82 protein-coding genes are annotated in these 104,002 nt (G+C 64.0%); 46 read left to right on the top strand and 36 right to left on the bottom strand.

Annotated elements, in window-relative coordinates; genetic code table 11:
• Positions 1-772 precede the first annotated feature (772 nt).
• The 9 genes from recR to AB5Y70_RS04960 all read left to right on the top strand — a co-directional run bounded on the left by recR (position 773) and on the right by AB5Y70_RS04960 (position 10,661).
• Positions 773-1,375 carry a recombination mediator RecR gene (gene recR, locus AB5Y70_RS05000; RefSeq protein WP_043156411.1) on the top strand — a complete coding sequence of 201 codons (603 nt, stop codon included), beginning with the start codon at positions 773-775 and terminating at the stop codon, positions 1,373-1,375.
• Positions 1,376-1,914: 539 nt separating this feature from the next.
• On the top strand, positions 1,915-3,828 hold the full coding sequence (gene htpG / locus AB5Y70_RS04995) for a molecular chaperone HtpG (protein WP_043156412.1): 1,914 nt from the start codon (positions 1,915-1,917) through the stop codon (positions 3,826-3,828).
• Between the two features lie 239 nt (positions 3,829-4,067).
• On the top strand, positions 4,068-4,712 hold the full coding sequence (gene adk, locus AB5Y70_RS04990; protein WP_010674422.1) for an adenylate kinase: 645 nt from the start codon (positions 4,068-4,070) through the stop codon (positions 4,710-4,712).
• A 119-nt stretch (positions 4,713-4,831) separates the two neighbouring features.
• The gene (gene hemH, locus AB5Y70_RS04985) at positions 4,832-5,806 is read left to right on the top strand and encodes a ferrochelatase (protein WP_042017278.1); all 975 of its coding nucleotides are present in this window, start codon (positions 4,832-4,834) and stop codon (positions 5,804-5,806) included.
• 64 nt (positions 5,807-5,870) lie between these two features.
• Positions 5,871-6,263, top strand: coding sequence for an MAPEG family protein (locus AB5Y70_RS04980; protein ID WP_041212923.1), 393 nt, complete (start codon positions 5,871-5,873; stop codon positions 6,261-6,263).
• A gap of 175 nt (positions 6,264-6,438) precedes the next feature.
• A complete protein-coding gene (locus AB5Y70_RS04975; protein WP_010674425.1) occupies positions 6,439-7,743 on the top strand; it encodes an inosine/guanosine kinase in 1,305 nt (434 codons plus the stop codon).
• A 162-nt stretch (positions 7,744-7,905) separates the two neighbouring features.
• Positions 7,906-9,534, top strand: a complete 1,629-nt coding sequence (locus tag AB5Y70_RS04970; protein WP_043156414.1) for a methyl-accepting chemotaxis protein — start codon at positions 7,906-7,908, stop codon at positions 9,532-9,534.
• A gap of 122 nt (positions 9,535-9,656) precedes the next feature.
• Positions 9,657-10,019 carry a DUF2750 domain-containing protein gene (locus AB5Y70_RS04965; RefSeq protein WP_010674427.1) on the top strand — a complete coding sequence of 121 codons (363 nt, stop codon included), beginning with the start codon at positions 9,657-9,659 and terminating at the stop codon, positions 10,017-10,019.
• A gap of 147 nt (positions 10,020-10,166) precedes the next feature.
• Positions 10,167-10,661: a hypothetical protein gene (locus tag AB5Y70_RS04960; RefSeq protein ID WP_010674428.1), complete on the top strand. Its 495-nt coding sequence runs from the start codon at positions 10,167-10,169 to the stop codon at positions 10,659-10,661.
• Here AB5Y70_RS04960 and AB5Y70_RS04955 read toward each other — a convergent pair.
• Positions 10,624-12,261 carry an EAL domain-containing protein gene (locus AB5Y70_RS04955; protein ID WP_041212924.1) on the bottom strand — a complete coding sequence of 546 codons (1,638 nt, stop codon included), beginning with the start codon at positions 12,259-12,261 and terminating at the stop codon, positions 10,624-10,626. The two genes, AB5Y70_RS04960 and AB5Y70_RS04955, sit on opposite strands and share 38 nt — an antisense overlap.
• A 188-nt stretch (positions 12,262-12,449) precedes the next feature.
• Here AB5Y70_RS04955 and glgC point away from each other — a divergent pair, with 188 nt between their 5' ends.
• Complete coding sequence (gene glgC / locus AB5Y70_RS04950) at positions 12,450-13,724, top strand: glucose-1-phosphate adenylyltransferase (protein WP_039038908.1); 1,275 nt, start codon at positions 12,450-12,452, stop codon at positions 13,722-13,724.
• A 58-nt stretch (positions 13,725-13,782) separates the two neighbouring features.
• On the opposite strand, the gene AB5Y70_RS04945 is transcribed toward glgC, so the two are convergent.
• Together AB5Y70_RS04945 and AB5Y70_RS04940 are read right to left on the bottom strand one after the other, a co-directional pair.
• Positions 13,783-15,783, bottom strand: coding sequence for a hypothetical protein (locus AB5Y70_RS04945; protein WP_043156418.1), 2,001 nt, complete (start codon positions 15,781-15,783; stop codon positions 13,783-13,785).
• A 146-nt stretch (positions 15,784-15,929) separates the two neighbouring features.
• Positions 15,930-16,481 carry a lipoprotein gene (locus AB5Y70_RS04940; protein WP_039038906.1) on the bottom strand — a complete coding sequence of 184 codons (552 nt, stop codon included), beginning with the start codon at positions 16,479-16,481 and terminating at the stop codon, positions 15,930-15,932.
• A 320-nt stretch (positions 16,482-16,801) separates the two neighbouring features.
• On the opposite strand from AB5Y70_RS04940, the gene AB5Y70_RS04935 reads away from it, so the two are divergent.
• From AB5Y70_RS04935 to amoH, 7 genes are read left to right on the top strand one after another with little or no spacing between them, the layout of a single operon-like run.
• On the top strand, positions 16,802-17,989 hold the full coding sequence (locus AB5Y70_RS04935) for an isochorismate synthase MenF (RefSeq protein WP_043156422.1): 1,188 nt from the start codon (positions 16,802-16,804) through the stop codon (positions 17,987-17,989).
• Entirely contained in the window at positions 17,986-19,653 is a 1,668-nt protein-coding gene (amoE, locus tag AB5Y70_RS04930; protein WP_043156424.1) for an amonabactin biosynthesis (2,3-dihydroxybenzoyl)adenylate synthase AmoE, read from the top strand. The genes AB5Y70_RS04935 and amoE overlap by 4 nt, the downstream gene beginning before the upstream one ends.
• 23 nt (positions 19,654-19,676) lie before the next feature.
• Complete coding sequence (amoB, locus tag AB5Y70_RS04925) at positions 19,677-20,585, top strand: amonabactin biosynthesis bifunctional protein AmoB (RefSeq protein ID WP_043156426.1); 909 nt, start codon at positions 19,677-19,679, stop codon at positions 20,583-20,585.
• Positions 20,582-23,683 carry an amonabactin biosynthesis non-ribosomal peptide synthetase AmoF gene (amoF, locus tag AB5Y70_RS04920; RefSeq protein WP_319861662.1) on the top strand — a complete coding sequence of 1,034 codons (3,102 nt, stop codon included), beginning with the start codon at positions 20,582-20,584 and terminating at the stop codon, positions 23,681-23,683. Before amoB ends, amoF begins: the two co-directional genes overlap by 4 nt.
• 20 nt (positions 23,684-23,703) lie before the next feature.
• Positions 23,704-24,453, top strand: coding sequence for an amonabactin biosynthesis protein AmoA (gene amoA, locus AB5Y70_RS04915; RefSeq protein WP_043155884.1), 750 nt, complete (start codon positions 23,704-23,706; stop codon positions 24,451-24,453).
• A gap of 14 nt (positions 24,454-24,467) precedes the next feature.
• Entirely contained in the window at positions 24,468-30,731 is a 6,264-nt protein-coding gene (gene amoG, locus AB5Y70_RS04910; protein WP_043155883.1) for an amonabactin biosynthesis non-ribosomal peptide synthetase AmoG, read from the top strand.
• Positions 30,728-32,272 (top strand): amonabactin biosynthesis glycine adenylation protein AmoH, encoded by a 1,545-nt coding sequence (gene amoH / locus AB5Y70_RS04905; protein WP_043155882.1) that lies wholly within the window; start codon positions 30,728-30,730, stop codon positions 32,270-32,272. Before amoG ends, amoH begins: the two co-directional genes overlap by 4 nt.
• Positions 32,273-32,357: 85 nt before the next feature.
• Here the strand turns inward: amoH and AB5Y70_RS04900 are convergent, their stop codons facing one another.
• Complete coding sequence (locus tag AB5Y70_RS04900) at positions 32,358-33,296, bottom strand: iron-siderophore ABC transporter substrate-binding protein (protein WP_043155881.1); 939 nt, start codon at positions 33,294-33,296, stop codon at positions 32,358-32,360.
• A gap of 207 nt (positions 33,297-33,503) precedes the next feature.
• Between AB5Y70_RS04900 and AB5Y70_RS04895 the strand changes: the two genes are divergently transcribed.
• Positions 33,504-34,235, top strand: a complete 732-nt coding sequence (locus AB5Y70_RS04895) for a 4'-phosphopantetheinyl transferase (protein ID WP_043155880.1) — start codon at positions 33,504-33,506, stop codon at positions 34,233-34,235.
• 90 nt (positions 34,236-34,325) lie between these two features.
• Here the strand turns inward: AB5Y70_RS04895 and AB5Y70_RS04890 are convergent, their stop codons facing one another.
• The 5 genes from AB5Y70_RS04890 to AB5Y70_RS04870 all read right to left on the bottom strand — a co-directional run bounded on the left by AB5Y70_RS04890 (position 34,326) and on the right by AB5Y70_RS04870 (position 40,614).
• Positions 34,326-35,144: an amonabactin ABC transporter ATP-binding protein gene (locus AB5Y70_RS04890; protein WP_010674442.1), complete on the bottom strand. Its 819-nt coding sequence runs from the start codon at positions 35,142-35,144 to the stop codon at positions 34,326-34,328.
• Between the two features lie 43 nt (positions 35,145-35,187).
• Positions 35,188-36,237: an amonabactin ABC transporter permease subunit 1 gene (locus AB5Y70_RS04885; protein WP_043155877.1), complete on the bottom strand. Its 1,050-nt coding sequence runs from the start codon at positions 36,235-36,237 to the stop codon at positions 35,188-35,190.
• A gap of 12 nt (positions 36,238-36,249) precedes the next feature.
• Positions 36,250-37,266, bottom strand: a complete 1,017-nt coding sequence (locus tag AB5Y70_RS04880; RefSeq protein ID WP_043155876.1) for an amonabactin ABC transporter permease subunit 2 — start codon at positions 37,264-37,266, stop codon at positions 36,250-36,252.
• Positions 37,267-37,344: 78 nt separating this feature from the next.
• A complete protein-coding gene (locus AB5Y70_RS04875; RefSeq protein WP_053288501.1) occupies positions 37,345-39,318 on the bottom strand; it encodes a siderophore amonabactin TonB-dependent receptor in 1,974 nt (657 codons plus the stop codon).
• Positions 39,319-39,378: 60 nt separating this feature from the next.
• Entirely contained in the window at positions 39,379-40,614 is a 1,236-nt protein-coding gene (locus AB5Y70_RS04870; RefSeq protein WP_043155872.1) for an MFS transporter, read from the bottom strand.
• 215 nt (positions 40,615-40,829) lie between these two features.
• On the opposite strand from AB5Y70_RS04870, the gene AB5Y70_RS04865 reads away from it, so the two are divergent.
• On the top strand, positions 40,830-41,579 hold the full coding sequence (locus tag AB5Y70_RS04865) for a hypothetical protein (RefSeq protein WP_041215335.1): 750 nt from the start codon (positions 40,830-40,832) through the stop codon (positions 41,577-41,579).
• 9 nt (positions 41,580-41,588) lie between these two features.
• Here the strand turns inward: AB5Y70_RS04865 and AB5Y70_RS04860 are convergent, their stop codons facing one another.
• From AB5Y70_RS04860 to AB5Y70_RS04850, 3 genes are all read right to left on the bottom strand, one after another.
• Positions 41,589-42,050, bottom strand: coding sequence for a DUF2919 domain-containing protein (locus tag AB5Y70_RS04860; RefSeq protein ID WP_043155869.1), 462 nt, complete (start codon positions 42,048-42,050; stop codon positions 41,589-41,591).
• Between the two features lie 144 nt (positions 42,051-42,194).
• Positions 42,195-43,142 carry a magnesium/cobalt transporter CorA gene (corA, locus tag AB5Y70_RS04855; RefSeq protein ID WP_005301617.1) on the bottom strand — a complete coding sequence of 316 codons (948 nt, stop codon included), beginning with the start codon at positions 43,140-43,142 and terminating at the stop codon, positions 42,195-42,197.
• Positions 43,143-43,557: 415 nt separating this feature from the next.
• A complete protein-coding gene (locus tag AB5Y70_RS04850) occupies positions 43,558-45,201 on the bottom strand; it encodes an electron transfer flavoprotein-ubiquinone oxidoreductase (RefSeq protein ID WP_042017253.1) in 1,644 nt (547 codons plus the stop codon).
• 126 nt (positions 45,202-45,327) lie between these two features.
• Here AB5Y70_RS04850 and AB5Y70_RS04845 point away from each other — a divergent pair, with 126 nt between their 5' ends.
• The 5 genes from AB5Y70_RS04845 to aroG all read left to right on the top strand — a co-directional run bounded on the left by AB5Y70_RS04845 (position 45,328) and on the right by aroG (position 51,126).
• On the top strand, positions 45,328-46,077 hold the full coding sequence (locus AB5Y70_RS04845; protein ID WP_053288941.1) for an electron transfer flavoprotein subunit beta/FixA family protein: 750 nt from the start codon (positions 45,328-45,330) through the stop codon (positions 46,075-46,077).
• Positions 46,078-46,180: 103 nt separating this feature from the next.
• Positions 46,181-47,110, top strand: coding sequence for an electron transfer flavoprotein subunit alpha/FixB family protein (locus AB5Y70_RS04840; RefSeq protein ID WP_010674451.1), 930 nt, complete (start codon positions 46,181-46,183; stop codon positions 47,108-47,110).
• A gap of 224 nt (positions 47,111-47,334) precedes the next feature.
• Positions 47,335-48,423 (top strand): 3-phosphoserine/phosphohydroxythreonine transaminase, encoded by a 1,089-nt coding sequence (gene serC / locus AB5Y70_RS04835; RefSeq protein WP_010674452.1) that lies wholly within the window; start codon positions 47,335-47,337, stop codon positions 48,421-48,423.
• A gap of 170 nt (positions 48,424-48,593) precedes the next feature.
• Complete coding sequence (gene aroA / locus AB5Y70_RS04830; protein ID WP_010674453.1) at positions 48,594-49,874, top strand: 3-phosphoshikimate 1-carboxyvinyltransferase; 1,281 nt, start codon at positions 48,594-48,596, stop codon at positions 49,872-49,874.
• Between the two features lie 196 nt (positions 49,875-50,070).
• The gene (gene aroG / locus AB5Y70_RS04825) at positions 50,071-51,126 is read left to right on the top strand and encodes a 3-deoxy-7-phosphoheptulonate synthase AroG (RefSeq protein ID WP_010674454.1); all 1,056 of its coding nucleotides are present in this window, start codon (positions 50,071-50,073) and stop codon (positions 51,124-51,126) included.
• 86 nt (positions 51,127-51,212) lie between these two features.
• Here aroG and AB5Y70_RS04820 read toward each other — a convergent pair whose 3' ends face one another.
• The gene (locus AB5Y70_RS04820) at positions 51,213-51,935 is read right to left on the bottom strand and encodes a TerC family protein (RefSeq protein ID WP_010674455.1); all 723 of its coding nucleotides are present in this window, start codon (positions 51,933-51,935) and stop codon (positions 51,213-51,215) included.
• 116 nt (positions 51,936-52,051) lie between these two features.
• Here AB5Y70_RS04820 and AB5Y70_RS04815 point away from each other — a divergent pair, with 116 nt between their 5' ends.
• The 3 genes from AB5Y70_RS04815 to AB5Y70_RS04805 all read left to right on the top strand — a co-directional run bounded on the left by AB5Y70_RS04815 (position 52,052) and on the right by AB5Y70_RS04805 (position 55,317).
• Positions 52,052-53,167, top strand: a complete 1,116-nt coding sequence (locus AB5Y70_RS04815) for an ATP-NAD kinase family protein (protein WP_010674456.1) — start codon at positions 52,052-52,054, stop codon at positions 53,165-53,167.
• Positions 53,168-53,274: 107 nt separating this feature from the next.
• Complete coding sequence (locus AB5Y70_RS04810; RefSeq protein WP_010674457.1) at positions 53,275-53,553, top strand: YfcL family protein; 279 nt, start codon at positions 53,275-53,277, stop codon at positions 53,551-53,553.
• Between the two features lie 99 nt (positions 53,554-53,652).
• Entirely contained in the window at positions 53,653-55,317 is a 1,665-nt protein-coding gene (locus tag AB5Y70_RS04805) for an AMP-binding protein (protein WP_102948329.1), read from the top strand.
• Positions 55,318-55,922: 605 nt separating this feature from the next.
• Here the strand turns inward: AB5Y70_RS04805 and cdd are convergent.
• The 3 genes from cdd to AB5Y70_RS04790 all read right to left on the bottom strand — a co-directional run bounded on the left by cdd (position 55,923) and on the right by AB5Y70_RS04790 (position 58,073).
• Entirely contained in the window at positions 55,923-56,804 is an 882-nt protein-coding gene (gene cdd / locus AB5Y70_RS04800) for a cytidine deaminase (RefSeq protein ID WP_010674459.1), read from the bottom strand.
• Positions 56,805-57,030: 226 nt separating this feature from the next.
• Positions 57,031-57,717, bottom strand: coding sequence for an LrgB family protein (locus AB5Y70_RS04795; protein WP_010674460.1), 687 nt, complete (start codon positions 57,715-57,717; stop codon positions 57,031-57,033).
• Complete coding sequence (locus tag AB5Y70_RS04790; RefSeq protein ID WP_010674461.1) at positions 57,714-58,073, bottom strand: CidA/LrgA family protein; 360 nt, start codon at positions 58,071-58,073, stop codon at positions 57,714-57,716. Before AB5Y70_RS04790 ends, AB5Y70_RS04795 begins: the two co-directional genes overlap by 4 nt.
• 130 nt (positions 58,074-58,203) lie before the next feature.
• On the opposite strand from AB5Y70_RS04790, the gene AB5Y70_RS04785 reads away from it, so the two are divergent.
• Positions 58,204-59,919 carry a glycoside hydrolase family 36 protein gene (locus tag AB5Y70_RS04785; protein WP_010674462.1) on the top strand — a complete coding sequence of 572 codons (1,716 nt, stop codon included), beginning with the start codon at positions 58,204-58,206 and terminating at the stop codon, positions 59,917-59,919.
• A gap of 58 nt (positions 59,920-59,977) precedes the next feature.
• Here AB5Y70_RS04785 and AB5Y70_RS04780 read toward each other — a convergent pair whose 3' ends face one another.
• The 3 genes from AB5Y70_RS04780 to AB5Y70_RS04770 form a co-directional block, all read right to left on the bottom strand.
• Positions 59,978-60,484: a hypothetical protein gene (locus AB5Y70_RS04780; RefSeq protein ID WP_010674463.1), complete on the bottom strand. Its 507-nt coding sequence runs from the start codon at positions 60,482-60,484 to the stop codon at positions 59,978-59,980.
• Between the two features lie 148 nt (positions 60,485-60,632).
• On the bottom strand, positions 60,633-62,060 hold the full coding sequence (gene sbcB / locus AB5Y70_RS04775) for an exodeoxyribonuclease I (RefSeq protein WP_010674464.1): 1,428 nt from the start codon (positions 62,058-62,060) through the stop codon (positions 60,633-60,635).
• Between the two features lie 178 nt (positions 62,061-62,238).
• Positions 62,239-62,949, bottom strand: coding sequence for a metallophosphoesterase (locus AB5Y70_RS04770; protein ID WP_010674465.1), 711 nt, complete (start codon positions 62,947-62,949; stop codon positions 62,239-62,241).
• A gap of 219 nt (positions 62,950-63,168) precedes the next feature.
• Between AB5Y70_RS04770 and mprF the strand changes: the two genes are divergently transcribed.
• A complete protein-coding gene (gene mprF, locus AB5Y70_RS04765; RefSeq protein WP_010674466.1) occupies positions 63,169-65,724 on the top strand; it encodes a bifunctional lysylphosphatidylglycerol flippase/synthetase MprF in 2,556 nt (851 codons plus the stop codon).
• Between the two features lie 10 nt (positions 65,725-65,734).
• Positions 65,735-66,448, top strand: a complete 714-nt coding sequence (locus AB5Y70_RS04760) for an AcvB/VirJ family lysyl-phosphatidylglycerol hydrolase (protein ID WP_010674467.1) — start codon at positions 65,735-65,737, stop codon at positions 66,446-66,448.
• A 91-nt stretch (positions 66,449-66,539) separates the two neighbouring features.
• Here AB5Y70_RS04760 and AB5Y70_RS04755 read toward each other — a convergent pair whose 3' ends face one another.
• From AB5Y70_RS04755 to AB5Y70_RS04745, 3 genes are read right to left on the bottom strand one after another with little or no spacing between them, the layout of a single operon-like run.
• Entirely contained in the window at positions 66,540-67,310 is a 771-nt protein-coding gene (locus AB5Y70_RS04755; RefSeq protein ID WP_010674468.1) for an ABC transporter substrate-binding protein, read from the bottom strand.
• A 53-nt stretch (positions 67,311-67,363) separates the two neighbouring features.
• Positions 67,364-68,179: a carbon-nitrogen hydrolase family protein gene (locus AB5Y70_RS04750; RefSeq protein WP_010674469.1), complete on the bottom strand. Its 816-nt coding sequence runs from the start codon at positions 68,177-68,179 to the stop codon at positions 67,364-67,366.
• A gap of 8 nt (positions 68,180-68,187) precedes the next feature.
• Positions 68,188-69,339 (bottom strand): methionine aminotransferase, encoded by a 1,152-nt coding sequence (locus tag AB5Y70_RS04745; protein WP_010674470.1) that lies wholly within the window; start codon positions 69,337-69,339, stop codon positions 68,188-68,190.
• Positions 69,340-69,454: 115 nt separating this feature from the next.
• Here AB5Y70_RS04745 and AB5Y70_RS04740 point away from each other — a divergent pair, with 115 nt between their 5' ends.
• Positions 69,455-70,345, top strand: coding sequence for a LysR family transcriptional regulator (locus tag AB5Y70_RS04740; RefSeq protein WP_043154078.1), 891 nt, complete (start codon positions 69,455-69,457; stop codon positions 70,343-70,345).
• A 71-nt stretch (positions 70,346-70,416) separates the two neighbouring features.
• Here AB5Y70_RS04740 and araA read toward each other — a convergent pair whose 3' ends face one another.
• Genes araA through AB5Y70_RS04725 form a run of 3 tightly spaced genes read right to left on the bottom strand, consistent with a single transcriptional unit; the run spans position 70,417 to position 74,302 of the window.
• Positions 70,417-71,916, bottom strand: a complete 1,500-nt coding sequence (gene araA, locus AB5Y70_RS04735; protein WP_043154076.1) for an L-arabinose isomerase — start codon at positions 71,914-71,916, stop codon at positions 70,417-70,419.
• Between the two features lie 14 nt (positions 71,917-71,930).
• Positions 71,931-72,629, bottom strand: coding sequence for an L-ribulose-5-phosphate 4-epimerase (locus AB5Y70_RS04730; protein ID WP_010674473.1), 699 nt, complete (start codon positions 72,627-72,629; stop codon positions 71,931-71,933).
• The gene (locus AB5Y70_RS04725; RefSeq protein WP_043154074.1) at positions 72,626-74,302 is read right to left on the bottom strand and encodes a ribulokinase; all 1,677 of its coding nucleotides are present in this window, start codon (positions 74,300-74,302) and stop codon (positions 72,626-72,628) included. The genes AB5Y70_RS04730 and AB5Y70_RS04725 overlap by 4 nt, the downstream gene beginning before the upstream one ends.
• A gap of 360 nt (positions 74,303-74,662) precedes the next feature.
• Here AB5Y70_RS04725 and AB5Y70_RS04720 point away from each other — a divergent pair, with 360 nt between their 5' ends.
• From AB5Y70_RS04720 to araC, 4 genes are all read left to right on the top strand, one after another.
• Complete coding sequence (locus tag AB5Y70_RS04720; RefSeq protein WP_039040094.1) at positions 74,663-75,646, top strand: arabinose ABC transporter substrate-binding protein; 984 nt, start codon at positions 74,663-74,665, stop codon at positions 75,644-75,646.
• Between the two features lie 66 nt (positions 75,647-75,712).
• Positions 75,713-77,209 (top strand): L-arabinose ABC transporter ATP-binding protein AraG, encoded by a 1,497-nt coding sequence (araG, locus tag AB5Y70_RS04715; protein WP_010674476.1) that lies wholly within the window; start codon positions 75,713-75,715, stop codon positions 77,207-77,209.
• 48 nt (positions 77,210-77,257) lie between these two features.
• Complete coding sequence (araH, locus tag AB5Y70_RS04710; protein ID WP_010674477.1) at positions 77,258-78,259, top strand: L-arabinose ABC transporter permease AraH; 1,002 nt, start codon at positions 77,258-77,260, stop codon at positions 78,257-78,259.
• 132 nt (positions 78,260-78,391) lie between these two features.
• The gene (gene araC / locus AB5Y70_RS04705; protein ID WP_010674478.1) at positions 78,392-79,303 is read left to right on the top strand and encodes an arabinose operon transcriptional regulator AraC; all 912 of its coding nucleotides are present in this window, start codon (positions 78,392-78,394) and stop codon (positions 79,301-79,303) included.
• Positions 79,304-79,371: 68 nt separating this feature from the next.
• On the opposite strand, the gene ykgO is transcribed toward araC, so the two are convergent.
• Together ykgO and AB5Y70_RS04695 are read right to left on the bottom strand one after the other, a co-directional pair.
• Entirely contained in the window at positions 79,372-79,497 is a 126-nt protein-coding gene (gene ykgO / locus AB5Y70_RS04700) for a type B 50S ribosomal protein L36 (RefSeq protein ID WP_010674479.1), read from the bottom strand.
• Positions 79,494-79,763 carry a type B 50S ribosomal protein L31 gene (locus AB5Y70_RS04695; RefSeq protein WP_139737321.1) on the bottom strand — a complete coding sequence of 90 codons (270 nt, stop codon included), beginning with the start codon at positions 79,761-79,763 and terminating at the stop codon, positions 79,494-79,496. The genes ykgO and AB5Y70_RS04695 overlap by 4 nt, the downstream gene beginning before the upstream one ends.
• 225 nt (positions 79,764-79,988) lie before the next feature.
• On the opposite strand from AB5Y70_RS04695, the gene AB5Y70_RS04690 reads away from it, so the two are divergent.
• The gene (locus tag AB5Y70_RS04690; RefSeq protein ID WP_010674481.1) at positions 79,989-80,243 is read left to right on the top strand and encodes a DinI family protein; all 255 of its coding nucleotides are present in this window, start codon (positions 79,989-79,991) and stop codon (positions 80,241-80,243) included.
• A 326-nt stretch (positions 80,244-80,569) separates the two neighbouring features.
• Here AB5Y70_RS04690 and AB5Y70_RS04685 read toward each other — a convergent pair whose 3' ends face one another.
• The 5 genes from AB5Y70_RS04685 to dcuC all read right to left on the bottom strand — a co-directional run bounded on the left by AB5Y70_RS04685 (position 80,570) and on the right by dcuC (position 87,053).
• Complete coding sequence (locus tag AB5Y70_RS04685; protein ID WP_052258834.1) at positions 80,570-81,382, bottom strand: DUF2927 domain-containing protein; 813 nt, start codon at positions 81,380-81,382, stop codon at positions 80,570-80,572.
• 20 nt (positions 81,383-81,402) lie between these two features.
• Entirely contained in the window at positions 81,403-81,906 is a 504-nt protein-coding gene (locus AB5Y70_RS04680) for a M48 family metallopeptidase (protein ID WP_010674483.1), read from the bottom strand.
• A 131-nt stretch (positions 81,907-82,037) separates the two neighbouring features.
• A complete protein-coding gene (locus AB5Y70_RS04675) occupies positions 82,038-83,681 on the bottom strand; it encodes a hypothetical protein (protein WP_104452872.1) in 1,644 nt (547 codons plus the stop codon).
• Between the two features lie 279 nt (positions 83,682-83,960).
• Positions 83,961-85,610, bottom strand: a complete 1,650-nt coding sequence (locus AB5Y70_RS04670; protein WP_029314413.1) for a bifunctional UDP-sugar hydrolase/5'-nucleotidase — start codon at positions 85,608-85,610, stop codon at positions 83,961-83,963.
• 90 nt (positions 85,611-85,700) lie between these two features.
• Positions 85,701-87,053 carry an anaerobic C4-dicarboxylate transporter DcuC gene (gene dcuC, locus AB5Y70_RS04665; protein ID WP_010674486.1) on the bottom strand — a complete coding sequence of 451 codons (1,353 nt, stop codon included), beginning with the start codon at positions 87,051-87,053 and terminating at the stop codon, positions 85,701-85,703.
• Between the two features lie 323 nt (positions 87,054-87,376).
• On the opposite strand from dcuC, the gene AB5Y70_RS04660 reads away from it, so the two are divergent.
• Complete coding sequence (locus AB5Y70_RS04660) at positions 87,377-87,982, top strand: DUF922 domain-containing protein (RefSeq protein WP_010674487.1); 606 nt, start codon at positions 87,377-87,379, stop codon at positions 87,980-87,982.
• A gap of 118 nt (positions 87,983-88,100) precedes the next feature.
• Here the strand turns inward: AB5Y70_RS04660 and mnmC are convergent, their stop codons facing one another.
• Entirely contained in the window at positions 88,101-90,116 is a 2,016-nt protein-coding gene (gene mnmC / locus AB5Y70_RS04655) for a bifunctional tRNA (5-methylaminomethyl-2-thiouridine)(34)-methyltransferase MnmD/FAD-dependent 5-carboxymethylaminomethyl-2-thiouridine(34) oxidoreductase MnmC (RefSeq protein WP_174217469.1), read from the bottom strand.
• Positions 90,117-90,206: 90 nt separating this feature from the next.
• Here mnmC and fabB point away from each other — a divergent pair, with 90 nt between their 5' ends.
• A complete protein-coding gene (fabB, locus tag AB5Y70_RS04650) occupies positions 90,207-91,418 on the top strand; it encodes a beta-ketoacyl-ACP synthase I (RefSeq protein ID WP_029314417.1) in 1,212 nt (403 codons plus the stop codon).
• A 69-nt stretch (positions 91,419-91,487) separates the two neighbouring features.
• Here fabB and AB5Y70_RS04645 read toward each other — a convergent pair whose 3' ends face one another.
• From AB5Y70_RS04645 to AB5Y70_RS04635, 3 genes are all read right to left on the bottom strand, one after another.
• Positions 91,488-92,012 carry a GNAT family N-acetyltransferase gene (locus tag AB5Y70_RS04645; protein ID WP_010674490.1) on the bottom strand — a complete coding sequence of 175 codons (525 nt, stop codon included), beginning with the start codon at positions 92,010-92,012 and terminating at the stop codon, positions 91,488-91,490.
• Positions 92,013-92,109: 97 nt separating this feature from the next.
• On the bottom strand, positions 92,110-92,424 hold the full coding sequence (locus AB5Y70_RS04640) for a DUF4377 domain-containing protein (protein ID WP_010674491.1): 315 nt from the start codon (positions 92,422-92,424) through the stop codon (positions 92,110-92,112).
• Between the two features lie 93 nt (positions 92,425-92,517).
• Entirely contained in the window at positions 92,518-93,804 is a 1,287-nt protein-coding gene (locus AB5Y70_RS04635; protein ID WP_010674492.1) for a citrate synthase, read from the bottom strand.
• 423 nt (positions 93,805-94,227) lie between these two features.
• On the opposite strand from AB5Y70_RS04635, the gene sdhC reads away from it, so the two are divergent.
• The 8 genes from sdhC to sucD all read left to right on the top strand — a co-directional run bounded on the left by sdhC (position 94,228) and on the right by sucD (position 103,811).
• Positions 94,228-94,617, top strand: coding sequence for a succinate dehydrogenase cytochrome b556 subunit (gene sdhC / locus AB5Y70_RS04630; protein WP_029314418.1), 390 nt, complete (start codon positions 94,228-94,230; stop codon positions 94,615-94,617).
• The gene (gene sdhD / locus AB5Y70_RS04625) at positions 94,611-94,955 is read left to right on the top strand and encodes a succinate dehydrogenase, hydrophobic membrane anchor protein (protein WP_010674495.1); all 345 of its coding nucleotides are present in this window, start codon (positions 94,611-94,613) and stop codon (positions 94,953-94,955) included. The genes sdhC and sdhD overlap by 7 nt, the downstream gene beginning before the upstream one ends.
• 1 nt (position 94,956) lies before the next feature.
• Positions 94,957-96,723 carry a succinate dehydrogenase flavoprotein subunit gene (gene sdhA, locus AB5Y70_RS04620; RefSeq protein WP_029314421.1) on the top strand — a complete coding sequence of 589 codons (1,767 nt, stop codon included), beginning with the start codon at positions 94,957-94,959 and terminating at the stop codon, positions 96,721-96,723.
• 17 nt (positions 96,724-96,740) lie between these two features.
• Positions 96,741-97,457 (top strand): succinate dehydrogenase iron-sulfur subunit, encoded by a 717-nt coding sequence (locus tag AB5Y70_RS04615; RefSeq protein ID WP_010674497.1) that lies wholly within the window; start codon positions 96,741-96,743, stop codon positions 97,455-97,457.
• Between the two features lie 114 nt (positions 97,458-97,571).
• Complete coding sequence (gene sucA, locus AB5Y70_RS04610) at positions 97,572-100,382, top strand: 2-oxoglutarate dehydrogenase E1 component (protein WP_010674498.1); 2,811 nt, start codon at positions 97,572-97,574, stop codon at positions 100,380-100,382.
• An 88-nt stretch (positions 100,383-100,470) separates the two neighbouring features.
• A complete protein-coding gene (odhB, locus tag AB5Y70_RS04605; RefSeq protein WP_010674499.1) occupies positions 100,471-101,664 on the top strand; it encodes a 2-oxoglutarate dehydrogenase complex dihydrolipoyllysine-residue succinyltransferase in 1,194 nt (397 codons plus the stop codon).
• 108 nt (positions 101,665-101,772) lie between these two features.
• Positions 101,773-102,939 carry an ADP-forming succinate--CoA ligase subunit beta gene (sucC, locus tag AB5Y70_RS04600; protein ID WP_005300220.1) on the top strand — a complete coding sequence of 389 codons (1,167 nt, stop codon included), beginning with the start codon at positions 101,773-101,775 and terminating at the stop codon, positions 102,937-102,939.
• Positions 102,939-103,811, top strand: coding sequence for a succinate--CoA ligase subunit alpha (sucD, locus tag AB5Y70_RS04595; RefSeq protein ID WP_005300222.1), 873 nt, complete (start codon positions 102,939-102,941; stop codon positions 103,809-103,811). The genes sucC and sucD overlap by 1 nt, the downstream gene beginning before the upstream one ends.
• Positions 103,812-104,002 lie beyond the last annotated feature (191 nt).

The raw sequence follows: 104,002 nt of genomic DNA, 5'->3' as shown, positions 1-104,002 counted from the left end.
CGCCTTGGGATACCGTTCACCACGGGAATTTCTGCGCAGTCGGGTATCACAACCCTAAGCGGGAAAAAGTGTCTGGACCTATGGGGTCAAATCCAGGGATCACTTTTGGCCGCTATGGTAAACGGGTAAGGGAAGGTGCGAATAAGTCATATGGCACGAGAGCATTTACTGGTAACCCATTGATATTAAATGACTAAAATTTTCATTTTTTGTTCGTGGGATACTTGTTCGCACTTTCCCTAGCTCTCACCGTGCCCTAGTAACGGCCTCAACGGAGCTGGTTGTCGCGTGAGTCATACTAATCGGCCGGTGAAAAAACAGAAGGGGGAGCCGTTGAAAACCGGCGCAACGTCATAAATCGGGACCTCAAGAGGGCATTTATTGTTTGGTTTTGCTAAACGATAACTGATTGTCGAATAGAAAAACCAAACAATGTGGGCCTGGTTTCTGGCCGTGCTGGCTTGTCTGGAGGCTGGTGGGGAGTGAGTTGGGGCAATCTGGGAGGGTTTCCCGGTTTCCCCGGAATTGGTTTGGCAATCATGGCGTGATCTGGGTTGTGGGGAGAGGGGAAGGGGAGGTTGCCGCTCAGTGCTGCGCCCCGACCGGGGTGATGTTGGGCCGTCAGGCACTGTGGCGGGATCCGGCCATTGGCGCCCGGGGCCGGCTCGGGTATAGTCCTGCGCCAACAAGATAGGTTCGGATGGAGGCGTCGGCACCGCTTCAGGCAAGCGGGCCGAATCACTCCTTCGGCGCGGCTTTAAAGGATATCCCCATGAAATTCAGTCCCCTGCTCGATGAGATGATGAAGGCGCTGCAGGTCTTGCCGGGCGTGGGCCCGAAATCGGCCCAGCGCATGGCGTTCACCCTGCTGGAGCGCGAGCGCAGCGGCGGCCTGCGTCTGGCCTCCCTGCTCAATCGGGCGCTCACCGAAATCGGTCATTGCAGCCACTGCCGCACCTTTACCGAGAACGATCGCTGCGATATTTGCGCCAATCCCAAGCGCGAGGAGAACGGCCTGCTCTGTGTGGTGGAGAGCCCGGCGGACGTGGCCGCCATCGAGCAGACCGGCCAGTTCTCCGGCCGTTACTTCGTGCTGATGGGGCACCTGTCGCCCCTTGACGGCATCGGCCCCGAGGAGCTGGGGCTCGATATCCTGGAGCGCCGCCTCAAGGAGGAGCAGATCAAGGAGCTGATCCTCGCCACCAACCCCACCATCGAGGGGGATGCCACCGCCTGGTACATCGCCGACATGGCCCGCTCCGCCGGGGTGGAGGTGAGCCGCATCGCCCACGGTGTGCCGGTGGGCGGGGAGCTGGAGCTGGTGGATGGCACCACGCTCTCCCACTCCCTGATGGGGCGCCAGCGCCTGAGCTAAAGACACCACGGACCCCACCCCGGCCCTCCCCTTGGCAGGGGAGGGAGCAATGGATCTTGCCCCACTCCTCTCTTTGGCAGGGGAGAAAGCAACGAACCCCACCCCGGCCCTCCCCTTGATAGGGGAGGGAGCAATGGATCTTGCCCCACTCCTCCCTTTGGCAGGGAAGAAAGCAACGGAGCCCGCCCCATGCCCCCTTTGGCAGGGGAGGGGGCAACGGATCCCACCTCATGCTTCCCCTTGGCAGAGGAGGGAGCAACGCACCCCACCCCAGCCCTCCCTTTGGCAGGGGAGAGCAAGGCTGACCCCGCTATATGTCACCCCTCTCGATTCCAGTCTGACCCCTTCGCCAGACAGGGGACGACGGTGCACCTCCCCCTTATGAAGGGGGAGGCCGGGAGGGGGTTGCCTGTGTGGGCCAAGCGAGGGGCCGGTGTGCAAATTTGCTCTCAAGTTTGCACGCAAGCCCCTTGATATTTGAAAGGCCAACCCCATCTAGCTTGGGAATCTGTTCAACCCGACGTTTTGAGGACTGGTCGATGACCCAAAGTGTTCACGCCGAAACCCACGGCTTTCAGACTGAAGTCAAACAACTGCTGAGCCTGATGGCTCACAGCCTCTACTCCAACAAAGAAGTATTCCTGCGCGAGCTGATTTCCAACGCCTCCGATGCGGCGGACAAGCTGCGCTTCAAGGCGCTTTCCGATGCCTCTTTGTTCGAAAACGACGGCCAGTTGCGCGTGCGCCTGGTGGTGGACAAAGAGAACAAGACCCTGACCATTTCGGACAACGGCATCGGCATGACCCGTGACCAGGTGATCGAGCACCTGGGCACCATCGCCAAGTCCGGCACCGCCGAGTTCTTCAAGCACCTCTCCGGTGACCAGGGCAAGGATTCCCAGCTGATCGGCCAGTTCGGGGTGGGCTTCTACTCCGCCTTCATCGTGGCCGACAAGGTGACCGTGGTCTCCCGCGCCGCAGGCACCGCGCCGGAGCAGGGCGTGCAGTGGGAATCACAAGGGGAAGGCTCCTTCACCGTGGCTGACGTGACCAAAGCCGGTCGCGGCACCGACGTCATCCTGCACCTGCGCAGCGATGAAGAGGAGTTCCTGGACGACTGGCGTCTGCGCTCCGTGGTCAGCAAATACTCCGACCACATCAGCGTGCCGGTGGAGATGTTCAAGGAGGGCACTCCGGATCGGGAAGAAGACGGTGAAACCATCGTCGGCACCCCGGGGGAGTGGGAGCAGGTCAACCGCGCCACTGCGCTCTGGACCCGCAACCCGAAGGACATCAAGGACGAGGAGTATCAGGAGTTCTACAAGCACGTCGCCCACGACTTCGAAGATCCGCTGCTGTGGGGTCACAACCGGGTGGAAGGGGCGCAGGAGTACACCAGCCTGCTCTACATCCCGGCTCGCGCGCCGTTCGATCTCTACAACCGCGAACAGAAGCACGGTCTGAAGCTCTACGTGCAGCGCGTCTTCATCATGGACGACGCCGAGCAGTTCATGCCGACCTACCTGCGCTTCGTGAAAGGGGTGCTGGACTCCAACGATCTGCCGCTCAACGTCAGCCGTGAAATCCTGCAGGACAACAAGGTGACCGCCTCCCTGCGCAAGGCCTGCTCCAAGCGCGTGCTCACCATGCTCAACAAGCTGGCGAAAGAGGATGGCGAGAAGTACGCCAAGTTCTGGAGCGAGTTCGGCAATGTGCTCAAAGAGGGCCCGGCCGAGGATTACGCCAACCGGGAAGAGATCGCGAAGCTCTTGCGCTTTGCCAGCACCGCCGGCGAGGGCGAAGCCCAGACCGTCTCTCTCGAGGATTACGTTGGCCGCATGAAGGAAGGTCAGCAGAAGATTTACTACATCACCGCCGACTCTTATGCCGCTGCCAAGAACAGCCCGCACCTCGAGATCTTCCGCAAGAAGGGCGTCGAAGTGCTGCTGATGTGGGAGCGGGTGGACGAGTGGCTGATGAGCCACCTGACCGAGTTCGACGGCAAGCAGCTGGCCTCCGTCACCCGTGGCGAACTGGATCTCGGGGATCTGGAAGACGAAGCCTCCAAGCAGGCGCAGGAAGAGGCCGAAAAAGCCAACGCCGGTCTGGTGGAGCGGGTCAAGAAGAGCCTCGGGGAGGCGGTGAAAGAGGTGCGCGTCACCCACCGTCTGACCGACTCGCCGTCCTGCATCGTCACCGACGCCCACGGTATGAGCACCCAGATGATCAAGCTGATGCGCGCCGCCGGTCAGCCGGTGCCGGAGCAGAAGTACATCCTGGAGCTCAACCCCGACCATGCCCTGGTGAAGAAGCTCGGCACCATCGAGGATGAGAGCCTGTTTGGCGAGTGGGTCTCCCTCCTGCACGAGCAGGCCCAGCTGGCGGAGCAGGGTGGCCTCAATGATCCGGCGAGCTTCGTCTCCCGTATCAACCGTCTGCTACTCCAGGCGTGATGTGATTGTGATTGGCCCACTGCATGACAGTGGGCTTTTTTTTTGGCCGTTCCCCTCTGGTGCGTTGCTGCATTTTCAATCATTTTTAGTGGTCGTCGTCTGCGTCTTTGGTCGCAGAGACGGGGCGGGAGTGTGGTGATAATCTGGCCACTCACACGGGGCGAGCTTGTTAATACGGGCGAAAACGTGTAGTTTTTTGCCTTCTCAAGAATTGAATAACCAATCAACTAGGAGCGTGTATGCGCATTGTTCTGTTGGGAGCTCCGGGCGCCGGCAAGGGTACCCAGGCTCAGTTCATCATGGAAAAACACGGTATTCCGCAGATCTCCACCGGCGACATGCTGCGTGCGGCGATCAAGGCGGGTACCGAGCTGGGCCTCAAGGCCAAAGCCGTGATGGACGCAGGTCAGCTCGTCTCCGACGACATCATCATCGGCCTGGTCAAAGAACGCATCGCGCAACCGGATTGCGCCAACGGCTTCCTGCTGGACGGCTTCCCCCGCACCATTCCCCAGGCGCAAGCCATGAAGGATGCCGGTGTGACCGTGGACTTCGTGCTGGAATTCGACGTGCCGGACGAAGAGATCGTCAAGCGCATGAGCGGCCGCCGCGTGCACTCCGGCTCCGGCCGTACCTACCACGTGGTGTTCAACCCGCCGAAAGTGGAAGGCAAGGATGACGTGACCGGCGAGGATCTGGTGATCCGTGCCGACGACGAAGAGACCACAGTGCGCAAGCGTCTGGATGTCTACCATCAGCAGACCGCGCCGCTCATCGGTTTCTACGGCAAGGAAGCGGAAGCGGGCAACACCCGTTACGTCAAGATCGACGGCACCCAGCCGGTGGATCTGGTCAGCCAGCAACTGGCCGCCATTCTCGGTTAAGCCATTCAGGGCCGGCAGGACGCAGCCGTTCGCCGGCTGGCTACGAGAGTGAGAAAAGGGTCCATACCGGGCCCTTTCTTGCATTCCATTCCCACGACACAGAACGACAGGATGCTAACGTGACCACGAAAACCGGGATCTTGCTGGTCAATCTGGGTACCCCGGCCGCGCCGACCACGGCGGCGGTCAAGGCGTTTCTCAGCCAGTTTCTGCACGATCAGCGGGTCGTCGACCTGCCGCGCTACCTCTGGTGCCCCCTGCTTCACTTCATCATCCTGCCGACCCGCTCCCCCAAGGTGGCCAAGCTCTATCAGCAGGTATGGACCGAGCAGGGCTCCCCCCTGATGGTCATCAGCCAGCAGCAGCGCGCGGCCCTGGAGCACGAGCTCAAGCGGGAAGGGGTCGAGGTGCCGGTGGCGCTCGCCATGACCTATGGCGCCCCGTCGCTGGCCGATGGCTGGCAGGCCCTCAAGGCCCAGGGGGTCAACCGGGTGATCCTGCTGCCGCTCTATCCCCAGTATTCGGTCAGTACCACCGCCTCGGTGTTCGACGCCTGGGCCAGGGCGATGAAAACCGAGCGCAATCTGCCGGTGGTGCGGCTCATCCGCGATTACCATGCCCACCCGGAGTACATCCAGGCGCTGGCCATGAGCGTGCGTCGCCACTGGGAGCAGCACGGCCAGGGGGAGCATCTGCTGATGTCCTTCCACGGCATTCCCGAGCGCTACGAGCGGGAAGGGGATCCTTATGGTCATCAGTGCAGGCGCACCGCCGCCCTGCTGGCGGAGGCGCTGGGGCTGGCCCCGGAGCAGTGGACCGCGAGCTTCCAGTCCCGCTTTGGCAAGGAGGAGTGGCTCAAGCCCTACACGGACCTGACCGTGGGCGAATTGCCCTCTCGCGGCGTCAAGCGGCTCGATGTCATCTGCCCGGCCTTCTCGGCGGATTGCCTCGAGACCCTGGAGGAGATCCAGGTGCAGAACCGGGAGATCTTCATGGCCGCCGGTGGCGAGCAGTTTGAATACATCCCAGCCCTCAACAGCGATCAGGCCCATATCCGAATGATGGTTTCCCTCATCTGTCGCGAGCTGGCATGATGACCGTTCTCATCCGGTGCCCGACGTGGCGGACGTTCGGATTCAACGATAAAGGAGTGTCCTGATGATGCATATCACGCTGATTTACGCCGGCCTGCTCGGGCTCTTGTTTCTGCTGCTCTCCTTCTGGGTGGTCAAGCGCCGCGCCCAGTTCAGGGTGATGATAGGGGAGGGGGAAGCCCCCGAGATGCTGGCCGCGATCCGCGCCCACGGCAACTTTGCCGAGTACGTGCCCCTCACCCTGCTGCTGATGGCCCTGTGCGAACTGGCGGGGGTCGGGGCGCTCTGGCTGCACCTGGGCGGTGTGCTGCTGGTGGTGGGGCGCATCCTGCATGCCATCGGCATCCAGATCCCCAGGGCTCCCAACATGCCGCGCCTCTTCGGCACCCTCTTCTTCTGGCTGTCGCTGGGGATGTTCTCGGTGCTGGCCCTGGTGCAGGGGCTCTCGGCAAGCTGAATGTCATCCCGCAACACCACCCCGCCACGGGGTGGTTTTTTGTGGCAGCCAAGTCAAACGTTTTCCTCGCAAACCCTTGTCTATACTGACCTCAAAATTCAATCGTGCGACTTTTCGGCGTGGTGGATTGTGTTAAAATCCCGCCCCTCTTTTCCCCAGAGCACAGAAGATTGCCATGAAATTTCCCGGTCAGCGCAAGTCCAAACACTACTTCCCGGTCGACAGACGTGATCCCCTGATCCCGCAGAACTCCCAGCTCACCGAACTGGGCAAGGCCTATGTAGTGGGCATCGATCAGACTCTGGTGGATATCGAAGCCCATGTGGATGAAGACTTCCTGAACCGGTACGGCCTGAGCAAGGGCCACTCCATGCTCATCTCCGACGAGGTGGCGGAGCTGGTCTACGACGAGCTCAAGGCCAACAACATGGTGGTGAGCGAATTTGCCGGCGGCACCATCGGCAACACCATGCACAACTACTCCGTGCTGGCGGACTCCCACTCCATCCTGCTTGGCGTCATGAGCCAGGACATCCGCATCGGCAGCTATGCCTACCGCTATCTGTGCAACACCTCCTCCCGGGTCAACCTCGACTACCTGCAGCCGGTGGACGGCCCGGTCGGGCGCTGCTTCACCTTCATCACCGAAGGGGGAGAGCGCAGCTTTGGCATCAACGCCGGCAAGATGGATCACCTGGATGTGGACCACATCCCCGAGACCATCATTAAGGAGGCCTCGGCCCTGGTGATCACCGCTTACCTGGTGCGCGGCGCCGACGGCACCCCCATGAAGGAGGCCGCCATGGCCGCGGTGCGCTATGCCCGCGAGGCCGGGGTGCCCGTGGTGCTGACTCTGGGCACCCGCTTCGTCATCGACGAGAATCCCCAGTGGTGGCGCGATTTCATCAGCGAGAACGTGACCGTGCTCGCCATGAACGAGGACGAGGCGGAGGCCCTGACCGGGATAAAGGATCCCCTCGGCGCGGCCGACAAGGCGCTGGACTGGGCGGACATGGTGCTCTGCACCGCCGGCCCCATCGGCCTCTACATGGCGAGCTACACCGACGAGGACTACAAGCGCGAGACCACCCACACCCTGCTGCCCGGCGTCATCCCCGAGTTCAACATGTACGAGTTCAGCCGCCCCATGGCCCGGGACAAGTGCCGCAAGCCTGCGCGTATCTACTCCCACATCTCCCCCTACATGGGCGGCCCGGAGAAGATCAAGAACACCAACGGGGCAGGGGACGGGGCGCTGTCCGCCGTGCTGCACGACATGGTGGCGAACGCCTACCACCGCATGAACGTGCCGAACTCCGCCAAGCATCTCTCGGAATTCCTGACCTACTCCTCTCTGGCCCAGGTGTGCAAGTACGCCAACCGGGTGAGCTACGAGGTGCTGGCCCAGAGCAGCCCGCGCCTCTCCCGCGGGTTGCCGGAGAAGGAAGACAGCCTGGAAGAGGTGTACTGGGAGCGGTGATACCTCTTCCTGTCGACCACGAGAAAGGGTGCCACTGGGCACCCTTTCTTGTTTTTGGGGCTGGATCATGTTTTTGGCATCGCTTTTGCTGACATCGTGGACAGCCCGCGTCGCGGCGGCATACCTTGTGTTAAGGATATGTAGCTGCTGCGGGGCGAGGGTATGTTGAGACAATGGAGTATCGGTCGGCGTCTGTCGCTGGTGACCCTGATGGTGCTGGCGCTGCTGGGACTGTTGCTGTTCTTCTGCCTGCAGATCTATCAGCAGGGGCTGATGGGTGAGAAGAGCCGCCAGACCCAGGCCCAGGTGGAGACCGCCTACAGCCTGGTGGCGGGGCTGGAAGCCAGGGTGCGCAAGGGGGAGCTGGACGAGGCGAGCGCCAAGGCCGAGGCGCTGGCGCTGATCAAGGGGTTGCGTTACGGCAACGATGACTACTTCTGGATCAACGACAGCCACCCCACCATGGTGATGCACCCCATGAAACCCGAGCTGGACGGCAAGGATCTCTCCGGGGTGGAGGACAAGCAGGGGCTCAGGCTGTTCGTCGCCTTCGCCGATCTGGCGCGGGCCCAGGGCGCGGGGGAGGTGGCCTACTACTGGCCCAAGCCGGGGGTGGACGAACCGGTACGCAAGATCTCCTACATCAAGCGCTTCGCCCCCTGGGACTGGATCATCGGCACCGGCGTCTATGTGGACGACGTCGAGGCCCAGTACCGGGAGGTGCTGCACACCCTGCTGGGGATCGGGCTGGTGCTGGCCCTCCTGCTGTTTGCCGTGGTCGGCCTCATTGTGCGCAGCATCGTCGTGCCCCTCTCCCGCTCGGTCTCGGCCCTTGGCAACATCGCCAGGGGGGAGGGGGATCTGCAGGTACGTCTGCCGGAGTCGGGGCGTGACGAGCTGAGCCAGCTCAGCATCAACTTCAACCTCTTCGCCAGCCAGATGGCGCAGCTGGTGGCCCGCAGCCAGCAGATAGCGGATCAGAACCGGGTGCATGCCCACCAGCTGGCCGAGGTGGTGGAGCGTACCGGCGCCATCGTCACCGGCCAGGAGCAGGATACCCTGCGGGTGGCCAGCGCCATGGAGCAGATGACGGTGAGCAGCCGCGAAGTGGGCCAGCACGCGGCCCAGGCCGCCGACGCGGCGGACTCGGCCCTCAATCTGGCCCAGCATGGCCGCGAGGTGGTGGTCCAGACCCGGGAGTCCATCAGCCAGCTGGCGGACGAGATGGTGGAGACGGTACAGGCGGTGAGCCGCCTCGAGCAGGAGACTCAGCAGATTGGCTCCGTGCTCGACGTCATTCGCGGGGTGGCGGAGCAGACCAACCTGCTGGCCCTCAACGCCGCCATTGAAGCGGCACGGGCCGGGGAGCAGGGGCGCGGCTTTGCGGTGGTCGCCGACGAGGTGCGTACCCTGGCGACCCGCACCCACAGCTCCACCGACGAGATCCGGCAGATGATCCAGCGGCTGCAGGAGGGGGCCGGCAAGGTGGTCAGCGGCATCAGCCAGTTGCAGCAGCTCTCCCGCGCGACGGCGGACAGGGCCGGCGATGCGGATGTCGCCATCAATGCCATCGATGGATCCGTCCACACCATTACTGCCATGAATGGGCAGATTGCCACGGCGGCGGCGGAGCAGAGCCGGGCGGCGGAGGAGATCAACCAGCGGCTGGTGGCCATCACCCAGCTGGCGGCGGATGCCCTGGCCCAGAACCGGCTGACCGAGCAGGCATCCGGGCAACTGGCGCTGGCCTGCGACGAGCTGGGGGCCCTGGTGGCGAAATATCGCATCTGACGGCCTTTCTCCCCGCTTTTTCGGGATAAGGCTTGAGTCTGGGGGGCTTTTGGGACACCATCTGCCCCATTCTCGGCCAGCCTGGCCGACAGCCTGCCATTGCTTTGCAAGAGAGAGACCCCATGAGCAAACTAACTGACAATCTTGACGCCAATTTCCAGCTGTTCATCGAAGAAGTCCGCGAGTCGGGTCAGGTGTGGGGTCTGCGCTACGGTGAAGACTGGGTGGTGTGCCGCTCCGCCGAGTTCGAAGATGCGGACGTGATGCCGCTCTGGTCCGCCGAAGGAGATGCCCGCCTGCACTGCGTGGACGAGTGGGCGGATTACGAGCCGGAAGTGATCGAGCTCGAAGAGTTCCTGGACATCTGGATCAACGATCTGGACGAGGACGACGTGCTGGTCGGCCCGAACTGGAACGCCGATCTGGAAGGCCAGGAGCTCGAGCCCATCGAGCTGGCCAAGGCGCTGGTGGAACTGGACGCCTGAGTCTGCCGTCTTGCCGGATTGTGATGAACCGGCCCCCTTCGGGGGGCCGGTTTTTTTATGGCCGCCATGGGCCATGAAAAGGCGATTTGCCTTTGCACCCGTCCCGGGGATGGGTCATCATCAACCCTTTGCCGATCGGGAGGTGCCATGTTTGTCTTTGACGTGACCACGAAGGCGGGGGCGCAGGGGCGGATCCAGGTGCAGGCGCTGGACTGGAGCCAGAGCGGCCCGGTGAGCTTTCAGTGTGACAGCGACGAGCTGGCCCTGGTGCTGCTGAGCGGGTGTCGCTGTGATGCCGTGGGGTACTTCAATCTACTGGGGGGCTGCAAGCCGCTCTACGTGGAGCAGTGGCTCACCTATTTGCAGGAGCGTGGCCAGCTGGAGAAGGTCACGGCCCGCCAGGAGAGCCCGTCCCAACCCGATTACCTGACCCGGGCCGGGCTGGCGGACGACGAGCTCAATGCCCTGCTCGGCCAGATCTACAAGGTGGCCGGGTTCAACCGCCTGCAGATCAACCGCTACCTCAAGCATCGCCACAACCCGACCATGCTGGCGACCCGTTACGATCAGAAGGAGCTGGAGCGCTATCGCCAGCTCAACGACATCATTCTGACCCTGTTGAAGCTGAAACCGTCTCCGTGAAGATCCCCATCTGACCGATCTCCGGTCCCAGCTCCTGGGGCCGGGCGATGAGGTAGCCCTGCAAGCCGTCCACATACATGCTCTGCAGCATCTGCTTCTGGCCTATCTGTTCCACCCCTTCCGCGATCACCAGGCAGCCCATGCGATGGGAGACGTCGACGATCATCCGCACGAACTGCTGGTTGGTGAGATCCTGCTCCAGCTCGGTGATGAGACCGGGGTCCAGCTTGATGTAGTCGGGTTTGAGCTCGCGAAACAGGCTGAAGGAGCCGATCCCCTTGCCGAAGTTGCAGATGGCCGAGCGGCTGCCGTGGCGCCTGAGCAGCTCGAACAGCCGCCTGGACCCGGTCAGGTTGCGCTCCAGGTGCTCCTCGTCGAGCTCGAACACCAGGTTGGCCCCGATGTCGGGGTCTTTTTGCAACTGGTGATCCAGCCAGATGAGAAAGGCGCTGTTTTGCAGCAGGGAGCCCGGCAGATTGAGACCCCACCGGCTGTTGCGGCCTCCGAAGGCGCGGTATTGGCGGATGACGTGGCGGATCACCATCTGGGCCAGGCGCAGTACCATGTCCAGCCGCTGCGCCATGGCGAGCAGGGTATCGCTTGGCAGCACGGTGCCGTCGCTGCTGCTGAAACGGGGATAGATCTCGTGGTAGGCGAGCATGCCGCGATGCAGGGGCTGGATGGGCTGGCAGGTGAAGCTGATGCTCTCCTGCTCCAGCAGATCGGTCAGCACCTGGGTCCAGTGACGCTGACCCTGCACCTCGACCACCTCGTCGTTCTGCTGGATGGCCCAGCCATTGACCACCTCTGTCTGGGCACGGGCCAGCGCGAGATCCGCCCGGGCCAGAATGGCCTCTATCTTCTGCTCGCTGCTCAGGCGGGTCATGCCCGAGTAGGCGGCGCTCTCGAGCTCGTGATCGTGCTGATAGCGATCGAAGGCGAGCTTCAGATCCCGTCCCAGCAGATGGGGCGGGATCTGGGCCAGGGGAGGCAGCAGGACGGCAAAATCGGCCCCCGAGATGCGATAGACCCGGTGGCCCGGGAAGCGGCTGACGGTGTGGCTGATGAGGGCGGCGATGTCCCGGATGTAGGCATCCCCGGACTGGAAGCCGCGCTGGGCGTTGAGGGTCCCGAGCTCGGTGGCGCGGATGAGCACCAGGATGGCGGTCTGGGTGTTTTCCTGTTGCAGCAGCTCGGTCAGATCGCGCCGGAAGGCGTGGCGGTTGCCAAGCCCCGTCATCTCGTCCCGGGTCGCCTGATTGTGCAATTCGGTGATCTGGCGGTGGGCATCGATCTCGGCCTCATTGAAGGATGCAAGGAGCTGGCGCAGAGCCGTTTGTGCCTGTACGCTGTCGAGCATGGCGGGATCCCGCTGCTGCAGCGCCAGCAGCCAGCGTTGCTCCTGCCTCGCCTTTTCCCCACGGCGCACGCTGTGGGTGAGAAAGAGCTGCAGGGCGAATCCCGTCAGGGTGGTCATCAGGACCAGCAGCAGGGTGAGCGGTGAGGCGGGGGGGGCGAGCAGCACTCCCTGCAACAGCAGCATGGGAATGCAGACCAGTGCGCTGACCAGCAGCAGGTTTCCCTCATGTTTATTCAACATCGTTTCATCCTTGATGATGTTCATGATGTAGAAATTCTAACCAAGTCGCTGGCGCAAAACATGAGTACTCACGCAACTCCACGATAAAGCGCCGGCGGAATGCAACTAAATGTGAGTGAAAACACTTTCATGGTCTGTAAAAAAAGCGAAGATGGGTTGAAAACAGCCCCAACAGAGCAGAGGTAGATATGTTGCTAGAACCCGTAGACACCGCCAAAGCACGGCAACTATTGAATCAGAGTATGGCCTTGGTGCTCGCAGGGGGACGGGGCAGCCGCCTGAAGCAGTTGACCGATAACCGCGCCAAGCCCGCCGTCCACTTTGGCGGCAAATTCCGTATCATCGACTTCGTGCTTTCCAACTGCATCAACTCCGGCATCCGCCGGGTGGGTGTGGTGACCCAGTACAAGTCCCACAGCCTGTTGCGCCACCTGCAATCGGGCTGGTCTTTCCTGCGCTACCAGATGAACGAGTTCATCGACCTGCTGCCCGCCCAGCAGCGGGTGGACGAGGTGCACTGGTATCGCGGCACCGCAGACGCCATCTACCAGAACGTCGACATCATCCGTGACTACGGTCCCAAGTACATCGTGGTGCTGGCAGGGGATCACATCTACAAGATGGACTACGCCGCCATGCTGCTGGATCACGTGCGCCTCGGTGCCAAGGTGACGGTGGCCTGTATCGAGGTACCACGCTGCGAGGCATCGGCTTTCGGCGTCATGGACATCGACGAGCAACGCAAGATCCGCGCCTTCGTGGAGAAACCGGCCAATCCGCCTGCCATGCCGGGCTGCGAGGATCGCTCGCTGGCCTCCATGGGCATCTACATCTTCGAGGCGGAGTACCTCTACCAGTTGCTGGAAGAGGACATCCACAACCAGGAGTCCAAGCACGACTTCGGCATGGACGTGATCCCGCGCATCGTGGGGGAGGGCAAGGCCTTTGCCCACCCGTTCAACATGTCCTGTGTCGGGGCCAAGGAGGGGCAAAAACCCTACTGGCGCGACGTGGGGACCCTGGATTCGTTCTGGGAGGCGAACATGGACCTTGCCTCCGTGGTGCCCGAGCTCGACATCTATGACGAGAACTGGCCCATCTGGACCAGCCAGAACATGTCGCCCCCGGCCAAGTTCGTGCAGGACAGAAACGGCCAGCACGGCATGACCATCAACTCCATGTTCGCGGGGGGCTCCATCGTGAGCGGCTCCTTCGTGCTCAACTCGGTGCTGTTCACCAACGTGCGGGTGCACTCCTTCTGTACCCTGGATCAGGCGGTGATCTTCCCCGGGGTCGAGATCGGGGCTGGTTGCCGCTTGCGCCGGGTGGTGGTGGACAAGGGATGCAAGCTGCCAGACGGCCTGGTGGTGGGGGAGAACGCGGACGAGGATGCACGCCGCTTCTACCGCTCCGAGCAGGGCATCGTGCTGGTGACCAAGCCGATGCTGGCCAAGCTCGGCTAACTTCGTCGACACAGACAAAAAAAGGGAGCCCTGGGCTCCCTTTCTATTGGTGGTCGATTTATTTCTCGCTGACCAGGGCCTTGCCGGCCATCACCATGGCGGTGCCATGCTTGCCACCGGCGGCGGTCACTTGCGGGACGCTATCTTCGTCGGTGTCGCTGCTGGCCCCCTCGATGACGTTCTCGCCGGAGTCGCCGATCCACTCGGCCATCTGCATGCCGCCGTTGACGGTGCCGCGGAACCAGCTCACGTAGCGCTGGGTCAGCTGGGCCAGCTCCAGCTCGGGTGCCTTCTCGGCCCCTTCGTTGCGCAGGTTCAGCATGGCAGAGCGCAGGGCGCCGGAGATGGCGGCCTGGGTCCAGGGGGTGTATTCACCCTGCTTGCCGGCGAGCCAGGTACCGGCCTTGGCATTGAAGTAGGCCTTGTCGGCGGCGATGAAGAGCTCGCGCGCCGCGGTGCGGTACTTGGCATCCGAGGTGGCCAGGAAGGCGGCGGTCAGGCCGCGGATGGCGGCGAACTGCGCGTCGATGGACTGACCGGCGTCAAGCTTGCCGCCCAGTGTCAGACCGTCATGGACCAGGCCGTTCTTGCCCTTGAGGTTGGCGAGGATGAAATCGGCCTGCTTGCGGACCAGTGCGATCGCCTGCTCACCCTGTGGGGTCTTGAGGTTCAGCTCGCCATTGTCACCGGCGGCGTAACCCACAGGCAGCGCATCCTGGGCGCGCTGGAAGATCTGCAGGGCGACCAGGGCGTAGGCGGCGTCGAAGGTGGTGACGTGCCCGGCCTGTTTGCCAGCTTGCCAGCTGTCGACCAGGGTGCCGGCCTTGGGCTCGAAGTGCAGGGCCAGCAGGTTCTTGAAGGTGAGGTTGGAGAGGTTCAGGGCCAGGGAGAAGGCATCGCTGCCCGCCACCGCCTTGCCCAGATCGTTGGTCTGGTTGGCAGCCGGAGCGGCGGCGAACGGGGCACCGTCAAACACGGCGTGGAAGGCCGGGTTCTGATTGGTGTTGGCCGTGCGCTGATCGCTGAAGGCGTAGAACTCGGAGAGGGGCCACAGCAGCATCCAGGCGTCGCGCAACTGGGCGGAGCCGTCCACGACCTCCAGCTTGCCGATGGCACCGGCGTCGTTCTTGCTGGTCTCGGTCACTTTCACCTGATGAGGGAAGTAGACAACCCCCTTGGCCGGATCGTACTGCGGGGTGATTTTGGCGCCCAGGGTCTTGCCGTCAAAGCCGAGCTGACCTTGCAGGATGGCGAGCTTGTCGATGGACTGCTCGGTCAGCATCATGCCGTTGAAGCCGTCGGCGGCAGAAACCCCCAGCTTGTGCTTGCCGTCCTGATCCATGGTGGCGGACGCGGCTTCCACCTCTTCATCGGTCTCGGCCACGTGCATGCCCCCGAGGAAGTCCTGGGACCACATCACTTCCTTGAGCAAGATGCCGCCCACGGCGGCCGGGACCAGCAGGTTGTCACTGCCGCTCCAGCGCAGGGTGGCGTAGTCGCGGAAGTAGGCGGGGACCTGGGTCTTGACGCTCTTCTCGTTGCCCTTGGCGGTCTTGATGGTGATCTGGTCACCGTTGACCGGGGTGGCGTTCACGGCCTGGGCGAACTCCGGGTTGGCGGAGGCGTAGGGCAGGGAGAGGGGATACATGCCCTGGGGAATTTCATCGGCGGGGAAGCCGACGGCCTCGGCCATGGCCAGTACCCGTTTGCCCAGGTCGGCCAGGGTGCCGCCACGGGCCTGGTTTTGCGGCCCGTTGACCAGATGGGGGCCCATGCCGGACTGGTAGTTGAGGGCGTACATTGCCTCTTCGGAGTATTCATAGGATTCGATGCCGGCGGCGAAGTCGAACGGGGTCGGCTCGTCGGCGCGGTTGGCGTCCAGCACATCCAGATCCAGACCGATGGCCTCGGCCAGCGGCTCGCCGGAGAGCTCGAATTCGGTGTAGGCCAGCATGTTGGCGGCGGTGTTGAACGTCTTGTCCTCCACCTTGACGGCAGCCTGTGCGGCGCTGCTGAGGAGTGCGCAGGCGATCGCCTGCACCAGTACGGTTTTTCTCATGTCCTTCTCACCATATTGTTGATTTTATTATGACGCTTCTCATGAATCTAAATGAGAATGGTGTGCATTATGGGGCAAAGGGCGGGGCTTGAGAAGAAAAAAACCGCGCCCCGGTGGGGTGAAGAGGAGGGGCGCGGCGGCAGGTGTCACATCAGTTTGAAGGGGATGACCAGTCGGCCCGGCTCCACCTTGAGGGCTTCGACCTTCTCCTTGATCCGCGCCTCGTTCTGGCGGCTGCCATCGAGCCGGTAGACTGGGGTCTGTGAGAGGAACAGAGAGAGGGACTGGTTGAAGGTGGGCAAGAGCGGGGAGAGGGCGGTGCCCACGTCCGCCGGCTCGGTCTTGACGGAGAGCAGCTCGAGATCGCGCAGATAGATGGCGCCCTGTTCGGCCACATAGTCCGGGCGTGCCCGCAGGGAGAGGCGGATCTTCATCTGCTGGCTGCCAAGGGGGCTTGCCACCTGCAGCTCGCCGGCGGCATCCAGCTCGACCTTGTCGGCCTGGCTGCGGCCGATGCGGCTTTGCATGTCATCGAGTCGGATCTTGCTCGACATGATGCCGGGGATCCCCAGCTGTTTCTCGAAGGCGACTCGCTCCTTGAGGTACTGGTTGATCTCCCCTTCGCTGACGCTGTACTGGGTCAGCGAGCAGGCCGCCAGCAGCAGGGCGAAGGGGAGCAGAAGCAGGTGTTTCAACATGGGAGGGTTCCATTTTCGGGGCTGTCACAAGAGGTGGCGCCATCTTAGAGGCAAAGCGGGTTGGCCGCCAGTGGGGCCGCCCTGACCGGTTTCTGTCGCATCCCCCATATGGGGATGGCAATCCGTTTTCATTCGAGTAGCGGTTTCCCTTCACCGCCAGCAGGCCCGCCCTGGCGTCATCCCCGACATACCCACAGACAAGCTCCTGTTTTAACGATGCAAAATCCCATTGACCCCGCGATTTCAAAGCGAGTATTTTACCGCCGCACAAAGTCAAACTGATAATCATTATCATTTTGAATCTTCTTTGAGGGTGTTACGTGAAGACTCGAGTAATGGACAATGGCGCACCTGCCGAGGCGAAGATGTCGCCTGATTTCTTGTTTACCTCGTGTCAGGGCACGATCAGTGCCACTGACCTGGGGCAACCCATCACCACCCCCGCCTGCGAGTGGCCCCTGCTGGCACAGCAGATAACCCTGGCCCTCGATGCCGCCAGGGCTGCCGGCCAGACCAACCCTCTGCTGATAGGTGCTTTTGCGTTTGATCCGGCAGAGGCTTCCTGCCTCTATGTGCCCGGCCGTTATGAGCGGGGCGAGAAACTGGCCCCGACAGAGCCGTCATCGGTGACCGCGGCTGAGCAGGCCCCCGAGGCCAACCGGGTCATCTCGGTGCAGAGCACCCCGCCGGCCAGCGAATTTCAGGCCTCGGTCAGTGCGGCGCTGGATGCGTTTGCACAAGGCCGGCTCGCCAAGGTGGTGTTGTCGCGCAAGCTGACACTCACCCTGCATCAGCCCGCCGACCCTAAGCGGGTGATGAGCTGTCTGATGGCCCAGAATCCCCACGCCTTCCACTTCTCCCTGCCGCTCGGCCAGGGTCGCCGCCTGCTGGGCGCAAGCCCCGAGCTGCTGCTGCGGGTCAGCGGGGGAGAGGTGTTTACCCACCCGCTGGCGGGCTCCGCCAGACGGGCGAGCGAGCCGGCGCAAGACGAGATGGTGGCTCGGGATCTGCTGGCCTCTCGCAAGGACCAGCATGAACACAAGTTGGTGATCGACGAGATCCGCCGGGTGCTGACCCCCCACTGCCGCGAGCTGGCGATCCCCGCTCATCCCTCGCTGATGAGCACGGATACCCTCTGGCATCTGGGCACTCCCATCGCTGGCCGGCTCAATGGCGGCGAGGCGTCGGTGCTCTCCTTGGCCTGCCAACTGCATCCCACCCCGGCCCTGTGCGGCTATCCCACCGATCTGGCCCGCCAGTTCATCCGCGAGCAGGAGCCCTTCCGGCGAGCCCTGTTCAGCGGCATCGTCGGCTGGTGCGACAGCCAGGGCAACGGCGAGTGGGCCGTGGTGATCCGTTGTGGCGTGCTCGATGGCCATCAAGTGGAGCTGTTTGCCGGCGCCGGCATCGTCGCGGGCTCGGATCCCGCCATGGAGTGGGCCGAGACCGGCACCAAGCTGGGGACCATGCTCAAGGCCCTGGGCCTGGATTTGGAGGTGGCACAATGACCCAGTCCAACCGCTTCCTGCCCTATACCCGCTGGCCCGAAGAGTTGGCGGAGCTGTACCGCGCCAAGGGTTATTGGCGCGGCGAGCCGCTGACCGCCATGCTGGCGCGTCAGTGCGAGCTGGCACCTGACGCCGAGGCCATCCTCTGCGGCGAGCGCCGCTTCAGTTATCGTGAGCTGGACGCCGCCTCGAGCCGGCTGGCCGCAAATCTTGCCCGCCACGGCCTGGGGGTGGGGGACACCGCACTGGTGCAACTCCCCAACGTGGCCGAGTTCTATCTGGTGTTCTTCGCCCTGCTCAAGGCCGGCATTGCGCCGGTCAACGCGCTCTTTAGCCACAACCGGCTGGAGCTCCTCTCTTATGCCGAGCAGATCACTCCGCGCCTCTTTGTCGGCTCGCTGACCCACCCGCTGTTTGCGAGCAAGGGACGCGAGAGCGAGCTGCTGACAACCATCGGTGCCGAGCTGGTGCTGCTGGATGGCGATGGGGGGGAGCTGGGGCTGGCTCGCTGGCTCGGCGAGGGGGATGAGGGGAGCTCCCCATCCGTCTCCTTTGCCCCGACCCCGGCGAACGAGGTGGCCTTCTTCCAGCTCTCCGGTGGCAGCACAGGCACCCCCAAGCTTATCCCGCGCACCCATGACGATTACCTGTACAGCGTGCGCCGCAGCAACGAAATTTGCGGCCTCGGCTCCCATACCCGCTATCTGTGCGCCCTGCCGGCGCCCCACAATTTCCCCCTGAGCTCCCCGGGCGCCCTGGGGGTGTTCGAGGCAGGCGGCACCGTGGTGCTCGCCCCCGACCCCAGCCCCATCAGCTGTTTTCCGCTGATCGCCCGCCACCGGGTCAACCTCACCTCGCTGGTGCCGCCGGCGGTCTCGCTCTGGCTGCAGGCAGCGGAAGCGGACCCCACTGCGCGCATTCAGCTCGAGAGCCTCGACTTGCTGCAAGTGGGCGGCGCCAAGCTGGGGGAGGCGGTGGCCAGCAAGATTGGGCCGCTGCTCGGCTGCCGGCTGCAGCAGGTGTTCGGCATGGCGGAAGGGCTGGTCAACTACACCCGGCTCTCTGATCCCGACGAGAAGGTCATTCACACCCAGGGCCGCCCCATGAGCCCGGACGACGAGGTGCGCATCCTCGATGAGGCGGGCAATCCGGTTGCCCCCGGCGAGCCTGGCGCCCTGCACACCCGCGGCCCCTATACCTTCCGCGGCTACTACCAGAGCCCGGCCCACAACGCCCGGGTGTTTGATGCCGAGGGCTTCTACTGCTCCGGCGATCTGGTGGTACAGGATGCCGATGGCTACCTCACCGTGGTGGGGCGGCAGAAGGATCAGATCAACCGGGGAGGCGAGAAGATCGCGGCGGAAGAGGTGGAAAACCAGCTGCTGCACCACCCTGCCATCACCCATGCGGCCCTGGTCTCCATGCCCGACAGCGCCATGGGGGAGAAGAGCTGCGCCTTCATCGTCAGCACGGATCCCGCCTTGAAGCCGCTGGCCTTGCGCAAGTTTCTGCGCGAGCGCGGGGTGGCGGACTTCAAGCTGCCCGACCGCTTCGAAACTCTGGACGCCCTGCCCATGACGGCGGTGGGCAAGATTGACAAGCAGGGGCTGCGGGCGCGCATTGCGCACGCCATCGCCGCCAACCAGCCCCTGACAACAGCATAAAACTAAAAAGGAATCATGACGTTATGGCAATCCCAACCCTGAACAATTACGCCATACCCAGCCAGTGGAAGGCCAACAAGGTCGACTGGTCTCTGGATCCCAAGCGCGCCGCCCTGCTGATCCACGACATGCAGGAGTACTTCACCGCCTTCTATGGCGAAAACAGCCCGTTGATCGCGGCGCTCACCGAGCGCCTGGCCGCCGTGCGCAAGCAGTGCAAGGCCCTCGGCATCCCGGTCTTCTACACCGCCCAGCCCAAGGATCAATCCCCTGAGGATCGCGCCCTGCTCAACGACATGTGGGGCCCGGGGCTCAACAAACGGCCCGAGCAGCAGCAGGTGGTGGCAGCCCTGCGCCCGGAGCGGGACGACACCGTGCTGGTCAAGTGGCGCTACAGCGCCTTCCAGCGCTCCGAGCTCGAGCAGATGCTCAAAGCGCTGGGGCGGGATCAGCTGATCATCGGCGGCATCTACGGCCATATCGGTTGCATGATGACCGCCTGCGACGCCTTCATGCGCGACATCCAGCCCTTCTTCCTGGCGGACGGGGTGGCGGACTTCTCCCTGGCCGACCACCAGATGGCGCTCGACTACGTGGCGACCCGCTGCGGCAAGGTGATCCGCTGCGAGGAGGTGCTGGCCCTTGCGCCGGTTGCCGCTTCTGCCGTCCAGAGCAATCCGTTGCTGACGTATGAGGGGCTCAAGGCGCGGCTGCTGAGTCATATCGACGAGGACGAAGATGAGTTTGACCCCGATGAGAACCTCATCGACTACGGTCTGGATTCGGTGCGGATCATGGCCCTGCTCACCGAGTGGCGCGCCGCCGGGGTCGAGCTCGGCTTCGTGGATCTCGCCAAGTTGCCGACCCTCAACGGCTGGTGGCGCCTGATCGAGGCCAGGCTGGCAGCCCAGGCGCTGGAGGTGACCCCATGAACCGCTTCCCCTTGACCATACCTCAGCAGGGGCTCTGGTCCGGACATCTGCTGAACGACGACAAGGCGATGTTCAACACCGCCGAGTGCATCGCCTTCGACGGCAAGGTCGAGGCGGCCGTGCTGGCCGCGGCCCTTGCCAAGGCGGTGGGGGAGTGCGAGGCGCTCAAGGGCCACTTCGAAGACGATAAGGAGGCGGTCTGCTTCGTCCCGGCCGAGCTGCCCCTGGCCTATGAAGAGGTCTCCCTCGAGCGCGATGACGAGACGCTGGCCCGCGCCTGGGCCTGGGCCGATCTGCGCCGCCCGTTCGAGTTGACCCAAGAAGCGCCCTGCCGTTTCGCCCTGCTGCGCGGCCCCGGCCGCGATTACCTCTACAGCTGCGTGCACCACATCGCGCTGGATGGCTTTGGTACCACCTTGCTGTTCCAGCGCATCGCCGAGCTGTATGCAGAGGGGCTGGCCGGTGAGATGAACTCCCCATCCCCCTTCGGCTCGTTGGCTGAGGTGCTGGCCGAAGAGGCGAGCCGTGAGCAGAGCGGCAAGAACGCCGCCGCCCGCGCCTTCTGGCAGGAGCAACTGCAAGGCTGGCCCGAGGTGACATCATTTGGCTCGTTACGGGCGCCGATTGCCGCCGAATTTATCCGCGAGAGCCGTCCGCTGCCGGCGGCGCTCTGGCAATCCCTGACCGGCTTTGCCGACGAGCACAAGCTGGGCTGGCCCGATCTGCTGCTGGCCGGCCTCTCGGCCCAGCTGTCGCTGTCGAGCGGCCAGGATAAGACCCTGCTCGGCCTGATGATGATGAACCGCATCGGCTCGGCGTCCCTGACCGTGCCCTGCATGCAGATGAACATTACCCCCCTGGCTCTCGCGCTTGGTGAAGAGCTGGATCTGGCGGGAGCCGCCGGCGCCGTGGCCAAGGCCAAGCGCGGGGTGCGCAAACACCAGCACTACCGCTACGAGCTGCTGCGTCGCGACCTTGGCCTGGTGGGGGGCGACAAACGCCTGTTCGGCCCGCTGGTCAACATCATGCCGTTCGATCACGCTCGCCGCTTCGGGCCGCTATCTGCCCATATTCTCAACATCAGCGCCGGCCCGGTGGAGGATCTCACCATCGAGGTGCAGGTCGGCGTCGATGGTCAGCCCAGACTGGATCTGGACGCCAACCCCGGCTGCTACTGTCAGGCGGATCTGGCAGCCATCGCCGATACCCTGTTTGCCCTGCTGGGAAGCTGGCTGGCCGAGCCCGCCCAGACCCTGGGGACGCTCAAGGCCGACTGGCTGGCGGAGCAGCGGGCCAGGGCCCTGATCGCCGGCCCCACCCATGAAGTGATCAAGACGCGGCCTGTGCTGGAGGCGCTCTGCCACTTCGCCGCCCAGACCCCGGACAAGATTGCCTTGATTCAGCGCACGGCGCAGGGAGAGGCCCGCTTCAGCTACGAGGCGCTGCTGGCCAGAGCCGAACAGATGGCGGCCGCCTTGCAGGCCGAAGGCGTCGCCCCCGGCGACAAGGTGGGGGTCATGCTGGCCCGCACCCCCCAGGCCATCTTCGCCCAGCTGGCGGTGCTGCTGGCGGGCGCCGTCTATGTGCCCCTCGATCCCGAGCAGCCGCTGGAGCGCCAGGGCCATATTCTGCGGCTGGGGGAGGTCAAGACCCTGATCACCCAGGCCGAGTACCGCCACAAGCTGGCCAGCCTGTTTGAGGGGCGCACCCTGCTGGCGGGGGATCTGGTGAGTGGCGATCGGCTCAACCAGCCGGCCGCCGGTTGCGCCGTCGCCTACCTGATGTTCACCTCGGGCTCCACCGGCCTGCCCAAGGGGGTGGCGGTGAGCCACGGCGCCCTGGATCACTTCGCCGCTGCGGCCCGCTGCCGCTATCACCTCGATGAAGACGCGCGGATGCTGCAATTCGCCCCCTTCAACTTCGACGCCAGCATCGAGGAGGTGTTCGCCACCTTGAGCGCCGGTGCCACCCTGGTGCTGCGCACCGACGCCCTGCTCGAATCCATGCCCGCCTTCGCGGCCGGGGTGGAGCAGATGGGGATCACCCACCTCGACCTGCCTACCGCGTTCTGGAACGAGTGGGTGGTGGCGCTGACGGCGGGCCAGGCCCATATTCCTGCCGGGCTTACCACCGTCATTATCGGCGGCGAGGCGGTCTACCCCGAGCAGTTGGCCCAGTGGCAGCGCCAGGGCCGCTCCGATGTGCGCCTCTTCAACACCTACGGCCCCACCGAAACCACAGTGGTGGTGACCACCCAGGAGCTGCAGCGGGAAGACCCGAGCCAGGCCCAGTTGCCCATCGGCCTGCCGCTGCCCGGCATGCAGGCGCTCATTCTGGGGGCGGGGGAGCAACCCGCCGAGGAGGGGGAGCTGGTGCTGCTCGGCCCGCAGCTGGCCAACGGCTACGTGGGGGACGTGCAAGGTAGTTTCGATACCCTCCGTGTTGGGGCGGAGCAGATGCCTGTCTACCGCACCGGCGATCGGGTGCGATTGGTGGATGGCCGGCTGGTCTACCTTGGTCGGCGCGACAACGAATTCAAGATAAGCGGCTATCGCATCCAGCCCGGCGAGGTGGAGGCCCAGCTGCTGGCCCTGCCGGGGGTGGACGAGGCGTGCGTGCAGGGGGTGAGCATCGGCAGCGTGCGCCGGCTGGTGGCCTTCGTGGCGGGGTCGGAGCGCGACAGCCGGGTCATCAAGGCGCAGCTGGCCAAGGTGCTGCCTGCCGCCATGATCCCCACCGACTATCGCCACTATGACCAGCTGCCCCGCACCGGCTCCAACAAGCTGGATCGCAAGGCCCTGCTGGCCGCCTACCAGGCGGGCGGCGAAGCCTTGACCCTGGGCAGCGAGACCGAGAACCGGGTCGGCACTATCTGGCAGCAGATCCTTGGGCTGGCCACCATGGCGCCCACGGACAACTTCTTCGAACTGGGGGGCCAGTCCCTGCAGACCATTCAGATCGTCAACCGGCTCGGCGCCGAGTTCGGGGTGCAGGTCAAGGTCTCCGACGTGTTCGATCACCCGCGCCTGGACGACTTCTGCCGTTTCCTCGACGGCCTGCTTTCCGAGGACGAAGAGAGCGTGGAGATGGTGTGGTGATGGATAAGGAGCAACAAGCAATGGCCTTTGATTTCACTGGCAAGCGGGTCTGGGTGACCGGAGCAGGGCGCGGCATCGGCCGCGAGGTGGCGACGCAGTTCGTGGCAGCCGGCGCCTGTGTGGTGGGGCTGGATCTGGCGTTTCCCGAAGCCGATTACCCCTATGCCACCCGGCTGCTCGATATTGGCGACTCGAAGGCGGTCAACGCCTGCTGCGCAGCGCTGCTGGCAGACGGCGGGCTCGATGTGCTGGTGAACGGGGCCGGAGTGCTGCGCCTCGGCCCCACCGACGCCTTGAGCGATGACGACTGGCACGACTGCATGACGGTCAACGCCAGCGGCGTCTTCTATCTGCTGCGGGCCCTGGTGCCCCACTTCAAGGGGCAGCAGCGCGGTGCCATCGTCACCATCGGCTCCAACGCCGCCCATGTGCCGCGCATGCAGATGGCGGCCTATTGCGCCTCCAAGGCGGCGGTCACCAGCCTGACCCAGACGGTGGGGCTGGAGCTGGCCCCCTTCGGCGTGCGCGCCAACCTGGTGTCGCCGGGCTCGACGGATACCCCCATGCTGCGCGGCATGCTGCCAAGCGAGGAGGCCATGGCCCGCACCATTGCCGGGTTGCCGGAGCAGTTCAAGCTCGGCATCCCCCTGCGCAAGGTCGCCACCCCGGCGGAGATCGCCCATACCGTCCTCTTCCTGGCCTCGGATCTGGCCAGCCACATCACGCTGCAGGATCTGGTCGTCGACGGCGGCGCCACCCTGAGTGCCTGAGGCTTGAGAAACAGATGAACAATATGATTTTGCTGTTGAAACAGCTGGAACGGCAGGGGGTCAAGCTGGCTCTGAACGACAAAGGTCAGCTTATCTCCCAGTCGAGCAAGGAGGCGGTGACGCCGGCCATCGGTGCCACCATCAAGGCCCACAAGGATGAGCTGGTGCGCTGCCTGGCGGCCCGTGCCGCCTTCGAAGAACCTATCGCCGCCGAGGGCGCCCGGCAGGGGCCGCTCTCCTCGTCCCAGAGCGGGCTCTGGTTTATCGAGCAGTACGAGGAGGCCTCCCACCTCTACAATATGCCGGTCTATTTTCGCGTCAAGGGAGAGCTGGACACGGCGGCGCTGGAGTTTGCCTTCGACCACCTGTTTGCCCGCCACCCCAGCATGCGCACCCGCTTCATCAAGGACGAGGCGGGCAGGGGGGCGCAGGAGATCCTGCCCCATACGCCCTTCACGTTGCAGATTGAGGATGTGAGCGCAGAGCCCATTGCCGAGCGCGAGGCCTATGTGGCCCGCCGGGTGCGGGAAGAGATTGGACGCCCCTTCTCCTTGACCCGGGGGGATCTCAGCCGGGTGCACCTTATTCGGCTGGGCAGCCGCGAGCACGTGCTGCTGATCACCCAGCACCACATCATCTCCGACGGCTGGTCGGTCAAGAACATGTTCGCGGATCTCAAGCGCGCCTTTCTTGCCCATCAGAACCGCGAGCCCCTGCAGGTGAGCGAGCTGCCGCTCACCTACATCGACTATGCCCGCTGGTTCAACTCGGACCGTTTTCTCGATTATCACGCCGAGTTCAAGCCGTTCTGGGTCGATCGACTCGGTGGCAGCCCCGAGGTTCACGGTCTGCCGCTCGACAAGCCGCGCCCGGCCCATCAGGACAGCGGCGGCGAGCTGGTCTTCTCCACCATCGAGAGCGACCAGTGGGAGAGCTTCAAGCGCCTCTGCCAACGCCACAGCACCTCCAACTTTATCGGTCTGCACGCCCTGTTTGCCCTGCTGATGGTGCGCCAGAGCGGCGAGAAGGAGGTGGTGATCGGCACCCCGCTCGCCTATCGTGAGCGCCACGAGATCGAGTCGCTGGTGGGCTTTTTCGTCAATACCCTGGTGCTGCGCACTCAACTCAGCGGCAAGCCCAGCTTTGTCGACTATCTGCAGCAGTGCCGGGAGGAGGATCTGGCGGCCTTTGATCACCAGCTCTACCGCTTCGAGGCGCTGGCCGAGGCCATCGGCGCCGATCGCACCACCGCCATCAACCCCATCTTCCAGATCATGCTGGTCTATCAGGCCAAGGTGGACTTCAACGATCTCATCCCCGGCTGCCAGCTGGTGGAGGAGACCTCGCCTGTGCTGCCGGCCAAGACCGACATATCGGTCAAGGTGACCGAGCTGATGGACTCCGTCCGGGTGGACTGGCTGTTTGCCACCGCCCTGTTCGAGCGAGAGACCATCCAGGCTTATGCCGATCGCCTGCTGCACCTGATGCGCGCCGTGGTGGCGGCCCCCGAGACCGACATCTGGCAACTACCGCTGGAAGCGGGCACCGACCAGGCCGCGCTGGCCGCACAGCTTGCCGACTTGCCGCAAGACTACCCGAGCCGCGACACCCTGCTCTGTCATATCGAGCGGCGCGCTATTCAGTTGCCGGACGCGCTGGCGGTGAGCGAGGGCGCGCAATCGTTGACCTATGGCGAGCTGGAGGTGCGTGCCAACCAGTTGGCCCACTGGCTGCAATCCTGTGGCGTTACCCCGGGCGCCGCCATCGGCATCCAGGCCAGACGGGATGTCGCCTTTGCCATCGCACTGCTCGCCTGCTGGAAGGCGGGGGCGGCCTATGTGCCCCTCGATCCTGCCTATCCCGCCGAGCGGCTGGCCCATATCCTTGGCGATGCAGCCATCAGCCTGGTGCTGGGTGGCGTGCCGGACCCGCGGCTTGCCGAGGCGCTGGTGGGCACGGGTGCCCAGTATCACAACCTGCACCAGCTGGCGCTGGACAAGATGCCAACCAGCACGCCCGCACTGCCTCGGGACGCCGCCATGCTGGCCCAGATCATCTACACCTCCGGCAGCACCGGCCTGCCCAAGGGGGTCATGGTGGAGCAGGGCAGCCTGGTCAACCTGATGGCGGATCACGGTGATCGCATCGCCATTGATCATAACGGGGCCATGTTCAACTGCATGTCCCTCTCGTTTGATGCCGGCAACATGACCAGCTTGCTGCCCCTGTACTGCGGCGCGGCCCTGCACTTCGGCGAGCCGGGGGAAGGGGTGATCGCTGCCGCCATCAGCAAGGGCGCCAGCCATATGATTTTGCCGACCGCCCTGCTCGCGAACCTGCTGCCACCGGCGGATCTCGGTTCCCTCAAGGCCATCGGCTTTGGCGGCGAGGCGTGCCCGAGCAGCCTGGTGGAGCGTTGGGGAGAGCGGGTGGCGCTATTCAACATGTACGGCCCGACCGAGTGCACCGTCACCGCGCTCTGCGCGCAGCTCACTCCGGGGGCGCCCATCACCATAGGTAGCCCCGTCAACAACCTGAAGGCGCTGATCCTGGACGAGGCGGGTAACCTCTGCCCGGTGGGGGTCCCAGGCGAGCTCTGCCTGGCGGGGCTGGGGCTGGCCTGCGGCTATCTCAATCTGCCAGAGCGTACCCAGGAGGCCTTTATCGAGCTGGCGCTGGCGGAGGATCGTACCCATCGCCTCTATCGCACCGGCGATCGGGCCCTGCTGCGCCGCGACGGCAACATCCAGTATCTGGGCCGGATAGACGAGCAGATCAAGCTGCGCGGCTATCGTATCGAGCCGGGTGAGATAGAGACCCGGCTTGCCGAATTGTGCCCGGTCATCCGCCAGATCAAGGTGGTGGTGCAGGAGGGTCGCCTGCTCGCTTACGCCTGTTTGCAGGCCGGGGCAAGGGAGCCCGACGGCGACGCCCTGCTGCAGCGAGCCGGCGAGTGCCTGCCCGAATACATGGTGCCGGCGCGCCTCTGCTGGCTGCCCGAGATGCCGCTCACCCCCAACGGCAAGCTGGACTTGCGCCGCCTGCCTGCCATCGTCTGGCAGCAGAGCAAGGGCGAGCCGCAAAACGAACTGGAGCAGACCGTGCTCGCCATCTGGCAAGGGGTGCTCAAGCAACCGCTCGGGGTAGAGGATGACTTCTTCCGTCTGGGCGGTGACTCCATCCTCAGCATCCAGCTCACCACCCGGCTGCGGGATGCGGGGCTGCACTGCAGCGTGAAGGACGTGTTCGAAGCCAAGACGGTGCGCCGCCTCTGCCGCCAGCTCGGCCAGCAGCAGGCCGTCAGCCACAGGAGCGAGCAGGGCAGCCTGACCGGCGAGTTTCCGCTCCACCCCATTCAGCACTGGTTCTTCGAGCAGGGCTTTGCCAAGTCCGGTCACTGGAACCAGGGGGTGATCCTGCGCCTGCCGGCCGGGGTGGACGATGAGGCTCTGCGCGGCTGGCTGAATGCCCTGCGCCAGCACCACGATGCCCTGCGTCTGGCGGTGACCCCGACCGGCCAGCGCTATCTGGCCGAACTGCCATTGCCGCCGCTGCCGACCCTGGATGCCGCCAATCTCGATGAGGCTGAGCTGCAAGCCCGCCTGACCGAGCTGCAGGGAGAGCTCGACCCTGCCACCGGCCACACCCTGGCCTGGGCCCGCCTGCGCAATCTCTCTCTGGAAGGTGCGCGGGAGGGCGAGACGGTGGAGGGGCTCTTCCTCGCCTTCCATCACCTGGTGATCGATGCCGTCTCCTGGCGCATTCTGGCCGAGGATCTGGCCCGGGTGAGCAGGGGCGAGCCGCTGCCCGCCAAGGGCAGCAGCTATCGCCAGTGGGGCGAGGGGCTCGCGGCCTACGCCAAACGGGAAGAGGAACAGCTTGGCTTCTGGCTGGCTCAGGGGGAAGGCAGCCAGGGTCACCTGCTGGAAACGGCGCGCGCCGCCGATGGCCGCGCCGCCGCCAGCCTGCTGCAACTGAGTCAGGAGACCACGGCTCGTCTTATCGACACCGCCAACCAGGCCTACTTCACCCGGGTGCCCGACCTGCTGCTGGCGGCACTGACCCGCACCCTGAGCGAGCTGGGTTATGGCGCACGTCATTGCGTGATGCTGGAAGGGCACGGCCGTGAGGCCATCGATGCGGAACTCGACGTGAGCCGTACCCTGGGCTGGTTCACCAGCACCTACCCGCTGGCACTGGCGGATGCCAAGGAGTGGGACGCGCTGGTCTGCGCCACCAAGGAGCAGCTGCGCGCCGTGCCGGACAAAGGGGTGGGCTTCAACGCCCTGCGACTGCACCACCCACGTGGCTGGGCACTGCCCGAAGCCCTGATCGTCTTCAACTATCTGGGGGTCAGCCATCAGGGCGAGGCTGCTCAGCCCTGGCAGCCTCTGTCGATGGCGCCGGGGGCACCCAGCTCCCCTGACAACCTGCCGCGCGAGCTGGTCAGTCTGCACGGTGGCGTGTTTGATGGCCGCCTCACCCTGCGTCAGGTGGGCGCCCTCAACCAGCAGGCGAGCGACGCCCTGATGGCGCGGCTGGCGGACAACCTGACGGCACTGGTGGAGCACTGCTGCGCGGTGAAGGCCCCGCGCCATACCCCGAGCGACTTCCCGGGGCTTGGCCTCTCGCAAAGCGCGCTCGATCGGGTGCTGAACGGGCGCGAGGTGGAGACCCTGCTGCCCATGACCTCGCTTCAGCAGAGCATGTTCCATCACAGGGCGCTGGCGCCCCGGGATCACGCCTATCACCTGCAGACCGAGATCGCCTATCACCAGCCGCTGGACGTGGCGGTCTACCGTCAGGCCTGGCAGGGGCAGATTGCCCGCAGGCCGGCCCTTCGCAGCGAACTGGTGCTGGCGGACGGGGTTGCGCTCCAGCGCATCCTCAAGCATGCCGAGTTGCCATTCCACTATGAGGACTTGTCTGAAGTGGAAAATGCAGAGACACGGGTCCAGGCCTACCGCGAGCAGGATCTGGCCCGCCCGATCCCGCTGGAGCAGGCGCCCCTGCTGCGCCTTGTCTGCTTCAAATTGGCTCCCGATCACCACAAGGTGATCTTCAGCGCCCATCACGGCGTGCTGGATGGCTGGAGCGGCCCCGTGTTGCTGGGTTCCTTGCATCGCGGCTATCAGGCGCTGATGAATGGCCTGTTGCCGCAGCGCGAGCCGGATACCGCCTGGCTCGAATTTGGCCGCCATATCGCCAGCCAAACCCGCAGCGCCGAGACCTACTGGCAGGGGCGGGGCGAGCTCTTGGCAACGCCTAACGATCTCGCCTGCCTGTTCGGGGTGACGCTGGACGCTGGCGCAAGCGGGCGCCATACCCAGCAGCGACCGGCGGTGTGCGCCACGTCGTTGCCGGCCGAGGTGGCGACCTTGCTCGCCCATCGTGCCCGCGAGCTTGGCGTGACCGCGGGCCTGTTGGCCCAATATGCCTGGCACCGTCTGCTGGCACGCTGCTCTGGCGATGCCGTCACCCTGGTGGGCAACGTGACCCCGGGCCGGGATTACCCCATCGAGGGGATCACCGCGAGCGTCGGGCTCTATATCAACAGCCTGCCGTTGGCCCTGGTGTGGCACACCGAGTTGACCCTGGCCGAGCATATCGCCCGGTTGCAGACCGACCTGATGGCACTCAATGAGCACGGCACCCAGTCGCTGGCGGCACTGACCAAAGGCCGGGCACGTCTGTTCCAGAGCCTGTTCGTGTTCGAGAACTACCCCATGCCGGCGGCCCCTGCCGCCCCCGAACCTCACCAGCTGGTGCCGCGCTTTGGCGCCGTGGTGGAGAAGGTGGAGCTGCCGCTCTCCTTGGTGGTCAGCAGCCGGGGCGAGACGCTCCAACTGCGCCTCGAGTTCGATGGCGAGCAGATCCCCGAGGCCCGGGCCGAGGCGGTGCTGGCTGACTGGCTGGCCGAACTCGCCTGGCTAGCACAGGCGGATCTGAGCCAGCCGGCCAGCGTGGCGGCGGTACAGTCCCCGGTGATGCCGCAGGTGGTAGCCACCAGGGCGGAGCCCAGCCTGGCTCAGCCGCCGGCCGAGGCCCGCGTGCTGGTGGCCCTGTGGGAGCGCCAGTGCGGCGTGCCCGGCATTTGGCAACAAACCCTGATGGATCTGGGGGTAGATTCGGTGCAGCAACTCGCCCTGCTGGCGGCCCTCAACGAGGCGTTCGCGCAGGATCGGGCGCCACTTACCCTGCAGACGCTCAAAGCCCACCCATCCCCCAGCCGGCTCTATCGGCACTGGCTGGTGCGCCAAACGGAGGCCGCGCTATGACGGTGACCATCAAGCATAAGGCTCCGCTCGTGCAAACCCGGCCGGCCCCCCGTGAGGGCGCGGCCAACCTGGGTGCGCGGCTGGCGGCCTGTCTGGCCGCCAGCCCGCTCGCCCCCGCCATTCGCATGGGCGGGGAGGGCATCAGTGAGGGCGGATCAGATGAACAGTGGCTTAGCTACGGCGCGCTCAATGCCAGGGTCGGCGAGATTGCCGCCCGTTTGCAGGGGCTGGCGGTGGGGGAGCGGGTTGGCCTCTATCTCTCCCGCAGCCCCGATCTGGTGGCCAGCCTGCTGGCCTGCCTGCGCCTCGGTCTCACCTTCGTGCCCCTTGAGCCGGACTTTCCGGTGGAGCGGCTGCAGGGGATCGCCCGCCAGGCGCGCCTGTCGGCGGTGATCTGCGACGGCGACAGGCCAGCTCCCGCCTTCGGCTGTCCGCTGCGCACCCTCGACGGGCCAGCAGCGGCAGGGGGTGTTTCCTGGCCCCAGGTGGATGATGCCCTGGCTGCCTACATGATGTTCACCTCGGGCTCCACCGGCGAGCCCAAGGGGGTGGTCATCAGCCGGCGGGCCCTGCTCTGCTTCCTCGACGGGATCCGTGAGCGGCTCGGGCTTTCACCTGGCTGCCACTGGCTCTTCATCACCACCCCGGCCTTCGACATCTCCCTGCTGGAGATGCTGGGGCCGCTCTGGGGCGGTGGTCGGCTCACGGTGGCCGGCGGCGAGCACAACAAGGATCCCCTGGGGATGCTGGCGCTGCTCGAGGCCGATCCCTCCATCAACTGGCTGCAGGCCACCCCGGCCTGCTGGCGTATGTTGCTCAAGGCTGGCTGGCAGGGGCGCAATACCCTCACCGCCCTGTGCGGTGGCGAGGCGCTGGACTCAGGGTTGGCCGAGCAGCTCTGTGCCCGCACCCGGCGGCTGTGGAACTGCTATGGGCCGACCGAGGCTACCGTCTGGTCCCTGGTGAGCGAGGTGCGCTGGCCGCCGGTTGGCGGGCAGATCACCATCAGCCACAGCCTGCCCGGCTATCGGCACTGGGTGCTGGACGAGGCGGGGCAGCCGGTGGCAGAGGGAGAGTGCGGCGAGCTCTGCATCGAGAGCCCGGCCCTGTGCGAGGGGTACTGGCGCAAGCCGGCCTTGACCAGCGCCGCCTTCCTGCGCCTTGCCACCCATTGCCTCTATCGCACCGGTGATCGGGTGCGCCTCCTTGGGGCGGACCGCTTCCTCTATCTGGGGCGGCGCGACGATCAGATCAAGCTGCGCGGTTTTCGCATCGAGCTCGGCGAGGTGGAGGCGGGACTGCGCCGCCAGGCCGGGGTGCAGGAGGCAGCGGTGCGTCTGGTGGGAGAGGGGGACGAGGCCATGCTGGTGGGCTACGTGGAGGCGAAAAGCGGGGTGATCCTCAATCGCCTCGCCCTGCGCAAGGGGTTGCAGGCGACGCTGCCGCACTACATGGTGCCGGCGCGGCTCATCCTGCTGGATGCCCTGCCCAAGACCGGGAGCGGCAAGCTCGACAGAAAGGCGCTGCCATTGCCCGAGTAGGCGGCCTTGCCGGATGGTAAGAGCGATGGATAAAAAAGAAGCCCGCATCATGCGGGCTTCTTTTTGGCTGTAAACCGAGGGGGGATTAGTGAGCGATGGGGGCGGCATCCGGTTTGGTCAGCAGGCGCTCGACGTCGTCGATCACCTTGAGGGCCGCCTGGGGGCCGCCGGTGGAGGTCCAGAGTGACCCGTCCACGGCGCCGAAGCGCTTGCCCTTGATGGCGCCGAGCTGCTGGAAGGCCGGGGTCTGCTCGGCCTGCTTCATGGCATCCACCGCATCCCCGCTGGTGCTGAGGGTGCCGATCACCAGCCAGTCACCGTCCAGCAGGTTGAGGGATTCGAGGCTCAGGGCCGGGGAGTGGGGGCTCTTGTCACCGATCTGGTGGGAGGGGCGGGTGAGCCCCATCTCGGTGACCACGCTGCTGGCAAAGGTGCCGCCGTGCATGTAGCTCGGCCCCTTGGGGTTCCAGCGCACTATGCTCATCTGTTCCCCCTGATGCTGGGCAAGCTTGCTGCGGGCCTCTGCCAGGTGGGCCTCATACCGGGTGAGGAAGGCCTTGGCCTCGGCCCCCCGGTTCATCGCGTCGGCACTGCGACCGAATACGGTTTTCCAGGGCTCGCCCCAGTTGCCGGTGACGACGGTGGGGGCGATCTCCTTGAGCAGGGCGAGGAGCTCGGGCTTGGTCTGGCCGGTGAGGATGAGGTCCGGCTCCAGATCGATGAGGGTCTCCAGATTGGGGTTGTCCAGATCGCCGACCACGGCGATCTCCTTGCCCGCCTTGTCCAGCAGATAGCGGGGCAGGGTGGACTGGCCGCGCCCATTGACGGTGCCCACCGGCTGCACCCCCAGAGTCAGGGCGCTGTCGAGATCGAGTTCGCTCAACACGACGACTCGCCGGGGCGCATCGGGGACGCTCTGGGGCTGGCCGTTGGCATCGATGACCTGGCGGCTGCCCGCCTGGGCCTGGAAGCCCGTCAGGCTGGCCAGCATGAGCAAGGTGGCCAGCGGGGAGAAGATCTTCATGGTGACATCCTTATGGGTGAAATCGGCGGCACTCTCGGCCCATGATGGGCGGGCCCTGTGGGGCGTGCCTGCCTGTCAGCCTAAAACCGGGGCCCAAATGGGCGGGGACATGCTACCACAAAGCAAGTGAGAAGCGTTGTCATTTGTATTTGTGGCATGACCTCGGCTTGCTTTGGTACCATCGCAGGCCCCTGTCAGGAGCCTTGCATGTTGCCTCGTTGTCCCTCACTCGATGGATCCTTTGTCCGTCAATCCGATGCCTTGTGCCTGCCGGGCCTGGAGACGCTGCCTCTTCATCGGGTCAGTTTTGATCCCGCCGCCTTCTCGCCGGAGTGCTTTGGGGCCCAGGGCATCATGCTGCCTGCTTCATTGCAGGGGGCTGCCCCCAAGCGCCTCGGGGAGTTTCTGGCGGGGCGTCTCGCAGCCCGTGAGGCCCTGCGTCCCTTCGGTCTTGCAGGATGCTGCGTGGCCATCGGAGCGGCCCGGGAGCCACTCTGGCCTGAAGGGGTGGAGGGGAGCATCAGCCACAGCCGGCTGGCGGGAGAGGGGGTGGCCCTGTGTGCTGTGCGCCCGGGCCAGGAGGGAATCGGGCTGGATCTGGAGGCCTGGCTCGATGGCGACCAAGGGGCGCAGCTCTGGCCCGGCATCATGGATGGGGAGGAGTGGGGACGGCTGGAGGCGGGGGCTCACGACGCCCAGCTGAGCCTGGCAGAGGGACTGACTCTGGTTTTTTCCGCCAAGGAGAGCCTCTTCAAGGGGCTCTATTCCCGGGTGGGGCGCTACTTTGACTTTCTCGATGCCCGCTGGCTCGCCATGACGGCGCAGACTCTCACCCTGGAGCTCAAATGCCCGCTGACACCGACCCTGCCAGCCGGCTGGCGCGCCACCCTGCACTGGCAAGCCCTGCCGGGGGGCGTGCTCACCGTCTTGCTGCTGTGAGCACGATGCCAGCGCCCGGATAACGCCAACGCAAAGCCCAGAGAAAGAAACCGCCATCAGGCGGTTTCTTTCTCTGGCACAGGGTATGGCTCAGGCCGACACGCCATGGTCGGCGCGCAGGCGGGGCACTTCGTCAGCGCGTCGGCGGGGCACGATGACAGGGGCCCCGTCGCCGGGGGCGTGCAGTATGTCCACATCGGTCTGGTAGAGGCGATCGATGAGGGGCTTGGTCACCACCTCCCGGGCCGGGCCCATGGCCTGGATGGCGCCATCCCCCAGGGCAATCAGCTCGTCACAGTAGCGGGCGGCGGTGGCGAGATCGTGGATGACGATAAGCACCGTCTTGCCCTCGGCGGCGACCCGATGGATGGCCTCCATCACCTCGGTCTGGTGGCCGATGTCCAGCGCGCTGGTGGGCTCGTCCAGCAAGATGATGTCCGCATCCTGTGCCAGCACCATGGCGAGCCACACCCGCTGGGCCTGACCGCCGGACAGCGAACTGGCGCTCTGGTGCCAGATGGCATCGAGCTGCATCCGCTCCCGGGCCCAGTCCACCATGCGGGCATCTTCCTCGCTCCACTGATTGAACCAGCCCTGATGGGGATGGCGGCCATATTGCACCAGCTGCTCCACCAGGATACCGGGGGGGACCAGGGGGCGTTGGGGCAGATAGGCGAGTTCCCGAGCCAGGGCTTTGGCGCCATAGGCACCGAGTGGCTTCTCCTTGAGCAGGATCTCCCCGGACCGGGGCTGCTCCTGTCCCGCAAGGAGCTTGAGCAGCGTGGATTTGCCACCGCCGTTGGGGCCGACGATCCCCACCAGCTTGCCCCGGGGGAGGGAGAAGGAAATCTCCTTGAAGATGGTCTTTTGCGGGTAGCCGAACTGGAGTCGGTTCACGGTGAGCGTCATCGGGCGGCCCTCGGTCTGTATTGAAAATGGATGAATGCCATGGTCAGTCGGCCTTCTGGCGATCTTTGAGCAGGATGAAGAGCAGCAGCAGGCCGCCGAGAATGCGGGTCATGATGCCGGTGGCCACCTCGTGGGGGCTGGCCAGCACCCGCACCAGGGTGTCGCTGGCGAGCAGCATCAGGGCGCCGCACAGGGCGGCAATCCAGAGCGGCACGATGCGATCCCGGCTGAGCCAGGAGGCAAGGATGGGGGCCGCCATGGCGATGAAAACCACGGGGCCACCGATGGCGGTGCCAAGGGCTGCAACGATGATGGCCTGGGCCAGCACCCCGAGCTGCACCCGGTTCACGTTGACCCCGAGGGTGCTGGCCGTCACCGGTCCCAGGCGCAGCACGCCGAGGGAGCGGGAGAGACAGACGGTCCAGGGACAGATGAGCAGGAGCAGCAGGCTCACCGGTAGCAGGGTGCCATAGCCCTGACCGACGAAGTTGCCCATGTTCCACAGATAGAGGCTGGTGAGGTGCACCAGGGACTGGGTGGACATGACGAACTGGCCGAGGGCGTTCATCAGCTCCGAGACCCCGATGCCGATCACCACGAACAGGTAGCCCTGCTCCCCCGGCTTGTTGCACAGGGCATAGAGCACGGCGGCGGCAAACAGGGCGCCGAACGGCGCGGCCCACCAGGGCCAGGTGCCCAGCGTCAGATAGAGGGAGAAGATGATGATGGCAAGGGATGCCCCCTCGTTGACCCCTATCATGTCCGGGGTGGCGAGGCGGTTTCGCACCAGGGTCTGCACCAGGCAGCCCGAGAGTCCCATGGCGGCGCCGGCCACCAGCACCGCCAACAGGCGCGGCAGTCGGATCTTGAAGACGGTTACCTGATCGAGTCGGCTTCCCTCCCCGAGCAGGGTCTGGATCACCCCCATCATGGTGATCTTGCCGGAACCCAGGGTGAGGGCCAGCAGGGAGAGCAGGGTGAGGGCGACCAGGAGCCCCAGGGTGATGAGCCAGGCGCGGCGGTGCAGCAACAGGGTGTGGCTGCCAAGGCGAAGGCAGAGGGTGCCGCTCGGGAGTGAGAGAGAGTTCTTCATGGGCGTGGCACCTTATTTGACGGCCAGCAGGGAGCGGAAGCCGCCGCTGCGCACCACCAGGATGAGCACGGGCGCCCCGATGAGCGCCAGAATGACGCCGTTGGGCAGCTCGTAGGGCTGGATAAGCCAGCGGGCCAGCACATCGGCACCGAGCAGAAAGAGCACCCCGAACAGGGCGGAGAAGCGCACCTGGATGGCGAGGCGAACCGGCTCCACCAGGCGGGCGCAGTAGGCGGCGAGGAAGCCGACAAAGCCGATGGGACCGGCGATGGCGATGGCGCAGGCGGTGAAGAGCGTTGCGGCCAAGAGCACGCCGATCCGCACCCGGGTGGGGCGGATGCCGAGGGCCCTGGACTGGTGATCCCCCATCTGCATCAGGGTGAGAGGGCGACAGAGCGCCAGGGTCAGCAGCAGGGCGGCCAGGGCGAATGGGACCACGGTGAGTACCGCTTCCAGACTGGAGGCGGCAAGGGACCCTAAGTTCCAGAAGCGGAACTGCTCCAGCACCACCCGGTTGGAGAGCAACAGGAAGTTGGAAAGACCGCCGAAGGTGGCGGAGAGGGCGACCCCTACCAGGATGAGCTTGAGGGGGTTGGAGCGCCCCACCATGAGGCCGAGGCCCAGCACGATGAGGTTGCCGAGCAGGGCCCCCATGCCGGACCAGAGCAGATACCCGTAGGCGGATTCGACGCCAAACCAGGTGAGGCCGATCACCAGAGCAAAGACGGCGCCGGCATTGACCCCGAGCAGGCCGGGTTCGGCCAGAGGGTTGCGGGTGGCACTTTGCAGCATGGAAGCCGCCAGGGAGAGTGACGCCCCCACCACCAGGGCTGCCAGGGTGCGGGGCAGGCGCAGGGTATGGACTATCATGGCGAGCTTTTCATCGGCCACAAAGGCGGGATCGCCCAACAGGAAGCCGGCGACCTCGCGGCCACCATAGACACCGGCCCCGGTGGCCAGTGACAGACAAATCAGCAGGAAGAGGAGCAGCACGCCGAGCCAGAACAGCCGAGCTTGGTATCTGAGCACTCAATGACTCCTTGAATTCGGGGAGGCAGAAACGCAAAAAGGGAGCCCCGCGACCGGGGCTCCCGCATACAGGATGGATTACAGCTTGTAATCGACCCCTGCGTAGACGGTGCGACCTTCCAGGATGAAGTCGGCGTCGGTCGCCACCTCGTCACGCTGGGTGTTGGTGAGGTTGGTGATGCCGAGCTTGAAGTCCAGGGCCGGCGTGACGGTCCACTTGGTGTTCACGTCCAGGGTCTGGTAGTGCTTGGAGGTGAATGCCTGGGCGTTGCGGGCCGGCACCTTGATCACCTGGCTGCCGACATACTGCCAGGCCAGGTTGGCGCTGACCACGTCGCTCGCCTTCCAGTCCAGGCCGATGTTGCCGGTGTGATCCGGGGTCTTGGCCAGATCGTCACCCGTGCTCTTGTCTTCGGAGTCCAGCAGGGTCAGGTTGCCGGTCAGCTGCACGTTGTCCAGCACGTCGAACCAGCCGGTCAGCTCCAGCCCCTTGATACGGGCCTTCTTGACGTTGAGGTAGGTCATGACGGTCGGACGGTAGCCCGGGCCCCACTGATCGCTCTGGATCAGATCCTCGATCTCGTTGTGGAAGCCAGTCACGCCTGCACCGAAGCGACCGGCGTTGTAGGCGGTGCCAAGCTCGTAGCTGACGGAGGTTTCCGGCTTCAGATCCGGGTTGCCTATCACCTTGCAGGCGCCGCGGCAGGCGGTGGTGGCGAATCCTTCGCTGGACTGGGCCAGGGTCGGGGCCTTGAACGCCTTGCCAGCGCCGCCCTTGATCACCCACTCGTCACTCAGGGAGTAGAGGGCGTAGGCACGGGGGCTGAACTCGTTGCCATAGGTCTCGTGGTGATCCAGACGGCCGGAGAGCGTCAGGGCCAGATCCCCAAAGCCGAACTCGTCTTGCAGGTAGAGGGCGCTCTGGCTCGCATCCACGCTGCCGTTCTGGATGCTGCGGCTGTGCTCCAGCTCGGTCTTGCGGAACTCTGCACCCGAGGTCAGCAGGTGATCCCCGAGGTAGCCGCTCAACTGGCCATCCACCGTGTTGTTGGTCTGGGTGATGTCGGCGGCACCACCGTTGAGCTGGGAGTCATCCATCAGATCGGTCTGCTCGAAGTAGTAACGAGCGCGGCTGTCGAAGTGTTCCCAACGGCCGTTATGGGTCAGCCCCAGGCTCAGGCGATCGAGTTTCTGCACGTTGTGGGGGGTGGCCGGTGCGGTCGGGGCACGGGGCACGTTGTTGAAGTAGCTGTCCATGTCGTTCTGGTTGTAACCCAGATCGAAGTCGATGTCCTGGTTGTCGGCCACCAGCCACTTCAGGCTGGAGAGCACGTTGACCACTTCCCGTTTCTCCAGGGCGTCGGCATCCGGGTTATTGGACTGATCGCTCTTCCAGCGATCCCGCTGATAGCCTTCCACCACCACGCTGCCCAGCAGCTTGTTGTCGATGAGGGCGCCGGAGACGAAGGCGCTACCCTGGTTGGCATCCCCGCCATCCCCCTTGGTGGGCATGGTGTGGGTGTAGCCGACGGCCGCTTCGGTGTTCTCCTTGGCCTGGCGCAGGATCACGTTGACCACGCCGCCGAGGGCATCGGCCCCGTACAGGGAGGAGACGGGACCGCGGATCACTTCGATGCGCTCGATGGCGGCCATGGGGATGGAGCTTAAGTCGAAGTCGTTGCCAAAGGAGCTGCCCAGGGTCTCGCGGGCGTTGACCCGCTTACCGTTGACCAGCAGCAGGGTGTAGTCACCGCCCATGCCGCGGATCTTGATCTCGTTGCGACCCGTGGGGTTGGTGCCGATGATGTTGACACCGGGCACGTGCTTGAGGGCATCGCCGATGTTGTTGACGTTCATCTTGTCCAGATCGGCGCGGGTGACCACGGAGACGCTGGCCGGGGCGGTCAGCTCGGTGTGCTTGGTCTGGGTGGCGGTGACCACCACCGTCTCGTTGGCCTTGACGGACTCGGCCTGGGCCAGGCCCGGTACGGCCAGCAGACCAAGGGAGAGCAGAATGGGGTTCAGTTTAAAGAGGCCGTGCTGCAACTGCATTGTCAAAAACTCCATGGATATAACTGAGGTTATGGGGTCCGGATTCTTCTGATCCGGTGCTCACTGACTTCCTTGTCTGGCGGTGCCAGAGGCAGGATTATTGTTATCTCTTGTGCGCTTCAGGCCCCGGATGAGGAACCAGACACCGGCGCAGGCCACCAGGGTGCACGCAATGTTGATCCAGGCCAGGGTGGGGAAACCGTGCAGGGCGCCCCCCTCGTCGGAGACCAGATATCTGGCGGAGAACAGGCTGCCGAGGCCCGCGGCCACATTGGTGACCGAGCCCTGGAAAGACATGAAGGCGGCGCGCTGGTGGGGGGCCGGAATGGCCGCCGTGACCGCGAGGGTGGTGCTGGCACGGGCGGAGCTCAGGGCCATGAAGAGGGTGAACAGCAGATAGAGAGGCAGGCCTGCCGGCAAGGCAAAGCCCACCAGGGTGATCAGGGCCAGGGCCAGGCTGGTGAGCAGGATGGCGCCCTGGGCGCGGCCCTGATCGATCCAGCCGCCGCACAGGCGCATGGTGGCCATGCTGGCAAGGCCGCCGCACAGATAGAGGCTGGCGATCTGCTCGCGCGGGAAACCCAGGTTGAACTGGAAGTAGTTGGCAAAGTGCGGAATGAGCAGGAAGTGGCCGAACATCTGCAGGCAGAGGATGAAGAGGGCTCCCTGGCAGAGCGGTGACCCCAGCAACTGGCGCATCCCCTGGCCTGCCGGGGCCCGGTTGACCGGCAGGGACGGCAGCCAGATGGCACACAGCAGGGCCAGCAGCAGGCCGCCTGCACCAAACAAGAGGAAGGGGCTCTGCCAGCCAGACCACTGGGCCAGCACGAGGGCCGCGGGCACGATCAGAATGGCGGCCAGGGAAAACGCCATACCCACGTAGGCGAGACGGCGGCCCCGCTCGGCGGGCGGTACCAGATCCAGCACCGTCGCCATCAAGATGGCCCCCAGGGGGCCGGCCACGCAGCCGGACAGGATGAAAAGCAGCAGCAGTGTCTGGCTATCCTCGGCCAGGGCGCAAGCCATCAAGAGCAGGAAGCGCAGGACCAGCAGTACCAGCAGAGCGGGTTTGCGGTTGACCCGATCGAGCCAGGGGGCGGCCAGGAGGCCCAGCAGAGCGGCGCCCAGGGTGGCGCCGCCGCTGAAGTAACCTGTCTGCTCCGGGAGCATCCCCAGGCGGGTTACCAGTTCCGGGCCAAGGGGCATCACCATCATCATGCAGCCCATGGAGAGCATGTTGATGAGCAGCGCCAGGTGGATGGCGGCAGGGGTGGATGCGACGGATTCTGGCTTCATCAGAGGCTGACTCGAAAAAATGAGTCCGAATTGTATCCGAGGGTTTTTGTTGTGACAACAAATGATAACCATTTTTATTTGTATTGATTGGTATCTTAACGAGTCTTTATCAGGTGCCTCTGTGTGGGGTTGCATACCAGGCCCGTTGCAATCGGGGCGCCATGGACCATGATGGCAGGAAGCGAGAGGGTGGCGGTGAACGCCGGGAGGAGAAGATGCGCGCTGGATCAGGGTATTGGGGGCTGGGGTGCTGCCTGTTGCTGGCATTGCCCTTGAGGGCCGAAGTGAAGGTCATACCGGTATTCGAGGCGGATGCCGCGGTGCAGACGCTCAAGGAGATCTACCCGGATCTCGGGGTGAGCGCCATGGGCAACCAGCTGGTACTGAGCGGAACCCCCGCCCAGTTGCAGGAGGCCGAGCGTACCCTGGCGCAAGTGAACCAGCCGCCCCAAAGCCTGCTCATCGAGTGGCGGGTGGATGGCGCCTCCAGCAGTCAGCAGGCCGGAGTGGGGCTGGGCCTGGATGCCAAACGGCAGTGGCTGCTGGAGGGGGATGCCCGGCACTATGAACGCAGCCAGAGTGACAACTGGCAGGTGCGTGGCCTCTCCGGGCGGCCCGTGTTGTTGCAGATGGGGTCCTATCAGCCGGTCACCTTTTACCAGTGGCAGGGGGGAAGGGTGGTGGGCATGATGCCGCTGATGAACGGTCTCTACGCCACCGCGACCCTGATAGGGGACAGGGTGCAGGTGGCCCTCAGCAGTGAACAGGCAAGAGTGGAGCGGGGCAACATACACACCGGCCAGAGTGCCACCGAGGTGAGCGGCGCCCCGGGCCAGTGGCTGACGGTGGGGGAGCTTTCCACAACCCAAGGCAGCCGGGAGGCCGCGATCGCCAATCCATCAGGCATGGGCAGGGCCAGCGGTAGCGAGCGCCAGACTCTGCAGATCCGGGTCACGCGCCAGTGAACCAGCCTGTCAGTGGGGCTGATCCAGGGCGTAATCCCGCAACTGGCGGCTTCGCAGCAGATACCAGAGCGCCCAGAGGCTGGCGATGAGCACCAGGGCGGTGGGCCAGTTGAACGACCACTGCTGCAGATTGAGGCTGTGCAGTTGCATCACTAGGCCGCTCGCGGTGGAGCAAAGCAGCAGAGCGCGGCTGTGGCGTCTGAGCCAGGCTCTGGCACTGTGGGTCTGGCGATGGGTGCCGCCGCAGGCGAGCAGCGCCAGCATGGCGGGCACGTCCGTCAGCAGGCTGATATAGAGGGTGAGCTTGTCCGGGTAGAAGAGGGTCAGGATGGCGCTGCCACTCTCCCGGGTGACCCCCGCCATCAGAAACAGCCAGACCGAGCGGGTCAGCAAGAGGGCGATGGGCCAGAACCAGAGCGGGGGGCGCAACTGGCCGTGATCGTCGTAACGGTGTTCGGGGTAGAGGGTCATGGTGGACCGGTATCCATTCATGCAGTGCGAGTGATGAAGGGGATATGGGGCACAGGGCAGGCCATTGCAAGGCCGGCAACGGCCGGGAATTAATCGGGGGGCCATGCCCCCCAATCCGCAGTCTTTAGTTGCCGGGTTCCGGCGTCACAGCCAGCCTTTTCTCTTGAAGAAGAGACCGGTGCCCAGCGATGACATCACCATCAGCACCAGGGAGAGGGGGTAGCCGTATTCCCAGGCGAGCTCCGGCATGCGACCGAAGTTCATGCCGTAGATGCTGGCGATGAGCGTCGGCGGCAGGAAGATCACCGCGGCTACCGAGAAGATCTTGATCACCTTGTTCTGTTCCAGATTGGTCACCCCCATGGAGGCCTCCAGCTGGAAGTTGATCTTGTCGAACAGGAACTGGGTATGGGGCAGCAGGGATTCCACATCGTGCAGCATCTCGTCGATCCACTTGTTCTGCTCCCCCGTCATGCGCTGGCGCAGACTGCGTTTGAGGAAGCGCAGGGCGCGGCGGGTATCGTGCAGGGAGAGACGGATCTGGCCGTTGGCCTCTTCCTGGGCCATCAGCTCCTTGAGCATGGGGTTGATCTGGTCCGGCTCGAAGATCTGATCGGCGGTGTTCTCCAGGGTCTTGTAGCCATCCTCGATCAGGTCTGAGAGGTACTCCACCTTGAGGTTCTGCACCTCCAGCAGGATGTCGAGGGCGTCTTCGACCTCCAGCCTGTCCTGGCGCATGTAGTGGCGCAGCAGACGCACCAGGCCGATGTCATCCTCGCGGATGCTGATCAGCAGGTTGTTGCGCAAGGTAAAGGAGACGTGCACACCCTTGGTGTCGCGACCGATGCGCTGGGGAAACAGGGAGTGGATGTGCAGACCGTCGGTGTCCCAGTAGAAGCGGGCGGATGCCTCGATGTCATCGAGCTCCTCCTTGTCCGGCACCTCCTCCAGGAACAGGCCCGTCAACCATTCTCGCTCCGCTGTGTCCGGCTTGTAGGCATCCAGCCAGACGGTGTTGTCGGGAACGATGTCATCCGGCCCGAGCGTGACTATGTCCAGCACCTTGTTGTTGAGAATGTAGGCGGTGATCATCTGTCCCCCCTTAAGAAGTCATGGGTAATCAGGGATGGTTGCACAGGTTCATGCGGCCTTAGATCGCACGGAAAGCGATCCCATGAAATAGCATAACGAGGCCGATGGACAACCTGAATGCGGCGAACTATACAGGGGCGGGACCCGCTTGTCAGGGCCTATTCATCAGGGGTTCAGCCTGTTCGCTCAAAAAAGCGGCGAGGTCGGATCAGCCGTGGCGACCCCGATGCGGGCGATCCCGGCGTCGCCTTCTTTGTTCGCCCTGGTGTGGGGGAGGGCCCGGGCTCACCGGCGGGAATGGCGGGTTGCTGGTCGCCCTGCGACAGCCCCCGGCCAAGCGCAGGAAACGGTCTCCGGGCGGTGTTCCGGGGCTGCGTCTCCTTGTTATCTGCTCTGGTGTGCGTGGGCAAGCCTGTTACAGATTGGGGTAGTTGGGGCCCGAGCCGCCCTGGGGCGGCGTCCAGACGATATTCTGGCTGGGATCCTTGATGTCGCAGGTTTTGCAGTGAATGCAGTTGGCGGCGTTGATCTGCAGCCTTGGCCGGGTATCCCCATCAAGAATCTCGAACACCCCCGCCGGGCAGTAGCGCTGGGCGGGTTCGGCCCAGGTGGGCAGGTTGACCTCAACCGGAATGCGCGCGTCCTGAAGGGTCAGGTGACAGGGTTGATCCTCGTCGTGGCTGGTGCTGGCCAGATAGACGGAGGAGAGCTTGTCGAAGCTGAGCTTGCCGTCGGGTTTGGGGTAGTCGATGGGCTGGCAACGGCTGGCCAGGCGCAGCTGGCGGTAATCCGGTTCCTTGTCCAGCAGAGTAAAAGGAGAGGTCAAGGCAAAGAGTCGCTGCTCCAGCCAGTTGAAGGCGCCGCCGAGCCAGGGGCCGAAGCGGTGCAGGGCGGCCCCAACGTTGCGGGCCCTCTTCAGCTCCCGGGTCAGCCAGCTTTGCAGCAGCGCGTCCTGAAACTCGGCCAGATCCCGTCCCCCTTCATCCCCTCCTCGCAGTGCCATGGCGACCGTCGCGGCCGCCACCATGCCGGACTTCATGGCGGTGTGGATCCCCTTGATGCGGGAGAAGTCCAGGGTGCCCGCGTCACAGCCGATGAGCAGGCCGCCGGGAAAGTGCATGCGCGGCAATGAGTGCCAGCCTCCCTTGGTGATGGCCCGTGCGCCGTAGCTGATGCGCTCGCCCCCCTGCAACGTTGCCGCGATGAGGGGGTGGTGCTTGAGACGCTGGAATTCGTCAAAGGGGCTAAGCCAGGGATTCTGGTAGTTGAGATCGACGATAAGGCCAACCGCCACCTGATCCTGGGCCAGATGATAGAGATAAAAGCCCCCCTGACTCTTGTTGCCCTTTCCCTCACCAAGGGGCCAGCCGCTGCCATGGAGCACCCGCCCAGGATGGGATTGTCCCGCAGGCACCTGCCACACCTCCTTGAAGCCGATGGCGTAATGCTGCGGCTGGGCGCTATTTTCCAGATGGAATCGGGCGATCAGCTGTTTGCCGAGGTGGCCGCGCGCCCCTTCGGCAAACAGGGTATAGCGGCCATACAGGGCCATGCCGGGCACGTGATCCGGCTTGGGGTTGCCCTCCTTGTCGAGGCCAAGATCGCCGGTCACCACCCCGCGTACCCGGCCCTCCTCCACGATGAGGGTGCTCGCCGCAAAGCCCGGGTAGATCTCGACACCGAGGGCCTCGGCCTGCTTGCCGAGCCAGCGGCAGAGGGTGCCGAGGCTGATGATGTGGCTGCCGTCGTTGTGCATGCGGGGTGGCACCGCCCAGTGGGGCAGCTGCAGGGAGCGGCTGTCGCTTTGCAGCAGATGGACCTGATCATCCGTCACCGGCACGCCGAGGGGGGCCTCCTGCCAGCTCTCTGGCAGCAGCTCCCTGAGGGCGACGGGATCGAGCAGGGCGCCGGAGATCAGGTGGGCGCCGATCTCGGCCCCCTTCTCCAGCAGGCAGACCGAGAGGGCCGGGGCCTGCTGCTTCAATGCGATGGCGGCGCTCAGGCCTGCCGGGCCGCCACCGACGATGACGACATCAAATTCCATTGCTTCGCGTTCCATCTTGCCTCTGTGCTCGACTTGGCCTAGGGTAGTGTTGGTAGTTTACGTAAACGTAAACCACTTTGTCAGCAGAAAAGTGAGTGACGACAAGGTGGATCCACACAACAGGTATGAGGGATGACCGCCATGAAGCTGCTGGTCGCAGTCAAACGGGTCGTTGATTACAACGTCAGGATCCGGGTCAAGGGGGATGGCTCCGATGTGGAGCTCGCCAATGTGAAGATGGGCATCAACCCGTTTTGTGAAATCGCGGTGGAGGAGGGGGTCAGGCTGCGGGAAGCCGGCGTGGCATCCGAGCTGGTGGTGGTGACCTTCGGCCCCGAGGCGGCGGCCGAGCAGTTGCGCCATGCCCTGGCGCTGGGGGCGGATCGGGCGCTGCACTATGTTACCGACGAGACCCTGACTCCGCTCACCGTGGCCCGGGCCCTGCAAACGGTGTGCGGGCAGGAGCAGCCCGATCTGGTGCTGCTCGGCAAACAGTCCATCGATTCCGACAACAACCAGGTGGGGCAGATGCTCGCCGCCCTCAATGACTGGCCGCTTGCCACCTTCGCCTCCGCCATCAGGCTGGTGGAGGGGGAATTGCAGGTGACCCGCGAGATAGACGGTGGCCTCGAGACCCTCGGCATGGCGCTGCCCGCCGTGGTGACCGTGGACTTGCGCCTCAACGAGCCTCGCTTCGCCTCCCTCCCCAACATCATGAAGGCCAAGCGCAAGCCGCTGGAGAGCCAGCCGTTCGCCGCCCTCGGGGTAGTGCCGGCCGACCAGACACGGCAGCTCGGGGTAATGCCGCCGCCGGTGCGCAGCGCCGGCATCAGGGTGGGCTCGGTGGACGAGCTGCTGGACAAGCTCAAGCACGAAGCCCGGGTGCTCTGATGGGCAGGGGCATGAGAGGGATGCCTCCCGCAGGCGTGAGCGCCATGCATGGGGCAACGGCCCCGGGGAGCAAGGGATCAATGGATGACATGAAGGTGCTGCCATGAGCGTACTTGTGATTGCGGAACATCATCAGGGGCGGATCGCCGACAACCTGGCCCAGCTGGTCACGGCGGCGGGGCGCCTGGGGGGCGAGGTGCATCTCTTGCTGCTGGGGCAGGGGCTGACGGAGGCGGGGGAGCAGGCCGCCGCCCTCACGGGGGTAAACCGGGTGCTGCTGGCGGAACATCCCATGCTGGCGGAGGGGCTCAACGACGGGGTCGACAGACTGCTCGCCGAGGTGGCCAGGGACTACCAGCACTGCCTGATGGCTGCCAGCAGCCAGGGCAAGGATCTGCTGCCGCGAGTGGCGGCCAGGCTCGGGGTGGAGATGATCGCCGAGGTGACCGGCATCGAGGGGCCCGACACTTTCCTGCGTCCCATCTATGCGGGGAACGCCATCGCCCGGGTGGCGAGCAGCGCCCCCGTCAAGGTGCTCACCGTGCGGCCCACAGCGTTCGCCAAGGCCGGGTCCGGGGAGGAGCGTGCCCTGATGGAATCGCTGCCGGTGGCCGAGGTGCGCTGCCGTACCCGGCTCATCGAGCGGCGTGCGGTGCGCTCCGCCAGACCCGAGCTCGGGGCGGCCCGGGTGGTGGTCTCCGGCGGGCGGGCACTCGGCTCGAAAGAGCACTTTGCCCTCATCGACGCTCTGGCGGACAAGCTGGGGGCTGCCGTCGGGGCATCGCGGGCCGCCGTGGATGCCGGTTATGTCTCCAACGACCTGCAGGTGGGGCAGACCGGCAAGGTGGTGGCCCCCGAGCTCTACATCGCGGTGGGCATCTCGGGCGCCATCCAGCATCTGGCGGGGATGAAGGAGTCCAAGGTGATCGTCGCCATCAACAAGGACGCCGAGGCCCCCATCTTCCAGGTGGCGGACTACGGTCTGGTGGGGGATCTCTTCACCCTGCTGCCGGAGCTCACCGCCAAGCTGTAAATTTGCCACAAAGGGGCGAAGAAAGCCGTCCGTGCTGTCTCGCCCCCGTTTCCATGCATATTCTCTGCAAGCCCTGGCCCGTTCAGGGCTTTTGTCTGATGGGGGCCCGGTGGCGCCGGGGCAAAAGGTTGCGCTGGATCCCAAAAAGCCTTTGCCCCCACGGGGGGCTGTCGTGTAAAAACGTTCGAGTCACTGATCACACACATCCATTCACGGAAAGCGTCATGAGCAAACAGATTTACAACTTCTGCGCCGGCCCCGCCATGTTGCCGGTTGAAGTCATGGAGCGCGCCCAGCGCGAATTTTGTAATTTCCAGGGGCTGGGAGCCTCGGTCATGGAGCTTTCCCATCGCGGCAAGCCCTATATGGCGGTCGCCGAGAAGGCCGAAGCGGACCTGCGCGACCTGCTGGCGGTGCCGGACAACTACAAGGTGCTCTTCATGCACGGCGGTGGCCGCGGCCAGTTCTCCGCCGTGCCCATGAACCTGCTGGGTGGCGCCAACAAGAAGGCGGATTACCTGGTGACCGGCGTCTGGGCCCAGAGCGCCGTGGATGAAGCCCAGAAATACGGTGACATCCAGACCTTCCAGGGGGTGGCCAAGAACGAGCAGGGAGTCTCCCACCTGCTGCCGACGCCGGCGTTTCGCGCCGATGCCGCCTATGTGCACTACTGCCCGAATGAAACCATCGATGGCATCGAGATGTTCGACATCCCGGCCACCGGCGATGTGCCCCTGGTGGCGGATCTCTCCTCCACCATTCTCTCCCGTCCCCTCGACGTGAGCCGCTTCGGCATCCTCTACGCCGGTGCCCAGAAGAACATCGGCCCCTCTGGTCTGGCCATCGCCATCGTGCGCGATGACCTGCTAAATCAGGCCCGCGCCGATGTGCCGTCCATCTTCGACTACCAGCTCACCGCCAAGAATGACTCCATGTTCAACACGCCCCCCACCTACGCCTGGTACCTGGCCGGTCTGGTGTTCGAGTGGCTCAAGGAGCAGGGTGGCCTGGCGGCGATGGAAGCACGCAACAAGGAGAAGGCCGACTTCCTCTACGGCTACCTCGATCAGTCGAGCTTCTATGGCAACAAGGTGGATGTGGCCTGCCGCTCCCGCATGAACGTGCCCTTCCAGCTGAAAAACGAGGCCCTGGACAAGCTGTTCCTGGCGGAGTCGGAAGCGGCCGGTCTGCTGGCTCTCAAGGGACATCGCATCGTCGGTGGCATGCGCGCCAGCCTCTACAACGCCATGCCCCTGGAAGGGGTCAAGGCCCTAGTCAGCTTTATGGATGATTTTGCCAAACGCCACGGTTGAGGCGTGTCTCCCCATTGCCAGACGCCGGGGACTCCCCGGCGTCTGTTTTTCAGACCCATCCTGACCCAGGCTGCCGTCTCCCGCGGTCGTGCCACTGTCGAACTTGCCGCGGGGGACGCGGGCTGTTAACGTCCGGTCAGGTGATTTAATTGAGATCGAACAGGAAGTCTATGAATTCGTTGCGTTTGGAACCCATTTCTAGTGTGGCCGGGGTGGTCAATCTGCCCGGCTCCAAGAGTGTCTCTAACCGGGCCCTGCTGCTGGCGGCCCTGGCCCGGGGCACCACCCGGCTGACCAACCTGCTCGACAGCGATGACATCCGCCACATGCTGGCGGCGCTGACCCAGCTCGGCGTCAAGTACAAGCTCTCCGCCGACAAGACCGAGTGCACCGTGCACGGTCTGGGTCGCAGCTTCGCGGTCTCGGCACCGGTCAACCTGTTCCTCGGCAATGCCGGTACTGCCATGCGCCCCCTGTGCGCCGCCCTGTGCCTGGGCTCCGGCGAGTACACCCTGGGCGGCGAGCCGCGCATGGAAGAGCGCCCCATCGGCCACCTGGTGGATGCCCTGCGCGAAGCGGGTGCCCACATCCAGTACCTGAAGAAAGATGGCTATCCGCCTCTGGTGGTGGATGCCAAGGGGCTCTGGGGTGGCGATGTCCACATCGACGGCTCCGTCTCCAGCCAGTTCCTGACGGCGTTTTTGATGGCGGCCCCCATGGCGGCCGGCGACACCCGCATCCACATCAAGGGGGAGCTGGTCTCCAAGCCCTACATCGACATCACCCTGCACATCATGAAGCAGTTCGGGGTGGTCATCGAGCACGACGACTACAAGGTGTTCTACATCAAGGGCAACCAGACCTATGTCAGCCCGGGGGACTTCCTGGTGGAAGGGGATGCCTCCAGCGCCTCCTACTTCCTCGCGGCGGGCGCCATCAAGGGCAAGGTGCGGGTTACCGGCATCGGCAAGAACAGCATCCAGGGGGACATCCACTTCGCCGACGTACTGGAGAAGATGGGGGCCCGCATCACCTGGGGCGATGACTTCATCGAGGCCGAGCAGGGGCCGTTGCACGGCATCGACATGGACATGAACCACATCCCGGATGCGGCCATGACCATCGCCACCACGGCGCTGTTTGCTGAGGGCACCACCACTATCCGCAACATCTACAACTGGCGGGTGAAGGAGACCGACCGCCTGCACGCCATGGCGACCGAGCTGCGCAAGCTGGGCGTGGAAGTGGAGGAGGGGCACGACTTCATCACCGTGATCCCGCCCGCACAGCTCAAACACGCGGCCATCGACACCTACAACGATCACCGCATCGCCATGTGCTTCTCCCTGGTGGCACTCTCCGATACGCCGGTCACCATCAATGATCCGGGTTGCACCTCCAAGACCTTCCCGGACTACTTCGACAAGCTGGCCAGCGTCAGTCAGGCCTGAGCCCTTTCGGCCCGCTTCGTGCGGGCCTTTTCATCTCTGCCCCCGCTTTTTTCATGCCTCCTAGCAGCATTATGCAAACTTGCAAGGTGCGATAATAAAATTCCTTGTCGAAGAATGTAATTTTCTATTTACACCGACCCGGCACAGGGCTAGATTGAGATCTCTTTATCGCAGTCATCTAGCAGGAAACTTGGTCATGCAGCATCAAACCGACGACGTTCGTATCAGTGAAATCAAAGAGTTATTGCCCCCGGTTGCGGTGCTTGAGAAGTTTCCGGCGACCGACACCGCCTCGGCCACCGTGTTTGAATCCCGTCAGGCCATCCACAACATCCTGGCCGGCGACGATGATCGCCTGCTGGTGGTGATCGGCCCCTGCTCCATCCACGATCCGGTCGCCGCCCTGGAATACGGCAAACGCCTCAAGGTGCTGCGCGACGAGCTGAAAGATCAGCTGGAGATCGTGATGCGGGTCTACTTCGAAAAACCCCGTACCACAGTGGGCTGGAAGGGGCTGATCAACGATCCCTACCTCGACAACAGCTGCCAGATCAATGACGGCCTGCGCCTGGGTCGCAAGCTCTTGCTGGATCTCAACGACATGGGGCTGCCGACCGCCTCCGAGTTCCTCGACATGATCACCCCGCAATACGTGGCGGATCTGATGAGCTGGGGTGCCATCGGTGCCCGTACCACCGAATCCCAGGTACACCGCGAGCTGGCCTCCGGTCTCTCCTGCCCGGTGGGCTTCAAGAACGGCACCGACGGCACCATCAAGGTGGCCATCGACGCCATCGGCGCCGCCAGCGCCCCGCATCACTTCCTGTCGGTGACCAAGTACGGCCACTCCGCCATCGTCTCGACCGCTGGCAACCCGGACTGTCACATCATCCTGCGCGGTGGCCGCGAGCCCAACTACAGCGCCCGTCACGTGGATGAGGTGGTGAGTGGTCTGGACAAGGCGGGTCTGCCCCAGAAAGTGATGATCGACTTCAGCCACGCCAACAGCAGCAAGCAGTTCAAGAACCAGATGCTGGTGGCCGAGGACGTGGCCGGTCAGCTGCGTACCGGCAGCAAGGCGGTGTTCGGCGTCATGGTGGAGAGTCACCTGGTGGAAGGGCGTCAGGATCTGGTGGACGGGTGCGAGCTCACCTTCGGCCAGAGCATCACCGACGCCTGCATCGGCTGGGCCGATACCGAGGTGCTGCTGCGCAACCTGGCGGACGCCGTGGCCGCTCGCAACGCCCTCTGAGCCCAAGGCGCCCCGTTGGCGGGGCAATAAAAAAGCGCGACCCTGGGTCGCGCTTTTTGTTTGGCCATCTCTCGGCAGGTCGCGGTTTACTTGGCCCGCTCCTGGTGGCCGCGCAGGCGGATGTTGATCATCTCCACCACCAGCGAGAAGGCCATGGCGAAGTAGATGTAACCCTTGGGAATGTGCAGATCCAGCCCTTCGGCCATCAGCGCCACCCCGACCAGGATAAGGAAGGAGAGGGCCAGCATCTTGATGGTGGGGTGGGTATCGACGAAGTCGCCGATGGCCTTGGCGGCAAACATCATGACGCCGACGGCGATGATGATGGCCAGCACCATGACAGGGACATGATCCGCCATGCCCACGGCGGTGATGACGGAGTCCAGGCTGAAGATGATGTCGAGGATGGCGATCTGCACCAGGGTGGACAGGAAGCCCGCGGTCTTGCTCACCACACCCGCCTCTTCGGCGGCCCCTTCCAGGCTCTGGTGGATCTCGTGGGTGCTCTTGGCGATGAGGAACAGACCCCCCACCAGCAGGATGAGATCCCGTCCCGAGATGGCTTCCCCCAGCACGGTGAAGAGGGGCTCGGTGAGGCGCATCACCCAGGCCAGGGAGAGCAGCAGCAGGATGCGGGTGCCCATGGCGAGCCCCAGCCCCAGGATGCGCGCTTTCTGGCGCTGGGCTTCCGGCAGGCGACCCACCAGGATGGAGATGAAAATGATGTTGTCGATGCCGAGCACGATCTCGAGCAGGGTCAGGGTGGCGAGCGCGACCCAGGCGGAGGGGTCAGCAATCCATTCCAGCATGATTGAACCTTGGTTGAACAGTGATTGAGGTAGAAGCCGCGCATTTTAGCAGGGGGTCATGGCTTGTCCCAGTGGCGGGAAAAGATAAAATGGCGGCGATCCAACAGGAGGGAAACATGTTTCGATTAGGGCTCATCATCAACCCCGTCGCCGGCATCGGCGGGGCCGTCGGTCTCAAGGGCAGTGACGGTATGGTCGCCGAGGCGCTGGCGCGCGGGGCCGTCCCCAAGGCCCGGGAGCGGGCCCGCCAGGCCCTGTTGCCCCTGTGCGAGCTGACCACGTCATTCGAGCTGCTGACGGTGGCCGGTGAGATGGGGGAGACGCTTGCCGCAGAGCTCGGGCTGCCCCATCGCATCGTCCATCGGCCTGCCGGGGCGCAGACGAGCGCCGAGGATACCCGGGCCGCCGCCCTGGCCCTGCGCGATGCCGGGGTGGATCTGCTGCTCTTCGCCGGTGGCGATGGCACCGCCCGTGACATCTGCGCGGCGGTGGGGGAGTCCTGCCATGTGCTCGGCATCCCGGCGGGGTGCAAAATCCACTCCGGGGTCTACGGGGTGACGCCGGCGGCAAGCGGCCGGGTGGCGGCCAGAATGATCGCAGGGGAGCTTCTGAGCCTGGTGGATGCGGAGGTGATGGACATCGACGAGGAGGCGTTTCGCGCCGGCAAGGTGCGCGCCCGCCACTACGGGCAGCTGCTGGTGCCCGGGGATCTGCGCTACGTGCAGGCGGTCAAGCAGGGGGGGCGGGAGTCCGAGGAGCTGGTGCTCGCCGATCTTGCCGCCGGTGTGGTGGAGCAGATGGAGCCCGATACCCTCTACCTGATGGGGTCGGGGAGCACGGTGGCCGCCTGCATGGGTGAGCTGGGTCTGGAAAATACCTTGCTCGGTGTGGATCTGGTGGAAAATGGCCAACTTATCGGGCAGGATCTCAGCGCCGCCGAGATCCTGACCCGGATCCGCGGCCGTCGCTGCCGTCTGATCATCACCCTGATCGGCGGTCAGGGACATCTGTTCGGGCGCGGAAATCAGCAATTGAGTCCAGACGTGATCCGGGCCGTCGGGCGCGAGCATATCCAGGTGCTCGCCACCAAAGCCAAGCTGGCGGCGCTAGAAGGCCGTCCGCTGCTGGTGGACACCGACGATCCGGCACTGAACCGGTCGTTGAGTGGTTATCTGCGCATAACCACGGGATACAAGGATCAGGTCATCTACCCGGTGGCCAACCCGGAATAGGACATCAAGGATGCGGCTGGCCTGGCGCCAGAGAGCCGCGATCAACCGGATCGCGGTTCCACTCCCCGAATTTTTTGCCGGCAACCCCGGAAATGAGGCTGCGTTAAATGACGATTCACGATTTTGAACACAAGTTGTTGGGACTGATCGACGCCATGGTCGCCACGGCCAGCGAAGACGAGCTGTTTGCGGGCGGCTATCTGCGAGGGCACATCTCCCTTGCGGTGGCGCGCGCCGAGCTGGAGGGCAAGACCCTGGTGCGGGACGTCAAGAGCTATGTGCTGCGCAGCCTGAACGAGGCCATCTTGCAGGGTGAGCTCTCCGAGCAGGACGAGGTGCTGGTGCAGGAGATGTGGAAGCGTCTGCAGGCCCAGGCGGAAGCTTGATCCCATTCGCAGTTCAAACACAAGTTTAAGTAATCTGCTTCCCTGAGTGTTATCAAAAGGTTAATAATGAGGCTCGCCTTTTGTTTCAGGGATTAAACCATGGCCTCCACCTCACGCATTGCCACCAGACTGCCGCTCGAGATGCTCTATCACTGGGAGCGGCAGTGTCCCGACCGAATCTATCTGCGTCAGACCATCCACCGCGAATACGTTGACTTCACCTGGGGTGAGGTCGCCGACGAGGCGCGGCGCATGGTGACGGCACTGCGCGCCCTGGGCCTGGAGCCCGGTGACAAGGTGGCCCTGCTCTCCAAGAACTGCGCCCAGTGGTTCATTGCCGATCTGGCGATGCAGATGGGGGGATACGTGAGCGTGCCCATCTACCCCACCGCCAACGTCGACACCATCGAATACGTGCTGCGCCACAGCGAAACCAGAGCGATCTTCGTCGGCAAGCTGGACGACTGGAAGAGCCAGGAGGCGGGGGTGCCCGGGGATCTGCTGCGTATCGCCCTGCCTTACGACACCATGCCGGCCGCCCACCAGTGGGACGATCTGCTGGCGCAATACGACCCCATCCCGGACACCCCGGTGCAGGCGCCGGATGCCCTGTTGAGCCTGGTCTACACCTCCGGCAGCACCGGCAAGCCCAAGGGGGCCATGCTGAGCGTGGAGCGCTACGCCTGGTCCTGCGAGAAGCTGGTGGAGGCGGTCTCCCTCACCGCCGAGGATCGCGGCTTCTCCTACCTGCCCCTTGCCCACATCACCGAGCGGGTCTACATCTACGGCGGCAGCCTGTTCAGCGGTGCCACCATCGCCTTCCCCGAATCCCTCGACACCTTCATCGAGGACGTCAAGCGCTGCCGTCCCACCGTCTTCATCTCGGTGCCGCGGCTCTGGGCCATGTTCCGCATCAAGATCCACGAGAAGCTGCCCCAGAAAAAGCTGGCGCTGCTGCTCAAGATCCCCCTCGTCTCCAGCCTCATCAAGAGCAAGCTGCAAAAGGGGCTGGGGCTGGATCAGGCGCGGGTGCTGGGCTGCGGCTCTGCGCCGGTGGCCCCGGCGCTGCTGGAGTGGTATCACAGCATCGGCATCCATATCACCGAGGCCTGGGGCATGACCGAGAACCACGCCTACTCCACCCTCAACTACCCGTTCCGGGCGGACAAGATAGGCACCGTCGGCAAGGCCGGGCCCGGGGTGACCATCAAGATCTCCGACGAGGGGGAGATCCTCTGTCGCTGCGACGGCATGATGGTGGGCTACTACAAGGATCCCGAGCACAGTGCAGAGGCCATCGACGCCGAGGGCTGGCTGCACACCGGTGACATGGGCAAGCTGGACAGGGAGGGTTACCTCACCATCACCGGCCGCATGAAGGATGTCTTCAAGACTGCCAAGGGCAAGTACGTGGCCCCGGTGCCCATCGAGGGGATGCTTGGGCAGGAGCCCATCATCGAGCAGCTCTGCGTCATCGGCTACGGCATGCCGCAGCCGGTTGCCCTGGTGCAGCTCGCCGAGAGCGCCATGAAGGGGGACAAAGCCGGGGTGGAAGCCCAGCTGGAGGCCGCCCTCAACCGGGTCAACGACAAGCTGGAATCCCATGCTCGCCTGCGGGGCATCCTGGTGGTCAAGAGCCCCTGGAACATCGAGAACGGGGTGCTGACCCCCACCATGAAGATCCGCCGCCACCTGCTGGAACAAAAATACGCGGACATCGGCGAACGCTGGTCCGGCAGCCAGCGCATCCTGTGGGAGTCCTGACAGGGGTCGGTACCGCCATATCGGCCACATCAATGACAGCGGGGGAGCCAGTGGCTCCCCCGCTGTATTTCAGGGGGAAGCAAGCCGACAGGGGGCTGGGGCATTGACCCCTTCCCCGACGTTTCCCGCCGCCGCCATACCGCCCCGCGTCGAGGGAACGGCAGGGAAAGGTATTTGCAAAATCCATGGAGAGGCGGGATCCCAGTGGTTTGGCAAATGCATCTTGGGGTCACACACGGGGGCTGCAAGGGGCGGGGGCGGGGCATTGACCCCTTCCCCGACGTTTCCCGCCGCCGCCATACCTCTCCGCATCGAGGGAACAGCATTTGCAAAATCCATGGAAAGGCGGGATCCCAGTGGCTTGGCAAATGCATTGTGGGGTCACACACGGGGACCGCAAGGGGCGGGGTGGGGTCTTGGCCCCTTAACCTGGGCTTCCCGCCACCGCAGAGGAGGTCTGCCAATAAGGTCATCGGAGGGAGGCCGCCCTCACATGGGGCAAGAGGGCATCTGATGCACGGCGCCAGAGGCGCAGAGAAAGGGGGTGAGGGGCAGAGAGCAAGAAGGGGAGCCGCAGCTCCCCTTCCCGTTGGCGGATGCCGGGGTCAGACGGCTTTGTACTCAAGCTCGACCGAGCCCAGCGCCTTCAGGGTGGACTGGGCGGAGTCCCGCTGGCTGATCTGGCCATCCTTGCTCTCCAGCAGCACGGCGCGGCGCACGGTGGCGAGATCCTCGCCACCCAGCACAGCGTGGGCGCAGGCCATCTGCATCGGCGGCAGGCTCGGGTTGAAGGCGGCGTTCTCGGCATAGCGGCCGCAGAAGATGCGCCCGTCCTCGAACTGCAGCGCCACCGCGGCATAGCCCTGGCTGTAGGGGGCATAGCTCTGGCGGGCGGCGGCGAGCGCAGCCTGCCACAGGGGGTCGTCGCTCTCGAGCACCAGCTCGTCGTGAGCCTGGGGGCTCATCAGGGCATCGGTGATCTCGAGATCGGCGGGGCCGAAGGAGTGGGGCAGGAAGGATTGCAGCTCGCTGAGATCGTCCGGCAGGGAGACCTTCAGGGTCTTGGCGGTGCTCAGCTCGTTCATGAACTGGCGGCAGTGGCCGCAGGGGGTGTAGTTCACGGTGATCTCGGAGATCCCGGTCTCGCCACCCAGCCAGGCGTTGGAGATGGCGGACTGCTCGGCGTGGACCGAGTGGAACAGCCCCTGGCCCGCGAACTCCATGTTGGCGCCAAAGTACCAGGTGCCGCTCAGGCCGCAGGCGATGGCGCCGACGAAGAACCTGGAGATGGGGGCCACCGAGCAGGCGGCCGCCAGCGGCAGCAAGGCCAGACGCAGGGCCCTGTCATCCAGCCCGGTGGCGGCTTTCAGGGTCGCGACCTGGTCCGGGGTGAAACGGGCCTGGAAATCGTCCCCCAGCATGGGCAGCAGGGCGGCCTGGAGCGGGGCGGAAAGGGTCTCGAATGGCTTGGCAAAGCGGGGATGCATACTGTGTCCTCAAAGGCCAATTGGGGGGCCATTGTAGGGAGCAAGCGCGGCGAATTGTGTGAGCGCGCTCACGCCTTGATGGGTAAAGGGGCGGGGATGGTAAAGGAAACGTTTGTCTTTCGCAATCTGTGCGCCAGCTCCCGGCATCAGGGAGGCGAGGGTATCGGATGGAAACGGTGAAAGGGCACAGAGGCCATGGCCGCAAGGGCGGCCATGGCAACGGGGATCAGGTCAGCCAGTGGTAGAGGGCGAACAGCAGGGGGGCGATGGCCGCGGTCAGCACGCCGCACACCACCATGGCCAGCGACGAGAAGGCGCCCTGGGTCACCCCCTGCTCGGCGGAGGCGGCGGTGCCGATGGCGTGGGCGCAGGCTCCCATGGCGAGCCCCTGAGCCTCGGGGTCGGTGACCCGCATCAGCTTGAGCAGGGGGTAGCCCACCAGGGCCCCCAGGATCCCCACCACCACCACCACGGCGGCGGCGATGGCGGGAATGCCGCCGAGGGACTGGCTGACGCTCATGGCGAGCGGCGTGGTGATGGACTTGGTGGCGATGGAGGCGAGCAGCGCCGGATCCGCCCCCATCAGGTGGCCGACCCCCAGGGTGGTGCAGACCGAGATGAGCACCGCGGTGAGGGTACAGGCCAGGATGGGTGTGAGCTTGTCGCGGATCTGGCGCGCCTGCTGGTACAGCGGCAGGGCCAGGGCCACCACGGCGGGTTCCAGCAGGGCGGTCAGGGGTGAGGCCCCCTGCTGGTACTGATCCAGAGGCAGATCGAGCCAGAGCAGCAGGCCGATGATGACGGCGGTGGGGATCAGCACCGGATTGATGACGGGCCAGGGCAGGCGGCGGTAGAGGGCCCGGGTCATGAAATAGAGGGCCAGGGTGAGGGGCAGGGCGAACCAGAGGATCATGGCTTGTTCATCCTTTGATAGAGGTGGCCGACCGCGCCCAGGATGAGCACGATGCCGAGCACGACGCAGAGCATGATGAGACCGAAGGATTGGCGCAGGGGCTCGAGCCAGGCCACCAGGCCCACCGCCACCGGCACGAACAGCACCCCCATGTGGCGCAGCAGCAGGCCGCCCCCCAGCTCGACCCAGGAGAAGCGGACGATCTGCAAGGAGAGCAGCACGAACAGCAGCAGCATGCCGATGATGCTGCCGGGGAAGGCGAAGGGCAGGATGGCCGCCACGGCCTTGCCTGCCAGCAGACAGGCGATGATGACCAGAAAATCACGAAGGTAGCGCAGGGTGCGTTGCAGCAGCACGGGGGCCTCATCTTGGCAAGTGTGAGCGAGGTCGCAGTTTAACAGGCACGGGGGGGAGGGAACAGGGTCAACTGGCCCGCAGGGGATACAATGGCCCCGGCTTCATCCCCATTCACAAGAAGGAGTTCCCATGTCGACCCCCTCTCTCCTGGCCCGGTTGCGCCAACTGCCCGCCGATCCCGCCCTCCCTGACACCCTGCTGCAAACCCGCCAATGGGAGGGGCCGCTTTGCCGGGTGAGGCTCGACAACACCGGGAGGCAGTCCGAGGCCGTCCACCACTGGCGGCTGTTTGAGGGGGATCTCGGACTTGCGCCCGACGCGGCCATCTACGGAGAGGGGTTCCAGATGCTGGCCCAGACCGGGGGACGCTGGAATGCCCCCGAGCACCTGGGCCGCTGCCCCGATGCGTCTGTCTATCGCATCACCGCCGACCATGGCTACCACACGGTGCACAACCTGCTGCTGGTGGCGCAGGAGGGGGGCTGGCTGCTGCTGGCCTTTGCGAGCTGCCAGCGCTTTGGCGGGGAGTTTCGCCTCCATCCCGACGGGCGCCTCGAGATCGTGATGAACACCGAAGGGCGCACCCTGGCGCCGGGTGCGCACTGGCAGAGCGAGGCGCTGATCTGCCTGGAGGGGCCGGACAGGGAGGCCCTGCTCGCGACGCTGGCGCAGCATATCGCCGCCGAGCACGGCTCCTTGGTGGGGGAGGTGCCCACGCGCCCGAGCGGCTGGTGCTCCTGGTATCACTACTACGCGAACGTGAGCGCGGCGGACATTCGCGAGAACCTGGCGGTGCGGGCCGAGCGTTTCCCGGCCCTGCGCTACGTGCAGATAGACGATGGCTATCAGGCCAGGATGGGGGACTGGCTCACCCCTTCCGCCAAGTTCGAGGAGGGGGTGGCGGCCCTGGCAGGGGAGATCCGCGCCGCCGGTTGCGAGCCTGCGCTCTGGGTCGCCCCCTTTATCGCCGAGCCCGGCTCGCAAGTGTTCCAGCAGCACCCTGACTGGTTCGTGAAAGGGGAGGATGGCCTGCCGCTCCCCTCGGAGCGAGTCACCTACGGGGGCTGGCGCTGCACCCCCTGGTACGTGCTGGATGGCACCCACCCCGAGGTGCAGACGCACCTGGAGCAGGTATTTCGCACCCTGCGTACCCAGTGGGGCATTCACTACTTCAAGCTCGATGCCAACTTCTGGGGGGCCATCCACGGTGGTCGCTTCCACGACCCCGCCGCCACCCGGGTGGAGGCCTATCGGCGCGGTATGGCCGCCATCCTGCGCGGCGCCGGGGAGGGGGCCTTCCTGCTCGGCTGCAATGCGCCGCTGTGGCCGAGCCTCGGCCTGGTGCATGGCATGCGGGTGAGCGATGACGTAGAGCGCCAGGGCCCCCGTTTTCGCCAGATAGCGCGAGAAGCCTTCTGCCGCGCCTGGCAGCACGAGCGGCTCTGGGTGCTGGACCCCGACTGCGTCTGCCTGCGGGATATTCCGGGCCAGCACGGGAGCTGCGCCGAGTACGACTTCCACCTGGCCGCCCTGGTGGCGAGCGGTGGCATGGTGCTGGCGGGGGACAGATTGCATGATCTGGACGCGGCGCAAGGGGCGCGCCTTGGCAAGCTGCTCGCCCTGTGCGCCGCGCGCACCCCGGCGGCCCGCTTCGAGGGGATGGCATTCGAGCGCGGGCGGGTGGCGCTGCCCGGGGGCGGCGAGCTGCTCTGCCTGTTCAACTGGGGGGAGCACCCCTGCGAGTTCCCGTTGGCGCCGGGGGGCACGGACTTCTGGGACGAGACGCCCCTGGGGAGCACCCTGGTGCTGCAAGGGGGGCAGGGGGCGGTGATCCGCTACCCCTGATGGCGTTGCACTGCAAAAAGGCTCCCTCGGGAGCCTTTTTTATGTGGCGAAATGGTCTCTAGAAGTGCCACTCCATCCCGATGGCGTAATTGGCGGAACCATAGCCCGGGATCTCGTTGCTGGAGGCGAGCGCCTTGACGGTGAGGCGAGTTGTCAGGGGGATGCCGAGCCCCATGCCGATGGCGATCTCGTCGCTCTGATCCCCCATCATGTCCACCCGCAGGGTGCGATAGAGGGAGAGATCCTGGCTCATCTGGGCATAGATCTGGGACGACTTGTTGTAGAGCTGGCCGAACACCTCCATCTGGAAGCCGTTTTGCGGCGTGATGGCCAGGGGAATGCCGGCGAAGCGGTAGAGATCCGAGTGGTTGAAATAGCTGTTGGTGATTTGCGGGGTGAAGTCGGTCTGCTGGTAGAGGGTGCTGAAGTTGTGCTCGATGAGCCGGTAGGTCTGCTCCGGCAGGCGCAAGAGGTAGTCTGGCACCTCGAACCGGGCGCCAGCGAGGGCGGCCTGGGGCAGCAGGGCACAGGCGACGAGTGTCAAAGCAGGCAGAGCTGAACGCATAAAACGAGAGTTCCCCAACAGTCGAAAGCACGGCATCCATGCCGTCAGCGCATCTAAATATTCACACTATCAGGAGCTTGGGCTCCCTGCCCATTATGTCGCGAGCCGGGGAAACGCATCGGTTTTTAACTGTGAAACGGCTCACATCTCATAGATTTTCAAGGTAGTGATAGAGACTCTTTAGAATCGCAAAGTTCCGTTCGTTCCCCTGGTTCTGTTCCGCCAGGGCTTCCAGGCGCGGCACATAATCCGGCAGACGGCGGCTGAAGTAGTCGCTGCAGTGCAGGCGCCAGCGCTTCTGCTCCGCTTCGCTCAAGGTGTGGGGCCAGTTGCGGGCGCGGTAACGGAACAGCATCTCGGGCAGACGGGGATCCGTGAAGGCAAACTCCCGCTCCCCCAGCAGATCCGCCGGGGTGGCGCGCACCAGATCCATGGTGGACTTGTCGCCGTGGCCGAAGAAACCGGCGTAGAGCTGGGTGTCGGGGTCGCCGTCATTGCTGCCGGCAAACTCCTGGTTGAACACCTCCACCAGTTTTTCCCGCACCTCGGGGTGGGCCCGCAGCAGATCCAGGCTCTTGCGGCACTGAGCCCGGTTGATGCCCAGCTCGTCCGCCCGCTCCGGCGTCAGGGTGGCGGCCGGGGCCAGCACCGGGCACTTGTTGATGTGCACCAGTTTGACCGGAATGCCGGCCAGATCCCCCAGCTCCTCTTTTTTGGTGTAGAGGCGCTCGCGGATCTCCTCGCAGGAGAGCTCGATAAGCGGAGTGGGGTCACGGGTCAGATCCACCATGATCACCGCGTTCTGGTTGGTGGGGTGCCAGGCGAGCGGCGACACCCAGCTTGCACACCCCTGCCAGGGGGAGAACATGCCGGAGACGTGCACCAGGGGTTTCATGGTCACCACGTCGATGAGGGCCTTCACCTTGTTCTTGTTGCGAAGATCAAAGAGGTACTCGAAGAGCTTGGGCTGAGCCTTTTTCACCAGCCTGGCCATCTCGATGGTGGCCAGCACATCCGAGAGCGCATCGTGGGCGTTGGCGTGGGCCACGCCGTTGGCGACGGTGAGCTTCTCCAGCCTGAAGCTCGGCTTGCCCTCGTCGTCAAACGCCCACTCTATCCCCTGCGGGCGCAGGGCGTAGCAGGCCCGCAGCATGTCGAGGATGTCCCAGCGGGAGTTGCCGTTCTGCCAGGCGTAGGCATAGGGGTCATAGAAGTTGCGATAGAGGGTGTAGCGGGTCACCTCGTCATCGAAGCGGATGCTGTTGTAGCCGAGCACGCAGGTGCCCGGGGTGGCGAACTCTGCGTGGATCTGGCGGATGAAGTCCGCCTCGCACAGGCCGTCCTTCATCGCCTTTTGCGGCGTGATGCCGGTGATGAGGCAGGCTTCCGGCTCCGGCAGGTAATCCGCCGGCGGCTTGCAGTAAATCACCAGCGGCTCGCCGATGACGTTGAAATCCCCGTCGGTGCGAATGCCCGCAAACTGCGCCGGTCTGTCTTTGGCCGGACTGATGCCGAAGGTCTCGTAGTCGTGGAAATAGAACGTGGGCCCGCTGGCCGGGTGCGCTGATGTGCTCATGTTGCTCGAAAGGAGTGTCCGATGACGGCGGCGCCTGGCGCCTGGGTGGGGGTGCCATGCACCGCAATTGCCTGCATGGTAAACCATCGCGCTGGCAGAGCGAAGTCCGGGGCGTTCGCCTGGCGCTTTAATGGGCAGTGGGCGTTGTCCGTGAGCCTGATCATCCCATCGGTCCGGCTCAGGGCAGGGGAAAGTGAGGGGTCAGGGTATTGAGGTCCAGCAGGGTGAAGTAGCCGCCCTCCTCGGGATACCAGCCGCCGGTGTCGATGTAGTGGACGTTGCCAAGGCGCACCGGCTCCCTCACCGGGGTGTGGCCCACCACCAGGGCGGCGAGATCCGCGACCCCGCTCTCGTCCAGCCGTTCGATACGGCGCCTTGACCAGAGGCAGACGTTCTTGATGGCCCGAAGCCGTCCGCCGCTCACCCCGGCATCGAGTTGGTCCAGCAGCCCCTGCCAGGAGGAGAAGGGACAATCGGCGTGAAGCAGCCCGACCGGACCGGCCGGGGTGGCCACCTCGATGACCAGGGGCAGGCTGCGGTAGTGGACGGCGAACGCCGCCTGCTCGGCAGGGGTCAGGTGCTGAAACCAGCCGCCGCCGTTTCGGATCCAGTTCTCCCGATCGCAGCTCTCGTAACGGCAGACGTAGTCGTCGTGATTGCCGCAGACCGGGTGAAACCAGGGTCTGGCCAGCCAGTGGATCACCTCGCTGCACTCGGGCCCGCGATCCGCCAGATCCCCGACGCTGAAGAGACGGTCCCGGGCGGGATCAAAATCCAGGGTGTCGAGGGCCTGCTGCAACAGGGCGAAGTGGCCGTGGATGTCGCCGACGGCCAGATCGCGCCCCAGGGCGTTTTGGGGGAAGCGTCTTATCAGGGGGGAGGGTGTCATGGCGTCTCCTGCCTCTATCCCGGACGGGGATGTTTTGTCTGCCTGTACATAAGGTTACAGAAGAAAAGTGGCGAGCGGGCAGGGCCTGGTAAATCATAGGATTGCCCCCGTGAACGTGCGGCGTCACGCGCCGCCTGTGGGGGAGTCACTCCGGGAGGGCGCCTTGTCCGCCCGCTTTCGGAGGCTCTCTTTCTCCACGCTTTTTGACAGGAATCTTGAATGCGGCGTCAGCTGTTGATCTGGATAGGCCCCCTGTGCAGCCTGCTGCTGCTGGGGGCGGCCTTGACCGTCCTCTATCATTTGACCCACCTGTGGCACTGGCACGACATCCGCCAGGCCATCTGGTCACAACCCTTGCCGCAGTTGGGGGGCGCCCTGCTGCTCACCCTGCTCAGCTATGGCTGCCTCTGCTGCTATGATCTGCTGGCACTGAAGGTGCTGGACAAACGCCTGCCCTGGCAGCAGGTGGGGATGACCTCCTTCATCGCCTACACCTTCTCCAACACCCTGGGCTTTGCGCTGCTCACCGGCTCCTCGGTACGCTACCGGCTCTACTCCTCCCTGGGGCTTGGCACCGGGGAGGTGGCCAGGGTAATTCTCTTTTGCTCCATCACCTTCTTCCTCGGTCTGCTGGGCTGGGGGGGCAGTGCCCTGCTGCTGGGGCAGGGGGCGGCCCTGCTGGTGGACTGGCCCCGCTGGGCGACCGGGTTGTTGCAACTGGCGGGGGGCCTGGCCCTGCTGACGGTGTTGGCGTATCTGGTGTGGCCGGGGACAGCCCTGGTCTGGCGCGGACACCCGCTGTTCCTGCCGCGCATCAGATACCGCCTGCTGCAACTGCTCATCGCCCTGCTCGACTGGATGGCCGCCGCCGCCGTGCTCTATGTGCTGCTGCCATCGGGCAGCGTGCCCTATCCGGTGCTGCTCAGTGCCTTCGTGCTCTCCAGCCTGCTCGGGGTGCTGGCCCATGTGCCGGGGGGCATCGGGGTCTTCGAGGCGAGCATGAGCCTGCTGCTCACCCACTATCTGCCGGTGGACAAGCTGCTCGCCTCCCTGCTTATCTACCGCTGCGTCTACTACTTCCTGCCCTTCCTCTGTGCCCTGCTGCTGTTCGCAGGTCAGGAGCTGCTGCAACAGCGGGCCCGCCTGCACCGGCTGCAGGGGGTGATGATGGCGACCCGGGAGTTCGTGCCCGCCCTGGTGAGCATGGGTACCTTCGCGGCGGGCACCCTGCTGCTCTGCTCCGGGATGATCCCGACTATGAGGGGGCGGATCGAAGCCTTCCTGGAGGTGTTGCCCCTGCACCTGCTGGAGCTCTCCCATGTGCTCGGCAGCGTCAGCGGCGTGTTGCTGCTGTTGCTGGCCCACAGCCTCTACCGCCGTCATGACGGGGCATTCAGGATCACCCAGTGGCTGTTGGGGCTTGGCATGCTGTTCTCCCTGTTCAAGGGGTTTGACTGGGAGTCCGCCCTGCTGCTCGGGGGCTTCTTGCTCATCATCACCCCCTGCCGCCCTCTCTTTTATCGCAAGGGTTCCCTGCTTCACGCCCGGTTCACCCCTTCCTGGCTGATGTCGGTGGGGGCCGTGCTGCTGGGGGCCTTGTGGTTGCTGCTCTTCTCCTACCGCCATGTGGAGTACGACCCCTCCCTCTGGCTGCACGTCTCGGCCCACGGGCCCGGGGCCGCCTCCCGTGCCCTGCGCGCCATGGGGAGCGTCATCGGCGTGCTGGCGGTGGTCGGGGTGGCCCATCTGCTGGCCCCCTTGCGCCTGCCCGTCGGCAAGCCGGATGCCGAGGCGCTCTCCCGTGCCCATGGGCTGGTGATGCGGGCAGGGGGAGGCCACGGCTACCTGGCCCAGCTCGGGGACAAGTCCCTGCTGTTCCACCCCAGCGGCGAGGCCTTACTCATGTACGGGGCCGAGGGCAGTAGCTGGATAGTGATGGGGGATCCCGTCGGTCAGCCCTCTCTGGTGGAGGAGCTGCTCTGGCAGTTTCGCGAGCGCTGTGACGAGCACGACGTCAGCCCTGTCTTCTACCAGGTGTCGGCCCGTTATCTGCCTGTCTATCTGGATCTCGGGCTCATCCCCTTCAAGCTGGGGGAGGAGGCCATCGTGGATCTGCCGAGCTTCGATCTCGCCGGCAGTCGCCTGCGCAACCTGCGCCAGAGTCACGCCAAGGGCAAGCGGGAAGGGCTGCGCTTCGAGGTGGTGGCCCCCGGTGAGATTGCCCCCCTGCTGCCCGAGTTGAAGGGGATCTCCGACAGCTGGCTGCACAGCAAGCAGGGCAGGGAGAAGGGCTTCTCCGTGGGCAGTTTCGATCCCGCCTACCTCACCCTCAACCCGATGGCGCTGGTGCGGCGGGAGGGGCAGATCGTCGGGTTTGCCAACCTATGGACCAGCGACAACAAGGAGAGCCTCTCCATCGATCTGATGCGCTACAGCCTCGACACAGGGGCGGCGCCTGTCATGGATTTCCTGTTTGTCGAGCTCCTGCTGTGGGGCAAGCAGGAGGGTTATGCCAGCTTCAACCTGGGGATGGCCCCCATGTCGGGCTTCAACGACAACCCCCTCGGCGGTTACTGGGCCCGCCTTGGCAACACCCTGTTCACCCGGGGCAGCCGTTTCTACAACTTCCAGGGATTGCGGCGTTACAAGGAGAAGTTCGGCCCAAGGTGGGAGCCCCGCTACCTGCTCTGTACCGGCCATCTGGTGCTGCCCCGCACCTTGACCCATCTCGTCTCCCTCATCAGTCGCGGCCCCTTCGGGCTCATGAAAAAATAGGAGTTGGCCCATGAGAGCCATGTTGTTGCTGTTGATTTGCTGTTTCGTCTCTTCGTTCACCTTGCCGGCAGTGGCCGCCCAGCCGGGCCGGGTCGGTGCGGAGCTGGGGCTGGTGGAGTTGCCGGTGGCGCAAGCCTCGTCTGCCCCCATGGTGGTTTTCATGAGCGGGGATGGCGGCTGGGCGGCGCTGGACAAGGGGCTCAGCGCCCAGTTGCAGGCCCACGGCATGCCGGTGGTGGGCTGGAGCTCGCTCTCCTATTACTGGAAGAAGAAGACGCCGGAGCAGGCGACGGCGGATCTGGTGCGCATCCTCACCGAGTACCAGTCCCGTTGGGGGCGCCAGCGCTGGTTGCTGGTGGGTTTCTCCTTTGGTGCCGAGATAGTGCCCTTCGTCATCAATCGTCTGCCGCCAGCCTATCGCGGCAGCCTGGCGGGGGCCGTGATGCTCTCCCCCTCGACGGCGTCGGATTTCGAAATCCACGTCAGCGACATGGTGGTGCACGACAAGGGGGGCAGCTATCCCACCCTGCCGGAGGTGACACGCATTCAGACTCTGCCGCTGCTCTGCGTGCAGGGGGCGGAGGATGACTCCCCGGTCAAACTCTGTCCGCGCTTGCAGCAGCCGAACGTGACGACGGTGACCCTGCCGGGCTCCCACCACTTCGACGACAACTACCAGACCCTGTATCAGGAGATTGCCGGACACCTGGGCCTGGCCCAATAACGGCGAGAGGCCGGGAAACGACACAGGGCGGCCAATGGCCGCCCTGTTGCCGTGGCCCCTTGCAACTGTCCAGGGGGCCGGCATGCCGGGATCAGAGCAGATCTTCGAGCTGGTACTTCTTGAGCAGTGTGTTGAAGGTGCCGTCGGCCTTGACACTCTCGATGGCGGCATCGAAGCGGGCCTTGAGCTTGTCATCGTGTTTGCGAAGGGCTACCGCCACCCCTTCTCCCAGGATCTTGTCCTGGGTGCCGTTGAACTGGGGGCCGACGAAGGCGAACTGCTTGCCCATCTCCTTGTCGAGGAAGCCGACCTTCAACTGCACCATGTTGCCGAAGGTGTAGTCGGCGCGGCCGGACTGCAGATCCAGCATGGGAGACTGGGCGTTGACGTAGCGCTTGATCTTGGCCACCTCGCCATAGCGGGCGGTGACGAAGTTGTCCTGGGGAGTGCCCTCCTGCACCGCGATCACCTTGCCCTTGAAGTGGGCCGGATCGTCTGCAAAGTCGGCCGCCTTGTCGCTGCGCCCCACGAAGCGGTTCTGCATCATGTAGTAGACCTGGCTGAAGTCCACTTTCTGGCGCCGCTCGTCCGTGATGTTCATGGAGGACATGATGGCGTCGTACTTGCGCACCTGCAGGCCCGGCAGCAGGGCATCCCAGGGCTGGTTGATCACCTCGCACTCGGTCTTCATGGCCGCGCACAGGGCATAGGCGAGATCGACCTCGAAGCCGCCGAGCTTGCCGCTGCTGTCGACCATCTCGAAGGGGGGATAGGTGGCATCGGTGGCGATCACCAGGGGTTTGGCGGCGGCCTGGCCGGCGGTGGCCAGGGCCATCAGCATCATCAGTGTGTTGAGTTTCATGGTCAGTCCCTTGAAGTGTGGTGTCATTCCTAGCGTGCTAAAGGGTGCCGGCCTCAAGGGCCGACGGCTATCTTGCGATGGGTGAGGGCCGGCAACTGGCTGCGCACCGTGCGCTGTGCTGCCAGATCCAGGGTGGCGATGGCCATGCCCTGACCCTCCTCTACCTGGGCCAGTATCCGGCCCCAGGGATCGATGATCATGCTGTGGCCGAAGGTGCGCCGCCCACCGGGGTGATGTCCCCCCTGGGCACTGGCAAACACGAAGGCCAGGTTTTCCACCGCACGGGCCCGCAGCAGCAGCGCCCAGTGCGCGAGCCCGGTGGTGTGGGTGAAGGCCGCGGGCAGGGCGATGAAATCGGGGGCGGGCCCCAGGCGAAACAGCTCCGGGAAGCGCAGGTCGTAGCAGATCCCGAGGCGCAGCACGCCCCAGGGCAGGGGATGGCTCACCACCTCCCGGCCCGGGGTCATGGTCGCGGCCTCGTCATACTGCTCCTGCCCGGTGCAAAAGCCAAACAGGTGCAGCTTGTCGTAGCGGCTTGCGAGCTGCCCTTGCGGGTCGATGAGCAGGCTGCTGTTGTGCATCTTGCCTGGCTCCTCGCTTTCAAGGGGCAGGGTGCCCGCCAGCAGCCAGAGCCCGAGCTCCCGGGCCAAGCCTTGTGCCCAGGCAAGCAGGGGGTGATCGCCAACGGGGGCGGCCAGGGCCACGCGCGCCCGCTCATCGACCGGCATCAGGTAGAAATATTCGGGCAGCAGGGCCAGCTCTGCCCCCTCGGCCGCGGCCTGACGCAGCAACGCCTCGGCCTGGGTCAGGTTGTGGTCAAGGTCATCCCCGGAGACCATCTGGAGGACGGCAACGCGCAGTGAATCCATGGTGCCCCCTAGACGGCGCACAGGCGCTCGGCGCCCGCCAGCAGGGTGTCGTCATCCTTGGAGAAGGAGAGGCGGATGACTCTTTGATCCGTGCCGTCGTGATAGAAGGCGGAGACCGGAATGGTGGCGACCCCGTGATCGCGGATGAGCCGCTGCACGAAGAGGCTGTCGGGCTCGTCGCTTACCCGCTCGTAGCTCGCCAGCATGAAGAAGCTGCCCGCCGAGGGGAGCAGGGTCAGGCGCGAATCCACCAGGGCCGAGGCGAGCAGGTCACGCTTGCGCTGGTAGAAGGCTGCCAGCCCCTGATAGTGGGCCGGTTGCTGCAACAGGTGGGCGAAGCCGTACTGCATGGGGGTGTCGGCGGCGAACATGGCGAACTGGTGCACCTTGCGGATCTCCTCCATCAGGGGACGGGGAGCCACGCAGTAGCCCACCCGCCAGCCGGTGACGTGGAAGGTCTTGCCGAAGGAGAAGACGGCGACGGAGCGCTCCACCAGCTCCGGATAGCGGATGACGCTCTGGTGCAGGGCGCCGTCGAACACCACGTGCTCGTACACCTCGTCCGAGAGGATCAGGATGTCGGTGCCGCGCACCAGGCGGGCGAGGCGCTCCTGATCCCCTGCCTGCCAGACGGTGCCGGTGGGGTTGTGGGGGGTGTTGAGCACTATCATGCGGGTGCGGGGGGTGATGCGGGCGGCCACCTCGTCCCAGGGAATGGCGAAATCCGGCGCCTTGAGGGCGATCACCACAGGGGTGGCTCCCTGCAACTGGATCATGGGGCGGTAGCTGTCAAACGCCGGCTCGAACATGATCACCTCGTCGCCGGGGTGAACCAGGGCGGTGATGGCGCAGAACAGGGCTTCGCTGGCGCTGGCGGTGATGGTGATTTCCTCGCCCGCGTCATAGTGATGGCCGTAGCTGGCTGCAATCTTGGCCGCCAGTTGTTCGCGCAGGGCAGGCAGCCCCGTCATGGGGGCGTACTGGTTTTCACCGGCCAGCATGGCCTCGTGGGTCACCCGGATGAGCTCGGGATCGCAGGGGAAGCTCGGCGCCCCCTGGGAGAGGTTGATGCTGGGGTGGCGGGCGGCCAGATCCCCGATCACGGTGAAGATGGTGGTGCCCACCTGGGGCAGTTTGCTGGAAACCTGGGGGATGGACATGGGGCCGTCACCTGCGTGTGTGAAAGAGGTCCCTTTTTAGCCCCCCCAAGGCTTGCCGGACAACGGATTATTCGGCATGGTATGCATGAGTTTTTCTCAAGCATGGAGGCTTGTCATGTTGTCCACCCAGCCGCGCACTCAGTTGCCTCTCTATGGCCTGCAGGTCTTCGAGTGTTCTGCCCGCCACCTGAGCTTTACCCTGGCTGCCGACGAGCTGTGCGTGAGCCAGGGGGCGGTGAGCAAGCAGATCGCCCAGCTGGAGGCGCGCCTGGGCCACCTGCTGTTCGTGCGCGGCACCCGTTGTCTCACCTTGACCCCCGCCGCCGAGCGGCTGCTGCCTTTCGTTCGTGAAGGGCTGGCCCGCATGGGGGAGGGGCTCAGCGCCTTGCAGACCCTGCCCCACGAACAGGCGATCAGCATCAAGGTGCCCTCCTGCGCCAGCCGCTGGCTGCTGCGGCGGTTGCAGGCGTTCGAGGGGGAGGCGGTGGAGGTGCGTGGCAGCCACAGCCATGGCATCGACTTCTCCCGGGAGCCCTTCGATCTCGCCATCGTCTACCAGCCCTGCCTGGGGCGCTATCCCCACAGCCAGCCCCTGTTTCGGGAACGGCTGACCCCGGTCTGCGCCCCGGCGTTTGCTGCCAAGCATCGTCTGTTCGAGCGCGACCTGAACGAGCTGCCCCTGCTGCCCCTCATCCATGCCAGCGCCGATAGGCGGGATTGGCGCAACTGGTTTGCCGCCTTCCTCGACATCCCCTGGCAGCCCCAGGGGGGGCAGCTGTTCGATACCCTGGACTTGGCGATGAATGCCGCCTTGCAGGGGTTTGGCCTCTCTCTCGGGGATCCCACCATAGTGGCCGAGGAGCTGGAGAGCGGCGCCCTGGTCGCTCCCTTCGCCCCCGTGCTGGAGACGGATCACGAATACGCCCTGCTCGCCCGGCCCGACAGCCGGCGCCACGGGGTGCAGCGGGTCTGTCACTGGCTGCTGGAGGGGGAGGGTCATCCCTGAGGGGACGCGAAATGAAACAGCCCCGCGGGCGGGGCTGTTGTCATGGTGATGGCCGCTGGCCGATTAAAGGGTCACTGGCAGATCTTGTAGTAGACCTCGTTCCAGCGCAGTTGCTCCTTGAGCGCGGGGATGCGGGTGTGCTCGTCGATGACCACAAACTCGATGCCCATGATGTCGGCGAAGGTGCGCAGCTGCTCGATGTCCACCGCCTGGGTGAACACCGAGTGGTGGGCGGCGCCCGCCAGGATCCAGGCCTCGGCGCTGGTCTGCAGGTCCGGCAGGGGTTTCCACAGGGCGCTGGCCACCGGGAGTTTCGGCATGGCCTCTGGCAGGTCCACCACTTCCAGCTGATTGACCACCAGACGGAAGCGGTTGCCGAGATCGATGAGGCTGGCGTTGACCGCCTTGCCCGCCGGGGCCGCGAACAGCAGGCGGGCCGGATCGGCCTTCTTGCCTATGCCTAAATGCTGGGCGTCCAGCACGGGTTTGCCTGCGGCGATGGAGGGGCAGACCTCCAGCATGTGGGCCCCCAGCACCAGGTTGTTGCCCGCCTCCAGGTGGTAGGTGTAGTCCTCCATGAAGGAGGCGCCCCCCGCAAGGCCATATCCCATCACTTTCAGGGTGCGCAAGAGGGCCGCGGTCTTCCAGTCCCCTTCTGCCCCAAAACCGAAGCCTTGCTGCATCAGGCGCTGGCAGGCGAGGCCCGGTAGCTGGTGCAGACCATAGAGATCTTCGAAGGTGGTGGTGAAAGCGCCAAAACCACCGTCGGTGAGGAACTTCTTCACCCCCAGCTCCTGGCGCGCCGCCTCATACAGGGAGGCGCGAAGCACCCCACCCGCCTGCACCGCCTCGGTCAGGGTGTAGGTCGCCTCATACTCGGCCAGCAGCGCCTCGATGTCGCTGTCGGGCACGGCATCGATCACCTTGACCAGATCGCCGACCGGGTGGTAGTTCACCTGATAGCCGAACTGGATCTGGGCCTCAATCTTGTCGCCCTCGGTGACCGCCACGTTGCGCATGTTGTCGCCAAAACGGGCGATCTTGAGGTGGCGGCTGTCGTGGATGGCGGCGGCGATGCGCATCCAGTTGCCAATCTTCTGTCTGGCCTCTTCATCTTGCCAGTGACCCACCACCACGGTGCGCGGCAGCCGCAGGCGGGCCCCCATGAAGCCGAACTCGCGCCCGCCGTGGGCGGTCTGGTTCAGGTTCATGAAGTCCATGTCGATCTCGCTCCAGGGGAGATCCCGGTTGAACTGGGTGTGAAATTGCAGCAGGGGCTTTTGCAACTGGCTCAGCGCCGGGATCCACATCTTGGCGGGGGAGAAGGTGTGCATCCACACCATGAGCCCGGCGCAGCGCTCGTCGTGGTTGGCATCCCGGGCCACCGCGCTGATTTCATCCAGGGTGGTACCGGTGGGTTTGAGCACTATCTTGAGGGGCAGGTTCGCCCCCTCGTTGAGCTGGCTGGCGATGGTGTGGGCGTGATCGGCCACCTGCTTCAATGTGGTGGCGCCATACAGGTGCTGGCTGCCGACCAGGAACCACACTTCCAGCTGTTTCATCAATTCCATGAGTTTGTCCTCTTTTAGGCTTTTGTCTGGCCGTAATAGGCGTGTTTGCCATGCTTGCGCTGGTAGTGCTTCTCCAGCAGGTAATCGGGCAGGGGGCGGGCCCCCGGGTTGATCTGGCCGGTGAGCCAGGCCATGCGGGCCACCTCTTCCAGCACCACGGCGTTGTGCACTGCATCCTCGGCGCTCTTGCCCCAGCTGAAGGGGCCGTGGTTGGCCACCAGCACCCCCGGCATGGTGAGGATGGGGGTCTGCTTGAGGGTTTCGACGATGAGATGACCGGTCAGCCCCTCGTAATCCTCCTCCACTTCGCCCGGGGTGAGCAGGCGGGAGCAGGGGATCTCGCCGTGGAAGTAGTCGGCCTGGGTGGTGCCGAAAATGGGGATGGGACGCCCCGCCTGGGCCCAGGCGGTGGCATGGGTGGAGTGGGTGTGCACCACGCCGCCAAGCTCCGGATAGGCGCGATAGAGCACCAGGTGGGTGGCGGTGTCGGAGGAGGGGCGAAGGTCCCCCTCCACCTGCTTGCCCGCCAGATCCAGCACCACCATGTCCTCGACCCGCATCCGCTCATAGCTGACGCCGCTTGGCTTTATCACCACCAGATTGCGCTCTCGGTCGATGCCGCTCACGTTGCCCCAGGTGAAGGTCACCAGGCCATGGCGCGGCAGATCCAGATTGGCGGCGAGCACCTGATCCTTGAGGGTCTTGAGGTTCATGCCGGCACCCCCCGGTTGTAGAGCGGTTCGGCGGCGGCGCCCCAGGCGAGGTAGCGCTGGTAGAGGCGTTCATACTCGGCGACCCGCTCGGGGTGTGGCTGGTGGGTGCGCTCCACGGCGCTCGCCATGTGGTGCTGGGCCTTGGCCACATCGGCGTGGATCCCGGCCGCCACGGCGGCAAAGATGGCCGCCCCCAGGGCGCAGCACTGATCCGAGGCCACCACCTGGATAGGCCTGTTCATCACGTCGGCGCAGGTCTGCATCACGGTGGTGGACTTGCGGGCGATGCCGCCAAGGGCGATCACCTGCTCCACCGGCACCTGCTGACTGGTCATGCACTCCATGATGCTGCGGGCACCGAAGGCGGTGGAGGCCACCAGGGCACCGAAGAGATCGGGGGCATCGGTGCCGAGGTTGATCCCCGTGAGGGTGCCCTGCAGGCGCTGGTTGGCATAGGGGGTGCGCCGGCCGTTGAACCAGTCGAGCACCACCGGCAGGTGCGCCAGGTCGCGCTGCTGATCCCAGGCGGCGGCGAGGCTGGGTAACAGGGCCTGCTTGTGGCGCTCGATGGCGGTGCGAAGCTCCGGATACTGGGCGGCGAGGCTGTCAAGGGGCCAGCCTAGCTGGCGCTGATACCAGGCATAGATGTCACCGAACGCGGACTGTCCCGCCTCCAGCCCCACCATGCCCGGCACCACGCTGCCATCCACCTGGCCGCAGATCCCGGCAATGGCCCGATCACCTATGGTGGCCTCGTCGGCGATCAGGATGTCGCAGGTGGAGGTGCCTATCACCTTCACCAGCGCATTGTTGCCGGCCCCGGCTCCCACCGCCCCCATGTGGCAGTCAAAGGCGCCGCCGGCAATCACCACTTCGCAGGAGAGGTGCAGCCGCTCCGCCCACTCCGGGGTCAGGGTGCCGACCGGGAGATCGGCGGTCCAGCTGCCGGTAAAGAGGGGGAAATCGAGATCCTCCGTCAGCAGGGGATCCAGGGCATTGAGGAAGTCGGCGGGGGGCAGGCCGCCCCAGCTCGGGTGCCAGAGGGACTTGTGGCCAGCGGCACAGCGCCCGCGTTTGAGGGTGGCCGGGGCCTGGGTGCCGCTCAGGATGGCGGGTACCCAGTCACACAGCTCGACCCAGTTGCAGGCGGCGGCGCGCACGGCGGCATCGGCGCGGGAGACGTGCAGGATCTTGGCCCAGAACCACTCGGAGGAGTAAATGCCGCCGATGTAGCGGCTGTAGTCGGGGAACTGGCCGCCGTGGCACAGGGCGGTGATGGCCTCCGCCTCCTCGATGGCGGTGTGATCCTTCCACAGCACGAACATGGCGTTGGGGTTGTCGGCAAACTCCGGACGCAGGGCCAGCACGCGCCCCTCTCTGTCGATGGGGGCGGGGGTGGAGCCGGTGCTGTCCACCCCGATGCCGCGCACGGCGGTGCGCTGACTCGGCGTGAGCTGGCTTACCACCGCCACCACTGCCTGCTCCATGGACTCCAGATAGTCGAGGGGGTGGTGGCGGAACTGGTTGTTGACCGGTTGGCAGTAGTGGCCTGCCTGCCAGCGCGGGTAATAGACGACATGGGTCGCCAGCTCGGCGCCGTCCTGGCAGCGCACGGCGAGTGCCCTGACCGAGTCGCTGCCGAAATCGAGTCCGATGACGATGTGCTCAGACATAAGTGCTCCTGACCATCAATGAGGGGTGACTGGGGGGAACCATAGGAGATGGGCAGGAGGGGCGGTTAGCCATTGGCTGCTGGAAATATGGATTTTAACGCTGTCAGTGCGACAGGGTGACGGCTCTCTAAAATTCAATATGTGACGAAATTGCTAATTATATAGACGAAATGGCTGCAATCTCATGGCGTGATCCTGCTCTCCATTTTTAATTGTGAAAACGATTACAACTTGGTTCGCTCAACCAGCAACAACAATAACGTCCTGTTTAAGCATGTTTTTATATGGCTGCGACTTGATTGACTCAACGAGTAGCACTGCGTGGATACATGGATTGATAGAACCGTTGGAGACATTCGCATGAACAAAATCGTTAAAGGCATGATCGCAATGGGGTTCGCCCTTGGTATGGCAAATTCTGCTTTCTCGGCCGAAGCGCTGAAGCTGGGCTACCTGGTCAAGCAGCCCGAGGAGCCCTGGTTCCAGACCGAGTGGAACTTCGCCGACAAGGCGGGCAAGGATCTGGGCTTCGAGGTGATCAAGATAGCCGTCCCCGACGGGGAGAAGACCCTCAATGCCATCGACAGTCTGGCGGCGAATGGCGCCAAGGGTTTCGTCATCTGTACCCCGGATCCCAAACTCGGTGCCGCCATCATGGCCAAGGCCAACAGCATGGATCTGAAGGTCATCACGGTGGATGACCAGTTCGTCAACGCCAAGGGCCAGCCCATGGAGCAGGTGCCGCTGGTGATGATGGCCGCCACCAAGATTGGCGAGCGTCAGGGGCAGGAGCTCTACAAGGAGATGCAAAAGCGCCAGTGGGACGTAAAGGCGACCGGGGTGCTCGCCATCACCGCCGACGAGCTCGACACCGCCCGTCGCCGGGTCGAGGGCTCCCTGGGCGCGCTCAAGGCCGCCGGTTTCCCCGAGGGCCAGATCTTCCGCGCGCCCACCAAGAGCAACGACATCCCGGGGGCGCTGGATGCCGCCAACTCCATGCTGGTGCAACACCCCGAGGTCAAGAACTGGCTCATCGTCGGCATGAATGACAACACCGTGCTCGGCGGCGTGCGCGCCACCGAAGGGCAGGGCTTCAAGGCGGAGAACGTCATCGGCATCGGTATCAACGGGGTGGATGCGGTGAACGAGCTCTCCAAGTCCAGCGCCACCGGCTTCCTCGGCTCCCTGCTGCCCAGCCCGGACGTACACGGCTACAAGAGCATCCAGATGCTCCATGACTGGGTCGTCAACGGCGCCGAGCCTGCCAAGTTCACCGAGGTGACCGACGTGGTGCTCATCACCCGCGACAACTTCAAGGCCGAGCTGCAAAAGAAAGGGCTGTGATCCCCATCCCTTGATACCCATGCCGGCATGGCGGAGTGCGCCGTGCCGGCTGGCTGGAGTCATCTCATGAATCAAGTTCCATATCTGGAGTTTTGCGGCATCAGCAAGGAGTTTCCCGGCGTCAAGGCGCTGCAGAACGTCTCCTTCGCCTGCCAGCAGGGCACGGTACACGCGCTGATGGGAGAGAACGGGGCCGGCAAGTCCACCCTGCTCAAGATCCTGAGCGGTTTTCAGGCGCCCACCCGCGGGGTGGTGAAGCTGGCGGGTCAGGAGAAAGTGTTCCAAAACACGGTCGATGCCCTTGAGAGCGGGATTGCCATCATCTATCAGGAGCTGCACCTGGTCCCTGAAATGAGCGTGGCGGAGAACATCTACCTGGGGCAGTTGCCGACCCGGCGCGGCGTCATCGATCGGGAGAAGCTCTATCAGGATGCAGCCAGGCAGCTGGCACGCCTCGGGATGGATGTCTCCCCCGAGACGCCGCTCAAGTACCTGTCCCTGGGTCAGTGGCAGATGGTGGAGATCGCCAAGGCCCTGACCCGGGACGCCAGCGTCATCGCCTTCGACGAGCCGACCAGCAGCCTCTCGTCCCGCGAGATTGAGCAGCTGTTTCGGGTCATCCGCCAGTTGCGGGACGAGGGCAAGGTCATTCTCTACGTCTCCCACCGCATGGACGAGATCTTCGCCCTGTGCGATGCCATCACGGTGTTCAAGGATGGCCAGTTCGTGCGCACCTTCGCTTCCATGGCCGAGGTGGACCGGGATCTGCTGGTCAAGACCATGGTGGGGCGCGAACTGACCGACATCTATGGTTACAGCCCAAGGCCGCTTGGCGAGGCGGGCCTCAAGGTGGAGCACCTGATGGGACCCGGCCTCAAGGCGCCGGTGTCGCTCGAGGTAAAGAGAGGGGAGATCCTCGGCATCTTCGGGCTGGTGGGGGCCGGGCGCAGCGAGCTGATGAAGCTTATCTTCGGCGCCGAGACACCTCGGGGGGGCGAGATATCGGTGTTTGGCAAACAGGTGGTCATTCAGAGCCCCATCGATGCCATTCGCAGCGGCATCATGCTCTGCACCGAAGACAGGAAGGCGCTCGGCATCATCCCCATCCATTCGGTGCAGGAGAACATCAACATCAGCGCCCGCCGCCACCACGCGTGGGGAGGCTTCTGGATCAACCAGAAGTGGGAGGACGAGAACGCGAGGCTGCGGATCCGCGACATGCGGGTCAAGACCCCGTCTCCCCAGCAGGCCATCATGAACCTCTCCGGCGGCAACCAGCAGAAGGCCATTCTGGGACGCTGGCTGTCGGAAGACATGAAAGTGATCCTGCTCGACGAGCCGACCCGAGGCATCGACGTCGGGGCAAAGAACGAGATTTACAACGTGATTTACGATCTGGCCAAGGTGGGCATCGCCGTGGTGGTGGTCTCGAGCGAGCTGCCGGAGGTGCTGGGCATCGCGGATCGGATCCTGGTCATGCGGGAGGGGGAGATCGCCGGCGAGCTTTCCCACGACGAGGCCAACGAGGTCAAGGCGCTCAATCTGGCCATGCCGGCCCGTTGATCTGCTGACCGCAACGAGATAGCACCCGGAATTTTCAGGAGAAATACCATGACAACAACGACCTCGGTCGGCCAAGCCGCCAACGACACCGCGGCGAGCGGTACCCGCCTGCAACTGACCCGCATCTGGGATCAGTACGGCATGCTGGTGATCTTCGCCATCCTGTTCCTGCTCGCCTGCGTGCTGGTCCCCAACTTCGCCAGCCTGATCAACATGCGGGGGCTCGGGCTTGCCGTCTCCATGTCGGGCATGGTGGCCTGCGGCATGCTGTTCTGCCTCGCCTCCGGCGAGTTCGACATGTCGGTGGGCTCCGTGGTGGCCTGCTCCGGGGTTGCCTGCGCGGTGGGCATCAACGCCACCGAGAGCATCCCCCTCGGCATTCTGGCCGGTCTCTCGGTGGGCCTTGTCTTTGGCCTCATCAACGGCATCGTCGTGGCCAAATTCAAGATCAACGCCCTCATCACCACCCTTGCCACCATGCAGATGGCGCGCGGGGTGGGCTACATCATCTCCGACGGCAAGGCGGTGGGCATCGTGGAGGAGGGCTTCTTCGAGCTTGGCAACTCCGCCCTGCTTGGCATCCCGACGCCCATCTGGCTGACGGCTGTCTGCTTCGTGTTGTTCGGTCTGCTGCTCAACAAGACCACCTTCGGGCGCAATACCCTGGCCATGGGGGGCAACGAGGAGGCGGCGCGTCTGGCCGGGGTCAACGTGGTGCGCACCAAGATCATCATCTTCACCATGACCGGGCTCATCGCCTCGCTCGCCGGCATCATCCTCGCATCCCGCATGACCTCGGGTCAGCCCATGACCTCCATCGGCTTCGAGCTGGTGGTGATCTCCGCCTGCGTGCTGGGTGGGGTCTCCATGAAGGGGGGGATCGGCAAGATATCCTATATCATCGCCGGGGTGCTGATCCTGGGGCTGATGGAGAACGCCATGAACCTGCTCAACATCTCCCCGTTTGCCCAGTACGTGGTGCGTGGCCTCATCCTGCTCGCCGCCGTGCTGTTCGACCGCTACAAGCAGGTGCGCAAAGCCCGTATCTGAGCGATGTCTTTCCTCGTCACCGGGCCGGCCTCGCGCCGGCCCGGTGTTTTCCCCGGCAAGCTGTGAGCCAGTTCAACAATTTCACAACGAACAGCTTGCGAACATAGGGGGTTCCTACGCCGGATCTCTACAATGGCCCATGTCGACTTTTTTACCGAAACCCTGTTTTCCGCCATGTCCTCGATGCAAAAAGAGAAGCCGAAACAACTCAATCCCCTGCTGCCTGGCTACGCCTTCGACGTCTTCCTGGTCTCGGGGATGACTCCCATCGAGCAGGGGAGCGCGCTGGATTTCACCATCGACAGGCCCCACGGCATGAAGGGGTTCATCGTCAATCTGACCATCAAGGGCAAGGGGCAGATCTTTCAGGGGGACAAGGCCTTCACCGTGGAACCCGGCGACCTGCTGCTCTTTCCACCAGCGGCGGTGCACCATTACGGCCGGGCGCCGGATGCCCGGGAGTGGTATCACCGCTGGGTCTATTTCCGGCCGCGGGCCTATTGGACTGACTGGCTCAAGTGGCCCCAGGTGACGGAGCAGGTGGGGCGACTGCAACTGGCGGACAACCAGCTGCTCACCGAATTCGACGCCCTCTTCCTCGACATCGAGGAGACCCACAAGCAGCTGCGGCCCATGTCGGAGCAACTGGCCATGAACCTCTTGGAGCGGTTGCTCATCCGCTGCTACGAGGCATCGTCCCAGAATGCCTATCCCGCCATCGATCACCGGGTCCACGAGGCGTGCCAGATCCTGAGCGAGTCCCTCTCGGCCGAGATCTCGGTGGAAGCGCTGGCGGAGCAGGTATTCTTGTCTCCCTCGCGCCTCGCGCACCTGTTTCGCGAGCAGGTGGGGGTGAGCATAGTGCGCTGGCGCGAGGATCAGCGCATCATGCGGGCCAAGCTGCTGCTGCAGACCACGCCGCTGTCGGTCGCCACCATAGGCCAGCAGGTGGGCTATGACGATCAGCTCTACTTCTCGCGGGTGTTCCGAAAGCGGGTAGGGGTCAGCCCCACCGAGTACCGCAAGTGCGCCACCCCGCTGTGAGCAGAGCCCAGAGATGACAGAGCCCTCATGACGAGGGCCTTTGTTATCCATGAGGGGCGGATGCGCAATCAGCCCTGACGAGCCTTGAACCTGGGATTGCTCTTGCAGATGACGAACAGCTTGCCGCGTCGACGTACGATCTGGCAATCCGGGTGACGCGACTTGGCGGATTTCAGGGAGGCGAGGACTTTCATTGTTTCTCTTTTCCTTTGCTGAAGAACTGACCGAATCGCTGGCCGAAGCGAGCGACCTGACCTTCCTTGCCGACCTGCTTCTGTTTGCCGGTATAGAAGGGGTGGGACGCGCTGGAGACATCCAGCGTCACATAGGGGTAGGTGTTGCCATCTTCCCACACTCTGGTGCGATCGGTGGCCAGCGTGGAGCCGATCAGAAAGTAGGTATTGCTGGCGAGATCGTGGAACAGAACCTTGCGGTATTCAGGGTGAATATGGGGGCGCATGATTGCCTCTGCTGTTATGTTATAACAAGACATGAATAATGCGATGGATGAGAATCAATATCAACTGTTTTTTCCATGATGACAGCGATGGGGGAAAATCGGGGTCGTTCGGCTGCACATCGTCAGCGAGAAGGCATGGACGGTGAGGGCCTATGTGCAGCCACCATCTTTACTTTTTAAAGTTACTGTATAAAAATACAGTTAATTATCATGGAGACGTACCCTATGCGCCTGGAAATCATCATCGACAGAAAACACCAGATCCCCACCTCGACCATGGAGGCCTTGCGCCAGGAGCTGCTCAAGCAACTGGGTGAGCGCTTTCCCGATCTGCATGTGCGGGTGGCACCGGGTAGTGCCATGGCTCTGACGGTCAGTCGCGCCAGCAAGGAAGACAAGGAGCTGGCCGAAGCCATGGTTCAGGAGGTGTGGGAAAACGCCGATAGCTGGATGCCGGAGGAAGAGGCTCTGGAGGCCTGAAGATAAGCTCTCAGCGGCAAGCATCGTCGTGATCTGCCAGGCCGAGAGGAGGAGTCTCCAGCCGGATGATGATCCCTGTACCGGCTTTGCCGAACCGCTCTTCAAAACACGCAGCCATGGGCTGCGTGTTGCGTTGATGGGGTAAGCGCATGACCATGAAGGCGAAAGGCGAAAGGCGAAAGGCGAAAGGCGAAAGGCGAAAGGCGAAAGGCGAAAGGCGAAAGGCGAAAGGCGAAAGGCGAAAGGCGAAAGGCGAAAGGCGAAAGGCGAAAGGCGAAAGGCGAAAGGCGAAAGAGTCGAAGAGTAGAAGAGTGACGGCGCTGCGTTCAGAGTCCCGCCCAACGCTTGAGGCTGTCGACCTGCACCCGTTGGGTGGCCTGTGCGATGTCGCCATTGGCGCGTAGTGCCTTGAGGGCGGTGGGGAGCGCCGCGCGTACCTCGTCCGCCGTCATGCCCGGTTGCAATGCCGGGTGGTAGGCAAGCCTGAGCAACACGTAATCGAGCCCGGTCAGAAAGCTGTCGATGCTGCTGTCATTGAAGATGGAGGGGAACACCTTGTCCGAGTCGTTGGGCAGCCCCATCACCTGGCTCAACTCTTCCACTACGCAATCCAGAAAACGGCCCTTTGCCCGGCTGTAATCCACCGGAATGATGATGGTGGCACGGGTGATCTCGTAGCGAGCGTTGGTGGCGAAATTGGCCAGGCAAATCCCCTCCTTGAGGGCGATGCGCACCGACTCGTCCTGGCGCATGGTGCGCGCAGCCCAGCTCGCCATCTGTTTGTGCCGGGTCATGATGAGGGTGAGATTGGGGTTGTCGTTGACAATCTCGATGGGGTGACCGGTGATCCTGCTCAGGTGACGGGTCTGTACCTTGACGACCTCGGCCTGCAGCGGCTTGTCGCCGAATTCGTTGACGAGCTTGAGACGCACGGGGCCCGGCCAGCGGGAGAAGTGCTCCTGTTGTTCATGGCCATACTCCCGTTTCATGGCGATTTCCATGAAGCTCTGGACAAGGTAGTCATCACGCTGCCAGCGTTCGGTGGCCGACAGCGGCAGGGAGAAGAGCCAGAGCATCAGCCCCGGGAGCAACCAGTGCCCATGGCGAACGGGCTGGAGAGGTGTGTGCCATGGGCGCATCTTGCCTCCTTGCAAGGGGATCAGCGGGCGGTACGCTCGATATCACGCCAGGTGAGCCAGAGCCTGAGATCGAACTCCAGTTGATGATAGTCCGGTTCCATGTGCTGGCAGAGCTGGTAGAAAGCCTTGTTGTGATCCTTCTCCTTCAGGTGGGCCAGCTCATGCACCACTATCATCTTGAGAAAGGCGGGATGGGCCTCCTTGAACAGGGCGGCGATGCGGATCTCGTTCTTGGCCTTGAGCTTGCTGCCTTGCACCCGGCTGACATAGGTGTGCAGTCCCAGGGCATCCTTGATCACGTTGATCTTGCCGTCGAAGATCACCTTGGAAAGCGGCGCCGAGCTTTTCAGGTAGCGGTTCTTCAGCTCCATGGTATAGGCGAGCAGCGCCTTGTCGCTCTGGACGAGGTGGGTTTGCGGGTAGCGTTTGGCCAGCATCTCGCCGAGTTTGCCCGCCGCAATCAACTGCTGTACCTGAGCCTTGAGTGGCTCCGGATAGCCCCCCAGATAAGTCAGCTCCGCCATGATTCTTCCCTCTGCCGCAAAAAAGAGCGCCATTGTAGTCAGGATGGAGCGCCTTGAACATGGTCGGCCCCCCTCTTTATGACGACAACGAAAAGGGGCCATCACCAGGATGGCCCCTTCTGTGTGCCTGATTAGCGGCGCCGGTACAGGCCCGGGTCCACCTCTTCATACTGGGCTGCCAGATACTGGTAGAAGGCAAGGTGGGAGGGGGAGGTCGGAGTCTTGAGCTCCTGTGCCACCCGCTCCGGTTTGGCGATGATGAATTTGGGTTGTTGGCGCTGGATGTCAGCCAGCACCCGCTCGCGCACATCGTAGGGCGGGTTGACGTTGGCAAAGAACAGATAGGCGGAGGCCGGCTGGCGATCGGTCCAGAGGTAGTATTGCGGCTGGATGCCATCGACCCAGATCTTGTCGGTGGGCGCCGTCTCGGCCAGGATACGATCGACCCTGACCTGGGCGGGGGGATTGAACGGCCTGCCCTTGAGATTGCCTTCCCAGGCGTTGTTGACCAGCAGTACCAGCATGGCCAGCGAGGCGAGCCAGGGGGTGGCGCTTCGCACGTCCCAGGCGCGCCAGAGCGGGACCAGAATGAGCACGGGCAAGGCCCACAGCAGGCTGTTGCCGAGCACCTCGCGCACCCGCTCCAGAGACCACTCCTTGGTGCTCCAGCCGTAACCGAGCTGCTGGGCCAGCAGCCAGCTGGCGGTCAGCACCACCAGGGAGATGCAAAGCAGCCCCAGGGCATCGGATCGCTGCTCGCTTCTGTCCAGCAGGCAGGCGAGCGGCAGCAGGCCAAGCTGCAGATAGAGCACGTCATAGTGATCGAACACATGTCCGGAGACCGAGTTGGCGATCAGGGTGAACAGCACCCCCAGGAGGGTGGCGCACAGCGCGGGGAGATACCACTCCTGGCGGCGCCCGAGCATCAGGACGAGGAAGGCGGGCAGCAGCATGATGAGGCCGGTGCGCAGCAGACCGACGGCGCCTACCTCAGGAGAGAAACCGTTGCCGTAGCTCCCTTCAAAGAAGATGCCGAAGGCGTAGTATTTGAACTCTGCCAGCACGTCGTGGTGCTGGAAGTAGGCATAGAGCGGGCCGCCGACGAGGGCCAGTCCAAGCAGGCTGGAAAAGAGCAGGGCAAAGGCGCAGCGCCACTGCTCGCGCAGGCACCAGTGACAGAAGAGCACCAGATACCAGGCACCCCAGAAGGCGCCGTTGTTGGTGCGCATCCAGGCCACGATGGCGAAGGTGAGTGCGGCGACCAGGGCCGGTCCCCAGCTGAATCGCTTGTCCAGCAGCATGGTGATGAAAGCCCACTGGGCGATGAGGGCCAGATGGAATGTCCAGTCCTCTGTCATGTTGCCGTAGTAGTAGCGAGTGCTGTAGAGCGCCAGCAGGGCCAGCATGCTGCCAAGTCGCGCCCGCACCGAGAGCCCGAGCTGCGAAAAAGCCTGCCAGCTCGCCATGAGGCCCAGCCAGCAGAGCACCCACTCCAGCAGCCAGATCCCGAAGAAGCCACCAAGGCCATAGCCCAGTGCATCGAGGGCGAAGATCATGGGACCCTTGATGTCGATCATGTCCCGATAGAGTACGCCCCCCTCGCTCCACATCTTGCCCATCACCGCAAACAGGGAGGCATCAAATCCCGGGGCCATGCCGTGGAACAGCGGATTGCGCAGACAGAACAGCAGAGCCATCAGGGCGGTGAGCAAGATGACCGACGGCCTGATCCCGGGATTGTGGCGGTGCGGGGTAAAGCGGATGGCATGATTCATGGGTGACCTGTTCCTGCGGGAAAGACTGAAAAAGCGGGCTTATCTTGCCGAGCCGGGCTGCACGATGCAATGGAAGAAGTGTAGGCACCTGAAATAATTCGTAAAAGTATCGTTTTCACGCCTCTGGCTGCACTGGCAGGCCCCATCACAAGACAGGGCTGGCGCAGTCGGGCGTCACAGCCTGAGGTTGCATGGTAGGGGGCCTGCGCCTGGGAGCGGATCAGGATTCCCCTATGCGGGGGAAAGGCGGCACCGACCCGGGATGGGCCGGTGCCAGATTCACTGGCCGTGATACTCCACCAAGGCCGGCAGGGGGCTGAGTTCCGGCAGGTGGCGTGCCCAGCGCAGGAAGGCATCCGCCAGGGTGATGCCGAGCTCCTGATTGTGCTGGGTCAGGGTGCGGGCAAGGGCCGTGTAGCCCTCCTTGCCGGAGGCGGTATAGGCACTGGAGACCCCGCGATAGATGGCATCCGGCTCGACGTGCTGCCACTGACCCGGGCTGGCTTCCCATTCCAGGCGAGTGATCCTCTCCCCTTTGGGTCTGTCGGCCTGATAGCAGAAGCGCACCCCGGCGGTATAGGGGAAGCTGCCGCTGCCATTGCCCGTCCCCCCGTTGTTGGTGGCGTTGTCGATGGCCCCCTCCAGCGCTTCGGCCAGTTCATGGCCGTGCACCCGGTAGAGGGTGAGGGGAATGGCAAAGGGCAGCAGGCGTCCGGCAACGTCTGCTTCGGTCAGGGGGCCGGGCTCGAGGGAGCAGCGTACGCCCCCGGCATTGTGCAGGGCAAAGTCCACCTGACCCACCTGTTCGCGGGCACTGGCCAGCATGGCACTCGCTACCAGGGGGGCGACCTGGCTGCCGGCGGGCAGGCTGTCATCGGGCAGGCGCTGGTGATGGAGCGGATCAGCGAGCCGGGTCACCACGCGCCGGGTCATGGTTTCGAGCTCGGGGCGATAGCGTCTGGCCAGATGCTGCTCGAGCTCGGGGGCCGGTTCGCAGAAGTGCAGCCCCGCAGGAGGCGGGGAAGCAAAGGGCCAGGGATCCCAGGGTAACCACTCCAGCTGGCCGCGGCTTTGGCACACGCGTCCCTGCTCGTCGAAGGTGAGTTCGCACACCCCGAGACAGAGGGCGCTGTGGGCGGCGTGCAGGATGGCCACCCCGTTCACCATGAGGGGATAGCTGCCTTCGCTGTCGAGCCCGAGCGGCGCCAGATCCCCCAGCAGGCTGTGGGTGTGTCCGCCGACGATGAGGCTGAGCTCGGGGAAGCGGGTCGCCAGTCGCTTGTCCTGCGCCAGACCCAGGTGGCTGAGCAGGATAATGTGCTGGATGCCGGCGGCCTTGATCTCGCCGAGGGCACGGCTCAAGGTCTCTTCGATACCGTGGAAACGGGTGTGGGGATCGGGGCTCGCGATGGCGGCCATCTGCGGCAGCGTGATGCCGAGCAGGGCGAAGGGCACGTCGTCGATGACGCGCTTGTGCCAGGGGCGGCTTGCGTCAAACAGCTGCGGCAGTCCCTGCAGCCGCAGCGGGGCATCGGCGGGCTCCTGACGGTTGTCGATGTTGGCGGCGAGCACCGGGAAATCGAGCTGGCGCAAAAACTCCACCAGCGGCCCGTTGCCCAGATCGAATTCGTGGTTGCCGATCACCATGGCATCCGGTCGCAAGAGGGCCAGCAGGTCCGCATTGGCCCGCCCTTTGAAGCGATTGAAGTAAAGTGACCCCTGGAAGGTATCGCCGCCATGCAGCAGCAGGCAGGTCTGGCCGGCTGCCTCGGCCTGTTGGCGCAGGGCGGTGAGCCGGGTCAGGATGCGGCCATAGCCGCCGCACTGGGTGCGCCATTCGGACTCGCCATCGGGGGAGAAGCGCATGGGGGCGCCATCGAAATGGGAGTGGCAGTCGCTGAAGTGGGCAAGTTGAACCGTCATACTCAAGGCTCGGTCCTCCTTAGGAAAAAAGAGCACCGAGTCTACTGCATGGGGTGGGGGGGATACCAGCCCGGCGGCAGCCGGGCCGGTAAAGAGTCAGGCGGGAACCATGATCTGGGTGGCGAGGATCACTACCAGCAGGCCGACGGCCACCGGCAGCGAGGTACGTTTGACCACCTCGAACGGAGAGAGATTGCCCATCCCCGCACAGGCGACCACCACCCCGGAGACCGGCGAGATGGTGCGGCCGAGGTTGGATGCCTGCAGCATGGGGATCACCAGATAGGCCGGGTTGACGCCGAGGCTGGTGGCCAAATGGGGGATGAGCTCAACGAAGGCGTAGAAGGGGGCGTTGCCGGAACCCGTGGTGAAGGCCGCCAGGGTGGTGATGACCACCAGCACCAGCATGATGACGATGCCGCCGGTACCGAAGCTCTGGGCCAGATCCAGGAGGTTGGCGATGAAACCAAGCCCCATCAGACCCTGGGCAAAGACCCCGGCACCCACCAGCAGCATCACCACGCCGGCGAAGGCGTCGGCCATGTTGCGCCAGCACACCTGCAGCCCGTCCAGCAGCTCGCGGCCGTTGCGCTTGCGCACCAGCTCCAGCAGGGCGGCCAGCACCAGGCAGATGACGATGATGGTGACGATATCGAGCTTGGGCCCCAGTTTGCCGTCAAACAGCAGCACACCGATGATGGGGGTGAAGGGGAGGATGGCGTAGAAGCCGGGGGCGTCGGTGACGAGATCGCTCGGGGCGACCGCGGCGTTGTGCTCCCCGGCCTTCTGATCCAGATAACGCTGCCAGAAGAAGTGGGTCACCGCCATGGCGGCGATGGCCACCAGGGAAATGGGCAGGGTCAGCTTGAAGGCAAACTCGATGAGCTCCATGTTCGCGGCCTGGGCGGCCATCACCACGTCCCCCGAGGTGGGGGAGAGGATGATGGCGGCCGGCGAGGCGCACACCGCCGCCGCCGCGCCACGGGAGATCCCCATGTTGACCATCAGCGGGAAGAGGGTGGCCATCAGCAGAACCCCGAGGCCGGTTGCGGAGCTCACCGCCAGCGACATGGCGCAGGCGACCAGATAGGCGGCCACCAGCAGGATGTAGGGGGACTTGATGACACCGAGGGGTTTGCTCGCGAGCTTCACCAGTATGGTGTTGGCGCCGATGTGGCTCATGTAGCCGGCAAAGCCGCACAGCACCATGATGAGCATGCCGAGGCCACCCCCCCTGTCGACCAGCAGGAAGCGCACGTATTCGAAGATGTCGGTGGCCATGTGGCCGGTGGAGGGGACGCTCGCCGGCAGCACCGCCTTGCCCATCAGGGCGGTGATCGCCAGCAGCAGCAGGCCGCCGCTGAGCAGTACCCCGGTGGCGGAGTAGCCCTTGAAGATGTAGCGACCCACGGCCAGGGTGACCAGGGTGCCGATCAGGAGTTCTATCATAAAACCTTCCCAAGAGTTGAAATGAGGGGGTGGCCTGCCAGGGCTCACCAGAGGGTTGCGCTGGACTATCCGGCATCGGCCAACAAAAACACTACGGATATTACCCACTAAGGAGTATTTCACCATCCATTCGATGGCAGCTTGTGATCTCGACTGCAAATCCCCGCCTGAGCCGGGGTGATGACTCGCACGTTTGCAGCAACCGGGTGCCAAGAGCGGATGACAGGGGGCTGGATCAGGGGTAATCTCCCAATCGGGTTATTAATGCATTGATTATTAATTGAAATTAAGCCGGGACTCACAAGGAGCAAAGCCGCGGACAGATGGGACTCTTCAGCAAGACAGGGGTGACGGTGGCCCTCATTTATGCCGCCTCAATCGGTGCTGTACCTTCCCACTATGCCGGTGTGAAGGTCGCCCCCGATATCAAGGTCGACTTCCAGTTCTATCGGGTCTCCGGGGCCGATGTGGGGGCCGTGATGCGCCAGATCACCGCCTTGTCGCCCACCCAGGCGGACGGGCACATCGGCAAGGCCAGTTATCAGCTCTCCTGGCAGTTGCAGACGAAGGCGACGGCGGCGCGCTGCGAGCTGGAGCAGGCCAGCGTCCGTGCCCGCATCCAGGTCAGGGTGCCCAACTGGATGGACAAGGCCCGTGCGCCCGCGAAGGAGCGCCAGAAGTGGGACAAGCTGGTGGCCGCCATGTTTGATTACGAGAGCCGTCACAAGGATATCCTGCTGGAGAGCGTGAGCCAGCTTGGCACGCGCCTCGCCCAGTTGCCGGTGACCCGGGATTGCCCAACCCTGGAGCATCAGGGCTGGCAGGCAGGGCAGGCGGTGCTGGAGGCCACCCGGGCGCGGTTCGACACCCTGGCCAGCCAGACCGATCAGGGGCGCAAGCTGGGGGTCGTCTGGCCCAGGGCTGGCTGATGACACGTGTACAGGCCCATGGACGCTCATGGGAAACATAAAAAAACGGGCTGATTGAGCCCGTTTTTTGTTGGTGTGTCCAATGGCGTGGAGGCCGGCAGCCCCGGCTCCTGGGTGGCTAGTCGCGCAGTGGCTTGCCCCTGCGCAGCCTTCGCACCCAGTAGCGGGCGGGATGGAGCGCCTCCAGCAGATCGGCGGCCAGCGGCAGGGGCTCGCCGCAGATCTCGCTGGCGACCAGCTCGCCGCACAGGGGCGCCGAGCAGAGCCCCCGGGAGCCGAGCGCCCCCAGCACGTAGAGGCCGGCGTGCAGGGGCAGTGCGCTCTGCTGATCCGCGGGGGCGTTGACGTCATGATCCGCCAGCGCCGCCAACCGGGCGACGGGCCCGGCGACCGGCAGGTGATCCCGGCTGGCGCAGCGCACCCCGACGCGGGCCTGAGCACCGCTCACATCCACCTCGGCAGGCCAGCGCTGCTGGGGTACACAGGCTTGCAGCCGCGCCCTGTTCTGCTCCTGCTCGTCGGTGCGGTAGGCAAGGTCGGTCTGGTTGCGGCCATAGCTGGCCCCGATGCAGTGCGCGCCGTTGTGGGCCGGGGTGAGGTAGCCATCGTAGCAGAGCACGGTCTTGAGCTGGCTCAAGCCAGCCGTGGTCGGCACATGGCTCACCTGGCCGCGCACCGGATAGAGCGGCAGCTCGGCAAAGGGGAGAAGGGCTGGCAGCTGATGCCCGGCTGCCACCACCAGATTGGGGGCACGCCACTGGCGGCCATCCCGGCTCTCCACTCGCCAACCACCGTCCTGCTCGGCAATGTGGGTCGCAGCGGCATTGAACACCACTTCCAGCCGCCCGCTGGCCTGCGCCTCCCTGATGGCGGCGCGGGTGAGATCCGCCGGACAGAGCCAGCCCCCCAGGGGATAGCTCACACCATCCGCATCGCAGGGCAGGCCGACCACCTGCTCAACCTCCGCTGCCGAGAGTGGGTGCATCAGCTCGGGGGGGAAGGGGCCCTGACTCATCTTGGCAAGCTTGGCGGCGGATTTGTCGTCGTAGCCGAGTTGGGTGACGCCACACAGGGAGAAGGCGACGGGGTGGTGCTTTGCCAGGGCCAGCAGCCGGTTTCTGGCAAAGCCAAAGGCCAGCGAATAGAAGCGCGACAGGGCATCGTGCTCGCCGTTGAGCAGGGGGTAGAGCGCCCCTTGTCGATTGCCGGAGGCGCCGCTGGCCGGTTCGCCATCTTCGCACAGCAAGGTGACGTGCCGACCCCGCTCCACCAGAGAGAGCGCCGTCATGGCGGAAGCGATGCCGCCACCGATGATGAGCACCTCTCCCTCCCGCCCTGCGGGGCGGGCATACCAGGGGGCGATGCTCTGCTGCGGCACTTTGCCTTCCCGAACACCCGCCAGCATCTCCCGCTTGCTGCCATGGCCCTTCACCTTCTTCATGGCAAAGCCGGCGGCAATCAGCCCCCGTCGCACGAAACCGGCGCAGGTAAAGGTCGAGAGGGTGGCATCGGGGCGGGCGAGGCGAGCGAGATCGTCGAAGAGATCTTGGGTCCACATCTCTGGGTTCTTGGCAGGGGAGAAACCGTCCAGATACCAGGCGTCCACCAGACCGGTTGCCGGATGGGGCACCTGGGGCAGCATCTCCTTGATGTCGCCAAACCAGAGATCGAGGCGGATGCGGCCATCGGCAAAGAGCAGGCGATGGCAGCCGGAGACCGGCAACGGCCACTGGTCGATGAGAGGCTGGCTCAAGGGGGCAAGCTCGGGCCAGGCGGCCAGGGCCTTGCGCAGATCGGCCTGGGTAAGGGGGTATTTCTCGACGCTGATGAAGTGCAGCCGGGATCCGTTGCCGGACAGGGGGGCCTGTTCCAGAAAGGCGGCCATTGTGGCCAGAAAGTTAAGTCCTGTACCGAAACCTGTTTCACCAATCACGAAACTGTCACTATCGTGGTGCGAAAATCGCTCTGGCAGTCGATTTTGCTGCAAAAAGACGTAGCGGGTTTCACTTAGACCGTTATCATTGGAAAAGTACACATCCCCGAACTCACTGGAGACTGGAGTTCCCGCTTCGTTCCAGTCCAATCGGGCATGATGTAAGGATGTTTGACTCACGTTTTCCTCGGCTCGCGTCACAAAATCGCGGGCATTCTACGTGAAAGCAGACCAGTTTGGCAGCCGAAAGCGGGTAGACTCGGTGCCAGTTTTTCCAGACGAGATGAATTAATGAGAAGAGCAGTGATCACCGGTATCGGCGTCATCTCCAGTATCGGCAACAACAAGGAAGAGGTGCTGGCCTCCCTGAAAGCAGGCAAATCCGGCATCACCTATTCCGAGCAGTTCGAGCAGTACAACCTGCGCAGCCGTGTCTGGGGTAACATCAAACTCGATCCGTCTGAACTGATCGACCGTAAAGTCATGCGTTTCATGGGTGACGCCGCGGCCTACGCCTACCTCTCCATGCAGCAGGCCATCGAAGATGCCGGCCTGCCGGAAGAGATGGTCTCCAACGAGCGTACCGGCATCGTGACCGGTTCCGGCGGCGCCTCCGGCAAGAACACCTCCGAGTCTGCCGATATCGCCCGTGAAAAGGGCGTCAAGCGGGTGGGTCCCTACATGGTGCCGCGTACCATGTCCTCCACCACCTCCGCCTGTCTTGCTACCCCATTCAAGATCAAGGGTGTCAACTACACCATCAGCTCCGCCTGTGCGACCTCTGCCCACTGCATCGGTCATGCCTTGGAACTGATCCAGCTTGGCAAGCAGGACATCATCTTTGCCGGTGGCGGCGAGGAGCTGGACTGGTCTTCCACCATCCAGTTCGACGCCATGGGCGCGCTCTCCACCAAGTACAACGACAACCCGGAAAAAGCGTCCCGCACCTATGATGCGGACCGCGACGGCTTCGTCATCTCCGGTGGCGGCGGCATCCTGGTGGTCGAGGAGCTGGAACACGCCCTGGCCCGTGGTGCCCACATCTACGCCGAAATCACCGGTTACGGTGCGACCTCCGACGGCTACGACATGGTGGCCCCGAGCGGTGAAGGCGCCGTGCGTTGCATGAAGATGGCGATGCAGGGGGTCGGCAAGGTGGATTACATCAACACCCACGGTACCTCCACTCCGGTCGGTGACACCAAGGAGCTGGAAGCCATTCAGACCCTGTTTGGCAGCAATGCACCCAAGCTCTCCGCCACCAAGGCGATGACCGGCCATGCTCTGGGCGCCGCCGGCGTGCACGAGGCCGTCTACTCCCTGCTGATGATGGAACACGGCTTCATCGCCCCCAGCATCAACATCGAGAATCTGGACGAGAAAGCCGTGGGCCTGCCCATCGTGCGTGAATACGAAGCGGCCGACCTCAATACCGTCATGTCCAACAGCTTCGGCTTTGGCGGTACCAACGCCTCTCTGGTGTTCAGCAAGTTCAAGGCTTGATCTCCCCGTGGGGAGCACAACGCGAAATAGAAAAAGGCGCCGAAAGGCGCCTTTTTTATTGAACTCTTTTTATTGAATTCTGCTGATGGTTCCCGGTTTGGGACCGCTGTCTGCCAGGGGCAACCGCATATAGACAGCCCCGTCACCATACTCCACCAGCGATTTGCCGGTGTCGGCGGGCACAAACCCCTGCTTGCGCCAGAAGGCGGGGGCATCCTGAACCGCCACCAGGCCTGCATGGCGATATCCAGCATGGCTCGCGAAAGCGAGCGCCCTTGCCAGCAGCCGCTGTCCGACACCCAGGCCGCGTGCCTTGCTCGAGACAGCGAGATCGTGCAGATAGAACTCGTCGTGACCGGCCAGCGCCTTCATCGGCACCGAGAGGGGCGGGGGCTGGTGGGCACGCCAGGGGTGGCAGAGCAGGTAACCCAGCACCTTGCCCTGACGCTCGGCCACCCAGCAGGAGGCGGGGGCCAGCTCGGTTTTGTTCTGCATCACCTCGAGGGGCTCTGGTTCGAACTGGTGATAACACTCGTGCTGGATGGCCATGATGGCGGGCCAGTCTGGCGTGCGGATGGTGCGGATCGTGATCATGATGCGGGTCGGGTCCGTACTCAAACCGTGGCAAAAAGGGGTGACAGCATACCCCAGAGAGCACACAAACGAAACCGGGTCACCTGTCAGCGACTCGTCAGCGAACCGGTTCCTTGCTCACGACCTTGACCAGCTGGTAGCGCAAGGAAGGGGCATCGGCCGGCACATCGGCAAGTTGCTCCTTGGTCACTTCCAGCTGGTAGCGGTAGCCCGGCTCGAAGGTGAAGCCTTCGATCTGCTGATAGAAGAGGCTCCAGCTCTCGCCTGGCTGACTACGTACCTGCATGCACTTCATGGGGGCGACGCCGACGCAGTCTGCCAGTTTGTCCTGGATATAGAGGGTTTCGGTGGTCGGGGCGCTCTGGCAGGCGCTGAGCAGGAGGGCGGAGCTGAGGAGCAGGGGAGATTTCATGATGAGTGTCCTTGGCGTAAAAGGGCGCGATTAAACCTGCAAAAGAAAAGGCGGTCAATGACCGCCTTTGTAACAAACCATGACAGATCGGGCTCAGCGCTGGTCGAGGGGCACGAATTCGCGCAGGGGCTGACCGGTGTAGAGCTGACGGGGACGGCCGATCTTCTGATCCGGGTCCGAATGCATCTCGTTCCAGTGGGCAATCCAGCCGATGGTACGGGAGATGGCGAAGATCACGGTGAACATGGACATGGGGATGCCGATGGCCTTCATGATGATGCCGGAGTAGAAGTCCACGTTCGGGTAGAGCTTCTTCTCGATGAAGTAGGGGTCGGACAGCGCGATGCGTTCCAGCTCCATGGCCACGTCCAGCAGCGGATCCTTGATCTGCAGCTCGGTAAGCACCTCGTGGCAGGTTTCACGCATCACGGTGGCACGGGGATCGTGGTTCTTGTAGACCCGGTGACCGAAGCCCATCAGACGGAACGGATCGTTCTTGTCCTTGGCGCGGCCGATGTACTCGGGGATGCGATCCACGGAGCCAATCTCTTCGAGCATCTTGAGGCAGGCTTCGTTGGCACCACCGTGGGCCGGGCCCCACAGGGAGGCGATCCCCGCGGCGATACAGGCAAACGGGTTGGCACCGGAAGAACCGGCCAGACGCACGGTGGAGGTGGAGGCGTTTTGCTCATGGTCCGCATGCAGGGTGAAAATGCGGTCCATGGCGCGCTCGACGATGGGGTTGACCTTGTACTCTTCGGTCGGCACGCCAAACATCATGTGCAGGAAGTTGCCTGCATAGGAGAGGGCGTTGCGCGGCTGCATGAAGGGCTGACCGATGGAGTACTTGTAACACATGGCGGCCAGGGTCGGCATCTTGGAGAGCAGACGGAAGGCACAGATCTCGCGATGCTCCTCGTTGTTGATGTCGAGGGCGTCGTGATAGAAAGCGGACAGCGCGCTGACCACGCCGCACATGACGGCCATGGGGTGGGCGTCGCGGCGGAAGCCGCGGAAGAAGAAGGCGATCTGCTCGTGCACCATGGTGTGGCGGGTGACCAGACGTTCAAATTCCGCATATTGGGTCTTGGTGGGGGCCTCGCCGTACAGCAGGATGTAGCAGACTTCGAGGTAGCTGGCCTGGGTGGCCAACTGGGCGATGGGGTAACCGCGGTGCAGCAAGACACCCTGGTCGCCATCGATGTAGGTGATAGATGATTTGCAAGAACCGGTGGCCATGAAACCGGGGTCGAAGGTGAAATATCCTTGCGTGCCCAGCTTTCTGACATCGATCACATCGGGTCCAACGGTACCGGAGAGGATCGGCAATTCAACCGGCTCTTTTCCGGGCAGATGTAGGGTGGCTATCTTATCAGCCATAGCACGTCTCCTTTGCTCTTTTATAATTTGGTTCCAGCCCTACTTTATTACGACTGTTATGACGCTGGCAAAGGTTCTTACCCGTACCACGGCGGCTGGAGCGCCTTATTTGAACCAGAGAACCATGTCTTTGTCAATTTTGCTGGATGATCATTAATGACTTGTTAAAGCTGTTGTGAGATCTGGTTTACGGTTTTGGATTTTCTGTGTAGCTATTTGATTGTCATTGGTTAAGGCCGCCGATATACTGCGCCACGTGGGTGATGGTCGTCGGTGTTTGAAACGCTTTCGCAAAGCCAGATGTGATATCGAAAATGTTATTTTTGGCTTTCCTGAGTTGTTTTGGTAACAAAAACCTAACAAATGCCACTCCTCGCCCTCAAAGCGTGTGAAAACAATAACTAACGTGCTCAATGGAGCTGAGTGGGCAAAGCCGTGAAAAACAAACAGAGACCTGTAAACCTCGACCTACAGACGATCAGCTTTCCTGTCACCGCCATCGCTTCCATCTTGCATCGTGTCTCAGGGGTCATCACCTTTGTGGCATTGGCCATCTTGCTGTGGATGCTTGGTACTTCACTCGCCTCTCCCGAAGGATTTGAATCGGTCGTTGCCATCATGGACAACTTCCTGGTCAAGTTCGTGCTGTGGGGGATCCTGACCGCGCTGGCTTACCACATCGTGGGCGGTCTGCGGCACCTGGTCATGGACATGGGCTATTGGGAAGAGCTGGAATCCGGTAATCAGAGTGCCCGTGTGGCCTTCGTGATCACCGCGGTTTTGGCGGTATTGGCGGGGGTGCTGGTATGGTAACCAATTCTGCAACTTTCGGGCGCAGCGGTGTTCATGATTACATCCTGATCCGCGCCACCGCCCTCATCATGACGTGCTACGTCCTCTATCTGGTTGGCTTTGTCGCGTTCAACGACATCACCTACGAGGTGTGGACCGGCTTCTTCTCCAACACCTTCACCAAGGTCTTCACCCTGCTGACGCTCGTATGCGTCTTGATCCACGCCTGGATCGGTCTGTGGCAGGTGCTGACCGACTATATCAAGCCGGTCGGACTGCGCGGTGCGCTGCAGTTTGTGCTGGTGGTGGTGCTGTTTGTCTATGTGATGACTGGTTTCGTCGTGCTGTGGGGTGTGTAAGGTGACTATTCCAACTCGTGAATTTGATGCGGTCGTGATCGGTGCCGGTGGCGCCGGTATGCGCGCCGCGCTGCAGATTGCCCAGTCCGGCAAGAGCTGCGCCCTGTTATCCAAGGTTTTCCCGACCCGTTCCCACACGGTCTCCGCCCAGGGCGGGATCACGGTCGCCCTGGGCAATGCCCACGACGACAACTGGCAGTGGCACATGTATGACACCGTCAAGGGCTCCGATTATATCGGTGATCAGGAAGCCATCGAGTACATGTGCAAGACCGGCCCCGAGGCCATCTATGAGCTGGAGAACATGGGCTTGCCTTTCTCCCGCTTTGACAACGGTACCGTCTACCAGCGTCCGTTCGGCGGTCAGTCCAAAAACTTCGGCGGCGAGCAGGCTGCCCGCACCGCGGCGGCAGCCGACCGTACCGGTCACGCCCTGCTGCACACCCTGTATCAACAAAACGTCAAGAACAAGACCACCGTCTTCTCCGAGTGGTATGCCCTGGATCTGGTGAAGAACCAGGATGGCCATATCGTCGGCTGTACCGCCATCGACATGGAGAGCGGCGAGGTCGTCTACTTCAAGGCCAAGGCCACCGTGCTCGCCACCGGCGGCGCCGGTCGCATCTACCAGTCCACCACCAACGCCCACATCAACACCGGTGACGGCGTCGGCATGGCGCTGCGTGCCGGGGTCGGCGTGCAGGACATGGAGTTCTGGCAGTTCCACCCCACCGGTATCGCCGGGGCAGGGGTACTGGTCACCGAAGGTTGCCGTGGTGAAGGCGGCTACCTGCTGAACAAGGACGGCGAGCGCTTCATGGAGCGTTATGCACCAAACGCCAAGGATCTGGCCGGTCGCGACGTGGTGGCCCGTTCCATCATGATCGAGATCCGCGAAGGCCGTGGCTGTGACGGTCCCTGGGGCCCGCACATCAAGCTCAAGCTGGATCATCTGGGCAAAGAGGTGCTGGAATCCCGCCTGCCGGGCATCTGCGAGCTCTCTCGCACCTTCGCCCACGTGGATCCGGTCAAAGAGCCCATCCCCATCATCCCGACCTGCCACTACATGATGGGCGGCGTGCCGACCAGCGTGAACGGCCAGTGCCTGACCCAGGACAAGGATGGCAACGACGTGCCGGTGGTCGGTCTGTTCGCGGTGGGCGAGATCGCCTGCGTCTCCGTGCACGGTGCCAACCGTCTGGGCGGCAACTCCCTGCTGGATCTGGTGGTGTTCGGTCGTGCTGCCGGCATGCACCTGGTGGAGACCCTTGGTTCGATGGAGCACGGTGTGGAAGCCACCGACGCCGACATCGCCAAGGCGCTGGAGCGCTTCAACCGCTGGGAAAACAACCGTGACGGGGAAGACCCGGCACAGATCCGCAAGGACCTGCAGCGCTGCATGCAGAACAACTTCTCCGTGTTCCGGGAAGGGGATGCCATGGCAGAAGGGCTGGCCGAGCTGAAACTCATCCGCGAGCGTCTCAAGAACGCCCGTCTGGACGACACCTCCAAGGAGTTCAATACCCAGCGCATCGAGTGCCTGGAGCTGGACAACCTGATGGAGACCGCCTATGCCACCGCGGTGGCGGCGAACTTCCGTACCGAGAGTCGTGGCGCCCACAGCCGCTTCGACTTCCCGGAGCGTGACGATGAGAGCTGGCTGTGCCACAGCCTCTATCATCCGGACACCGAGTCCATGACCCGTCGCGCTGTCAACATGTCACCCAAGACCCGTGAGGCGTTCCCGCCCAAGGTCCGGACTTACTGATTGCGGAGCCAAGCACAATGAACGTCACATTCTCTGTCTACAGATACAATCCGGACGTTGATAACGTCCCGTATATGAAGGATTATCGTCTTGATATTCCTGAAGGTTCCGACATGATGGTACTCGACGCACTGATCCAGCTCAAGGAGCTGGATCCCACGCTCGCCTTCCGCCGCTCCTGCCGCGAAGGGGTCTGTGGATCTGACGGTCTCAACATGAATGGCAAGAACGGTCTGGCCTGCATCACGCCGCTCTCCGATCTCTTGAAGAAGGGCAGCAAGGTCGTCATTCGACCCTTGCCCGGTCTGCCGGTGATCCGGGATCTGGTGATCGACATGACCCAGTTCTACACCCAGTGGGAGAAGGTCAAACCCTTCCTCATCAACGACGAAAAACTGCCGCCCGTGCGTGAGCACCTGCAATCCCCCGAAGAGCGCGCCAAGCTGGATGGCCTGTACGAGTGCATACTCTGTGCCTGCTGCTCCACCTCTTGCCCCTCCTTCTGGTGGAACCCGGACAAGTTCATCGGTCCGGCCGGCCTGCTCGCCGCCTATCGCTGGCTGGCGGACAGCCGCGACACTGCGGCCAGTGAGCGACTGGGCAACCTGGATGACGCCTTCAGCGTGTTCCGCTGCCACGGCATCATGAACTGCGTGAACGTCTGTCCCAAGGGCTTGAACCCGACCAAGGCCATCGGTCAGATCAAGTCGATGTTGCTCAACCGAGCCGTGTAGTATCGGGGCCAGGGCGCCTTGCGCCGGGCCCGACCTCTGGATAGCCATCCCGCCCCGGGATGGCTATGACCCTACAAGCTGCAGTGCAGCGAACAAGATGTACAAGGGATAGAAATGCATAACGGCGTGATGAAGGCCTGGTTGGAGTCATCTCACCTGGCTGGTGCGAATGCAAGCTACATTGAGGATTTGTACGAATCCTTCCTGGAAAACCCCGACTCCGTTGCCGACGAATGGCGCAGCCTGTTCCAGTCGCTGCCCCAGGTCAACGGACATGCAGTAGAACAACCCCACTCCCAGGTTCGCGACTATTTCCGCCGCCTGGCCAAGGACTCCTCCCGTTACAGCGCTCCCGTCTCCGATCCCCAGGTGGATGCCAAACAGGTTCGCGTACTGCAACTGATCAACGCCTTCCGCTTCCGCGGTCACCAGAACGCCAACCTGGACCCCCTGGGTCTGTGGCAGCGCGAGCCGGTCGCCGAGCTGGATCCGGCCTTCCACAACCTGCAAGGTGCAGACATGGAGGCCACCTTCAATGTGGGCTCCTACGCCATCGGTCGCGAGACCATGGTGCTCTCCGATCTGTATGCCTCGCTGAAGAAAACCTATTGCGGCAGCATCGGCGCCGACTACATGCACCTCACCTCCACCGAGGAGAAGCGCTGGCTGCAAGACAGGCTGGAATCCATCGAAGGGAAGGGCAACTATACCCTCGAAGAGAAGACCCGCTTCCTCGAGAGCCTGACCGCCGCCGAAGGGCTGGAAAAATACCTGGGTGCCAAGTTCCCGGGGGCCAAGCGTTTCTCCCTGGAAGGGGGCGATGCCATGGTGCCCATGCTCAAAGAGCTTATTCGCCGCGCCGGTGAGCAGGGTTGCAAGGAAGCCGTCATCGGTATGGCCCACCGCGGTCGCCTCAACGTGCTCATCAACGTACTGGGCAAGCGCGCTCAGGACCTGTTCGACGAGTTCGCCGGCAAGCACGGCGAATCCTGGGGCACAGGGGATGTGAAGTACCACATGGGCTTCTCCTCCGACTTCGCCACCCCGGGCGGCAACGTCCACCTGGCGCTCGCCTTCAACCCGTCGCACCTCGAGATCGTCAACCCCGTGGTCATCGGCTCCGTGCGTGCCCGTATGGACCGTCGCGGTGACAAGGACGGCTCCAGCGTCCTGCCCATCACCATCCACGGTGACTCCGCCATCGCGGGGCAGGGGGTCGTTGCCGAGACCTTCAACATGTCCCAGACCCGTGCCTATGGCGTGGGCGGGACGGTGCGCATCGTCATCAACAACCAGGTGGGCTTCACCACCTCCTATATCCGTGACCTGCGCTCCACCGAATATTGCACCGACATCGCCAAGGCGGTGCAGGCACCTGTGCTGCACGTCAACGGGGATGACCCGGAAGCCGTGGTACTGGTGACCCAGATTGCCCTGGATTACCGCAACACCTTCAAGCGCGACGTGGTGATCGAGCTGGTCTGCTACCGTCGTCACGGTCACAATGAGGCTGACGAGCCGAGCGCGACCCAGCCCCTGATGTATCAGAAGATCAAGCAGCACCCGACCCCGCGCAAGATCTACGCCGATCAGCTGATCGCCGAAGGAGCCATCGCACCGGAGCTGGCTACCACCCTGGTCAACGACTATCGCGATACCCTGGATCGGGGCGAGCGGGTGAGCAAGGAATGGCGCCCCATGGAGCTGCATTCCGTGGACTGGACCCCTTATCTGGGTCACGACTGGGCCATGGCCTATGACAGCACTGTGCCGATGGATCACCTGAAGGCCCTCGGCGAGCGCATCAGCCAGTATCCGGCCACCCATGTGCTGCAACGCCAGGTCGAGAAGATCTACGAAGACCGTCGCCTGATGGCCGCCGGTGAGAAACTGGTGGACTGGGGCTTTGCCGAGACCCTGGCCTACGCCACCCTGGTGGACAAGGGATCCCGCATTCGCTTTACCGGGGAAGACTCCGGCCGCGGTACCTTCTTCCATCGCCACGCCGTGCTGCACAGCCAGACCGATGCCAGCACCTACACCCCGCTGTGCAACCTGCACGACGAGCAGGGCCCGTTCGAGGTGTACGACTCCGTGCTGACCGAGAACGCGGTACTGGCGTTTGAATATGGCTACGCCAGCGCGGAGCCGGCCGGTCTCACCATCTGGGAAGCCCAGTTCGGTGACTTCGCCAACTGCGCCCAGGTGGTGGTGGACCAGTTCCTCTCCTCCGGCGAGCAGAAGTGGGGCCGGATGTGCGGCCTGACCATGCTGCTGCCCCACGGTTACGAGGGCCAGGGCCCGGAGCACTCCTCTGCCCGTCTGGAGCGTTATCTGCAGATGTGCGCCCAGCACAACATGCAGGTGTGCGTGCCCTCCACCCCGGCGCAGGTGTTCCACATGCTGCGTCGCCAGGTGGTGCGCCCCATGCGCCGTCCGCTCATCGTGATGACGCCCAAATCCCTGCTGCGCCACCCGCTGGCGGTGAGCAAGCTCGAAGAGCTGGCAGAGGGCACCTTCCAGAACGCCATCGGCGAAATCGATGCGCTGGATCCCAAAGGCGTCAAGCGCGTGGTCTTCTGCTCCGGCAAGGTTTACTACGACCTGCTCGATGCCCGTCGCAAGGCCGAGCAGCAGGACGTGGCCCTGGTACGGATCGAGCAGCTCTACCCCTTCCCGGAAGAGGAAGTGCGCGCCATCCTGGCCGATTACAGCCATGTCACCGACTTCGTCTGGTGTCAGGAAGAGCCGCAGAACCAGGGCGCCTGGTACAGCACCCGTCATCACTACGACAGCGTGCTGCCAAGCCATGCCCGTCTGCGTTATGCCGGTCGCCCGGCCTCGGCCTCACCGGCCGTCGGTTACATGTCCGTCCACGCCAAGCAGCAAAAAGCCCTGGTGGAAGACGCCCTTACCCTGGAATGAACGAGTTGTGGATGAGGAGGGCCCGTGTCGGGATCCTCTCTGACCTGGAACAAGCCTGCTGGCCAAGAAGTAACAAGGAACTGATTACATGACTATCGAGATCAAGGTACCGGACCTGCCGGAATCAGTGGCGGATGCCACCATCGCGACCTGGCACAAGAAACCGGGTGATCTGGTTGCCCGTGACGAAGTGCTGGTTGACATCGAAACCGATAAAGTCGTGCTGGAAGTGCCCGCGCCGGAAGCCGGCGTACTGGGCGACATCCTGCAGAGCGAAGGGGCCACCGTGCTCTCCCGCCAGCTGATCGCCATGCTCAAGCCGGCCCCCGTTGCCGGTGAAGCGACCAGCGAAAAGCCGGTGGAAGCCGTGGCCGATGACGCAGCCGATGGCCTGAGCCCTTCCGTGCGCCGCATGGTGGCCGAGCATGACATCGACGTCGCCAAGCTGACCGGCACTGGCAAGGGTGGTCGTGTCACCAAGGAAGACGTGGAAGCCTTCATCAAGAATCTGGGCAAGGCTCCCGTGGCTGCGCCGACTGCTGCCACTCCCGTGGCTGCCGCACCGGTCGCGCCGCTGGCCGGTCGCACCGAGAAGCGTGTGCCCATGACCCGTCTGCGCAAGCGCATCGCCGAGCGTCTGCTGGAGGCCAAGAACACCACCGCCATGCTGACCACTTTCAACGAGATCAACATGGCGCCCATCATGAAGCTGCGCAAGCAGTACGGCGAGATCTTCGAGAAGAAGCACGGCATCAAGCTCGGCTTCATGTCCTTCTATGTGAAGGCCGTGGTCGAATCCCTCAAGCGCTACCCGGAAGTGAACGCGGCGCTGGACGGTGACGACATCGTCTACCACAACTACTTCGACATCAGCATCGCCGTCTCCACCCCCCGTGGTCTGGTGACCCCGGTGCTGCGCGACTGCGACAACATGAGCCTGGCGGACATCGAGAAGGCCATCAAGGATCTGGCCGGCAAGGGCCGTGACGGCAAGCTGACCGTGGATGAACTGACTGGCGGCAACTTCACCATCACCAACGGCGGCGTGTTCGGCTCCCTGATGTCCACCCCCATCATCAACCCGCCCCAGAGCGCCATTCTGGGTATGCACAAGATCCAGGACCGCCCCATGGCCGTCGACGGCAAGGTCGAGATCCTGCCGATGATGTACCTGGCGCTCTCCTACGATCACCGCATCATCGACGGCCGCGAGTCCGTGGGCTTCCTGGTCTCCATCAAGGAGCTCCTGGAAGACCCGACCCGTCTGCTGCTGGATGTCTGAGCAAGCGTGACTGAAAGATAACGAGGGGCCGCCCAGGCCCCCCCATTCACAGGGGATTGAGAAACACGAGCCCCGGACGGAAATACCTACAACACGGATAGAGCATCTATGAATCTGCATGAATATCAGGCAAAACAGCTGTTTGCCGAGTATGGCCTGCCGGTCTCCGAAGGTTATGCCTGTGCCACCCCGCAGGAAGCGGCCGAAGCGGCCGACAAGATTGGCGGCAACACCTGGGTCGTCAAGTGCCAGGTCCACGCCGGTGGCCGCGGCAAGGCGGGCGGCGTCAAGCTGGCCAAGAGCAAGGACGAGATCCGCGCCTTCGCCCAGAACTGGCTCGGCAAGAACCTGGTGACCTATCAGACTGACGCCAATGGTCAGCCGGTTACCAAGATCCTGGTGGAGTCCTGCACCGACATCGCCAAGGAACTGTACCTGGGCGCCGTGGTTGACCGTGGCTCTCGCCGCGTGGTCTTCATGGCTTCCACCGAAGGTGGTGTGGAGATTGAGAAAGTCGCCCACGAAACCCCGGAACTCATTCACAAGGCTGCCATCGATCCCCTGGTAGGCCCGCAGCCTTATCAGGCCCGCGAGCTGGCCTTCAAGCTGGGTCTGGTCGGCGATCAGATCAAGCAGTTCACCAAGATCTTCATGGGCCTGGGCCAGATGTTCCTGGACTGCGACTTCGCCCTGCTGGAGATCAACCCCCTGGTCATCACCGACAAGGGCAACCTGCACTGCCTGGACGGCAAGATCAACATCGACGCCAACGCCCTGTACCGTCAGCCCAAGCTGCGCGAGATGCACGACCCGTCCCAGGATGACCCCCGCGAAGCGCACGCCGCCCAGTGGGAGCTGAACTATGTGGCGCTCGATGGCAACATCGGCTGCATGGTCAACGGCGCGGGCCTGGCCATGGGCACCATGGACATCGTCAACCTGCACGGCGGTTCCCCGGCCAACTTCCTGGACGTCGGCGGCGGCGCCACCAAGGAGCGCGTGACCGAGGCCTTCAAGATCATCCTCTCCGACAGCAAGGTACAAGCCGTGCTGGTCAACATCTTTGGCGGCATCGTGCGCTGCGACATGATCGCGGAAGGCATCATCGGCGCCGTCAAGGAAGTGGGGGTGAAAGTGCCCGTGGTGGTGCGTCTGGAAGGCAACAACGCCGAACTGGGTGCCCGTAAACTGGCCGACAGCGGCCTCAATATCATCGCCGCAACGAGTCTGACTGACGCAGCTCAGCAAGTGGTAAAAGCAGCGGAGGCCAAATAATGAGCGTTCTGATCAACAAAGACACCAAGGTGATCTGCCAGGGCTTTACCGGCGGTCAGGGTACCTTCCACTCCGAACAGGCCATTGCCTACGGTACCCAGATGGTCGGCGGCGTCTCCCCGGGCAAGGGTGGCACCACCCACCTGGGCCTGCCGGTGTTCAACACTGTCCGTGACGCCGTGGAAGCCACCGGCGCCACCGCCTCCGTCATCTATGTACCGGCCCCGTTCTGCAAGGACGCCATCCTGGAAGCCATCGATGCCGGTATCAAGCTCATCGTCACCATCACCGAAGGCATCCCGACCCTGGACATGCTGGACGTCAAGGTGAAGCTGCAGGAAACCGGCGTGCGCATGATCGGCCCCAACTGCCCGGGTGTCATCACCCCGGGTGAGTGCAAGATTGGCATCATGCCGGGCCACATCCACAAGCCGGGCAAGGTGGGCATCGTCTCCCGCTCCGGCACCCTGACCTACGAAGCGGTCAAGCAGACCACGGACGAGGGCTTCGGCCAGTCCACCTGCGTCGGTATCGGTGGCGACCCCATCCCGGGTTCCAACTTCATCGACATCCTGGAGATGTTCCAGAATGACCCGCAGACCGAAGCCATCGTGATGATCGGCGAGATCGGCGGCAACGCCGAGGAAGACGCGGCGGCCTACATCAAGGCCCACGTCACCAAGCCGGTGGTCTCCTACATCGCGGGCGTCACCGCCCCGGCTGGCAAGCGCATGGGTCATGCGGGCGCCATCATCGCCGGTGGCAAAGGCACGGCAGCAGAGAAATTTGCCGCCCTGGAAGATGCCGGCGTGAAAACCGTGCGCTCCCTGGCCGATATCGGCAAGGCCCTGCGTGAAGTGACCGGCTGGTAAGTCAGCCTATTATCTCTAATTGAAAAAGCCGCCCAATGGGCGGCTTTTTTATGGCTGACTATCTTAAATAGTAATCGGTGTTCGTGAATGTCAGAATGTATGGAGATGGTATTCACCTGACAGTTGCCCACAAAAGGGAGTGGTCATACGGCTTCAAACCGGATAACAAAACGGTACCCCTACCGTGTTAT

Source organism: Aeromonas sp. s1(2024), assembly GCF_040908005.1.
Classification (GTDB): domain Bacteria; phylum Pseudomonadota; class Gammaproteobacteria; order Enterobacterales; family Aeromonadaceae; genus Aeromonas; species Aeromonas caviae.
The sequence above is the reverse complement of the archived record's forward strand: the minus strand, read 5'-3'. Positions and strand labels throughout refer to the sequence as shown.

Bases quoted from the DNA above. Each gene is read 5' to 3' on its own strand.
- recR (WP_043156411.1), top strand. From the start codon at position 773: ATGAAATTCAGTCCCCTGCTCGATGAGATGATGAAGGCGCTGCAGGTC.
- htpG (WP_043156412.1), top strand. From the start codon at position 1,915: ATGACCCAAAGTGTTCACGCCGAAACCCACGGCTTTCAGACTGAAGTC.
- adk (WP_010674422.1), top strand. From the start codon at position 4,068: ATGCGCATTGTTCTGTTGGGAGCTCCGGGCGCCGGCAAGGGTACCCAG.
- AB5Y70_RS04980 (WP_041212923.1), top strand. From the start codon at position 5,871: ATGATGCATATCACGCTGATTTACGCCGGCCTGCTCGGGCTCTTGTTT.
- AB5Y70_RS04975 (WP_010674425.1), top strand. From the start codon at position 6,439: ATGAAATTTCCCGGTCAGCGCAAGTCCAAACACTACTTCCCGGTCGAC.
- AB5Y70_RS04970 (WP_043156414.1), top strand. From the start codon at position 7,906: ATGTTGAGACAATGGAGTATCGGTCGGCGTCTGTCGCTGGTGACCCTG.
- AB5Y70_RS04965 (WP_010674427.1), top strand. From the start codon at position 9,657: ATGAGCAAACTAACTGACAATCTTGACGCCAATTTCCAGCTGTTCATC.
- AB5Y70_RS04960 (WP_010674428.1), top strand. From the start codon at position 10,167: ATGTTTGTCTTTGACGTGACCACGAAGGCGGGGGCGCAGGGGCGGATC.
- AB5Y70_RS04955 (WP_041212924.1), bottom strand. From the start codon at position 12,261: ATGTTGAATAAACATGAGGGAAACCTGCTGCTGGTCAGCGCACTGGTC.
- glgC (WP_039038908.1), top strand. From the start codon at position 12,450: ATGTTGCTAGAACCCGTAGACACCGCCAAAGCACGGCAACTATTGAAT.
- AB5Y70_RS04945 (WP_043156418.1), bottom strand. From the start codon at position 15,783: ATGAGAAAAACCGTACTGGTGCAGGCGATCGCCTGCGCACTCCTCAGC.
- AB5Y70_RS04940 (WP_039038906.1), bottom strand. From the start codon at position 16,481: ATGTTGAAACACCTGCTTCTGCTCCCCTTCGCCCTGCTGCTGGCGGCC.
- amoE (WP_043156424.1), top strand. From the start codon at position 17,986: ATGACCCAGTCCAACCGCTTCCTGCCCTATACCCGCTGGCCCGAAGAG.
- amoB (WP_043156426.1), top strand. From the start codon at position 19,677: ATGGCAATCCCAACCCTGAACAATTACGCCATACCCAGCCAGTGGAAG.
- amoF (WP_319861662.1), top strand. From the start codon at position 20,582: ATGAACCGCTTCCCCTTGACCATACCTCAGCAGGGGCTCTGGTCCGGA.
- amoA (WP_043155884.1), top strand. From the start codon at position 23,704: ATGGCCTTTGATTTCACTGGCAAGCGGGTCTGGGTGACCGGAGCAGGG.
- amoG (WP_043155883.1), top strand. From the start codon at position 24,468: ATGAACAATATGATTTTGCTGTTGAAACAGCTGGAACGGCAGGGGGTC.
- amoH (WP_043155882.1), top strand. From the start codon at position 30,728: ATGACGGTGACCATCAAGCATAAGGCTCCGCTCGTGCAAACCCGGCCG.
- AB5Y70_RS04900 (WP_043155881.1), bottom strand. From the start codon at position 33,296: ATGAAGATCTTCTCCCCGCTGGCCACCTTGCTCATGCTGGCCAGCCTG.
- AB5Y70_RS04895 (WP_043155880.1), top strand. From the start codon at position 33,504: ATGTTGCCTCGTTGTCCCTCACTCGATGGATCCTTTGTCCGTCAATCC.
- AB5Y70_RS04890 (WP_010674442.1), bottom strand. From the start codon at position 35,144: ATGACGCTCACCGTGAACCGACTCCAGTTCGGCTACCCGCAAAAGACC.
- AB5Y70_RS04885 (WP_043155877.1), bottom strand. From the start codon at position 36,237: ATGAAGAACTCTCTCTCACTCCCGAGCGGCACCCTCTGCCTTCGCCTT.
- AB5Y70_RS04875 (WP_053288501.1), bottom strand. From the start codon at position 39,318: ATGCAGTTGCAGCACGGCCTCTTTAAACTGAACCCCATTCTGCTCTCC.
- AB5Y70_RS04870 (WP_043155872.1), bottom strand. From the start codon at position 40,614: ATGAAGCCAGAATCCGTCGCATCCACCCCTGCCGCCATCCACCTGGCG.
- AB5Y70_RS04865 (WP_041215335.1), top strand. From the start codon at position 40,830: ATGCGCGCTGGATCAGGGTATTGGGGGCTGGGGTGCTGCCTGTTGCTG.
- AB5Y70_RS04860 (WP_043155869.1), bottom strand. From the start codon at position 42,050: ATGACCCTCTACCCCGAACACCGTTACGACGATCACGGCCAGTTGCGC.
- corA (WP_005301617.1), bottom strand. From the start codon at position 43,142: ATGATCACCGCCTACATTCTCAACAACAAGGTGCTGGACATAGTCACG.
- AB5Y70_RS04850 (WP_042017253.1), bottom strand. From the start codon at position 45,201: ATGGAACGCGAAGCAATGGAATTTGATGTCGTCATCGTCGGTGGCGGC.
- AB5Y70_RS04845 (WP_053288941.1), top strand. From the start codon at position 45,328: ATGAAGCTGCTGGTCGCAGTCAAACGGGTCGTTGATTACAACGTCAGG.
- AB5Y70_RS04840 (WP_010674451.1), top strand. From the start codon at position 46,181: ATGAGCGTACTTGTGATTGCGGAACATCATCAGGGGCGGATCGCCGAC.
- serC (WP_010674452.1), top strand. From the start codon at position 47,335: ATGAGCAAACAGATTTACAACTTCTGCGCCGGCCCCGCCATGTTGCCG.
- aroA (WP_010674453.1), top strand. From the start codon at position 48,594: ATGAATTCGTTGCGTTTGGAACCCATTTCTAGTGTGGCCGGGGTGGTC.
- aroG (WP_010674454.1), top strand. From the start codon at position 50,071: ATGCAGCATCAAACCGACGACGTTCGTATCAGTGAAATCAAAGAGTTA.
- AB5Y70_RS04820 (WP_010674455.1), bottom strand. From the start codon at position 51,935: ATGCTGGAATGGATTGCTGACCCCTCCGCCTGGGTCGCGCTCGCCACC.
- AB5Y70_RS04815 (WP_010674456.1), top strand. From the start codon at position 52,052: ATGTTTCGATTAGGGCTCATCATCAACCCCGTCGCCGGCATCGGCGGG.
- AB5Y70_RS04810 (WP_010674457.1), top strand. From the start codon at position 53,275: ATGACGATTCACGATTTTGAACACAAGTTGTTGGGACTGATCGACGCC.
- AB5Y70_RS04805 (WP_102948329.1), top strand. From the start codon at position 53,653: ATGGCCTCCACCTCACGCATTGCCACCAGACTGCCGCTCGAGATGCTC.
- cdd (WP_010674459.1), bottom strand. From the start codon at position 56,804: ATGCATCCCCGCTTTGCCAAGCCATTCGAGACCCTTTCCGCCCCGCTC.
- AB5Y70_RS04795 (WP_010674460.1), bottom strand. From the start codon at position 57,717: ATGATCCTCTGGTTCGCCCTGCCCCTCACCCTGGCCCTCTATTTCATG.
- AB5Y70_RS04785 (WP_010674462.1), top strand. From the start codon at position 58,204: ATGTCGACCCCCTCTCTCCTGGCCCGGTTGCGCCAACTGCCCGCCGAT.
- AB5Y70_RS04780 (WP_010674463.1), bottom strand. From the start codon at position 60,484: ATGCGTTCAGCTCTGCCTGCTTTGACACTCGTCGCCTGTGCCCTGCTG.
- sbcB (WP_010674464.1), bottom strand. From the start codon at position 62,060: ATGAGCACATCAGCGCACCCGGCCAGCGGGCCCACGTTCTATTTCCAC.
- AB5Y70_RS04770 (WP_010674465.1), bottom strand. From the start codon at position 62,949: ATGACACCCTCCCCCCTGATAAGACGCTTCCCCCAAAACGCCCTGGGG.
- mprF (WP_010674466.1), top strand. From the start codon at position 63,169: ATGCGGCGTCAGCTGTTGATCTGGATAGGCCCCCTGTGCAGCCTGCTG.
- AB5Y70_RS04760 (WP_010674467.1), top strand. From the start codon at position 65,735: ATGAGAGCCATGTTGTTGCTGTTGATTTGCTGTTTCGTCTCTTCGTTC.
- AB5Y70_RS04755 (WP_010674468.1), bottom strand. From the start codon at position 67,310: ATGAAACTCAACACACTGATGATGCTGATGGCCCTGGCCACCGCCGGC.
- AB5Y70_RS04750 (WP_010674469.1), bottom strand. From the start codon at position 68,179: ATGGATTCACTGCGCGTTGCCGTCCTCCAGATGGTCTCCGGGGATGAC.
- AB5Y70_RS04745 (WP_010674470.1), bottom strand. From the start codon at position 69,339: ATGTCCATCCCCCAGGTTTCCAGCAAACTGCCCCAGGTGGGCACCACC.
- AB5Y70_RS04740 (WP_043154078.1), top strand. From the start codon at position 69,455: ATGTTGTCCACCCAGCCGCGCACTCAGTTGCCTCTCTATGGCCTGCAG.
- araA (WP_043154076.1), bottom strand. From the start codon at position 71,916: ATGGAATTGATGAAACAGCTGGAAGTGTGGTTCCTGGTCGGCAGCCAG.
- AB5Y70_RS04730 (WP_010674473.1), bottom strand. From the start codon at position 72,629: ATGAACCTCAAGACCCTCAAGGATCAGGTGCTCGCCGCCAATCTGGAT.
- AB5Y70_RS04725 (WP_043154074.1), bottom strand. From the start codon at position 74,302: ATGTCTGAGCACATCGTCATCGGACTCGATTTCGGCAGCGACTCGGTC.
- AB5Y70_RS04720 (WP_039040094.1), top strand. From the start codon at position 74,663: ATGAACAAAATCGTTAAAGGCATGATCGCAATGGGGTTCGCCCTTGGT.
- araG (WP_010674476.1), top strand. From the start codon at position 75,713: ATGAATCAAGTTCCATATCTGGAGTTTTGCGGCATCAGCAAGGAGTTT.
- araH (WP_010674477.1), top strand. From the start codon at position 77,258: ATGACAACAACGACCTCGGTCGGCCAAGCCGCCAACGACACCGCGGCG.
- araC (WP_010674478.1), top strand. From the start codon at position 78,392: ATGGCCCATGTCGACTTTTTTACCGAAACCCTGTTTTCCGCCATGTCC.
- ykgO (WP_010674479.1), bottom strand. From the start codon at position 79,497: ATGAAAGTCCTCGCCTCCCTGAAATCCGCCAAGTCGCGTCACCCGGAT.
- AB5Y70_RS04695 (WP_139737321.1), bottom strand. From the start codon at position 79,763: ATGCGCCCCCATATTCACCCTGAATACCGCAAGGTTCTGTTCCACGAT.
- AB5Y70_RS04690 (WP_010674481.1), top strand. From the start codon at position 79,989: ATGCGCCTGGAAATCATCATCGACAGAAAACACCAGATCCCCACCTCG.
- AB5Y70_RS04685 (WP_052258834.1), bottom strand. From the start codon at position 81,382: ATGCGCCCATGGCACACACCTCTCCAGCCCGTTCGCCATGGGCACTGG.
- AB5Y70_RS04680 (WP_010674483.1), bottom strand. From the start codon at position 81,906: ATGGCGGAGCTGACTTATCTGGGGGGCTATCCGGAGCCACTCAAGGCT.
- AB5Y70_RS04675 (WP_104452872.1), bottom strand. From the start codon at position 83,681: ATGAATCATGCCATCCGCTTTACCCCGCACCGCCACAATCCCGGGATC.
- dcuC (WP_010674486.1), bottom strand. From the start codon at position 87,053: ATGATAGAACTCCTGATCGGCACCCTGGTCACCCTGGCCGTGGGTCGC.
- AB5Y70_RS04660 (WP_010674487.1), top strand. From the start codon at position 87,377: ATGGGACTCTTCAGCAAGACAGGGGTGACGGTGGCCCTCATTTATGCC.
- fabB (WP_029314417.1), top strand. From the start codon at position 90,207: ATGAGAAGAGCAGTGATCACCGGTATCGGCGTCATCTCCAGTATCGGC.
- AB5Y70_RS04645 (WP_010674490.1), bottom strand. From the start codon at position 92,012: ATGATCACGATCCGCACCATCCGCACGCCAGACTGGCCCGCCATCATG.
- AB5Y70_RS04640 (WP_010674491.1), bottom strand. From the start codon at position 92,424: ATGAAATCTCCCCTGCTCCTCAGCTCCGCCCTCCTGCTCAGCGCCTGC.
- AB5Y70_RS04635 (WP_010674492.1), bottom strand. From the start codon at position 93,804: ATGGCTGATAAGATAGCCACCCTACATCTGCCCGGAAAAGAGCCGGTT.
- sdhD (WP_010674495.1), top strand. From the start codon at position 94,611: ATGGTAACCAATTCTGCAACTTTCGGGCGCAGCGGTGTTCATGATTAC.
- AB5Y70_RS04615 (WP_010674497.1), top strand. From the start codon at position 96,741: ATGAACGTCACATTCTCTGTCTACAGATACAATCCGGACGTTGATAAC.
- sucA (WP_010674498.1), top strand. From the start codon at position 97,572: ATGCATAACGGCGTGATGAAGGCCTGGTTGGAGTCATCTCACCTGGCT.
- odhB (WP_010674499.1), top strand. From the start codon at position 100,471: ATGACTATCGAGATCAAGGTACCGGACCTGCCGGAATCAGTGGCGGAT.
- sucC (WP_005300220.1), top strand. From the start codon at position 101,773: ATGAATCTGCATGAATATCAGGCAAAACAGCTGTTTGCCGAGTATGGC.
- sucD (WP_005300222.1), top strand. From the start codon at position 102,939: ATGAGCGTTCTGATCAACAAAGACACCAAGGTGATCTGCCAGGGCTTT.